The sequence below is a fragment of the Salinispora cortesiana genome (assembly GCF_000484695.1).
GTDB lineage: Bacteria > Actinomycetota > Actinomycetes > Mycobacteriales > Micromonosporaceae > Micromonospora > Micromonospora cortesiana.
In genome coordinates this window covers 1-88766 of the sequence record NZ_AXVR01000018.1, presented here as the reverse complement: position 1 = coordinate 88766, position 88766 = coordinate 1, and the positions used below count along the sequence as shown (strand labels likewise).

Below are 88766 nucleotides of genomic sequence, written 5' to 3'. Positions count from 1 at the left end.
CGGTCAGCGAGTTGTGGCCGGCCGCGCTCATCGCGCACACCCCGATCGCCAGCAACGTCGCCAACCGGTACCGCACACCACGAGGATCACGAGGGTCAGCGACCTGCGCCAACCGGTCCAGCAAGCCCGCAGACGGCGAATCGGCACCGAGGCAGGCAGCCGCGACGTGACCCGCCCCGGCAATGAGCGATGATGACACAGCGAGCACGACACCTTTGGTGAGTCTTGAAGCGTAGACAACTTCATGATCCACAGGTGTTGTGCTCGCTCCTTACCCGGGCACAGCCCCCAGAACAAGATCAGACCAAACAGGACATTCGCGGACTACTCCGGGGCCCTGACCCGCAACGGCTGGACCAGTCCTGGGTGAAGGCCCACGGTGGGGAACCCCCGTTCCACCAGCCAGTGGACCACCGCCACCATCCCGCGCACCCGATCGAGGCCATGGTCTCCGGGGGAGATCTTGATCACCACGTCACCGACTGCATAGACGGCGTTGGTGTGGTGCCGCAGCAGGGTCACGTTCAAATCGTGGTAGCCAAGGCGACGACATACCTCGGCGAGCACCGGCCGGGTACGCGCCTCGACAAACATGGGGCTCCTAGGGACCGAGTGCTGCGGTGGTCCCAAGCCTACGGGCGCTCTCGCGGCACGCCCGCACATAGTCCGTCAAGACGGCGACCTCACCAAGCCGGCTCTCTTCCGGGATCACCCTTGCCACGTCGGTGGCCCTGGTCAGGATGATCTCCGTCCGCTGCGCCTCGGGCAGGTTCGCGACAGCATCACGCGCGGTCACCGCCGCTTCGGTCGCTCGTCGGTCCTGGGCAAGGCACATCGACCGATCCAGGGCGATGAGCGCTGCATCAATAGGTACGGCCGGAGCCGTGCCGTAGAGCCGCAACGCTTCTTCCTGGATCCGATACGCCTCACCCGTGTCACCCAGCCAAGTGTAGGCGCCGGAGAGGTAGAACAACAGCCGCTTCACCGGAACCGGAAGGCCACGTCGCTGTCCTCGTCGCCAGCCTGATCGAACAGCCGACGCGCCTGGTCAATTGCCGACTCTGCCTGCTCCGTAGCACCGATTCGGGCCAGTGCACGCGCCCGTCCTGCGGCTGCCAAGGCAGCGGGTGACGATGCGAGCGATGTGACCCCAAAGCCGCATCAGCCGAAGCGACAGTCTGGGTCGGGTCCCCAAAGTAGTACGGGAGCATCGCCGCTTGCGCCCGCACCAGCACCCTGAAGTGAGCCTCCCCGCTGTCGTCCGCCGCGTGGATCGCCGTGCCATACCAGCGCCGAGCCTCGGCCGCATCCCCGAGCCGCATCAACGCATCAGCGCACATCGTGGCCAGCAACGCCGCCACCCCGGAAATCCGGGCCTGGACCGCCGCCGGCTGCCGCCGAAGCGACAGCATCTGAACCTCCCGGCAGTCGGCAGCCAGCAACGACAGCATGACCTGAGGCAAGGCCGACGGGTAGAGCGTCATGTGCTCGCTTGCGGACTCCTCAATCAACTCAAGTCGCCGAGGAGCGACACTTGTCAACGCCAAGGCCTCGTCCAGGCCGAGCCGGAGTCTCGCCAGGCCGCTAACCTCCACGCTGGCATCCCCACTTGCCAACGGACTATCTGCTCCGCTATCCGCGGCCACGGCATCGGAGTCCCCACCTACGCGAGTGCCCGCGTCCCGGCCGAGCCCCATCGCAGGACGCGGGATGCTCAGGCCGACCGCGATTCGCTCCAGCACCTCGTAGGCCGTTACCTGACGGACGCCCTTGGCGATCTCCGCCGCACGGTTCGACGATATCCCCACGAGAGCCGCGATCCTGCCGTAAGACACGCCCCGAGCGTGCAGGAATCGGAAGACCACAGTGACGTCCCGCCGCTGCAGAAATTCACCGATCGGGCGGCCGTTCCAGACTCCCGAACTCCACCACTCGGGATTCACCTGCGAGCCCACAATCACCTCCGATCGAACAAGGACCTATCGTCACCACAACGCATTCACACCATCAGATCAAGTCGAGACGGATCGAGTCGCTGGATGGACCACAGGATCGAGACTGGCGACAACATGCGAAACCCCCACCGTGGGCCCTCACGGTGCTTCAGGAAGGGCTACCGACGCACATGAAACCATCGTCCTGTTCCTGCCTGGACCGCGCCAGAGTGTCGACTAACTCTGTCGCCACCTGCTCCGGCTCGAGCAGGCAACGCCATGCCGGCACCCCGACGGACCGGCATGGCACCACCGATGAGATCGATCCGAGCGAGTACCCGACGTAGTCCCCGGCGGGCGCAGTCGCCCGCCGGGGACTACGACGACGGCCTGCTCGGCATCTCCACGCCCCACCACCAGGTCAACAGCCCGCCCAGCCACGGGGACGTCGCGTCGCACAGTAGGAACGACGCTCTCAGCGACCGGATAGGCTTCCGGCCGGGAAGGCCGCGCTGGTAGCCCGGCTCAGATCAGCCGGCTCGTGTAGCCGGCCGCCACCAGACGCTCGAACGCCGCCCGTACCTCGTCCGGCATCTCCTGCGGGATCGCGAACCCGCGCTGCGCGTACACCTCGATCCGCTGCGTGTCGCCGACCAGCATGTCCACCACCCGCCGCGCGTCGCCGATACTGCGCACGTAGTCATCCAGTTCGAGTGGGTTCGACGCGCACACCACCTCGACCTCCGGCCACACCAGCCGGCAGGTGGCGTAGGCCCGACGCTGCTGGTAGGGCCGCGACATGATCAGCACCGACTCCACCGGGATCCGGCGTTCGGTCAGCAGCGCACGGGAGAACTTTAGATTCTCGGCGGTGTTCGTGGCACGCGGCTCCACCAGAATCGCTCCCGCCGGTACGCCCTGCTCGACGGCGTACTCGCGGTAGTGCACCGCCTCCCCGCGCGGGAACCGCTCAACCGTCGTCGGAGCATTCGCGCCGGTAAACAGGATCCTTGGGAACAGGCCCTCGTGGAACAGACGTGTCGCGACGACCGCCACCCCAAGGTCATGACTGCCCAGCCCGATCCCCACATCGCACGAACGCAACTCGTGACGCAGGTCGTGGTAGCGCCACAGCGTGACCACGTCCGCCCGAACAGCGTCGGGAATCGCCTCGGCAAATGCTGCCGCACGCCGGTTCATCAGCACCTACCAGTCCGGTCCGCGCTGGATCCCCTCATGCCGCCAGCGTAGGGGTAGCAGCAACACGACACCGCTGACTCCGGCACCACGCCGCCGGCCACCTCAGAACCAGGAGGTGGGCGACGGCCAGGACGATCGCGAGGTCCAACGGCTCCCGAGCACCCACCGAGCGACCAGCCGCCCCGCCGTACGCGAAAAGGCCCCGACCAGCACAAAAGTACCAGGTCAGGGCCTTGCTCGTTGGTGCGCCGCCAGGGACTCGAACCCCGAACCCGCGGATTAAGAGCCAGCGTCACTCGATGCCCCGCGGGCCCACGCTTCCCACCAGTCCACTAATCGGCAGGTCTCGGCTGATACCACCGGACGCACGTACCACACAGTCCATATGACACCGACCCTGTCCACGGCGACCGAGCACCCGCCGAGCACCCGGATGTACGTCGCCCGGCGCTACGCCGACTGGCGATAACCGCCGCCCCACGACGAAACCCAATGCTTCGGGCCAATGGTTCACCAAGCTGTTCCGGCGGCAGTCACGAACCCGCCGCCGGACCAGCCTGTCCCTGCTGTCGCGCTTTCCTCCACGCCGCCGCGAACACCGGCTCCGGTTCCCACAGCCCGTCGTCGGGTCGCTCGACGAGCACGTCGAAGTACCGCAACGCCTCCACCGATCGGGCGCCGCCACATTCGGTTACCTCAAGCCAGGTGGCCAGGTCTTCGCTGCTCATCGGAGCGTTGTAGTCGAGCAGCGAGTCGAAAGCGGCCGCCAGCGTCGGGTTGTTCGCCAGTCCGACCTGGTCAACGAACACACTGGCGACTTCGGCGCTGTTGAGCCTTGCTGCGGTGATCGCATCGCACACGCGTCGGGCGGTGCGTTCGGTGGCCGCGAGCCGTGCGGCGTCGTCGAGTAGCACCGTCCATCCGCCGGTGGCCTCCAGCAGCATCTTCTGGCTGGCCGCGTCACCGAAACACGAGATCTCGTTGTCGACGACCCACGACCGCAGCCCGCCCGGCGACAGCCGGCGCAGCACGATCACCCGGTCGGTGACCTCCCCCAGCGACGGAGCGTCGTCCTTGGTGAACAGTTCGCTAACGCTGGCGTCGACGACCGCGACCAGGGAGCGGGTCACCCCGGCGGCCGGCAGCAGGGTGTCGACCTGGAGCAGTTCGTTGAGCGCGTTGTCGAGCCTGGTTGTCGACAGGTCGCTGAGCACGACCCGGTGCCGGTCACCGGGCGCCCCGCCGCGCAGTTCCCGCCGGTAGCCCGAGGGTCCCCTGGTCACATGCAGGGTGAATCGCGCCCCGATCATGTCCGCTTCCTCGGTCAGCCGTGCCGCTACCCGGTCGATCCCAGTCGCCTGGGTGCCGACGACCACCCACAGGTGGTTGCTCCGTTCGGTCAGGGTGGCCAGCTGCTTCTCGGTCACCGGCGAGATGCGGCCGTCGGTCAGCGTGCGGCGGGCCTGCTCGGCCGACAGGATTGTGACAACGTTACGCCATTCCAGCGCGCACAGCTCTTCCTCGATGGTCTCCGCGGTGCCGAGAAGACGCAGCACATTGCTGGACCGCAGCCGCCACCGGCCGCCAGTTTCCGACAGGACCCCGAGGCCGCTCATCTCCGACAGCAGCGACCGGAACTCGTCGGCTCCCTGGTCGGCGAACCCTTCCGGCCACCACGCCAGGCACTCGTCCCGCAGCATGTTCGTGGGGATGGCGTGGTCGGCGCCTCTCTCCAGCGCGGAGAGGGCGACGACGAGCGCGATCAGCTTGTACCGCGAGTCGAGGTTGAGGGTCAGGTGCACCGTCTCACGGATCTTCTGCCGGACGGCGTTGGAGCCGATCACGCGTTCCAGGTCCTCGTCGCGGATGCGGTACCGCGGCCCTTCCAGGCCCCGTCGGCTCAACGCTTCCCGCACGAGCTCCTCGCCGACCATCTGCAGCAGCTTCGGCTGGTAGTTGCAGTAGGCGAGGACCCGGTGGATGAGCTCGTCGGAGTCGAAGGAGATCCCGAGGGTGTCCATCGGGGTGAACATCAGATCGTGCGCCGCGGCGGGTGTCAGCGGGCCGATGGCGATCGGGTCGCCGAAGTGCGCGCTGGCGAGCGGCTGGTTGGGTAGGTGCGCGAACCGCTGGACCTGGTGCAGGCCGGCGAACACTGGCTTGAAGTTGCGGTTCGTGGTCATCATCAGGTTACGCAGGCGGGTGGTGTGCTCGAACCCTGTCCGGGCGTCCGCGTCGAAGAACCCGTCGCATTCGTCGAGAAGCAGCAGCAGCCTGCGCTGGTTGTTGCTGCCCAGCCACGCGGTAATCGTCGTCTCGACGTACTGGGCGGCGTCGCGGGCCCGTTTGCGCGGCGAGGTGATACCCCGCTGGGCGAGCCGTTCGGCGATCATGTTCCACAGGTCGTCGATCTTGACCGTGGCGCCGAACCCGCCTGACAGCGGCAGATACACCGCGACCCGGTCCTGGTAGAGCTCGAACTGGCGGGCCGCGGCCTGCAGCAGCGCCGACTTGCCCAGCTGCCGGCCGCCGTAGAGCAGGTTCGCGCCGTACGGGTCGAGGATGCTCTTGCGTTCGTCAACGCGGCCGAAGAACATCTCCCTGGGCAGCGCGTCGTGTCCGCTCGGGTGGTACGGGTTGGTCGCCGCGTACGGCAGCAGGATCCGTTCGGTCGTGGCGAACAGCCCGCCTCCGCGGGCGGCGAGGAACGCGATCGCGGCGTCGTCGACAACCATGACCGGCCGGTCGGCGCGGGCCGCGCACTCCTTGGCCAGGACCTTGCGGTGGTCGGCGGACATGCTGCCGAACAGCAAGACGAGGATCGGGTCGCTGCTCTGATCCTGCTCCACCCAGGTCAGCAGCGTGGCGGCGTCCTGCACGCCCCAGCACAGCATCACCTTCAGCAGGTCACCGGCGCGAGACCCGAACGCCGGAACCCGTGCCCCACCGGTCAGCTTGACGCCGGTGAGCTCGACCCATTTCCGGGTCGGGGCGTTACCGAGCTTGTACGGCGTCCTTTCGTTGGTGAACTCGATACCGGCCAGCCGCAGCGCATACCCGAGCACCGACTTCGTCCGCTGGTGGCGCAACGACTGCCGTTCCGTGGTCATCCGGTGCCACTGCTCGAGGCCCTCGACGGCGTTGGTCCGTTCAAAATCGTTGAGCCGGCTGAAGTCGAGGCCGTTGTGGGTGTCCCCGTCCCGGGCAGCCCGGATCAGCGCCGGGGGGACACCGTCGGTGGCGGCGCCGAGGACAGCGAGGAACTTCTCCAGGTCGGTCGAGCGGATGGTGCTGGGTGGATCCTCTCCAGCGAGGATGTTGAGCAGGTACTCCTCGGCGGTGGCGAGGTCTCCGGTGTCGATGCGGGCGTTGATGAGCTCCGCGGCGTTGTCGGAGACCTTCGGACCGGTGTTGTTGGCCGCCCGGCTGGCGGCCTCATTGAGCTCGATCGTGACACGGCTTCGCATCGCCTCCTGAGCCTTGCTGGCGTACTCGGGCAGACGGCCTGCGATGTCTTCGAGCTGGCGTCGGACCGCTCCCAGGTCGGTGCGCTTGGGGTTGGCTGCCTCCAGTTCGGCGATGACCCGGGAGTTGTCAGCGTGGCTGAGCTGTCCCAGCCGGGCGGCTTTCTCCACCTGCGTGGCGACATCCGCCCGCAACGCCCGCACCTCGTTCTGCGACCGGGCGATGCTGCCCTCGAGGCGGTCCACCATCTCCTCGACCCGCAGTCGGTCTGCGTCTGCGACCGCGTCGATGATGATCCGCGCCGCGCCGTAGTCCTCGATGGCAAGCCGGGCGTCGAACGCGGCCGCCCACGACATCGCCACCGCTGACTCGATGTCGGTGATCGTCACCGGCCTGGCGGGGTTCAGTTTCGCGTCGACCGGCAGGGCCGGGCTGCGCAGCAGCTCCCGGTTGAGGACGATGTTCGGGTCCGGTTCGGTCCCGCTGAGACTGGTTCCGTCGAGCAGCTCGACACTGCGGGCAACGCTTTCCCGGCAGGCAGCCGCCGCGGCGGCGAGGAGAACATCGTCGCTGCCCGCCGTGTCGCGCAGTTCGATGTCGGCGTCGACCCATCCGGCGCGGACCTCGTTGCGCAGCTCCGCCAGTTGCGGGGGTACCTGAAGGCTGTCTCGGGCCGCGTCCGGGTTCGCCCGGACCGCGTCGACCCAGGCGCCGACGGCGTCGAGGCATTCACGCGCGTGGTCGGTGAGGCGCCGACGGGCCGCACCTTCCAGCGGCCGGGAGTTCTTCGCCCGGATCTGGGCGTCTTCACGCATCAGTTCCTCGACGATTGCCTCCCGGCGGGCGAACTTGCGCAGCCGTTCGACGGCGACGTCGATGTCGACGCGACGGTCGTGGGCGGCGATGTCGAGCACTTGGCCGATGAGCCCGTCGGCAGACCACCAGCGGTCGGCGATCTGCTGCGCGCGGGCGAACCGCACGGTCCGCAGCCGGTCGCGTGCCTGTGCGGCGGCCTCGACGGCGGTGGCGATGCTCTGGTCGGCTCCTGCGATCGGGGCGAGCGCGGCGAGGATCGCGCTGCTGGACAGCAGGCCGCGGGCGGAGGCGGTGCCGATCGCGCCGGCGACCCGGGTCAGGTGCGGCAGTTCGTGCAGAGAGCCGACCAGGCCCTCCAGGATCGTGCCGGCGTTCGGGTCGGCGGTCACCAGCGCCCCGCGCACGGCGGCGGCGAGCAGCGCCAGCTGGGAGGCGCGGTCGCCGTCGAAGTGGTGTACGTGGAGCGTGTCAAGGTCGGCGCGCAGCATGGCCGAAGTGGCGCCGCTTTCGCTGCGGACCGCTTCGGACAGCGTGAGCATGCGCAGCGCCTGGGCGCGGGTGACGTTCCCCCGGGCGGTCGCGGCGTGGAACGCCAGACAGTAGCGCCGTCTGCGTAGCAGCGACGCCATGAGGCTGTCGTCCGCGGCGTCGTCGGGTTTCCGCAGTGCGCCAGCTGGCCGATGCTGCTCAGACGGCGCCTTTGGCTGCAGACTGATCAGGTCGGCTCCGTCGCTGGGCTGGTCACCGGGCCCGTCCTGCGCCGCCGCGTCGGCGGCGGCGCGGGGCTCGATCGCCTCCGCCCTTGTGGCCGCACCAGTGCCGTTGTCTCGTGTGCTCACGGGGTCGTCATGACCGCAGCCGTTGGCCGTGACCGGCGCGACGCTGCCGGCGGTGCCGTCCGGGGCGGCCGGCGATTCGTTGACAGCGATGCCGTCGGAGACGGCAGGCGGGGCGGTCGCTACCGCTACGGCGAAGGTAGTCCGGGCCTCTGGCACCGGCGCGTCCACGCTCTCGGCGGGATCGGCTTGGTGGGCGGCGGCGTTGTGTGCGCCGGTGGTGTCGTCGGTCCTGGCGGTCAGTTTTCCCATGAGTGCGACGACCAGCACCGGGCCGAGCTCCGTGGGCAGGTGCTGCTGCGCGGTGGAGTACAGGTGTGTCGCCTGCGCGATGTCGTCGGCTTCGGCGGCGTCGATGATCTGCAGCAAAGTGATGAGCGCGGTGACGTGGTTGCGCTGGTCGTCGTCCCAGCAGTCGGTGTCGAGGAGTTGCTGGGCGAGCTGTCGGACGCCGGCCAGCATGTCGGCGCTCGTGTCGGGTCCGGACAGGTGCGTCAGCCGGGTCAACTGTTCGCGTGCTGAGCAGTCTTTGTCCTGTGCGGCTGAGGCACGGTCGAGCGCGGCGGCGAGTTCGGCGCAGTCGTCACCGAAGTCGGGGTCCACGCCGAGGCCGGCGAGGACGGCCCGGGCATGCGTGACGACCGTGCCCAGCTCGGCGATTCGGTCGAGCAGGTGCTGATCGGGCAGCTTTGACGCGGCGAGAGCGTCGGATATCTGCTGGGTGGCATCGTGGGCGGTGTCGACGGTAGTACGTAACCGGACGGCGAGTTCTGCGATGGTCGTGTCCGCCGCCGGGCCCCCTTCGACGTCGGCGTCCGTCACCGCGGTGGTGACGTCTGGCCGGTGAGCGCCGGTTTCAGTGGGACCGTGGTGGCTGGCGGCTAACCCTACGGTGGTTTCGCTGCTGTCTGGCATGTCTGCCCCGTCTTCTGTTTCTGGGTCCGAACCGGGGTCGCTGATCGCGTCGGCTCCCAGTACTTCCAGGCGGGCGCAGGCGGCGGCGATGTCGTTGACCACCTCCGCAGGCCAGGTCGGCAGGGCCAGTCCGCTGGTGAGCGCAAGCCGCAGTGCGGCGACGACCTGTGGCAGGTCGTACCAGAACACGAGAACCATCAGCCGGACGGCGTTGGCCTGGCTGGCGTCGTCGACCAGCGCCTTGCGCAACGCGTCGTCATCGCGGTCGGTCAGCCACGCGTCGAGTGGTTCCATCAGCCGCCGCAGGACCGGCCGGGTGATGGTGCGTGCCGCCCGTCTGCGGTCTGCGGTGGTCCAGGTACGTAGCTTGGCCAACCCGTTGGCGGCCGCGATCGGGACGGGTTTCCTCGCCGATGGCACACGCAGGTGGCTCAGGAAGTCAGTGCGCTCCGGGTTGGGGATGCGCCAGACGAGGTCGGCGAACTCCTCCGGGGTCAAGACCTTGAATGCCGCCTCCAGCGCGTCGTTGAGACGCTCGAGCTGGGCGGCGAGTTCGGCCTTCGCGGTGTATCCCTGCCGCTCTTCGTCGTCGGTGGCCTCGGCGGCCAGCTCGGCGAACCCTTCCGAGGTGCAGATCAGCACCGAAGTGTGACGGTGACGGTGACGGTGACGGTGCCGCAGGCGACCACTCATCTGGGGGTGTGACTCCTATCCGCGGAAGGCTGTGTGCTGGAAACGGTGCTGGCGGCCGGTGGACGGGCGAGACGCAGTAGAACAAGCGGGTATGACATCGACGACGTCGGCGAGGGGACGTCGTCGATGTCATGCCAGCGGTAGCCACAATGGACCCGGATCACTTCCCCTGCCGTGTCCTTTGACGAAGGTGAACCCGTCGGGCAGTCTCGTGTCGGCGTGCTGGCCCCATACTCTCCGGACGTGCCGGGCATAGTTCTCCTTCGCCTGGTCGCTGGCGCGGTACCCGCTCGGAAGCGCCCGGCAGTTGGGCGGCACCCAATGCTCGCGGGTGCGCTCCCGCAGCGCCGCGTGCCGCTGTTGCGCCGCGGCGTAGTCGGCGTGCTGGCGGGCCGACTGGCTGGGCCACCACACGAACGTGTCCGGTCCACCGCTTCCCGGCTTGTCGGGACGTTCCGGGTTCGGTTCATGGGTGAGCTTGCCGGCGTCCACAAGACGTTCACAGGTGTAGATCACCTGCCACATCAGCGGCGGGTTGTCGAAGTCTGCGCCGAACATGACGCCGAGCAATTGTTTGCCGGTCAGCCTGCGGGAGCCGAACGTGCCCTCAGTGCCGTGACGGCGAAACGCGGCGAGGATCAGCCGCCGCAGCGGGTCGATCCCCTGGTATTTCGCCGGCACCGTCGGCGGTGCCGGTTCGTCGTCTGCGTCCGGCTTGGTGCCGTCAGTCTCCTCGGGTGCCGGGTCGGGGTCGAGGTCGATTCCGAGGGCGGTGGCAAGCAGTCGATGGTCGGCGTCCCAGCGGAACTCGTCACCGTAGGGCAGCGGCCGTTCGAGCAACGTCGTCGTAGCGGCCAGTCTGCGGGCGCCGCGGGCGAGCGAGACCATGACCTTGATCCCCGGGTAGAACGACAGCGGCCAGGCGACACCGGTCAGCGCCCCGTCGCCGTGTTCGACCGTATGGATCCTCTCGTCGTCGGAGAGGTCGTCGCCGTCGTGGTGCAGTTCGATGACGAGGGCGCCGTCGGCGAGCATGGCGGCGATCCGGTCAGGTACCGGCAGGGTGTCGTTGTCGAGGTGGATTGGTCGCAGCGCCACGGTGCACACGGCGATGTTGTCGTCGAGGTGTTCGACAACGACCTCGTCTCCGGCGGGTCCTTCTGTCTCGGTGTCGTCCGGTTCCGGGTCGGTCGTGTCGGGGTCCGGACCGGATTCCCGCTGATCCGTGCAGGTGCCGGTGATCGCTCCGGTGTCGTCAGTCGGCTGCTGGATTTCGGCCGGATCGGTTGCGCCGGTACCGTCATCGGTGCTCTGGGACGGCGGCTGTGACTGGTGGTAGCCGAGCTCGAGGGGTCGTAGCGGGTCGACGTCGCGCAGGTCCGCTGGGACCGGGGACGGTTGCGCCAGCCACACGCCGCCCACCTGCCACAGGTCGTCGACGCGCAGGTGGACTCCGTTCGGCTGCAAACCGTCGACGGCTGCCGTGGCGTGGTCGGCGACGGCGAGGTTGGCGTGCACGACCGCTTCGGCCGCCGCGGTGAGCTCGAACGGGTCGACGTCGACGTCTTCCGGGTCGTTGGCGAAGACCTCGTCGACTCTGCCAGCCAGCCACGGCCATACACCGGTGAACCGTGGTCCGGTCCCCGACCGTGCGATGGTGTGGACCAGGTCGTCGAGGTCTTCCCCGCCCAGCAGGCCGGGGTCTTCCCGCCGGTGGTGGTACCGGTCGACCGGGGTGGCGTAGCCGCCCCATCGACGCAGGTGCGGTGCGACGTCCAGCAGTTTGTCGATCGTGTGCAGCGCCGTCTGCAACGCTACGGCGAGGGTGTCGTCGTCGTGCGGGTCGATCAGCAGACCGCCGAGCGGTCCACCTACCAGTAGTGGTTTGCCGGCGGTGAGCAGATGGTGGGCGTACAGGGCGATGTCGTCGAGGCCGGCCAGCCGAGGACCGGGGTAGCAGACCTGTCCTGTCAGGTGTCCACGCTCGTCGAGGAGCACACCACGCTGGCGCAGCCGGTGAAGTTCGGTGCGTTCCCGGGGTGTGAGTGGTGCGCCGAACGCTTCCGGGTCGACGATCACGCGTTCCGACCGGCAGCCGGTGTCGTCGAGGACCGCCGGTGCTCCCGACAAGCGTGCAGGGACCCACCCATCCGGGTGGACGCCGTCGGCGGCCCCGAAGCGGGCGACGACCTCTGCCCACAGCGACTGCTGACCCCGTTCGATGCGCACGAACGTGCCGACGGGCAGCGCCGGCAGCGTCGCGGCATCGGTGGTCAGCCGCACAAACAGTTCGGGGTCGAGGACGGCGGCCTGGTAACCGCGGGCCTGCAGGTCGAAGCCGAAGTGAAGCGCGTTGAACGCGGTGGTGGTGTGCAGCGGCGCCCGGCGAACGTCGGCGACCTGCTCGAGGTAGGCGATAATGGCCGCGCGTACCGCGTCGGGGATGTCGTCGACGTCGCGTAGCAGGTCGTCGGTGAACAGCGGTTCATCGTGGAACGGTCGCCATGTCGGTGTCGCGGTCATCGTCATCGGGCGGCTCCTGCCTGCCGCGCCGCGGCGCGGGCGTTGTCACGGTCGACGTGCCGGCGAAGCCGCCAGACCCGGACGCCGTCTGTCAGGGCCGCCTCGCCGGCGGCTTCAAGCCGGGCGAGCGCGTCGGTGACGTGGGTGAGCTTCATGCCGGGGTCGACGCCGCGCAGCCGGTGGTAGAGAAGCTGCGGCCACAGCGGTCGTAGCCGACCGGAGCGGCTGTCGCGGTAGGCTTCGTCGCCGCGCAGGACCCGGTGCAGCATCCCGGCGGTCAGGCCGTGGAAGTTGTCCCACAGCAGCGCCCGCAGGTAACGGTCGACCGCCGCCTGGTATGGCGCGCCGTCACGGTCGGCGGCCGGCCGCGGCCGCGGGGTGTTCAACGCGTTCAGCAGCACCGGTGTCGGTGTGGTGTCGGCGCTCGACGACCAGCAGGTGGAGCAGCGGCACGCGGCGGTGCTGCAGGTGCCGTCGGGTACCGACTGCCCAGGCTGACCGAAGTACTCGGCGAAGCCGACGTTGGCGCACTGGGCCTGCTCGGCGTACCAGTCCCGCAGCGCGGTGAGCTCGGTGTTTAACCGGGCCCGGTGGGCGTTCATCCGGGTGGCGAAGTCAGCGGGCAGCCGGCCGGTCCGGTCGAGCATCCGCACCGAGACCAGGGTCTGGGTGTTGCCGGCCTGGGAGACGTCGACGACGCCGAGGTCGTGCAGGGTCGCCAGCAGCGCCCAAGTGCCGGCGACGTCGTCGGCGAGGCCGTCGTAGCCGGTCACGGCTGCGGCGAGCTGTTGGTGGACGTCGGTGAGCTGGTGACGTCCCGGCCGGGTCGCGGCGAGCTGCTGCACGACCGCAGCCGCGTCGGCGAGGGTGTCGTCGCAGCGGATCGGATCGTCGAGCGGAGTCAGCGTGACCGTCGCCGGGAAATCGCCGCAGTCGTCGACCGTTCCGGCCGCGTCGAGGGCGGCGAGCGCCCGGATCACCGCGGTGCGGTACATCGTCATCGTCGCCGCTTTGCGGGCGTCGTCGAGCGACATCCACCCGGCGTCGACCTCCTGGCCGATGACGATGTCAGCGACGTGGTCGGGGTTGAGCACTCCGCCGCCCCGGGCGGCGGCCACGACTGCGTTCCCGATGCGCTGCAAGGTCGGGTTCGCCAGACCTTGCGAGATCATCCAGGCGACGGTCCGGAAACCACGGCCGGTGCCTAGGGCGAGCCCGTACGACGGTGCGGTGATCTCCGCGGGGTCACAGCCGGCCTGGTCACGGCCGGCGCGGCCGAGTTGCTGGTACAGCCCGGCGAGGTCGGTGGGTGGGGAGACCACGAACACGCAGCGGATGTCGCCACGGTTGACCCCGAGACCGAATGCGCTGGTCGCCACTATCAGTAGCGGAACCCACCCCTCCTCCCCGTCCTTGGGCGCGTCGCGGAACTCGGTGAGGACCGCCGCTTTCTCCGCCTCCGACAGCCGGCCGTGGAAGCGGCGCACCCGCCGGGTTTCGCCCTCTCCCACGAACTCGCGCAGGTGCGTGTACAGCGTGTCGACCTCCCGGACGGTCAGGCAGTAGAAGATCGCATGGTCGTCGCAGGCGGAGGTGACCGCTTCGGCGAGCCCAGCGACGACGTTCGGACCGGCGGCCCGGAACGTCCGCCGGTAGATCGCAAGTTCCGGCCGTAGCGGGTCCGCGGTGACGGTGACAAGAGGTTCACCGGCGGACGGGGTCTCGGGCAGACCGAACAGGCCGCTGCGCAGCCCGGCGCGCACCCCACGGTTGGCGGTGGCGGTGACCGCAGTGACCCGGACGCCGTGCCGGTTGCGCAGCTCAGTCAGCAGACCGGCGGCGCGGCGGAAGCTGGGGCGGAAGTCGTCGCCCCATTGCACAAACGTGTGAGCCTCGTCGACGGCGACCCGCCGCAGCTGCCCGTTGGCCGCCCCGGTGCGCAGCAGCTGCTGGAACCGCCGGTTGCCCAGTCGTTCCGGGGAAATGTAGACCAATTTGATGCCGTGGTCGTGGACACCGGTGAGCTGTTCAGCGACCTCGGTCTTGCCGCGGCGGCTGTTGGACTCGGCCATCGGCCCGACGAGGGCACGGACGGCGCCGCCGACGCTGGCGTTGAGTTCAAGGGCCTGGTCGGCCATCAACGCCACGAGCGGTGACACGACGACGGTGACGCCGGTCAACGCAAGCGCGGGCAGCTGGAACGTGTAGGACTTGCCGAAACCGGTCGGCAGCAGCGCGAGCACGTCAGCCTTGTCGGCGACCGCGCGGATCACCTGCTCCTGCTGGTCACGCAGCTGCAGTGGGACGTCGGAGAACCGCAGGTAACCGGCGATCTGGGAGCAGCGTTCGACGAGCAGGTCACCGAGTTTACCTTCGGCACGGGCAGTGGTTTCGGTGTCGTCGTCGATGCGGGCGGCGAGAATCTTGCGGGTGGCCGGCAGCAGGGTGTGTTCAGCGAGCGCGTCAGCGGTGCACAGCTCGTCGGCCCGCGCGGCAGTGATCTTTCCGCAGTCGGCGAGGAACCGCCAGATCCGCTCCCAGCCGTCAGCCATCGTCGTCAGGTTCCCACCGGCGGCCTCCCCCGTGTCGGGATCGGCGACCAGCAGCCCGGGGTCGAGCGACTCGAGGAACACCCGCCGGTAGCTTCGCCGTAGCGCGGTCTGGCCGGCGAGTTTGCGGTCGCTGATGATCACGACACCGCGGTGGTGGGCTGACCGGATCAGCCGGCCGACGGCCTGCCGCAGATCCATCGCCGCTAAGGGCAGGTAGTACGACTCGGTCGCGACCCGGTCCGGATCCGGATGGCCGGTGTCAGCGGCCCGGCGGGCGACCGCGGCGCGGCGGGCGGCGACGACCGGGTCGGCGAACGGCGCGAATGGCAGCTTGTTGATCCACACCAGCGACAGCCGCTCGGCGGGAAAGTCGACCCCCTGCCACATCCCGCGGGTCGCGACGCAGAACCCTCCGGTTTCGGTGAACGCCCGCGCCGACCGCGCGTTGCCGAGGATCGGGGCGACCGCAACCGGGACGTCCGGCGCGACCGCGGGCAGTTCGGCGAGCAGCCGTTCGGAGATCGCCGACGCCGCCCGTGTCGACGTGGTCAGCACTAGCGCACCACCGGTGAACACACCGGTGGCCGCGCTGCCGTCATCACCGGCGGTTTCCGGGCGGATTACCTCTCGGGCGTAGCCGGTGAGGTGGTGGGCGACGGTGCGGACCGCACCGTCGGCCTGCTCCGCCCAGCTGGGGAAGTCGGTCAGACACACCAGTCTCGCCTGGGAGGCGAGGTCGAACGGGCCGGGCAGGTAGTGGGCGTCGACGTCGGATCCCAGTCCGAGCCGACTGCGGATGTAGTCCCATCGGCCGGACACCTGCAGCGTCGCCGACACGTAGAAGATCCGGTCGAACCTCGACCGGGCGAGCCTCCACTGCGGGTCGTGGGCCAGTTCGATCGGCGCGGACGTCACGGTGAACGCGTACCGGCGGGCGGAGACACTCAGACCTTCCAACTCCAGTTCGGTGGCGAACACGACCCGGTTCGACACCACCGACGCCGATCCGGAGTGGTCCGGCATGAGGGGCCCAGCGTCGTCAGCGCCGACCTCGCCGAGGCGCTCCTCGAGCGGGTCCACCGGCGCTTCGGTCTCCCCCGACTCATCGTCGTCGACGGCCGGAGCGTCGTCCCCACCGCTGCCGGCAGGTTGGTCGGCTGGCGTGCCCGGCTGCCCGGCAGCATTCCCTGCGTCGGGGCGGGGAGGGTCGAGGATGGCATGGGCATCGGTGGTGATCTGGTCGGCTGCCTCGGCCAGACTGCACACCCTGCTGGCCAGTGACGCCGCCCGTTCCCGTTCCCACCACGACGCCGCCTGCATCTGCTCCGATCCGAGGTGACCGGACAGTTTCCGGTAGACGAGCCCGGCGACGACGGCGAGGCGTTCCACCCGGGCGAGCATCTGCCGCGCCGAGGCGCTGCCGCCGAGCCCACCGAACGGGCTCGCCAGGGTCGCCGCGCGGTTGCCCGGCTCTCCGCCGGTGGCGTCGAACACCGCCTGCGCGGCCCGTGGCATCACCTCGGTGTCGAGCATCGCCTCCAGGTCGGCGATCTGCTCCCCCAGCGCTGCCGGTGCCCCGCGCTGGCTGGCAAACCAGCGACGCAGCTCGGCGACGAGGTCCTCCACCGCCCGATAGTCCACCTCGGCGCTCGCGGCTCCTGTCGCGGCGTGTTCGAGGGAGTGCGCCTCGTCGACGACGAGCAGGGTGTCGTCGGCGAACGCGTCCGGGTTGCTCAGCAGCAGCGCATGGTTGGCGACGACGAGGCGATGGTTGGCCAGCGCTTCGCCGACGGTGTCGGTCATGTGGGCAAGCGGCGACGCGGAACCGGGCCCGTAGTCGTCGGACTCCTGGCTCACGTTGGCCAGCCACAACCCCATCAGCGGGCCGGCTGTCGCCGAGATGTACTCGGCGAGGAAGATCGGGATGTCGGCGGTGTCGACACTTCGTGCCACCCACGTCTGCTGCGCCGATGTCGCGGTGGCCAGCCGCTGGACCAGGTACACCAGCAGCTCCCGGTAGCCCGGGTGGGCGGCGAACCGGTTCCGGCGATCCCGGTGGCTTGCTCCGGCGGCCGCGGCGACCGCGTCGGTGAGCGCGGCGACGAGTGCCCGCAGTGACAGCCGGTTGCGTTTACCTTTCACCAGGTCGGCGACGTCGTCGAGGCCGGGCACGACCATGGCGAGCCGGGTGATGTCAGCGGCCAGCTGGGTCTGCAGCTGTTTGGTGAACGTCGCCAGGACCACCCGTCGGCGGGAGTTGCTGGCGAGCCAGTCGAGGGCGGTGGCGAGAACCGCGAGGCTCTTACCGGTTCCCGTCGGCGCTTCACACAGCGCATCCCGGCCAGCGTCGACCTGGCGCGCCAGGAGTTCGGCCATATGCTGCTGCGCCGGCCGGCGATCGACCGAACCGTGCGCGGCCACCAAGGCGAGTGCGTGCGGGTCCACGTGACCGATGCGGTCGAACAGTCGCTCCGGCACCATCAGGTTCTCCGGGGCGGCTCGGCCACGCCGGGTTGGTTCCCGCAGGTCGCCGCTGCCGAGCACGTCCGCGAGCACCTGGGCGATCAGGCCGTCGTCCGCGGCCGGCCGACCAGATGGTGCGGATAGCAGCGACGTGAGCAGGTCCCAAGCAGGTGACCCGGCACCGGCGGCGAGCAGCAGATCCCGCAACGGCCCGTCCCAGCCTGAGACGGTGTCCGCGGCGTGCCGCAGCAGCCGGGCTGTCAGGTCGGCATCGTCTGCGGCGTCGTGCCATCTCAGCCCTGACCGACCGACACCTACCTCGTCGGCGAGCTCCGCCAGGCGATGGGAACGGGCGGTCGGCCAGACCGCGTGGGCGAGGTACAACGCGTCGGCTCGGCGCAGCGCGCCGAACGGTGGCTGCTCGGCCCGGGTGGCCGCATCGTCGAGCATCGGAAAGTCGGCGCCGGTGCCGTTGTAGGCCACGAGGACGTCCGCGTCCGCCAAGTAGTCCCGCAGATCGTGCAGCGCCTGCTCGACAGGGATCGCTTGTGCGGCGTACTGGTCACGGACGGACGCTGACCGCAGCTGCTCTTCCCAGTCAACGTCCGGCAGCCGCACCCAGGCGGTGAAGCGTGGCGCCTCCTCAACCCAGCGCCGATCCGACGACAACCGCACCGCACCGATTTGGTAGATGCGCCGGTCCCCGTCGGGGTGACCCGCAGTGGGACGCACAACAGCTTCGACGTCGACGACGACAGCCCGGGGAACCTGCGCAGTTACCGCCGATCGATGCCCGGAAGGGATTGGCGTTGCGGGCGCGTCGGCTGCCCTGAGGATGCCGTTGTCGTCGTGGATGAGCCCAGCGCCCAGTGCCGAAGCGGCGATCCTCTGAAGTCGCGCCTGCGTCATCGCCGGCCAGCGCTGCCGCGCGGCCTCGAGTACCTGGCCACTGTTACAGGGTCCGATGTCCGAGATGAGCCGCGCGAGTTGCTGCTCGCGGCTAACTGCTCCGTCCGTAGTGCCGTCCCTTCCGCCCGTTCGGCACACCGCCCCGGCGTGCGGCGCTGACACCTGCTCGTCTATCGCACGTTCCGAATCGTCTTATCAACCCTGCATGCGACTGCCATCGTGCCGATCAACTCCTGCAGGGCACTTGGTACGAGCAGCCGCCGTTGGAGATGTTGTTGGTGAGGTGGAGTGAACGCGAGGCGGCCGCCGTGTAGCCGCCTTTGCGTTGTGGACATAGATCTGGTGGTGGCCGTATGGACCCGACCGGACTCGGGCACGCCCGTTGGACCAACCGATGGAAGGCCACACTCAACGCCTTCGACATCACCCTCATCGATCACGTCAGCGCCAGCTACCGCTAGACCACACTAGACAGACAACTACCCAGAAAACAGTAGTTGCACCGAAAACCGGATAGACCACCCCCTGACATCCGCAGCGACTGATATGCCGCCGATCGCGGCGAGTGCGTACTGTAACGAGACTGCAGGGCTCGCAGGGAGGGGTCGCAGGACCGAAGTTGTGTCGGGAAGAAGACAAACGGGACGTACACACCGCCGAGGATCCGCAGGCGGCCGGCTCGAGACACGTCGACGTCCTACAAGGATCGCCTCGTGGCATCCATCTACCTGCAGACGCACTTCGGGACGATCCGTGACGTGAACGACCCGGCCCAGTCATCGGGGGACCTGGCTCCCGACCGGACACCGCGAACCCGGCTCGACAAATCGGCCATCCCGACAGCCACGGATGACCAAGTGGGGACTTCGGTCTGGTTACCGACAGCAATTTGCATTGAGTTGAGACGCAGTCGCCCCTCGAAGTCAGTACTTCAATCGCGGTTCAAGCTCCCTCTGAGCAGGCACAAATGCCAGTTGCAAGCTCAAGACGGAGTTGACCTCTCGGGTGGGTCGAGGACTCCAATCGCACGCGCGAGCACGCGGGGACACATGCGGCGCTTAACGCGAAGGCGCTTCGCATGTTGTAGGACTGCGCGGTTGTCATACCGATGCGGTCCAATGGAACCCACCCCGCCTTGCCTACGTCTCTCTCACGCGGAGTGCACATATGATCGAACCACCTTCAGACCCGTCATGGCTGCCCACTCCGCAGGTTGCTGTTGCGCAGCTCGCCAGCGGGATCCTAAAGTACGCCCAGCAGACCGCATCGGGTGACGCGTTCCGGCTGCCGTACCCGGCAAACCTGCAGCTCGCGCTGGACCGGCTGACCCTGCTCGCCTGGCATCAGGGCGCGCCCGCGCCTGCCAGCGTGGTGGAGCTGCTTCAGCTTGCACAGGAGCCGTTCGGCGACTGGAAGATCGACCTCACCGGCACCGACGTCGACCCTGACGAGGCGCTGCTCATCTATGGCCGCCCGACGGCGGCCTGCGAGGAACTTGGCAGCCTCCGTGGGGATGTCGAAGGCGAGATCCGCGAGAACGCGCTGTTGCGGGCGGTGATGGACAAGTCCCGGGCCCACAACGCACCGCATTCCTACATCGCGTTCCGCGAGCTCCTGATCCGACAGCCGGCGATCGCGGCGATGGAGCTCGACGCACGGCTGGCCGATCCTGACTTGGCGCTGCTGGCGGATGAGGTGCGGCAGGCGTACGTGGTGGCACCACCGGAGGCGATGGCGGATGGCGTGATCCGGACCTGCGGCGGGTGCAGCGGTCTTCGATTGCCACTGGATGACGACCGGACCTGGGTCTGCGAGGACGAGACCTGCCCGGCACCCGGAACGGCCGGGACGGACCACCCCGCCAGCGAGGGAGTGTGGTGGCTGCGGCGTGAGCTACGCACCTTCATCACCGCACCGGGTCGTGCAGAGCTGCGCATCGCCGACGCGATCGGGAAGCTCGGCGTATCGGTGGCGTTGTGGCCGGACTTCGACGCGTGCGACATCGCGGTCTTCGCGGAACGACCGTGGGTCGCCGACATCAAGGCCTGGCGCAACCCGGTACGGCTGGCCCGACGGCTGCGGGAGCGGCTGTTCACCGTGTCGCCGGAGGCGGAGAGGGCCTACGTCGTCATCGGCCAGGAGCAGGTCAAGGCACATCCGCGGTACGTGGCACGGCTACGGCAGGCGTGCCCCCAGGTACGGCCGGGCCGGCAAATCGTGGCGGTCTCCGAGGCGGAGTTCATCGGTGCCGTGAAGCGCCGGGTGGAGGCCGGGGCATGAGGCAGACCAACACCATCCGCAACCGCTTCACCCGCGCACTCCGCAGCCACTACACCCCGACCGGGGACCAGCCTTCGCCGTCCCGGCTGATGGACACCGAACTGTGCCTGTATCTGCTGGAAACAGTCGCCGCCGGCCAGACTGCCCACGGAGTACCCGCGTTACTCGACGGCTACCGGGCGCTGTGGGACGCGGTGCCGGGCCCACCAGCCGACGCGACGGTCCGACTCGCCAACGCGCGAGCCCTGCTGTGGCGCAGCCAACGCCCCTACGGGTGGGACGAGTTGCTGCGGGCTTACCGGTCTGCCCCTGAGACAGTGCGGGGTTACCACCTGGACCCGCTCGGCCGACCGGTACGCCGGCAGTGCAGCGTGGCGACCAACCGGTGGGCCTGGTACGAGCAGCTGCTCACCGAGCCGCTGCCCTTCGCCGCCACGGGCGTGCGGTTCGCCGCGCCTGGGCAATACCGCATGAGCTCGACGGCGCGTGGTCAGGGCGTCACGGTGCCGGATAACCTTCCGCCCGCGCCGGCTCCGGCTCTGCATGACCTGGCCGTCCAGACCCGGGCACCGATCGAGGTCACGTGGCAGGAGTTGGTGGAGACCGCCCGAGGTATGGACGCCGCCGACCTGGAGGCCGGGCGTTCCTCTCACCGATGGGAGGAGCGCCTGCAGGACGTCACGCTGCAGATCCGGCTGGCCGACCATACCTTCGGCGACGCCGCGACCCTTTGCATCGATCGGATCCTGCACATGGTCGGAATGGTCAGCGTCGGCAAGAGCACCCTCGTGACGATCCTGACGACCTGGGCGGCGCAGCATGACCTCCGGATAACGATCGTGGTCGGCGACAACTCGGCAGCACTACGCATGGCGCACGAGCTATCCCGCTACGACGGCGTGGTGGCGGCACCGGTCATGGGGCAGAACCGCACCCGGCACGCGGAGCGATTGCATCGACTCCAGCCGCCGGCACCTGGCCGGCTTGTGCCCTCCGAGCCGTACGGGTTCGAACTGGTCAGCACGGCCTGCCCGCTTGATGCGGTCCGAGACAAGGCCACCCCACTTGAGGTACGCGAGGCGCCCTGCCAGCACCTGATCGAGACCGATCCGGATGCCCCGGTGGACGGCTGGCGGGACGGGACCCGGTGCACCTGTCCCCTGTGGCATCGGTGCCAACGGCATGAGGCCGCGCGCCGGCTGGTCACGGCGAACGTGTGGATCGCGACTCCATGGAGTCTTGTGCACACCCCCGTGCCCGGACCGTTGAGCCACGAGCAGATGCGGTACCTGGAGGCGGCGTGGCGACGCAGCGACCTATTCCTGGTCGATGAGGCCGACCAGGTGCAGGCAAACCTCGATGAGATGTTCGCCAGCGCCCAGGTACTGCTTGGCCCCAGCCAGGAAGCCTGGATCGACGAGATCGGGGCGCGGGTAGCGGAGAAGCTGCGCGCGACCGGCCGCGCACCGGTCAGGTCCCGGCAAATCCGCCGGTTTACCACGGCCCTGAACCAGGCCCGTTCCGCAGCAGACATCATCTACCAGTTGCTGCAGCGAGACCGGGTTCGGGCTGGCAAGCCGGTGTTGAACTGGCTCGACCCCGACTACTTTACGGCCTGGACCCTGTTCAACAGCCTTGCCAAGGACTGGGCCGGCTACACCGCCACGAAGGGTCACAGGCCGGACCCCGGCTGGGACAACGATCCGCTCTACAAGTTCCTGCGCGAGCAGTTCAACGCGTTCATCGACGAGCCGACCGGAGCATCCGGCGAGGTAGCCGAGGGCTTAGCCACGTTGGCGGAGGCGCAACTGTCCGACACGGAAGAGGAGACGCGGGAGGACACCGTCCGGCAGTGGCTGATCGAGCTGAGCGACCAGGAGTTGGTCGAAGGTAGGAAGATCGCACCCGCAGAGCTCGACCGCAACGTGTGGCGGCTGGAGCTGGCGATCGCAGTAGCGGTAATGGCACACCGACTCAACCTGATGCTCGCAATCTGGCCGGAAGTTGCGGCCGAGCTGGACATGTTCGACACACTTCCGGCAGAGGTACGCCGACCGCCCAGCGACCTCGCCGTCGCGGTGCCCGAATCCCCGATGGGCAACGTGCTCGGCTTTCAGTACGTCGAAGACCAGACCGACCGCCGAGATGGCCAGCTGGGCGAGTTCAGATTCTTCCGCTACACGGGCGTAGGGCGGGCCCTTCTGGTCGGCCTGCCGGACCTGTTTCCCGCCGACGGGCCCGGCCCGAACGTACTGCTGTTGTCGGGGACCAGCTGGGCTGGCACTTCACCTCGCTACCACATCGACGTGCCAGTCGAGGCGATCCTGCGCCCCTCACCGCAGAAACTCGACGCCATCTCCGAGACCACCTTCACCCTTGACATCCAGCACCAAGGCGAGCGCAGTACCCCGATCTGGGTGTCCGGCCGCTACGGGGGGGGGAGCGTGCGAGCGCACTGCGGCAGATGGTCGCGGCCCTGACTCAGCCGGGCGCGGGTCCCGGGCGACCGAACCGGCTGGAGCGGGAACGAGCCGCCCTGCCGCCCGGCCGGCAGAAGGTCATGCTGCTGGTTGGCAGCTACGCCGAGGCCCGCACCGTCACCAACGAGCTGCTTCGCCGCAAGTCCTCCTGGGAGGGGCAAGTGCGCTGCCTCATCGGCGACGACGAGTTGGAAACCGGCTGGGACGACGGCCACTTGCTGCGCCGCGGCGACGTCGCGGACTTCGGCACCGACAACGCGTGGCTGCTGGTCGCCCCCATCCTGGCCGTCGAGCGCGGGCACAACATCCTCAACAACGACGGCGTGGCCGCCATCGGCGCCGCGTTCTTCCTCGTACGTCCCCACCCGCGGCCGAAGGATCTCAGCTACGTCACCCAGCGGATCAACCAATACGCCCTCGAACAACTACGCCCGCACCCGCTCGACGACGACTGCCCGGCACACGAACGCCTCGTAGGTGCCGGCAGCCAGCGTCGCCGAGCCGCGCAGCGCCAGTGGCGGCGGTTGCTGCACGCCATGGTCGCCTACAGCCAGCTCGGCACGGACGAGCGCCAACGCGTGGCCTGGACCCAACTTGTCACCATCTGGCAAGTCGTGGGCCGGCTCCTACGCGGCGGCCAAGCCGCGAAGGTCTACTTCTGCGACGCCGCCTTCGCACCGGTCACTGCGCGCAGGAGCGACACCGACACCGACCTCGACGATGCCAGCACCAGCCTGCTGCACGGCATGCGTGAAGTGCTCACCCCGTACTTCGAGCCTAACGGCGTCAACACCGATCGACACCTGGTCCAGGCGCTCTACCAGCCCCTGTACCGCGCCCTCACCAACATGGGAGACCGCTGAATGGCACCCCGCTACGACAACCTCGCTGTCACCGTCCTGCGTCTCGATCCCGCAGCCCCGATCGAGCGCACCTACTACCTCATGCGGTTCCCTGGCCGCTGGAAGGAACCGCTGCGCCGGCTCGCCCAGGCGCAGCGCGGTGGCGACGTCGCCAGCATCCCGATCTCCTCACTCAACGACGCGATCACCGCCCTCGTCCCCGACTGCGTCGTCACGCTTCCGTACGCTGGACGCGGCGACGATGACCAGGAATGGCTGCTCGCATACCGCGCGGTAAACCCGACAGCCATCTTCAACCTGGTCGCGGCGTGGGTACGCGCGCAGAAGGGCACCCCCGAGCAGATCTCCCTGGCCCTGTCCGAGCTGCACGCCAGCCACCTCACCTGGTCGCCGGTTCACCTGGACCTGACCGCGCCCGAAGAACGGCAGCGCGCCATGCGTCTGCTCCCGATGGAGATCGCGGCGACATTGTCCCGCCCGGACGCAACGTGCCCGCACAACGAGTTGCGGTTCCTGCGCTGCCCGAGCGCCGACGGCGCGGAGATCATGTCCTGGCCGCCGGAGCGGATCGAGGACCAGACCCCGTTCTCGGTCAAGATCGGAATCAGCGCGCAGACCCTGCCCACCAGTGATGAGCTACTGGTCTATCTGTCCTATGGCGTGCGGCGCTGGATGCCCGTGCGAGGCAAGCTCGCCTTCGACCACGGCCACTCGGTGTACATAGCACCGACCGTGCCGTACCTGGCCGGCCTGGAGAACTCTCGTCATTTCGGCACGGCGCGGATCAAGCAGGTCAGGGCGACGGAGAGGGATGGCTCGAACAGCTATGGGCCACGCTGGGACGACGCCCTCGCGAGGGTACTAAAGGAAGCCGGTTGTCTCGACCGCCTGCCCGACCCGCAGCAGCTGGTCGACAAGCCACTGGACTACCTCCAGCGCCACGGCGACGCAGCTACGCTGGTATACAGCACCGGCATGCTTCCGGCTGAGAAGGTCAGCGCCGGGCTGTCGGTCGCCGATCGCCAGCCGCTGATGGACTGGGTCATTAGCGAGCTCAGCCCACACCTCCGTTCGGCCGCGGCGCTCCCCCGCGAAAAGTGCACCGTGTACAAAGGGCTTGGCGGCATCAGCGAGAGTCAGGTTTCGGCCACCTATCTCGGTGAGATCGTCGGGCCGCGCCTGGACATCGAACTGCTCACCGACACCGACCGCGCCACGCAATACGCCCTCGACCGGCTCGCCACCCGTCTCGGCGTCCCGATGCCCCGTGCCGAGCAGCTTGACGAGGCCGGGGCCCACATCGACCTTGGCGCGGCGACCATCGGGATTCGGCGGCTGGCGGCACCGACGATTCGCGCCGACCTTGACCGAGTCGGACGCCGGCCCCAGGCCGCGGTGGAGGCTCGCATCGAGCACATCGCCGACGCACTTAGCGAGGCGGCAAACCCGACGATCGCCCTGGTCGAGATCGCCCACCCCGACGCCTATCAGGGCCGGCGACGCGGCGACGATCCCAAGTTCGCCATCCGGCACGGCCTGCTGCGGACGGGCCGGCTCAGCCAGTTCGTCACCCCGGTGGCCGAGCCGAAGCGTCCCCCTCGCGCCCGTGAGGGCAGGGAGCCCTCTGACCCGAACCGAGAGCGGTTCGCCGCAGCCGTCGATGATCTGTTACGGCAGCTCGGCGTACGCTCAGAACCGCTGCCTGAGCCGGCGCAAAACACCCTCATCCGACGGCCGGCACTCCTGGCCATCTGGATGATCCGCCAGAACAAGGGACGCGTCTGGGGGCTCGCGCGACAGGTCCCGGTCGCCGTGCTCGTCGACCCCACCGGTCAGCATGTGGAAGTCCGTGCGCCCAAGGTGCCCTGGCAGCCTCTGCACACCGGGCTCGTGGAGATCGGTAAGCAGTACGTCAACGTGGACCTCAAGTGCGGCCCCGACGACGTGGTCCGGTTCGCCAAGGACGTTATCGATGAAGCCACCAGCGCTTTCCCCGACACCCTGCTACTCACCCATGCGCAGAACCTGCGCAGCGTCTGGAACACCCTCACCAACGGCCGCATCCAGCTCGACAGCCTCGGCTTCGGCAGCGGTGAACCTCAGCCGATCAGCAAGCTGCCCGGCCTGCGTCATGTACGCGTTCGCACCGCTGAAGGCGGCGAGACGCCGGAGTGCTACGGCGTAACGGACGACGGCACAGGCCAGCCCAAGGGTCTGTGGCGCTTCCTGGCGCCTCGGGTGTACGGCAGCACCACGGGCAAGCCCAGCACGCACTCCGGGGCGTTGAAGGGCGTGTCGAAGCTGATCCCCGGCGAGCACAACGGCAAGCTCACTGCCCCAAAGCCGAAGGCCCAGGTATGGAACCCGCAGTTCATCGAGCTGCTCGTGGCGGGAATCCAGGACGGCGACCAGCCCGAGCACTGGGCGGCGCTGGCACACGAGCTGCGAGATGCAGCACCGTACGTACGGGGCACCACCGTCCTACCGTGGCCGCTTCACCTCGCGGAGCAGATCGAGGAATACCTCCTACCAACCAAGATCGCTAACCTCGGTTCGCAAGAGGTTCTCAGGGACGAGTAGGGGCCGTGGACCTCCCCGGTGCGGGAGGTCCACGACCACGAGCATCTGTCGCCCCTGCCTATGCCGGTTGCGCTCCGCCGCCTCGCCGTCGGGGCACCACAGCCGCAGTAGCTTGGGCCGCGGCGTGGGAGAGCTCGGGTAGGACGTCGCCGTAGAACTTGGCGGTGAAGTGTGGGCTGGAGTGGCGGAGCCGGTTGGAGATGACCTTCATCTGGACGCCGGCGGCGAGCCCCATGGTCGCGGCGCCGTGGCGGAGGTCATGGAGTCGGATGGGTGGTAGCCCGGCTTGCCTGGCGAGGTGGTGGAAGTGGTCAGTCACGTCGGCGGGGTGGAGCCGACCACCGCTGGGCGTGGTGAACACGAGCCCGGTGATGGTCCAAGCGGCACCGGCGGCGAGGCGTTCGCGGTGTTGCCGGGCACGGTGGGCGCGCAGCACCGCGACGGTCTCGGTGTCGAGAGCGACCGCGGCTTCGCTATCGGTGGTTTTGGGGGTGTCGATGGCGGTGGCCCAGCCGTGTTGGACGAGTTGCCAGCGGACGGTGAGGGTGTGGGCGTCGAGGTCGAGGTCGTCCCAGTGCAGACCGCAGGCTTCGCCTCGGCGCAGGCCGGTGAAGGTGATGAGGTGGTAGAGGGCGTAGAGCCGGTCGTTGGCGTCGTGGGTGTAGTCGAGGAATCTGCCGGTGTGTTCGGGGGTCCAGATCATGACGGGGCTGGGGGTTCTGCCGGTGTCGCGCCAGGTGCGGATGCGTTGGTCGGTCCAGATGGTGGGCTTGGGTGGTCGGGCTGTGGGTAGTTCGATCATGAGGGCGGGGTTGGTGTCGATGTAGCGGTGGCGGCGCATCGCGTCGTTGAGGGCTTTGCGCAGGGTGGCGTGGATGACGTGCAGGGTTCTGGGGCCGACGATCCGCTGGTTCTTGACCTGGTCGCGTTGGGCGGGGTCTCGGCTGGCGCGCAGGGTGGCGATGGTGGTGTTGCGTTCGGCGATGGCGTCGTACATGGTGTCGATGTGGCCGGGGCGGAGCCGGTCGATGCGCAGGTGGCCGAGGTGCGGGATCAGGTACAGCCGGATGTGCCCTTCGTAGGAGCGCAAAGTGCCTGCCTTGATGTTCTTGCGTCCGGCGAGCCAGTCGGTCAGGTACACCGCCATCGTGGGCAACTCGGTCGGGGTGATGTCCAGGTGCAGCGCCCGCCGAACCTGGTCCGGAGTGGGGATGGGCGCGCCGGCCTTGACGGCGGCCTCGATCAGGTCGCCGGTCTTGATCGTGGTGTGCGGGTCGGTGGGATCGGGGACGGCGAGCGCGGCCCGGATGCGGTCCAGGACGGCGTCCGCGTCGGCCTGGGTGGCGTAGGGGCCGTGGCGCAGGGGGCGGCGGGTGCCGTCGGCGCGGACGGGGATCTCGATCTGCCAGTGCCAGTGGCCGTGGGTGCGGGACCAGCCGCCGCCGGGCCGGCGAAGCTGGGGACAGGAGCGTCCCAGTCGCCGGCCCGTGACGCTGTCGCGGCAGCCGCAGCGTTTGAAGGTAGATCCCTTCACTCATCGTCTCCTGGATGCTCCGTATGGTGCCGCCAGCGGTGTCGGGTGAAATCCGCTGGTGGCGGGGTCATCGCATCCACGCTCACCTTCGCGTCGGCTTCAAGTCGCCCACCGCCGGCTGCGGCGGGGTCGGGTTGGAGGAGGTGGAGCAGGGCGGCGACCGGGACGATGATGCGGCTGCCGGCCCGGATCAGCGGTATGGGGAACTGGTCGGTGGCGGCGAGCCGGTACGCCTGGGATCGGCTAATCCCGAGCACCGAGGCGGTGGTGGCGAGGGTGGTGGTCACGCCGAGGGCACGGATGCGCTCGACCGTCCACACCTCCCCGACACCGGGCACGGCGGTGGTGCTGTCGGTCGTGGTGCGGGTGGTCTGGTCATCGTGATTCGTGGGGCTGTTCATGATCAGGTTTCTCCTGGTTATGAGATGGATGGCTGTGCGGTAGGAGCGGGGTAGCCCCGTCGGGGGCGACCGGCGCAGGGGTGGCTGCTCCGCCACCGCTGCGCCGCTTCGGTGACAGAGGCGATGGCGTCGGGTTGGTCAGTAGGACCGGTTCTACGATCAGCTCGGGTGGTGCCGACGACTCGACCTTGAGGGTCTTGAGGAGTTCGGATACTCGGGTGTTGGACACGGTGTGACCGGCTGCGCGGAGGGCTTCGGCGAGCGCCGCCCGGGTCAGTGCCTGACTGTCCGCGGCGAGCCGGTCCCGGACCTTGCGGGCCGCCGGCAGCAGCTCACCCACGTCGCCGGACGGCTGCGCGGACGGTCCCCGGTCCGTTCGCTGCCGGTCCCGTCCGCCGTGTCGGCGACGAGCATCCGGTGAGCGGACGGTCCGGGTCCGGGACCGCCGCTCCCCCGCCGTGACAGCGGACCGGGTGGCCTCGTCCGGTCCGCTGTCCGGAACGGTCCGCCCGGCCTCATCCAGTCGGCGGTCCCCGACGGTCCCGGTGTTGGCGGGCGTGGCGGTGCTGGTCCGTCCAAGGGCGATCTTGACCATGATGAGGAATCCGAGCGCGGGTACCGCGGCGGCGACCCAGCCGATGACCGAGGGTTCGGCCTCGACGACCTGCGCTGCCAGGGACAGGGTGACGGCGCAGGCCAGCACGGTGGCGGGGAACACGGTGGAGGTGTGGGCGCGTTTGCGGCGGCGCAGTTCCAGGCCGGAGGCGATGGACATCAGCTCCAGGACGATCGCGTCGGCCCAGGCCAGCCAACCGGGTTGGCCGTGCGCGGCGGCCACGTTATGCACGTGGGTGAAGCTGGCCGCCCCCGCTGCGCCGCCGATGGCCAGCATGATGACGACCTGGACGACGCCCTCGACGCGGCTATCGCGCGGACTGCCGTCTGCGGCAGGGACCGGCGTTGTCGTGGCCCATCACCTCCTCAACACTGACCGGCGTTCCGGCCCGTCCGCCAGCGGTAGGCGGCAGGACCCGAGGAACGGACCGACCCGGCGTCGGACAACAGTCGGGACGGGAACCGGACACCGGTCGCGGACCACCCGACGCGGACGCCGGACCGAGACTGGTTCCGCCGCTGTGGGGAGCGGACGATTGGTGCTCTCACGGATCTGTCAGCGCCGACCGCGCTGCTCACGACAGATCCGTGACAGACGCCGGCCGTTGATATCCGCTCCACCGCGGAGGTACTGTCCACGGCCGTCGTGCCGTCGCCGATCATGCAGCCGCACCCTCCCGGCCGGATGCGTCAACGGCATACCTGGCCAGATCTGCCAGCCGCAGACGCGGCCCTTCGCGGCCGGCCACGGCCCACACCGCCTCTGCCGGGCCGAGGCCCGTCGTCGCGGCGTGGTCGCGGGCCCCGGTGGCGACCGGCACCGCCAGCGGCACGTCGGCCAGCACGCGGCGTAGGTTGCGCTCTCGGGCAGCAGAGTGCAGCCAGAACAGCACCGGCCACGCCCGCCCGATCGTGCCGAAAAGCTCCCGATAGCCGTCCACCTTGCCGGCCAAGATCGACAACTGCTCGGCGCCGGTGTCATACTCGATGAAGAACGGCACCTCGACATCATTCTCGACCCACCGGCCGTAGCCGTCCGGGCGAACCCTCGGCTGATACGCCCGCACCAGCCCCGGATCCTGTCGGCTGGTGAACGTCCCGGCACGCTGGCACACCACCTCCGGCAACCACTCCACCAAGCCGGTGCCCGGATGAGTACGGGCGTGCCCGGCCAGGTCAGTGAAGAAGCCGTTCACCCCGAGGCGGTGAGAGAGGCTGCGGGTGGAGGTCCAGCGCCGCCGTTCCACCCGGGCGTGGTCGCGCCGGGGTGGGCGTTCGTCGCGGCTGGCGGCGACGACCTCAGCGCCGAGCTGGTCGATGACGTAGTGGTACGGGTAAGAGCCGCCGTCGGCCCGTTGCGGTCGGAACCGAGCGACGAGGCGCAGCCGATACAGAGTCCGTAATCGGCGCTGGCAGAAGTCGAGCGACGGGAACAGTGCCTGGGCGATCTGGAACGACGTCAGCACGCCGTGGTCGTAGAGCCAGCCCAGCAGGACCCGGTCACGATCGGTCAGCTGCGACTGGACCCGCAGAACCGGATCATCCATCCACCATCACCTCCTCTCCGATACGTATGGCCTCCCAGGGGAGACCCGAGACCAGGACGGGTCTGTCGCAGCACAACCAGCCAGTGTTGACAGACGGGCTGACCTGCGGTGTGAGCGGGAAATGGGGTCCGTTCGGGTGTCCGGCTGAAGACTGACCCCAACGGGGACGTCAACCCGGACCCCGCAACGGAGGTCAACACGGAATCTGTCAGCGCCACCGGCAGAAAGCCGGAACGCGGTGAGACGGGATGTACAGAGAACACAAGAGCTCCTTGATCGAAAGAATGGGACGTCGACTGCCGTAGCGCCATAGGTGTGCGCCGCCGCAGCCGCCGGCGGGCGCGGAAGACGACGGCAAGGCGCACTGTGGAGTTGTCAACGAACACGCCAACCGGCACACCGGCCGACCCGAGGCACGGATCAGGGCAGCAACAAGCCGACACGACCACCAGTGAGGTTGTTGTCGCGGCAGCAGGAACAGCGGTCGCAGTTGTGGAGGGCAGAGCGGGCGGCAGCGTGCCGCGCCGGCAGCGGGCTCGTCTCAGCCTGGAACAGCTACTGCGGGAACCGTCGACATCACGACGGCCCGGTGGGGCGTCGACTCAACCCGCCGGAGAAAAATCCTTCATGACGACTCCCCTGTCACTCGACACCATCGACAGCCCGCCCACTCCCAAGCCTCCAACGACCGGCGACGCTCCCGAAGGAGCGCCACCACCCCGGCCGATCGAACATGGCGGGCAGACCGTCACGCGGTCACGTTCGTATCAGTACGCCTCCGCCGGCAGCACCCTGTCAACCAGCATCACCGACAGTCGATCATGACTCTCCCCGGACCCAGCCGGACGCGCTGGTACCCGTCAACCCGTACTGGTATCCAGTGGTACGGATTCCCTGCCGAAAATGACAGAAAAATCTTGGCGGACGCGTACCGCCGTCCCACATCGCGAGAGTTTGTTCCGTGGGGAAGACGCTCGGGGATCAGATGAGCCACCGCGACTCGAGACAAGGGGCCCGATTTTCGGCGCACGTTGATCCGCCTGAGCCCGAGGGGCCACAATCCCAGGATGATCTCGAGCGTGTTCTTCGACGCGGGTGAAACGATCGTCGACGAGTCCCGGGAGTACGGCACCTGGGCCGACTGGCTCGGCGTCCCACGGCACACCTTCTCGGCCGTCGTCGGCGCGGTCATCGCTCGCGGTCTGGACTACCGCGAGACGTTCCAGGTGTTCCGGCCCGGGTTCGACCTCGCGCAGGAGCGGCAGCGCCGGGCCGACGCCGGGAAGCCGGAACACTTCTCCGAGGAGAACCTGTACCCGGATGCCTGGCCGCCCTACGGAGGCTGGGCGTGCAGGTCGGCCTAGCCGGCAACCAGACCGCCCGAGCCGAGACCATCCTGCGCGCCTTGAACCTGCCGGTCGACGTGATCGGCACGTCGGATGGTTGGGGCGTGGAGAAGCCGTCGGCGGCGTTCTTCGACCGCGTCGTCGCGGAAGCGGGCTGCCCCGCCGACCAGGTCCTGTACGTCGGAGACCGGCTCGACAACGACATCCGGCCAGCACAGGCCGCCGGACTCGCGACCGCCCTGATACACCGCGGCCCATGGGGACACATCCTCGACGACAAGACCATCAGCGACCGCTGCCTCTTCCATCTCGACTCGCTGGCGGAGCTGGCCGAACTGGTAGCAGGTACAACGAGTCGGCCGGCTAGTCAGATCGGGACGCCGTTGATGGTCTCAGCCGGGCGCTGCGCCCCGAGCATGACCTGAAGGCGTGGATCGTGGACCCACAGGTCCGCCGGCAGCGGGTCGGACAGGGGTTTGACCCATCGTTCGACGAAGCTCATCAGCACGGCAGTCCTGGGGCGGTCCGATCGGTTGTAGCCGGAGCGGTGCCAGGTCGCGGCAGCCATGATGAGTAGCGTTCCCGGCTCGACGATGAGCGTCTCCGCGGAGTCGAGGCCGGTCTTCGGTGGTCGGCGAGGCGGGTTGTGCGAGCCGGGTACGAGCCGGGTGGCACCGTTGGTCTCGGTGAATTGGTCTACGGCCAGGACGCACTGCAGTCCAAGTACGCCGCCGGAGACGAGGTCGCTCATCTCGTTGTAGGGATAGTCGATGTGCCAGTCGTCTACTGGCTGGCCGGGCTTGACGACGTTGAGGCTGTAGTCGGACAGCAGGTAGTACCTGCCGAGTAGCTCGTCGAGAAGATCCGCGAGCCCTGGCTTGGCCACCATGTCGGTGAAGATGGGATCGAACTGGTAGAGGTCCCACACCCGGGTTGACTTGGGGTAATGATGGGCGTGCTCGCCACCGGTCAGGTTCATGGCCGACTGCTGGAGCGTCGCGCACTCGGTGGGCGAGGCGTAGGCCGGCCAGATCGTGTAGCCCTGCTGCCGCACTTCGTCGGCGAGGACAGCTGGCACTATCGTCATGGATCAACTCCTGCTGTCGGGGTGGGAGACGCGCACTTCGATGACGTCGGCACGGCGGTCATGGTGTGAGAGGTCGATCACCGACCCTGCCGGCTCAAGCAGGGTAAGGATGGTGTCGGCTAGTGGGACCACCAAGTCGTCGCGGCGTACGTGATACCTCTCGACCAGCGTTGTCTCTGGCTCCTCCGGGTTCCACTGCTGGTCATCGTGGTGCGTGATCACCCTCGTTCCACCCATCTGTCGGTCAGCTTCTCCATGATCTCTGGGACACCGACGAGTTCTATCGGTTGGCGCGCGACCCACTGCCCCAGGTGGTCCAGGTACTCCTTCATGCTGTTGCTCGTCAGCCCCGCGAGATCGAGGACGGCGATGGCGTTCGCCCGGTCGTGCAGTTGTCGGGCGATCCGGCGTACGACGCCGTCTGGAAACGCAGGGCGGGCGGTGATCCGTTCGGCCGGTAGGACCAGCAGTGCCGGCTGGACCGGTTGCCCGTGCAGCCAGCGGTCCACGGCTGCCGAGGAACTGGTCTGTACGAGTGCACGCACGCCCAGATCGGCGAGAGCCTGGGGAGATTCGTCAGGTGGATCTTTGCCGATCAGGATGGCGTATGGGGTTCCTGCTGGGTCGCCCCGGCCGATGGCCGGCGCGGAAACGCTCCTGCCGTGGCGCCGTTCCCTCACCACCACGGCATCCCGCAATTCGGGCGGGAGCTTCCCGGTGGGGTGGTCATCCGGGTCCACAGCAGCAGGCGGAAGAAGTACCAACAGCAACTGCTTGCGGCGGACCCGGATGGTGCGGTCTCCGTCGGTTTGCTGGTGAAGTTCTCGCACGACCGCCTCGACGGCCTCGGTGCGCGGCTCTACCCGGTTCTGGCGGGGTGGGCGTGCCAGAGCTTCCCGGATCAGGGGCTCCAGGCTCGTCTGGTCGGGTTGCCCGACGGCTCCGCCGTAGCAGACGGCAACACGGGCGGCGTGCTCGTCGAGGCCTTCCATGAACGACCTGTCAGGGACGAGGACCAGTCGGGCGTGTCCCGTGAGCGCCTCGGACAAGGCGTTGTTTCCTGGCTTGATCACGGCGACGTCGGCGGCGGCCAGCAGGGCGGGGAGTCGCGGCTCGAACCTCCGTACCGTCACGTTGGGGGCAGGCCGGATCTCACCGCCTGCGTAGTACGGACCGGTGACGAAGACGAAGACGGCGGGATTCGCCTCGGCGGAGAGGGCAGCGGCGATGCGGTGGCAGGCGTGGAACAGGCGGTGACCGTAACCGTCGGGCATCTGATCGCCGCCGGCGCCACCATTGACCACGACCAGCGGTGCTCCGTGTGGCGAGTACTCGCGGCGGACTGCGGTCGCCTGCGATCGTCGCGGCGCGCAAGCGATATTGCCGACGAAGGCGAACCGGTTACTCGATTCCACAGCGGCCAGTGTTTCGCCGCTGTGGCCCTCCCGACGGAAGTCGACTTCATCCTGGGCGATCAGGATTCGGTCGTAGTGGGCCAGATCGCCGCGTTGGCGGATCTGATCCAGTGACAGCCCGTCGAGCCGGCGCATGACCAGGATCCGTGGCCGGTCGGCGAGAGCGGGCAGCCGGCGGTACCGGGCATCGGGGTAGGTGTCCTCGATGACGACGGCCGGGTTGAGCCGGTCGAGCAGGCGGTCGAGCAGATCGGTGTAGAAGTCCTCGGTGACCGCGGACGGTACGCGGTGCAGCAGGGGGAGGTTCACCACCCGTACGGGGCTATCACGGTAGAGCACCAGTGAGCTGGCCTGGCTGATGACGACGGGCCTCAGTCGACCTGCCTTTTGTACGGCCTCGGCGAGGATCAGCGCGCGACGGATGTGGCCGAACCCGATGCCGTTCTTGACAAGGAAGACGGCGTTTCTCATTTGGCGATCCGCTCGCGGGTGTCGAGGCTGAGCAGGCGTAGAAGTGTCCGGCGCGCGACGGTGTGGGTGTGTCGTTCCTCGATGGTGGCGCGTGCCGCTGCGCCGAGGCGTCGCCGCTCGGTCGGGTTTGCGGCCAGGTGGAGCAGCGTGGATGCCATGCCGGCGACGTCGTGCTCAGGTACCAGCCGGCCGTTGCGCCGGTCGTCGACCACCTCGGGGATTCCGGCGTGGTGGGTGGCGACGACCGGAACCGCGGCCGCCATGGCTTCCAGGATGGCCAGGGGTTGTCCCTCGGTGTCGCCGTCATCGGGTGCGGTGACCGCGTGGTGCAGAAAGACGTCCGCGGAGCGCACGAGGGCCAGCGTGTCAGCATGCGGGAGTCGCCCGTGTAGGCGCACCCGGTCGGCGAGCCGGTGGGCGTCGACGTACTGACGGGCATCATTCGCCAGCGGGCCTTCACCTACCAGATCGAGGGTGAGGCGGTCGTCGTTCGTTGCGGCGCGACGGAAAGCATCTATGAGAAGCACGGGCGCTTTCTTGGGCACGAGTCGACCCACGGCGACGCATCGGATCATGTTGTCCCCGTCGGATGCAGTCCGCAGTCCGGGCAGGTCAACGCTGTATCGGACGACGTGGACGTTGTCCGCCGGCAGGCCGGCTTCGGCCAGTGTCTGGGCGGCCACGTGACTGGGCACGATGACGCCCGCGGCGTCGGCGTACCGGCGGTATGCCTGCCGCCAGCGCGACTCCCTCAGCCGGGCAGATAAGTCGACCCCATGTCCCCGGATCCACGTTCGCACATTCTGCGCGGCCAGAAAGTCGAACCACCGGTCGGCGAAGTCGAGGTACTCCACAAGTACCGTCTCGACCTCGTGACGGGCGAGGAAGCTCGCCACCGCAGCCATTCGCTCCGGCCCGACAGGCGGATCGCTGGGCAGTGGTTCGAAGACCAGATGGGGGCAGCCTCCTACGTCCCAGGCCGGAGATCGGCGCACCGAGTCGCCGCGGGGTGGCGGATCGGCGACGACAACGGTGCCACCTGGCAGAAGTTCGTGGACGTCCCAATGGATGAACGTCTCGCTCACCAGGCCGATTTCGGGTACAAAAACGCAGAGCGGATGCGGCACGCCGATCAGTATCGACCTACCGCTTCTCCGTCACCACCCCATGATCGGGCGAGCTTCGCCGGTCCGGATCCGACAGCCCGCCTGGTGGGTGGCTATCGTTCGGGCCGGGCCTGGAGCGTCGGCTAGATTGCACAGCATGGCAAACCTGGAACAGCTGCTGCAGAAACGGCTCACGCCAGCCTTCGAAACGGTCGCCGGTGCCCCGGCTGACCCGAGCCTGCGCCGATCGCAGCACGCCGACTTCCAGGCCGACGGCGCGCTGCCGCTGGCCCGCAAACTCGGTCGCAACCCTCGCGAGATCGCGGCCGACGTGGTCCGGCACGCGCATCTGGACGACTTGTGCCAGTCGGTGGAGATCTCCGGCCCAGGGTTCATCAACCTGACCTTCGCCGAGGACGCCCTCGCGCCACTGATCGCGGAGATGGCCGGCCAGGGACGCCTCGGCGTTGCCCCGGTCACACAGCCGGACACCGTAGTGATCGACTATTCGGCACCCAACGTCGCCAAGGAAATGCACGTCGGGCACCTGCGATCCACGGTCATCGGCGACGCCGCCGTACGACTGCTCGAATGGCTCGGCCACCGGGTGATCAAGGCCAATCATCTGGGCGACTGGGGCACACCGTTCGGCATGCTGATAGAGCATCTGCTGGACATCGGGGAAACCGAGGCTGCGCACGAGTTGTCGCTGGGTGATCTGAACTCGTTCTACAGAGCGGCGCGCGCGAAGTTTGACACCGACGACGCTTTCAAGGAGCGGGCGCGTACCCGGGTGGTCGCGCTACAGGGTGGCGACGAGCAGACGCTGCGGCTGTGGCGGCTGCTCGTGGACGAGTCGGAGAAGTACTTCCTGGCGGTCTATGACCGGCTCGACGTCTGCCTGACGGAGAAGGACTTCTTCGGCGAAAGCTTCTACAACGACCGCTTGCATCCGGTCGTGCAGGAATTGGATCGACTCGGGCTGCTAAGGGACAGCGAGGGCGCCAAAGTGGTGTTCCCACAGGGGTTCACCAACCGGGACGGTGACCCACTGCCGATCATCGTGCAGAAGCGCGACGGTGGCTTCGGCTACGGTGCCACCGACCTGGCCGCGATCCGCTACCGGACCCAGGAACTTCACGCCAACCGGCTGCTCTACGTAGTGGGGCTACCGCAGAAGCAGCACTTCGAGATGGTGTTCGAGGCGGCACGCGAGGCAGGTTGGCTCACCACCGCGGCTCGCGCCCAGCACGTCGGTTTTGGCTCAATCCTCGGCCCGGACGGCAAGATCCTACGCAGCCGGGCCGGCGACACGATCAAGTTGGTGGAGCTGATCGACGAGGCAGTGGCACGAGCGGCGGCGCTGGTCGCGGAAAAGAATCCCGACCTCGACGACGAGACACGCGCGGAAGTCGCTCGGATGGTGGGCATCGGCGCGATCAAGTACGCCGACCTGTCCAACGACCGAGTCAAGGACTATGTCTTCGACTGGCAGCGGATGCTGTCCTTCGACGGCAACACCGCCCCGTACCTGCAGTACGCCCACGCCCGGATCCGGTCGATCTTCCGCCGGGGCGGGGTCGCCGCCCCGGCCGGCCTGTCGGCGGTAGCCGTATCCGAGCCGGCCGAACGCACCCTGGCCATCGAACTACTGGCCTTCGAAGGGGTCGTCGCCACGGTAGCCGAAACGCTGGAGTTCCACCGCCTCGCCGCGTACCTCTACACCCTGGCGACCGCGTTCACCGCCTTCTACGAGAAGTGCCCGGTGCTACGCGCCGAGGGCGAGACCCGGGAGAGCCGGCTCGCGCTGTGCGACCTGACCGCCCGGGTCCTCGCCCGCGGCCTAACCCTGCTCGGGATTGGTGCCCCGGTGCGGATGTAGGTCAGCCGAACTGGTCACAGGTATCCGAGGCGGCGGCAGAGGGACCGAAGTTCCTCGGGTATCTCGGGTTCTGTGGGGTTGGGCCGGCCGGGCAGCACCCGGCCGGTCCGGATCCGCTCGGTGAAGTCGCCGATGCCGGCCCGGAACGGTCCGTGGTCGTACCTGCCGTAGTCGAGCATGCCCGGATCCCACTCCACGCCGAGATCGCCGCACAGCCCCCGGACGACCTGCTCGGGCCGTCGAGTGAGATCCTCGTACCGGATAGTGACTCCCGGCAGGCTGCGACGTGCTTCGTCCAGCCGGGCAAGGAACAGCCGGACCAGGTCGGTCGACTCGGCGGGGGTGGCGTGCGGCCGGGCAACGATCGCCGACTGCACCACCCGAAGCGGGTGCCGCAGCAGAAACACGTACCGCGCCTGGGGCCAGCACTCCGCCACCCGCTGCCAGCGCAGCACGTTGGTCGGGGTCTTGTCGACGATCAGGCGTTTGCCGGAACGGGTGAGCTCGCGGTGCAACAGCCGGTCCCACAGCAGGTGCTCCAGTTGCCGGTTGTCGAGGCCGGCCACCTGCATGGCCAGGTGGGCGAAGGGGCTGTCCAGGTGAACGGATAGGTCGACGAGGTGCAGTTCATACGGTGCGTGAACATGAGGATGGCTGTTCAGGATACAGCGCAGCAGGGTGGAACCCGACCGGATAGAGCTGAGCACGAATACGGGCGACGCCACCAGCCGCTCGGCACCGGCGGTCATATTCGCGCCTGTGGCGCCCGGTCCAGCCCGAGCGCGCGAAGGAGTGCTGACGGGTCGTGTGCCGTGCGGCGGACCAGCGCCCGCGCCTGTTCGGTGAGCTGGTCCAGGCAACTGGAGTGGGTGACCACTAGCCGCTGGTCGAGCAGCGACCGCAGCACCTCCGTCTCGTCGCTCTGGGCTGTGTGTGGCGCGATGCCGCACGTGCTCGCCCGGGCGATGATCGCGGCGAGCGCGGAGCCTTCGAGGATCGCTCGGCACGCGTGGGTCGAGAACAGCTCGACCGGGTAGTCGCAATCCGGGGTGAAGCCGAGCGCCCGCTGCAGGGCGGCGAATCCGGCTTGGGCGCGGCGCCGCTGCGGCCCGTCGAGGTCCCATCGAGTGAGCACAAAACAGTCGAGGTCGCTGCCCGGACCGTCGCGGCCGGTCGCCACCGAGCCGTAGACAAAGGCGGCACTGACCGCCGTACCGAGATGTTCCTGCAGGCAGCGGCGGATCGGGGCGAGTTTCATGGCATGTCGCTCCAGCCTGCCGGTCCGGCGACCGGCGGCGGCGTGCTGGAACCACCCGACGTCATGCTGAGTTCGGCCAGCAGATCAGGCACCAGCGGGGTCGCGGCGCGGAGCAGCCGGTCCATCGCGCGGTCCAGGTCGGCCCGGGTGAGCAGAGGGTTGCCGGGACACGTCGCCATGATGGTGTACGAGGTGCCCGCACCCGCCCCGACCCGGTCGCCGAGATCGGACAGGGTGTGCTCGTCGAAGCACACCTGCCCCGTCCGGTACAGGATCGTGTTCAGTCTCGAGGTGTACCGGCTGATTGTCTGCGCCGAACGGCGGCGTCGCAGCGGATCGAACCCGGCCAGGAGTCGCCGTACCTCGGGCGGGCACAGCACGAAAGCCAGGCGGTAGAAGTCCACGTCGTTGAGGCGGACAAAGAGGTCACTGTCGTCGATGCGGCGCTCCAGGTACCGCACGTGGGTCTGCCGGCTCTCGACTAGGTCGCCAAGATGACGCACCCCGACGTGGCGCAGCAACATCCAGGTCGCGAGGCTTTCGAACCCCCGCGAACCGAGGAACGGCGTGATAAGCCCCAGATCCCAGCACCCGTCCGCCATCACCGCCGCCTCGTGCCGGCTGAAGTGGGTCAGCACTCCCCGATCCCGGAAGACGACATATGACGACGGATATGGCGTGAACAGGCCCTTGTGCGGGTCCAGTGACACCGAATCGGCTAGGTTGATGCCGCTGAGGTGCCGCCGGCGTAGCCGCTCGCTGAAGATCATGCTGCCGCCGTGGCAGGCGTCGACGTGGAACCAGATGTGGTGCCGCCGGCAGATGTCAGCCAGCGCCGCCAGGTCGTCCAGGCCGGTCGTCCGGCAGTTGCCGGCCACCCCTACCACCATGAACGGTGTCTTGCCCGGTGGCGGGTCGGCCAGTGCCGCCGCCACGGCGGCTGGGTCCGTGGTGTAGCCGGCCTCGGCGCCCACGCTGATCACGGCGTCCCAGCCCAGGCCCAGGTGGAAGGCGGCGTCGCTGTGCGAGTAGTGCGCGATGGGTCCGGCCATGACCACCGCAGGCTGGGTGTCGAGTCCCGCCAAGCCGCGCTGCCGCACCTGCGGAAACCGTCGCCCCAGTGCCACCAGCATGGCGATGTGGTTGGACAGGTGCCCGCCAGTGGCCCACAGGCCAGCTACGTCACGCACCCCGCGCAGGTCCGCCACCGGCGCCGAGTCGTACCCCACCAGTTCCCGGAGCCACTCGATCACCTGTATCTCCACGAAGGTGGCCGACGGCGCGCTGCGATCCACGGCGATGAGGTTCTGGTGGAGAATCCGACCCAGCACGCCTCCGGCCACCGCGGCCACGGCGTTTCCCGTGTCCGGAAAGGCCAGGTAGGCGGGGTGGGACTGAGCGATCGCGTAACGGGCGACGACCTCGTCAACTTCGGTCAGCACAGTATCGAGGTCCACACCGTCGCGAGGCAGGGGCCGGCTTAGCACCGTGCGCAGTTCGTCCGGTTCGCGGTAGTGCAGGAATGGTTCGTCGGTGCGGTGCAGCAGGTCCAGACCGATGCGAGTCGCCCTGGCCAGTGACTCCTCGTGGGTCTTGCGTGCCTCCTCGTTGCCCACCAGGTAGGTGTCGAGCTGCGTCTGGTTCAGCCCGGTGAGCGTGGAGCCCGCGACATGCAGGATTTCGTCGACGAGAAGACACGGATCGGTCGTCAGCTCGTCGTACCAGCGATCGTAAGCCAGCCGGAAGGTGGCGAGCCGCGCGGATCCGATCGCCTCGAGCACGTCGATCGCTGCCGTCGTCCGCGGTGACGTCATTTCGGGCGTACCGTGCGCCCGTAGTCGCAGGTTGCGGCAGATGTCCGCCTCCATCGCCGCCTCGAGAACCTCAAGCACAGCCGCCAGTTGCTCCGGCCCGGCTACCGCCCGGAGCAGGCCGAACAGCCGGGCCTCCTCCCTGACCGGCACGAAGTCGCCCCAGAAGTGCCCAAGTTCGTGTCCGTACAGGATGCCTCCGCCGGGGCGGGTGTGCCGGCCTTCCAGCACGGCGCTGGCCCGCAACAGCTCACGGCGCTGGCGCCACGTCACGGTCGCCACGCCGAGCAGAGCACGCTCGAAACCGTCAGCCGCGCGTACCTGGTCGTCGTCAACGTCGGGCTCGTCTGCGGCCGATGCGAACAGGCGGGATGCCTCCTCTGCGGTAAGACAGTCGGCGAAGAAGATCTGATGCCACCGCAGACACTCGGCGGCACGAACCGGGTCGGTTCCGGCTACCACGACCTCCTCGAAATCGATCAACACCAACTGGCTGTCGCGGAGGAACATGTTGCGCGGAGCGAACCCCTGCCACACGACGCCCGCGGCCAGCATGGTGCACCGCAGTGCGATCATGGAGTCGATGAGCGCGCCACGCTCGCCCAAGGCGAAGGCATCCTCTCGGAAGCGGTCCTCCAGCGTCTGGCCGAGGTTCGGGGCGAACACCCAAGGGTCGTCTTCGCCCTGCTGGACCCGGACGTACTCGTCGTGCGCGACAACGGGAAGCGGCGCCACATCCGACACCGCCGTCAACAGCTCGCTCATCCGCTGTTGATGGGCGGATCGTTCCGCTACGGACTCGGCTGCCCAGCGCAGCGCGACCAATTCCCGCCCATCGGCGCAGATCAGATGCGCCTGCCGCGAGGGGTGCAGCGGCACCGCCGTCTGCTCCAGACAAGGATGCGCGGTGACGAACGCGGTGACGTCCGCGTGGTGGCGAAGCAGGTCTCGGACGACAGTCAGCAGCGGCTCACTTCCCACGACGGTCCGGTGTCCACGGGGCTCCGGGGCCAGGCGCTGCGGTGTTGCGAGTCGCTCGGTCGGAGATTGCCGGGTCCCCGTTCCGGCGAGGATCGCGGCCGCCCGGCCCGCGTCGTGGTCAACCACGATGGCAGAGCGTGCCGCCAGGACCGCCGCAGGATCCGCGCTCCTCTCGAGTTGAGCCAGAACCACCGCGTAGCGGGCCCGGTACCTCGACGACAGCGAATTGACGCCGTCGAGCACCCGCCGCCATGCGGTTACCCGCCTCCGGTCCAGGTTCTGTGCGGCAGCGGCGATCCGGCCCGTGCTCAAGCAGGCACCTCCCGCTGCTGGTACCGCCGTTCCAGGTCCGCAAGGACTTCAGCCTTCACCTCAGGCCGCTGCGTGTGATACATCGAGCTGGGGCTGATCTTGCGATCGCAGTGATAAACATCGAGCGGCCACGACTCGGGGAAGGCGATGCGGCGGCCACCGGTGGTGCCGACGTGCGATACCACATCCTCCCAGTTGTAGCTGAGGTCGGATCGGTCGATGAATACGTCAAGGTCAAACCCGCCGAACCGCTCCGCTACCGGCACGAAACGCGCCACGTCGTAGGCGACGAAGTGGGTGGACAGCCGGTTGACCGATCGAACTCCGGGCTCAATCACGGCGCCCCGGTCGGCCAGCTTCCAGGTCCACTTCTCATGATCACTCACCTTCGACAGCACGGGAACGTCGGGATGGCGTTCAAACAGCTCCCGGCACGTCCTCAGGACATCGAACGAACGCTCGGTGCGGTACATGACGACGTCGTCCTCGATCACGATCAAGTACGGGGCACGCAGCGGAAAGAAGCGGCGATGACCGTTGTTCGAGGGGTCACCGCCGGCCATATGTCTCCGGCGGCTGCGAAGCTGCACCTCGTCCACGCCCCACTGCCTCATCCGATCGGGCAGCGCGACAGCGATGTCCTCCGGGGTTCCGTCAGCGAGTACGACCACTTCGTAGGTCTCGGATGTCAAGGTGGTCAGTGCCTCCAGACAGCGCGGAAGGGTCGTCGACAGCAGGCCGAGATCCGCGTGGAACAGGAACGCGATCCGCCACACCGGCCCCCGGGCTGGTGCCGCAGTCTCACCAGCTGTCTCAGCGTCGCTCACCAATACCCCCTCGTTTTTCGAACCTGCCGCCAACGACCTACGGCCTCGGCGGACAAGGATCACGATGATATTCATGAAACCCCTCGCCGCCCACCCGGTTACAGTTGGTGATCGTGGCGGGAACCTCGCTTGCCGTCGATCTCCCTTGAGTGGAGCACCTGTGGCTCCACCGGGCAGGGCTGCGGGTGGTGAACTCCGGGAAGCCCGATGATGATCGCGTGAATGTCATGAACATTGACGACTCCACGCAGCAGGGCCGCCGACCCGATCGCCTCTCCGCTACCGTCTGACCGGGGATCGATGTGGAGGTTCCGATGGGCGAGACGTCGGCGCTGGCCGATCTTCTACTGCTGGCGGAGTGGGGACCGCGCCAGCTCGTTGCCGCCATCAATGCTCGGCTGTCCAGCCAGGGCCGCGACCGGCTCCGGTTGGATCCGACCGCCGGATACTCCTGGGTCCGGCGCGGCTTCCGGCCCCGGCCGCCCATCCCGGACATCGCGGCGGCTGTGCTCACCGATCGTGTCGGCTACGCGATCACCGCCGACCAGCTGTGGCCCGGACGTTCGCGTACGGCCTCGGCACCACGGTCCGCAGCAGCAGGCCTGGATGCCCTCACGCACATCGACGACCTCATGCGGGAACTGAGCCTGCTCACCACCAGCGCACCGACTCCGAGCAGCCCTGTCGCGGATGCCTGCGGAGCCGACCTGACCGCCACTGTCCTCGATCAACTCCGCAGTGCCGTGCTCGTGGCTCGCAACCGCGCCGGTCACGAACACGTACTGCCGGAACAGGTCAGTCTGATCGCCGCCCACGTGGGGGCATTGCGCCGGCTCGACGACCGGCACGGCGGCGGCACCCTCAGCCTGCGATACGTCACCGCTGAGCTGCGCAACGTCGTCGACCTCGTGGAGTACGCCAACTACGACGTGCGGACCGGCCGCAGGCTGCTGGCCATCGTCGCCGATCTCGCCCAACTACTGGGCTGGTTGCACTTCGATTCCAGCCGCTACGGCTCAGCCGAGCGGTACCTACTGCTCAGCATCGGCGTGTGCCGGGCTCTGGCAGCACACGACCGGGCCGCCAACGCGATCGGCATGCTCAGCTACGTCTCGGCGTTCGCCGGTCACGGCCACCAGGCCGTCCGGCTGGCCGAGGCCGCCGCCGCCGAGGATCGCCGGACCGATCCCGTTCTGCGAGCCCGCCTGCTGGGCCGCGACGCCACCGCCGCGGCGGCCGACGGCGATCTCGCCCGGTTTCGCCGCTGCGCCGACCGGGCCACCATGCTGCTCGAAAGCGGCCGGAACCCGGACAGCACGTCGTTCCTGTACTACCTGAGCCCCATGCAACTTGCGGCCGAATCCGGGCAAGGGCTGGTGGTACTCGCCGAACGGACGACAGCCAACCGCGACCGGCTGCTCGACGAGGGCATCGATCTGCTCGCCGACTCCGTCGCCAGCATGATCACACCCGTCGAGCGACCACCCTACGCGCGTTCCGGTCTGCTCCACCTGACCTTCCTCGCCCGCGCCCACCTGCTGCGCGGCAACCTGCCCGAAGCTGTGGCCGTCATGCGGACCGGCCTCGAGCTGCTACCACAGGTGCAGTCACCGCGCGGGCGCAACTACCTGCGGCGACTACGACCGATCCTGGCCCGCCGGGCACGATCCAGCGCTGTCGCCGATTTCCTGCCGGAGTTCGATACGGCACTATCGACGGTGTGACAAGCGCTCTACCGGCCGACGCCGCAGGGATGGCCCTGCGCGAAGCCCGGGTAGACCATCCCCACGCCGCTCGGCTCCTGCGCGCCTTCCGCGACGAACAGGTTGCCCGGTACGGCTTCGCCGATCCGGTCGATCTCGATCCGCACACGTACTCGCCACCGAACGGAACCTTCGTCATTGCGTACCAAGGTGGCCGTCCCGTCGGCTGCGCCGGCTGCCGCTGGTACGACCGAAGCATCGGCGTCGTCGAAGTCAGGAAGACCTACCTGATAGCTGAGGCACGGGGACGCGGGCTCGGCCGGGCACTGCTGCACAGGCTGGAGAGCCACGCAGTCGGCTGGGGCGCCCGGCGGGTCATCCTCGAAACCGGCGTCCGCAACACCGCCGCGCTCGCCTTGTTCGCCGCCAGCGGCTACCAGCCAACGGCACAGTATGTCCCCGGCCGGGACCCCACGATCAACCGAGCCTTCGTGAAACCGCTCACCCCAGCTCCGCAACCACCCGACGCCCCGGCCACGCGGACCACCACTCGATAGCCACCATCGCCCAACCGGGACTGCCCCGGTTCGATTACAGCAGTTCACCGAATTCACGCGCCAAGAGACGTGTTCCCGCTGTTCACGGCTCGACCACATTCCACTTCCATACCGCCCCTGGTCGACTGGTAATCGCGGAACGTCACGCACGCAAGCCCGTGCCGCTCCGCGACAAGCAGGCCCAGGGCGGGTGCCGGCGTTCGCACGATCACGCTCCCAGGACCGTCGGGCACAACCCCACCCGCCCCGGTGCCGCTCCAACGAACACCGACCGGAGCGTGCAGACGCGCACAATTTGACCCCGGGGAGAGCCATGAGCACCACCTACCTCAGCACCGAGGCGCTGGCCCACCTGGCCTGTGCCCAGCAGACCATTGAGGAGCACCTCCTGCGCTGCAGGACATGCGGTACCAACCGCCCCTGCTACAACCGCATCGAAGCCGAACGCGTCTTCCTCCGCTACGGACGCCTCCCCCGACGCACACCCGGCCTCACCGGCGCCGCCACCCGGCGCCCCGGCCTCGGTTGGTTCCACTGCCCATGACACTTCCCTGGGACCCGACCAGCCCACCCGTGCAACCGCCACCCGGCTGCCGCGATGGCCAGCGCTGGCGCATTGCCCACACCCTCTACACCCAACATCGCCTCGAAGACTCCGACACCCGCTGCCGCTGCGGCGAACTCTGGCCCTGCCCTACCTACCGCCATGCCATCCGCGCGCTGCTCACCGCATACCTCCAAGCGGGGCCCGTCATGATCATCTGCCCGACCGAAACCGCCATCTGCCGATGGTGCGCCCGCACCATCGTGTCGCACCCGGCTCACGGCTGGGTTCACCCCCACGACGGGTACGTCACCTGCGACCGGCCCCACGCCGACGCCCCGGTGGCCACTACCGCCGAGCCGTGCCCCGCGGACCCCTGACACGTCCACCACGGCGGCACAGGTCCACCCACGGCCCGTCTGATCCAACGGCTCCCGAGCACCCACCGAGCGACCAACCACCACCGCCGTACGCGAAAAGGCCCCGACCGGCACAGAAGTACCAGGTCAGGGCCTTGCTCGTTGGTGCGCCGCCAGGGACTCGAACCCCGAACCCGCGGATTAAGAGACTTAAGGCTTCGCAGCAGCGCACGAGGTCGCAAGGCGGGTGCGCACCACCAGGTCGTGCAGGGCGTCCACGGCTGCCGGGTCTGCGGAGTCGGGCAGCACCGACATATCTCGGGCCGCCTCCAGCTCGGCGCGAAGCCGCGGCACGTCGGCGGCGAGTCGCGGCGCATCGCCCGTGGGTAACGGTCCCTGCTCGGCCTCCCGAGCACCCAGGCTTGACCGGTGCGGCTGGTCGAGCTGCTGTACCGCCGTGATGTTGTCGCCATGGGGAGTAAGCGGCCGGAACAGCGCTTATCAAGATTTCTGGGTGGGCTCCGCACCGGCGGCATCCGCCGGCCGGGTTGTCGTGGCGCGGCGCACGAACACCAGCGTGAAGCCGGCGGCGGCAGCGAGTACCCCTGCCACCAGCAGGCCGATCGGCAGGTTGCGACCGAGCAACAGCAACTGCGCCCGCCCATCTCTGGACTGTTCGAGTACCGCGTCGGCGGTGGCGTCGTCGTACTGGAAGGTGGCGTCGAGGATGACCACCGGGGGCCCGACGTCTGGCACCAGCTCCTGGTGCTGCTGCTCGCGGTAGCCCAGAATGCCACCGGTCATCGGCTCCACCCAGAGCGTGCGAGACGCCCGGTAGGTCATCGTCGCGGTCGTCGCCTCCGGCGCCAGGAAGCCGAGCAGTTGGGTCAGCGTCTCCTCGTCCAGGTCGAGCTCCCGTTGGGGGACGGTCTGCTCGAACCGGTACGTCTCCAGGCCGGCGACCTCTTCCTCGCCCTGGTACAGCATCGGCAACGACTGCCGCAGGATGCCATCGAAGTACTGATAGGTCTGCTTTTTCGTATCGAAGGGGAACAGGTAGAGCTGCCCGGCGTACGTGATGCTCCCCGCCTCGCAGCCGGTGGTGCCCAACTCCACGGCCTCCGTGTCGCGGTAACACTGGCCGTCCCACTCGGCTGCGGCACCGGACACCCGGTCGAGGGCGATCCGACTCTCGGCCCGGTTGACCGGCAGGTCACGATCCACCCAGTCGGTAGCTTGATACACGTTCCAAATCAGAGTTTCGCCGGCGAGGCTTCCGGTGAGCTCCGCAGCGGCCTCGTTGTCAGGTTTGATACCTGTCTCCGAACGCAGAGTGCCGGTTTCGACAGTCACCGCAGGTTCACCGTCGGGCAGGGTCCGGGCACTGACGAAGGTGGCTGACGGTGCGACCACCACGATATCCGGCGGCGTCACGTCGTAGGGCACCTGCTTTAGTGCCGGCACGATCAGCCATACCAGCCCCACGGCCACAACAACGCAGAGTAGCCCCAGACCGAAGAGAACCGCGCCGATTTTCTGTCGCATCAGCACACCCTTCCATTAGGTGGAACTTGTTCTAATCTACTGCCACTTCCCCCAGCAAGGAAACCCCTCGGCAACACACCTTTCGCCGTATCGTCATCCACTGGCGCCGATACCCACCCCGACGTACGCTGACCAAGCACTTGCTTGGCCCATATCGTGCCGGGAGGTCCCGATGATGCCGTCGATCCCAGCGGCCCTGCACCGGGCGGCGCGTGAGTTCAGCTCGGCGCCGGCCCTGGTGGAGCCCGACGTCGCTCAGCTGAGCTACGCGGAGCTCCTCGCCGAGGTACGGCGCGTGGCACAGGCACTGATCGCCGCCGGGCTGCGCCCAGGCGACCGGCTCGCACTCTGGGCACCCAACTCGACGCAGTGGGCGCTGGCCGCGCTCGGCGCGAGCTACGCGGGCCTCACCCTGGTGCCGGTCAACACCCGGTTCACCGGGATCGAGGCGCTCGACGTGATCCATCGAAGCGGTGCCAGCGGCCTCGTCGTGGTGGACCCGTTCCTCGGCACCGACCGACTCGCCACGCTGCGAGCCGCCGCCGCGGCGGAAGGCAAACAGCTCCCCCGCCTGGTCGTGCAGGTTCCCTCCGGTTGGGACGAGTTCGTCTCCCGGGGCGGGTCGATTCCCGAGCTGGAGGCCGACGCCCGCGCCGCCGCGGTCAACCCCGACGACCTGAGCGACATCCTGTTCACCTCGGGCACCACCGGGCGCAGCAAGGGCGTGATGAGCGCGCACCGGCAGTCGATGGCCGTGGCTGCCGCCTGGGCCGACATCGCCCGGCTGGCCCCCGACGACCGCTACCTCGTGATCAACCCGTTCTTTCACAGCTTCGGCCTGAAGGCCGGCATCCTCGCCTGTGTGGTCAGCGGCAGCGCCATCGTGCCGCAGGCGGTCTTCGATGTGCCCCAGACGATGGCCCTGATCGCCGACCAGCGGATCACCGTCCTACCCGGGCCGCCCACCCTCTACACCAGCCTGCTCGGTCATCCCGACGCTCGGCGATTCGACCTGTCGAGTCTGCGCCTGGCCGTGACCGGAGCGGCCACCGTGCCGCCGGCCCTCGTCGATCAGATCCGCACGGAGCTCGGCGCGGACGTACTCACCGCGTACGGGCTGACCGAGGCGGTGGTCGCCACAATGTGCCGGCCGGGCGACAACGCGCAGACCGTGGCGCGGACCTGTGGGCGCGCCGCGGCCGGATTTGAGGTCCGCATCGCTGACCCGGGCGGCGAGGTGCTGCTGCGGGGGCCGAACACGATGCTCGGCTACCTCGACGACCCGGCCGCCACCGCCGCGGCGATCGACACCGAGGGGTGGCTGCACACCGGCGACATCGGGCACCTCGACGAGTGCGGCTACCTGACCATCACCGACCGGCTCAAGGACATGTACGTCTGCGGCGGCTTCAACGTGTACCCGGCTGAGGTCGAACGCGCGCTGGCGCAGCTCCCGGGCGTGGCCGAGTCCGCGGTGATCGGCGTGCCCGACCCGCGACTCGGCGAGGTCGGCAAGGTCTACCTGATCTGCCGCCCGGGTCACTCGCTCACCGCGGCGGAGGTGATCGAGTTCTGCCGGAGCCGACTCGCCAACTACAAGGTGCCGCGGTCGGTGGAGGTCCGGTCCGAGCTGCCACACAACGCCTCGGGCAAGGTCCTCAAGTATCTGCTCCGCGCGGAGAGCGCCGAGGCGCGCTAGATCCAGTCGGTGTGCCGGGGCCACGCCAGCAGCGTGTCGACCACCTCGGGCGGCTCACCAGATGGCATCGGTGCGACGGCGCAGTAGCGGCCCTTGTAGAACAGCAGCGGACCGTCGTCGCGGCACTCGCCGAGCGCGGTCACCCGGCCCACCACGATCGAGTGGTCGCCACCTGGATGCACCGCCTCGACCCGGCAGTCGGCCCAGGTCAACGCCCCGGTAAGGATCGGCATGCCGGTCGGGGAGGGTGTCCAGGCGACGTCGGCGAACTTGTCCACGCCCGTCGTGCCGAAGACGCGGGACAGCGGCCCATGCGCCTCCGCCAACACGTTGACGCCGAACAGTCCGACATTGTGGATCCGACGCCAGGTGGCGGAGCCCGCCTGGGGGCAGAACAACAGGAGTGGTGGGTCCAGCGACAGCGGGGCGAAGGCCTGGCAGGCGAACCCCGCCGGGCCTTCGTCGTCGAGCGTCGTGATGACGGTCACGCCGGTACAGAAGTGGCCGAACACCCGCCGGAACTGCTGGGTGTCCACCACCGCTGCGGTGGTCACCCGACTCGCTGGAACTGGTGACCCCACACGCTGTGCGCGGTCGTCTGCCGAGCGATCCAGGTGCGGTCGTCCACGGTGTCACCGTCGGTGCCGTACTCGATGTCGAAACCGCTCGGTGTGCGCAGGTAGAACGAGATCATGCCGTCGTTGGCGTGCCGCCCCAGGGTCGCGACCATCGGGGTGCTACTTCGGAGGCCACGGTCCAGGGCGCGGCCAACGTCATCGATCGTCTCGGTCTCAATCATCAGGTGGACCAGGCCACTGGGCGCTGGCAACGGGGCCAGGGCAACGCTGTGGTGCCGCGGGTTGCAGCCGAGGAAGCGCATCCAGAGTGGTTTGTCGCTGGGCGGCAGGCCGATGGCCTCGGGATGCAGCCGCATCGAGTCGCGCAGCCGGAAGCCGAGCACCTCGGACCAGAAGCGTAGCCCGGCGGCGTCGTCGAAGGTCGGCAGCACCACGTGCCCCATGCCCTGCGCACCGGTGACGAAGCGGGTGCCGTACGGGCTGCGCGCCGGGCGGTTGTCGAGCTCGGCGCCGCAGTAGAACTCCAGGCGGTTGCCGGAGGGATCGTCGACGCTGATCATCTGCGCCACCCGCCGGTTGGCCAACTCGTCGGCCTCGGCCGTCTTGATCACGGCACCCGCCCCCTCGAGGACACCGGTCAGCCGGTCGAGTGCGGCGGGGTCAGCCAGCTCCCAACCGCTGGCGGCCAACCGGTCCCGCTCGCCGGGTACCACCACGATCCGAGCGGGCAGGTCATCCATGCGTAGGTAGGCGGCCTCCGGGTCGGAGCCACGGCCCTCGGTCATGCCGAGCACCTTGACGCCGAACTCCCGCCATGCGGGAACGTCGGTGGCTTCGACCCGGAGGTAGCCGAGGGATCGAATGAGAGTCACGAGCGGTTCCCTTCCAGGAAGTCGAAGGCGAGGCGGTTGAACTCGTCGAACTTCTCCAGGTGTGCCCAGTGTCCGCAGCCACCGAAGACGTGCAACCGGCAGCGGCGGATCAGCTTGAGCGCGACCAACGCCCCGTCGAGCGGGTTGACCCGGTCCTCCCGGCCCCAGACCAGAAGGACCTCGTTGCGCAGCCGGTGGGCCTCGCGCCAGAGCAGGCCCTCCTCGTAGAGGTCCGGGTCGGCGAACGAGGCGCCCAGCGCACGCATGCCGCGTAGGGCGTCCCGGTCGGTCGCGGCGCGCATCCGTTCATCGATCAGCTCGTCGGTGACGAAGGATTGGTCGTAGACGAGCGTGCGCAGGAACTCCGCCAGCTTCTCCCGGCTGGGGCCGGGTGGGGCGCCGAACGCGGTCAGCCGCTTGACCCCCTCGGTCGGGTCGGAGGCGAAGACGTTGAGGCTGAGCCCACCGGGGCCCATCAGCAGCAGCCGGCCGGCCCGCTCCGGGTAGCGCAGGGCGAACCGGACCGCGGTGCCACCACCGAGCGAGTTGCCGATGAAGTCGACCCGGTCCAGGCCCACCTCGTCGAGCAGGGCCGCGAGCCGGTCGGCCGAGTGGGTGAAGTACTGCCGACCACTCGGGCAACTCTCGGACCCGCCATATCCCGGCTGGTCAACGGCGAGGGTGTCGAATCGCTTGGCGAAAACCGGGACCGTGCGCCCAAAGTTACTCCACGCCGAGGCGCCCGGCCCGCCGCCGTGCAGCAGCACGACCGGGTGTACGCCCGCTGGTCCGGCCCGGTGGTAGTGCAGCCCGGCGGCGGTGGCTTCGATGATTGTGCTGGTCGTCATGGCGTCCTCACACCATCGCGTCCGCGATGGACAGCCCGAACTCGCCGCTGCCGTACATGGACAGGGCGCGTTCGGGGTCGTTGACGGCGTGCACCCGGCCGGCGTGCGCGTCGCGCCAGAGGCGCTGGATCGGGTGGCTCGTGTAGATCGCCCGGCCACCGGAGTTCTCGAAGAGCCGGTCCGCGGCCTGGATCGCCAGTTCGGTGCCCCGAACCTGGTTCCGACGTGCCCGCAGGCGCAGCCGCATCGGCAGCTTCTCCCCCGCCGTGGCCAGCTGCATCAGCTCGCTCATGTCGGCGGTGAGGGTGAGCCAGGCCGCGTCCACGTCGGCGGCCGCCCGCGCGACCCGTACCTGCGAGTAGGGGTCCTCGACGGCCCGGACGCCGGCGTAGGCGGCGCGGACCCGCTCGCGCATGTGGGTCACGTGCGCGTCGTACATCCCGGTCGCCATTCCGATGATCGGGGCGGTGATCGTGTACGGGAAGATCGAGCCGTATGGGATGCGGTAGAGCGGCCCGGAGTTGCACTCCTGGCCGGGGCAGACGCACCGAGCCGTGTCGCCGAAGCTGAGCGATCGATACGCCGGGACGAACACGTCGGAGACGACGATGTCGTTACTACCGGTGCCCCGCAGACCGATTGTGTGCCAGACATCCTCGATCGTGTAGTCGGCCGCGGGTAGCAGGAAGGTGCGGAAGTCGGCGGGGCTGTCGTCCTGGCTGGGCACGATGCCGCCGAGCAGGACCCAGGTGGCATGGTCGCATCCGGACGAGAAGCTCCACCGCCCACTCACCCGATACCCCCCATCGACTTCTTGGATCTTGCCGGTGGGGGCGTAGGAGGAGGACATCAGGGTGCTGGGGTCGGCGCCCCAGACGTCCCGCTGTGCCCGTTCGGGGAAGAGGGCCAGCTGCCAGTTGTGCACCCCGATCACCGATGCGACCCAGCCGGTCGAACCGCAGGCGCTGGCGATGTCGCGGACGCAGCTGAAGAAGGCCGTCGGGTTGGCCTCGAGCCCGCCGCACCAGGCCGGCTGCAGCAGCCGGAAGAAGCCGGTGGAGGCCAGTGACTTGAGGTGCTCGGCGGAGAGCGTTCGGCGGTCCTCTGTCTCCTGGGCCCCCTCCCGCAGGACGGGTAACAGCTCCCGCACCCCCCGTGCGACCAGTTCGGCGCCCTCCATGAGATCCCCTCCGGTGGCTTGGCTGTCGAACGTGACGATCCCTATAATAGAACACGTTCTACTTCGCGGCTACTACGCGAGCAGCAGGATCCGCAACACGTTCCATCACAGCTGAGGAGCGACATGACCAACGTCGAGGCGGTACGCACAATCGACAGCGGGGTTCTGCCCACCAGGTTTGCCCGCGGCTGGCACTGCCTGGGACTGGCCGACTCGTTCCGCGACGGCAAACCGCACGCCGTCGAGGCGTTCGACACCAAGCTCGTGGTCTTCGCCGACTCGACGGGCACCCTGCACGTGCTCGACGGATACTGCCGCCACATGGGCGGCGATCTGACGATGGGCACCATCAAGGGCGACGAGATCGCCTGCCCGTTCCACGACTGGCGTTGGCGTGGGGACGGTCGCTGCACCGCGGTGCCGTACGCACATCGGGTCCCGCCCCGCGCCCGTACCCGCTCCTGGACCACCTGCGAGGAGAACCGCCAACTGTTCATCTGGCACGACCCGCAGGGCGCCCCGCCACCACCGGAGGCCGTGATCCCCCGCATCGAAGGCGCCTTCTCCCCCGAGTGGACCACCTGGACCTGGGACTCCATTCGGATTGACGGTGCCAACTGCCGTGAGGTCATCGACAACGTCGTGGACATGGCACACTTCTTCTACATCCACTTCGCGTTTCCGACGTTCTTCAAGAACGTGTTCGAGGGTCAGGTAGCCGCACAATTCCTGGAGACCCGACCCCGACCGGACGTGCCGGTCACCGCACGGCAGTCCGGGGATGCGACGCTCCGTTCGGAAGCTGCCTACTACGGACCCGCATACATGATCGACTATCTCTTCACCGACTACAACGGCATCGAGGTGGAGTCCGCACTGATCAACTGCCACTACCCCATCTCGGCCAACTCGTTCATGCTGCAGTGGGGCATCATCGTCAAGCGCCTACCCGGCCTCACCGCCGCCCAGGCCGACAAGGCGGCAGCGAAGTTCGCGGCCGGCATCGGGATCGGCTTTCAGCAGGACGTGGAGATCTGGAAGCACAAGAGCCGGATCGACAATCCGCTCCTCTGCGCCGAAGACGGCCCGGTCTACCAGCTCCGCCGCTGGTACGAGCAGTTCTACGTGGACGTTGAAGAGGTCACCGAGGACATGGTGGCCCGCTACGAGTTCGAGGTCGACACCAGCAGAGCTGTCGAAACCTGGACCGCCGAGGTGGCCACCAACCTCGATCGACAAGCCGATTCCGCGTCATGAACCGCATCCACCCGCTGACCGAGCGGCAGGAGTATCTGATCGGCGGCTATGTGGAGCTGTCCTGTGCCCGCTGTGCCGCCCAGGTCCGGGTACGCAAGTCCAGCCCACAGCAGACCAGCGTGCAGTGGAGCAGCCGGGCCACCCGCCAATGCCCCGCGCTGACCAGCGACGAACAGCTGCAGACACCGGCGCCCACCTGCCCCGACCTGCGCAGGAGCATTCAGCATGCGGTGCGTACCGGCAGCCTGGGGGTGACGTGATGTACCACCGGTTGCGCGTCACCGACGTGATCGAGGAGACGCCCGATGCGCACTCGCTGGTCCTGAGCGTGCCACCGGAGCTGACCACCGAGTTCACCTACCACCCCGGCCAGTACCTCACTGTCCGGGTGCCGCACGGCCAGGGAATCATGGCCCGCTGCTACTCGCTGTCCAGTTCTCCGTACACCGAGGCCGACCTGAAGATCACCGTCAAACGCGTACCCGGCGGGCCGGCATCGAACTGGATCTGCGACGACATCCACGCCGGAGCCAGCCTGGAGCTCATGCCGCCGGCCGGCTCGTTCACCCCCGACTCGCTCGACAGCGACCTACTACTGCTCGCCGGAGGCAGCGGCATCACCCCGGTGATGTCCATCATCAAGTCCGTACTCGCGGCCGGTCGTGGCCGGCTTGCCCTGCTGTACGCGAACCGCGACCAGTACTCGATCATCTTCGCCGCCGAGTTGGCCGCGCTCAGCGAGCAACACCGCGACCGGCTGAGCGTGACCCACTGGCTGGACAGCGAGCGCGGCACCCCAGACCCAGCCACGCTGGCGACCCTGATCAGCCCCTATACCGAACGGGAGACGTATGTCTGCGGTCCGGCGCCCTTCGTCGTGGTAGCCCACGACACGCTACAGCGCGCCGGGGTGCCGGCGGACCGCATCCAGGTCGAACGCTTCGAGGTCGAACGGCGCTCGGCTGACGACCGCGACGCCACCCTGGAGGTTGAACTCGATGGCCAGACCCACCGACTGTCGTGGCCGGCCGGCGCCCGCCTGCTGGACGTGCTGATCGCAGCCGGGCTGAACGCACCGTTCTCCTGCCGCCAGGGCCACTGCGGCGCCTGCGCCTGCCGGCTGTTGGACGGTCAGGTCGACCTCGCGCACAACGAGATCCTGGAGGAGGAAGACTTCGCCGAGGGCTACATCCTCGCCTGCCAGGCCGTCGCCCGTAGCGACGAGGTGTCGGTCACCTACTATTGACCGACGACCTCCCACAGTCCCACACGACGGTTGGCATGGCGCCGTCGTCAGCCGCCGCTCCCCTGGCCTCGGGTCGCGGCGCTCCGGCCCGCCCGACGGCCCGAGAAGACACAGTCGGCCAACGACAGCCCACTGACGTAGCTACGGGAGCAGATGCCGACCGCGGTACGGCCAGCGGCGTACAGACCGGGTACACCTGCGCCGTCGGCGCCCAGGGCCTGCCCGGTCTCCTCGTCCACCCGGAGGCCACCGAGGGTGAGCATGGGTGCGGGTGCGAGGAGCCGGGCCCGTACCGAGACATCGATCAGCGAGTACGGCGCAACGGCCAGGGGACGAACCTGGTCGGCCGGCTTGCCGGCCGGGTCGGGGCCAGCCGCCTGATAGGCCGCGAGGGTGTCGGCCAGCTGCTCGGGATTCACTCCGGCACGGCGTGCGACCGCCGCTGGCGTCGCCCCGGTGACCCGGCCGAACGTCAGCAGCCACCGTGCCTGCCAGCGCTGGAACCAGAGGGTCTGGGCTCGCAGCTGCCGGCGGCACTCGGAGCGCAACGCCGCGTCGAGCAGCAGCCAGGCCTGCGCGTCCGGCGCGCGCAGAATCGCCTCGCCGACGGCTGCGCCGTAGCGGGACTCGTCGCAGATCCGTCGGCCGTCCCGGTCGACGAGCAGGCCGCCGAGCATCGCCGCGGGTGGGGCGAGGAATCGCCAGATGCTCATCCGGTCGAGGTGGGCGGTGCCTGCGCCGGCGGCCACGCCGAGCCGGATCCCGGAGCCGTCGTCACCGGGTGTGCCCAGCCGCAGCCCACCGCGGTACTCCGGGGCGTGGGTGCGCAGCATTTCGCGGTCGAAGACGAAGCCGCCGGCGCAGAGCACGACACCGCCGGCCGCCCGGACCCGCAGCCGACGGCCGTACCGCCGCTCCAGCCAGGCGACTGGCCGGTGCAGCGCGCGCCCCAGGGCCGGTAGGTAGACACCGGGCCGGACCGAGCAACGGTGCAGGAGACGGTGGGCGAGCCGGACCCACCGGGCGGCACCGCGCAGGCTCCGGCACTCGACTCCGGTGATCCGGCCGTCGGGACCGGTGACGAGCCGCTCGGCACGGGTCTGCGGGAGCAGCTCGACGCCACGGTCACGGGTGGCAGCGGCGAGCCGGGCCGCGAGCAGCCCGCCGGAGGTGCCGCGGGCGTGCACCCGGTGGCCGCGTGGCGCTGGTGATGCCCGGTGGGCGAAGGACAGCTCACTTCCGGAGTAGTACAGGTAGTGGCGATTGGTGGGGTATGAGGTCTTGTATGGACAGAGGCTCGCCTCGAATGGCACGCCGAGGCCGGTCAACCAGTCGATCGAGGCCGCGCTCTGCTCGCAGAACCGGCGCAGGGTCGCGGAAGAGACGGTGTCGCCGACCTCCTCGATCAGGTAGTCCAGCATCGCCTGGGGGGTGTCGGTGACCCCGGCCGCACGCTGCTGCCGGGTGCCGCCGCCGGCATAGACCACCCCACCGGACATCGCGGTGGTGCCGCCGCCGGAGAACCGGTCGAGCACCAGGACACGCGCTCCCGCGTCGGCAGCCTCGACCGCGGCACAGGCCCCGGCCGCACCGAACCCGACCACCACGACGTCAACCGTCTGGTCCCACTCCTCGGTCACCGCGCCTCCGTAGAGTTCCGCAGACAACGTGGTCGGCGTCGCCGACCACGAGACGGACACCATCGACGACCGGTGGTGGCGAGCCGGATAAAACTATAACCTGTTCTCGTGTCGATATCGGAGCAGGAGTTCGATGTTGTCGTCGTCGGCAGCGGCGGTGCCGGCATGGTCGCGGCCCTCACCGCGGCGCACCGAGGGCTGAGCGCGGTCGTGCTGGAAAAAGCCGGGACATACGGCGGTTCCACCGCTCGCTCCGGCGGTGGGCTCTGGCTTCCCGGCAACGAGGTGCTGGCCCGGGCCGGGGTCGCCGACCACACAGAAGACGCGCGCACCTACCTGGCGTACGTCGCCGGACCCGACGCCACCGCGGCCCGGCAGAACGCGTTCCTCGCCGCCGCACCGGAGGTTGTCGCCTTCATCCGCGACCACACTCCACTCGACTTCGCCTGGGTGCCCGGCTATCCGGATTACTACCCCGAGGCTCCCGGTGGGCTTCCGGGCGGGCGCAGCATCGAGCCGCTCCTGCTCGACGCCCGGCTGGTCCAAGCTGACCTGGCGACGCTGGCCGCGCCGTACCGGGCAGCGCCGGAGGGGGTGGCGGTCACCCAAGTCGACTACCGGTGGCTGTCGCTGGGCCTGCGACACCCGCGGGCGATCCGCACCGTGGCCCGGCTCGCCACCCGCGGCCTGAGCGCCCGGATCCGGCGCCGGCCGATGCTCACCATGGGCCAGGCGCTCGCCGCCGGGCTCCGCGCCGGCCTGCGCAGCGCCGGCGTCCCGGTCCGACTCAACACACCAATGACCGACCTGCTCACCGAACGGGGACGGGTCACCGGGGTTACCGCCCAGCAGGTCGGCGCCCCGGTGCTGTTCCACGCCCGGCGAGGTGTGTTGCTGGCCAGCGGCGGGTTTGAGCACAACCAGTCGATGCGCCGGGAGCACCAGGCAGGGATCGGCACGGAGTGGACCGCCGGCGCGGCCGGCAACACCGGTGACGGCATCGAGGCGGGCAGGCGGCTCGGCGCCGCCCTCGACCTGATGGACGAGGCGTGGTGGGGGCCGTCGATTCCGCTCCCCGGCGGGCCCTACTTCTGCCTCGCCGAACGCAACCAACCCGGCTGTCTCATGGTTGATGCCAGCGGCCGGCGATTCGTCAACGAAGCGGCCCCCTACGTGGACGCGGTGCACGCCATGCTCAGCGCCGGGGTGGGCCAACCGGCGTGGTTGGTGGCCGACCAGACCTACCGGGACCGCTACCTGTTCGGCGGGCGGGCCCCACGCTCCCCGCTACCACGGCGCTGGTTCAGCTCGGGGGCAGCGCACCGCGCCGACACGCTGGACGAACTGGCCGGGCAGATCGGTGTGCCCGCCACCGCGTTGGGACGCACCGTCCGCCGGTTCAACGAGTTCGCGCAGCGCGGTCGGGACGACGACTTCCACCGCGGGGACTCGGCCTACGACCGCTACTACGGCGACCCGCGGCATCGGCCCAACCCGTGCCTCGGCGCCGTGGCCCGGCCCCCGTTCTACGCGTTCCGCATGGTCCCCGGCGACCTGGGTACCAAAGGCGGCCTGCGGACCGACGAACGAGCCCGGGTGCTGCGCCCGGATGGCGCGGTCGTACCCGCGCTGTACGCGGCGGGCAATGTGAGCGCCTCGGTGATGGGGCGCAGCTACGCCGGCGCCGGTGCGACCCTCGGCCCGGCCCTCGCCTTCGGCTACCTGGCGGCACTCGACCTGGCCACGACGGCCACCACCCCCACCCCCACCCCCCTCCAGGAGGACTGATGCCCATCGACCCCGCCGTCGCCGTCGGCGCCGAACTTCCCGGCCGGGACCTGAGCTGGGACAGCACCGACGTGCTGCTGTACCACCTGGCCGTCGGAGCTGGCCCCGACGAGCTGTCCTACGTCTACGAAGGCGCGCTACGTGGGGTCCTGCCCACCTTCGCCACGGTGGCCACCACCCTGCGGGACACTGAGCCGCCCACGGTGACGATGCCCGGCATCGACGTCGACCTGGCCCGGGTTGTCCACGGTCGACAGGAGCTTGAACTGCACCAGCCGATCCCGGCGAAGGGCCGCTGTGCGGCCCGCTCACGAATCGCCGCCGTGTATGACAAGGGCAGCGCGGCGGTCATCGTCACCGAGACCAGCACCGAGCTGTTCACCAGTCGGATCAGTATCTTCGTCAAGGGTGCAGGCGGATTTGGTGGGGAACGCGGGCCGGCCACTCGGGTGCCGGTGCCCGACCGGGCACCCGACGCGGTGGCGCTCTCCCCCACCGATGCACGGCAGGCCCTCTGGTACCGGCTCTGTGGCGACCGCAACCCGCTGCACGTCGACCCGGCCTTCGCCGCCCACGCCGGGTTCCCCCGGCCGATCCTGCACGGGCTCTGCACGTACGGAATCGTGGCGAAGGCGGCGATCGACACCCTGCTCGGTGGCGACCCGGACCGGGTGGCCGGCTACCAGGTCCGCTTCGCTGGAGTCGTCTTTCCTGGCGAGACCCTGCGCACCGAGATGTGGCGGGAAGACGGTCGACTGCTGCTGCGCGCCTCGGTTCCCGACCGGGACAATGCCCCGGCCCTCTCCGACGTGAGCATCACCCTCCGCTGAGGACTACCGTGGCACCCGGGGCAGGCCGAGCCCCGCAGACGCGATCAGTTCCCGCTGGATCTCGTTGACCCCGCCGCCGAAGGTCAGCACCAGATTCCGCTTGGCCTGGACGTCAAGCCAGGTCAGCAGCTCGGCGGTCGCCGGGTCGGAGGGATCACCGCGCCGCCACACCGCCTCTTCGAGCTCCTGGCTGAGCCGCAACAGCCACTCCGACGAGAAGACCTTGATGACCGAGGCGTCCGCCACGTTGGGCTCGTCCCCGGTCGCGGACCAGTTGAGCAGCTCGTTGATGCGCTGGCAGGCGGCGACGCGAGCGAGGACGCGTCGCACATCCGGGGCCTCGAGCAGGCTCCTTGAGTACGCCCAGTCGTGTACCCGGGCGCCGAGGGCACCGAGCCGCCCCGCCGGGCCCAGCATCACCCGCTCGTGATTGAGCTGTGTGGTCAGTAGTCGCCAGCCGTCGTTCTCGGCACCCACCCGCCGGGCTACCGGCACTCGCACATCGGTCAGGTAGACCGCGTTGACGTGGTGTGCCCCGTCGCAGGTGACTATCGGCGTCCACGAATAGCCGGGATGCTTCGTGTCCACGATGAGGATGGAAAGGCCACGGTGCCGGGACGCGCCGGGGTCGGTGCGACAGGCGAGCCAGAGATAGTCGGCCTCGTGCGCCCCGGTGGTGAAGGTCTTCTGACCGTTCACCACGTACGCGTCCCCGTCGCGCACCGCCCGGGTGCGCAGCGCGGCGAGGTCGGTACCGGCCTCGGGCTCGGTGTAGCCGATCGCGAAGTGCAGCTCCCCGGCCAGAATGCGGGGTAGGAAGAACTCCTGCTGTTCGGGCGAGCCGTGGGCGAGCAGTGTCGGCGCCACGGTCTGCAGGGTAACCGCGGGCAGCGGAACATCCGCGCGGGCTGCTTCGTTGACGAAGATCTGCTGCTCCACAGGGCCAAGCCCACCGCCGCCGAACCTGGTCGGGAAACCCAGGCCCAACCAGCCGTCCCGGCCAAGTCGACGGATCAGTTCGCGGTAGACCACGCCGTGCCGCTCGCGCAGCAGGGTGGCGCGCTCCGCTGGTGACAACACCTCGGCGAGGTACGTGCGCAGCCGCGCCCGCAGCGCGTGCTGCTCCTCAGTCAAATCGATGAACACCATGGGCTCCCAGCTGATGCAGGCAGTACTCGGTGCCGCCAAGGTGCCGGACCAGGTCCCGGACCAGGGCGGTATGTCGGTGTAGCGGGTAGTCGGCGACCAGCCCCAACCCCCCGTGCAGGTGGTGGCAGGTGCGCAGCGCCGGCAGGGCAGTGCTGCTCAGCCAGTACGCTCCGGTCCACACGTCGGCGTCCTGGCCCACCTCGGCACTCCAGCTGGCGGCGAGAGCGGCCAGACGCATCGCGCGAGCGGCGACGTACACGTCGGCGATCTGCTGGGCGACTGCCTGGAACGTGGCCAGCGGGCGGCCGAACTGACGCCGGTCCCGCACGTGGTCGGCGGTCAGCTGTAGGGCACCGGTCAGCGCGCCGTCGCCCAGCGCACAGGCGCCGGCGACCGCGAACCGGCGCAGCTCGACCTCGGCGTCGCCCAGTGGCTCCGCCGCGGCGCCCTCGAGCCGCAGCATGAACTCGTCGGTCCCAGCCGAGGTCGGGTTGCGCAGCAGCGTCACACCGGGCGCGGCCGGATCGATCAGGGCGACCGTCGGCCCGCCCCCGCGCACTCGCACCGGGACCAGAACCCGGTAGGCCGCGTCAGCGTCCGGAACCGGACCGCAGGCTCCGGTGATCCGCCAGCCGTCGGTGACCGGCAGCGGAGCCCCCAGGGCAGCCGTCAGAACCCGGCCCTCGAGCACCCCCGACAGCAGCTCGCGTTGCTGCTCAGGGCTGCCCGCTCGAGCCACCGGGAGGACACCCAGCGACAGCGTGGACCAGGCGGGAACCCGGGCGGCGTGCCGCCCGATCGCGGTGAGCAGCACGCCAGTCGCCATCGCGCCCAGCCCAGCGCCGCCCAACCGCTCCGGCACGGCGAGGCCGAGCAGGCCAGACTGGCCGAGGGCCTTCCACAGGCGCTCCGGCGTGCCCTCGCTGTCGCTCATTACCTCGTCGGCGAGACGAACGATCGACTGCTGGGCATCGTCGAGCTCAAAGTTCGGTCCCATTTTGCTATTAGAACACGTTTCAATTACGGCCGACACCTACCCTTTACCGATCACCAGGGCGGGCGCAGGCACCAAGGCCAGCCACACCGCGATCCAGTACCGCAGGGATTCGTGGAAGGACAGAGTGACCGGCCCGGAGGTGACCTCAGTCCAGCAGCGCGACGAGCTTCACCAACGCCTGCTGACACGCCGTGGTGGCCTGCTTCTGCAGCATGCCGTCCATCGCACCTTTCAGTGCCGGGCCGGCGAACTCCATCCCGTAGGTGATGTGCGAGCCCCCGCCGCTCGACTCGACCGCGATCACCATCTTTGCCTTGACGCCCATCGGACCGTCGCCTGTCTGCTCGAGGCGCCCTGGCGCCTCCGCCTTCGTCACCCGCCAGGCCATCTCGGCCGGCATACCCATCAGCTTCACCCGCTGCTGATATGTAGTCCCCTCGCCGAGGGTTTCCGGCACCTCGCCGGCGAATCCCTCGTGCATCGTGTTCCACTCGCCAACCCTCGGCAGGGCCACCACGAGCTTCCAGACCTGCGTCGGATCCGCCTTCGCGTCGGCCTCGACCGTCACTGTAGCCATCGTGACCTCCTCTTCGAGATGAATCTAGAACAGGTTATAATAGGGGCATTGATTCCACCAGGTTTGATCATGACGGCGAACAAGAGATCACCGAGATCCGGCAACACCGGAATGCGAGGGTCGCCACCGCACGAGCAACGACCACCTCGAATGCCTGCCAGCAACTACCTGCGGGCCGCCGGCGAACGGATCCCCGTGTCGCCGGCGGCAGCGAGACCATCCTGGCGTACCGCAACGCGGGCCTGGTCGACGAAGTGTCGATCCCGTGGGTTGACCGCGTGGCTACGCCCGTCTGGCGACGTAACCGACTCAGGTCACGGTGCAGGTCAGCCCGGCCGACGCGGTGCCCGTACCGGTGCCGGTGAAGCCGAACGTGGTACTGCCCCCGGCCACCAGCTGACCGTTGTACGACTCGTTGAGCACCACGTTCACGCCAGCGGCTACCGTCCACCTGCCATTCCACAACGAGGTGATCGCGGTCCCACCCGGGTCAGTCCAGGTAACCCGCCAGCCGGCGATGGCGGTGGTGCCGGTGTTTGCCACGGTGACCTCACCCTGGAAGCCCCCCGACCACGTATTCGTCAGCAGGTACGTGGCGGCACAGCCGCTGCCCCCACCACCGCCGGAGGGGGTGGTGACGACACGGGCCGGGGAGGCGTCGGAGAGGTTTCCCGCCGCGTCCCGGGCCCGTACCGTGAAGGTGTATTCAGTCTCGGCCGCAAGGTTGGTCACCTGATAGGTGGTGCCGGCGACGGTGGCGACGGTGCTCGGCGGACCGCCGTCGGTCGCGCTCCGTACCTCGTAGCCGACGACTCCGACGTTGTCCGTGGATGCGTCCCAGGTCAGGGTGACCGCGGAGGAGGTCAGGTCACTGGCCACGGGACGGCCCGGGGCGGTCGGCGCGTCGGTGTCGTCTCCGCCGCCGGCGTAGCGCTCGGTGAGGCTGATGCCGGTGGTCGAGGCCTCGCCGCCGAGACGTACCTGGTGGTCAAGGCTGACGAACTTGCCGTCGTGCTGCCAGAGCGCCGGCTTGAGCACCTGTTCGTACTTGACCTCATCCCAGGTCTGCCAGTCGTGTTGCAGCAGGCCACCGGTGTCGCCGGAGTTCGGGTTGAGGCACCAGAAGGTATGGTGAATCACCATCTCGGTCATCAGGTCCCGCAGGGCCTGCAGCCACCTGTCCTGCCGTTCGTCCTGCCCGAACCGGCCACCCCACTCGCCGATCAGCAGCGGCGCGGTGTCTTCCTCGTGGAGGTAGAGCCAGTTTGGCCGCCACACGTCGTTGGTCAGCGTGGTCTTGTCAAACTCCTTCTGGAACCACGGCTGCTCGTGCACCAGCGGCCCGTAGTCGTGCGGCGAGTAGACCAACTGGTCCTGGTGGGCGCCCAGGTTGACCGGGTGGTCCTGCACCCCCCGCAGGTTGCCGCCCCACCAGTTGTAGTAGTAGTTGGGGCTCTGATCCGGGTCGGTGTTGGGTGATTCCCAACTCTCTCCCGGGCGCGGGTAGACCTCGATGCCCTCACAGAGAATCAGCACGTTCGGGTTGATCGCGAGGATCCGATTGCCCGCCGTCTCGCAGGCGTGTTTGAAGTTGTCGATGTCGCTGGTGCTGTCCCACTTGGCCCGGGGCGGGTTGTCCGGAGTGCCGTGCGGCTCGTTCTGGATATCCATCGCGACGATCGTGTCGTTGTTCTGGTACCGAGCGGCGACCCACTCCCAGCCCTGGTAGAACAGCTCCGGGGTGATTGCCCCCTTGTACCACATCGGATAGAAGTGGCCGGAGTTGTCCGCCTCGGCGCTGTGCACATCGAGCATGACCTTCAGGCCGTACTCCTCGCAGAGGGCCAGCCAGTAGTCGAAGATCTGCAGGTTGTCCAGGCCGGCCAACTCCGGGTTTACCGACAGGTTCACGTTCGGCAGCACGGTCTGGCCGGCCTTCCACTCCAGCAGCAGCTCCGTGGAGATCGGCACCCGAACGATGTTGATTCCCCGCTCGGCCATCTGCCGGGTGATGGTCTCGATGTTGCCGGCCCAGAGTCCGTGGAAGACCCGTTCGGTGGCGTTGTAGCCGAACCAGTTCGCGCCGGTCAACCACACCTGGTTGCCCGCCTCATCCACGATCTTGTTGCCGTCGGTGTGCAGCCAGTCGGCCGTCGGCGTGGTCGAGACGACCTGCACCTCCGGCTCGGGTGCGGTGGTGGCGAACGCGGCCGGGGCGGCAGCCGTGAGCCCGAGAGCCACGCAGGCCGCCACCGCGGCCGCCGACAATCTTGGTTTCACAGACACGGGAAGCTCCTAGTGGCGGTGGTGGGCGGCGAGTGGGAGCGCTTCCAGAGATAGATTAAGCTGACTGGCGACGTAACGGAAGAGAAAACTTTCCGTAATCGCTGCTTAACAGACCAAGGTGGGCGTCCGGTCGATCGTTCGACCGCGGTGCGGGGCGTAGGGTGCGCCGGCGCCGGGTAGCCGAAGGCATGGCGCGGTATACCGATCCGAAGCTGCGAAAGGTACTCAAGGAAGAAATCAGGGCATCCGACAAGGGCGCCCGGCCCGGACAGTGGTCGGCCCGAAAATCTCAACTGCTGGTCAAGGAGTATGAGAAGCAGGGCGGGGGCTACCAGGGACCGCGAGACGAACGGCAGCGCTCCCTGCGCCAATGGGGCCGGGAAAAGTGGCAAACCCGAGAGGGTGGCGCCCGGGCGCGCCAGGACGGCGAGACGAAGCGCTACCTACCCGAACGCGTCTGGAAGGAACTCCCTGAAAAGGAACGCCGCGCCACCGACACCAAGAAGCGAAAGGCGTCGCGGAGCGGCCGGCAGTACGTCGCCAACACCGGGCCGGCCAGCCGCACCCGCCGCGACATCACGTCGATCGACCGGTTGCTCGACCTGCGGGTCCCCGACGCGGCGAAACACCTGACCGGTCTCGACACCCGCCAACTTCGGTCGGCGCTACGGCGCGAACGCGCCGGGAAGAGCCGAAAGACGCTGCTCCGCCGAATCGAGGCGGAGCTCGCGCGCAGGTAGGACGCCCACCGTAGGTCGGCCGGTCAGCGCGACGAGACACCACCCCGACGGCGGCACAACCCATCACCAGGGCCCACCCACGGAGGTCATCCCGGGGGTGGGCCCGGGTGTGGCTATCGCCAGGTGTCGGTGTTGGTGCGGGTCCCGGTGGCCGGGGTGGTGAAGCTCCGGTTCGACTGGGACTCCCAGGTCACCGAACCGTCCGGGTTCTTCTTCACATACTTGTACTCGATGTGGGTGTTCGGCGGCAGGTCGACGGTCGCCCGCCAGACCGGGTAGTCGGCCGCGGAGAGCGCGATGGCGTTGTCCGGATTCCAGCTGCCCAGTTCCGCGACATTGCCGACCACAAAGACGTTCTGCCCGAAGTAGGTGTAGACGGTGGCGTGGAACGAGCTGGCGATCGCCGGGCTGGGGACCGAGTCGCCCCGGAAGGTCTCCGTCACCGCGTACGTTCCGGTGGCGGGGGTGGTGAAGCTCCGGTTCTCGCCGGCTTCCCAGGTAACGTCTCCCCCACCGGTCACCTTGATGAACTTGTACTCGACCGCCGTGGACGGGGGCAGGTCGATCGTGCCGCGGTAGGTGTTTCCACCCTGCGGGGTCAGCCGCACCGCAGCGGCCGGAGCCCAGGAGCCCAGCTCGGAGATACTGCCGACGGCGTAGACCTCCTGATCGGCGCTGGGCGTCGCGCTGACCGTGAAGGTCGTGGCGATCTCGTCGGTGGGGTCGCCGGTGGGGCTGACCGTCGGCGACGGGGTCGTGCCGGGCCGGGCGTTGACGTGAATGGCGACGGCGTCGTTCGACGGGATGCTCACGGTGGCCTGGCCGCCGGTGACGCTCACCGTAGCGCCGGTGCAGCCGGCACCACCGGCGGTGCCGGAGATGACGTCGCAGTAGTCACCCTCAGCGAGGCCGGTGGTGAAGGTGGCGGTGGCGGTGGCACCGGAGTCGTTGATGCCGATCCAGGCCCGGTCCCCGCGGTGGAAGCCGATCACGTTGTCGTTGACCACGGTGAAGTCGGCGATGCTCTGGGTCGAACGCGCCGCGTTGGCCCAGCCCACCATGCCCTTGATGCCGGTGCTCTGGGTCAGGCAGTTCCAGGCGCCGCCGCAGACCGCGTCGGTGACGTACCCGCCGCCGTCGTGCGGCGGGGACTGATTCCGATCCGACCAGGTGAAGCTGTCGAAGACCGATGGCTTGCCGTGCGGGTAGGCCAGGGCGAAGTAGTTGGCGAGCACGTAGTCGGTGCCGTCCTTGTACGACAGCACCACGCCGTCGCGCTCCAGGTCGTGGTTGGTGACCATCGAGAAGACGTTGGCACTCGGAGCGTCAAGGTTCCAGTTCGGGATGTTCTGCAGGGCCGAGATGGAGCCCTGGAAGGCGGAGCGAATGCCCTTGGCGTACGCGAAGTCGAGCACGTCACCGTTGCCGATGAACGCCCGGGCCTGCAGGGCAGGGTTGTTGGCGCCGTCGAAGATCTCCTGGGCGACGTAGGGGCGCCGCCCCTCCGCGACGGTGTCGTCCAGCCGGTTGAGGATCGCCGCGAAGTCGTCCTTCCGAATGTGCTTGACCGCGTCCACCCGGAAGCCGTCGACGCCGAGGCCGATCAGGTCGTTCAGGTACCCCGCGATCTTGTCTCGGACGTACTCCTTCTCGGTGTAGAGGTCGGCCAGAGAGAGCAGCTCACAGCTGGTCACCTGGGCCTCGTTGTCCCAGTCGTTGATGGAGCCGTCAGTCGGACAGTTGTCGCCCGGGCGATGGAAGTCTCCCCCGCCGTAGGGAACCGCGGGGTAGTCGTAGCCGGAGAACTCGGTGCCGGCGTAGCCGCGCGTCCCCGGCGGGTTGTTGGTGCCGGCCATGTGGTTGACCACCGCGTCCACATAGACCCGCACGCCCGCATCGTGGCAGGTGGTGACCATGCTGGCGAACTGCTCCCGGTTTCCGAATCGGCTCTCCAGCTGGTACGAGACGGGCTGGTAGACCTCGTACCAGGGGTGCACCCCGTCGGCACTGTTGGGTAGGTACACCGACTCCTGCGGCGGGGCCACCTGCACCGCGCCGTAGCCAGCGGGGCCGAGGTGGTCGGTACAGGCGGTGGCGACCGAGTTCCAGTTCCACTGCCACAGGTTTGCGGTCACCTCGCTGTCGTTGAGGACGACAGCGGCGCGGGCGGAGCTGGCGGTGGTTGCGGCGGTGACTACCGCCGTGCCGCCCACCGCGACCAGCGCGGCGGCGAGCACCAGACGGCCGGTGCGGCCGATCGGATGGGGTCTCGCGGTTTCCATGACGGGGACCTCTCGTGCGAAGGGGCGCTCGGCAAGGGCGGACGGCCGTCCGATAGCGAACACGATGCGGCATCCATGAAAGAAGTTGCAATAGTTTTCGGAAACATTCTCGAAACTTCACTGCCCGCCGTCACCCGACCACCAGGGCCACACCCCCGCAGCGCGGCTAGGGTGGGCCCCATGGCCCAAGTGGACATAGTGGTACGACAGGGCGACGACGTCGTCGTAGCCGACTGCACGGAGTCCCGCTTCCAGCTGGCCTCGGTCAGCAAGCAGTTCACCGCTGCGGCCGTGCTCCTGCTGGTCGAAGAGGGCACACTCCTCCTCGAGGACCCCATCAGCCGCTGGATCGACGGCTGCCCGGAACAGTGGCGGGACATCACCCTGCACCACCTGCTCAACCACACCTCTGGCCTCGGCCACTGGGACGACTACCCCATGATCGATCTGGGGCAGTGGGTCGAGCCGAGCGAACTACTGAATACCTTTCACTCCGTGCCGCTACAATTTCCAACCGGGCAGGGCTGGAGATACAGCAGCCCGGCGTATGTGCTGCTGGCGCAGATCGTCCAACGATCCGCCGACACGCCCTACCGATCTTTCCTGGCAGAGCGCATCTTCGACCCCCTCGGCCTGACCCAGACCTTCGCCGGAATGCCCACCGCACAGCCGAACCTGGCGCTCGGCCACAACGCGGGCTACAAGACGTTCGTCGGGAACATTCCGGAACTGAACCGGCGGTTCGTGGTGCTCAGCAATACCGAGGCGACCGCCCCCAGCATCCTGGAGTCGCTGCTCGCATAGCGGCGGGCCGGCGAGAAAGACACCGCCCTACGAGGGGTGCGTCGGGGCCGTGCGTAGGTAGGTGAGGACAGCCAACACTCGGCGATTGGTGTCGTCACTGGGCGGCAGCTCAAGCTTGGTAAGGATGTTGCCGACGTGCTTGCCGATCGCCGCCTCGGTAATGAAGAGCTTCCCGGCGATCGCCGCATTGGAGTGGCCCTCGGCGATCAGCGCGAGCACCTCGCGTTCGCGGGTGGACAAGGCGGCGAGCGGGTCACGGGTTCTGTCGCATCGTGATCCCTGGGCGCAGGCTTCGACACCGAGGGCGCAACAACATCAATGATCTGGGCAATGTGACCTGCGGGATGTGGGACACAACTCGGCCGCGCGAAGTGTGCTCGCCCTGGCACCTAGCGATGAACAGCGCCATGGTCAGCACTGGGGTACTGCTCGCGCTCGGGGTCTTTCTCACCTGGGCAGCACTCGGGCCCGGGCTCGCCGCAAGGACCGTGCAGCTGCTGACGCTCGCCGGCGCGGGCGGCTACCTCCTGGCGGGGGCGTACCCAGCGGATGCCAACGAGAACAAGCACTTTCTCGGGGCATTGCTGATCTTCTTCCTGGCCAATGTGGGAATGCTCGTGGCCGCGCTGGCCCGCCGCTCACCGGTGCTGACCTCGATGCGTCACCTCAGCCTCACCCTGGGCCTGGTCGGAATGGGCGGTACGGCCCTGTTCCTGGCCAGGTTGACCTCGGCATCGGTGTCGGCGGCATGGAACGGATAGCCGTGCTTCCCCTGTTCATCTGGACGTCCGCGGTGGCGGTGCGGCTCGCCCGTTGAGGCCGCGGCGTGGCTCGCCCGTTGGGACCGCTGTACGGCTCGCCCGTTGAGGTCATGGCGCAGTGGAACGCGGCGGTCGGGGTGTCTGCCAGGACCAGGGCACCTCGGCGTCCGTCCGATTCGTTCAAGACAGAGGCGCGAGCCGCTCGTACCGTCAAGGTCATGGCACCCACCTTCAACGCGATCGGCCTTGCGGTGGCCGACATGGCAGCGTCACTGTCCTTCTACCGCCGACTCGGCCTGCGGTTTCCGGCCGGCGCGGAGGATGAGCCGCACGTCGAGGTGACCGTCTCCGGCGGTATCCGCCTCATGTGGGACACCCACGCCTCACTACGGTCGTTTGACCCGAGCTACTACCCCGGGCCGCCCTCCGGCGGCTGGGCCTTTCGCTGCGCGGACGCGGCCGAGGTGGACAAGCTCCACGCCGGCCTCGTCGCCGCCAAATATTCGTCGGTCAAGGAGCCCTGGGACGCACCGTGGGGACAACGCTATGCGCAGGTGCACGACCCGGACGGCAACGTGGTGGACCTCTTCGCCCAGATCACGTCACCGCAGTAGCGCGGTGAGCGGCACCCCGGCCAACGCCCGCACCTCGCGGGCGAGGTGGGCCTGGTCGGCGTAGCCCACCTCGGCGGACACCGACGCGAAGGGCTGGCCGGTGCGCGCCAGCGCGACGGCCCGCTGCATTCGCAGGATCCGGTGCAGGGTCTTCGGCCCATAGCCGAACGCGGCATTGCTGCGTCGCTGCAACTGCCGGGAGCTGAGGCCGCAGCGTGCCGCGACCACGCCAACGGACATTCCGGCCCGCGCGGCACCGACCAGCGCGACCAGCACCCGGTCGGTGCCGCGCCAGCGACGGCGCGCCGCTGCCGTCAAGGCGGCGAGCGGATCCTCCGCCTCGGCGATGGCGCGGACGGACGCCGCCGGCCACACCGTTTCCAACGGCACCTGCCGATCGACCACCTCGCTGGCGGGTATGCCGAGCACACCGGGCCCGGTCCCGGCACCGAACCGCAGCGCGGCGTAGCGACTGCCCGGAGCGGAAGACGCCACCCGGGCGGTCGTGTCCGGCCCGGCCACGAAGACGGCGCCGTCCCGCCAGATCAGGTCGAGGCAACCGTCGGGCAGGACCCGTGGCGGAGCGCCACCAGGGGACGTGACGCTACGCCACGCGACGACGTACGGCAGCGGCGATGCCCGCTCTTCGTACCCGCCCACGATCCTCCTCCGCAGGAATGACCCGACGCGGCGGCCTCCGTTCCTTCAGCGACAACCTATTCCAGCTGGAAGTCGGCGAAGTCGAACCCGGGTGCCACCACACAGCTGACCAGGACTGGTTGGTCGCCCGCTGGGATTGCTGCCTGCCATGTCCCGCCCGGAATCAGCACCTGCGGACGCTGACCGGCGGAGAGGTCCGCGCCGAGCGTAACCTCGCTGGACTCGTCCGCCGGCTGCTGACCGGAACCGCCGAACCGCAGCGTCAGCGGACCGCCAGAGTGCCACAACCACAGCTCGTCGGAGCGCACCACATGCCAACGGGAGCGTTCACCCGGGTGCAGCAGAAAGTAGATGGCCGTGGCCGCGCTACGGCTGCCATCGTACCCGGTGGGACGCAGCGTCTGCGTCGAGCGCCACGTCTCTCGGAACCAGCCGCCCTCCGGGTGGGGCATGAGGTCGAGCAACGCAACCACCTCCGACCGCTGCACATCCGGCACGCGAAACTCCTCTCGCTGAGGTCTCACCCAAGGCGAAACCACAGGACCAGCACGAAGGCGACGGCCTGACGGTAACAGGGACTGCAGACGCACCATCAAGATCCGCGAGACAGAACCTAGTGCGTCCAGCTCTGCGCCGGGGAGATCCGCGTCGCCCGCCGCGCCGGTACGACGCTGGCCAGCACCCGGCCGATCAGGTCGAGCCGGGACCGGCTCAGCAGAACGCAGCCATTGATGTTTTCACCGCCCGGAAGCGCCCGGCAGCTGCCGGAACGATTCGCCCGTGTCTCTGCGCCCAGGCGGTCGTCGGATCCCGCAACCCGGCGACCTCGGCCAGGCCCACCGCGTACTGTCTTCCTGAACAAACGCCCACGGCAACGCACCGCGCTCTTCGGGCGACCGGAAGCCCCGCTCCGACTGGGAGTACGACATTGAGTACGGGTACGAACCGCTGCGTTCTGATCACCGGAACGTCCTCCGGCATCGGGTTGGCCACCGCCGTCGCCTGTGCCCGAGCGGGCTGGACCACCGTGGCCACGATGCGGGACACCACGCGGGCGGTGGCGTTGAACACCGCGGCGGAGACCGCCGGGGTGTCGCTGGACATCCGCGTCCTCGACGTCACCGACGACCAGTCGGTCCGGGAGTGCATCGACTCGGTGGCAGCCGAGCATGGCCGACTCGATGCGGTGGTCAACAACGCCGGCGCCGCGCACCTCGGGACGCTGGAAAACGACAGCCTCGCCGACATCCGCGCCAGCGTCGAGGTGAACTTCTTCGGCGTGGTCCAGGTATCCCATGCGGCGATGCCGCACCTGCGGGCCAGCAGCGGCCGCCTACTGACCATCAGCAGCGTCGGCGGCAGTATCGGGCAGCCCTTCAACGAGGCGTACTGCGCCGCGAAATTCGCCGTCGAGGGCTTCATGCAGTCGCTGGCGCCCGTTGCCCGCACGGTCGGCGTGCAGGTCGGCGTCATCGAGCCGGCCGCAGTGACCAGCGAATTCGTGGCCAATGCCCACGTTGACGTCGCTGCCATGGTGGCGCAGGCCGGGCCGTACGCCCCAGCGCTGACCGCGTACGCGCAGCGGACCATGGCCAGGTACGAGGCGGACACCGGCAAGCCCCAGACCTCCGACGAGGTCGCAGCTGTGGTCATGCAGGTTCTGACCGCTCCGGAGATGCCCTTCCGGACGCAGACCTCGAACGAGGCGCGTGACTTTGTGGGCCAGTCGCTGTCGGACCTCGATGGTTCGGCCGTCCTGGGGGAGACCCGGAGCTGGGTCGGCCAGTAGGCGCAGCTGCCTCCTGATCGAACTTCGGTGGGGCTGAGCCGGAGGAAGCCGACCGCTCCGGCGTCGGGTGAACCCGGCGCAGCAGCGACGCCGACAGCACGGCGAGGAGCACCGCCAGCCCGGCGCTCAGCCCGCCGGCGGTGTTGAAGCCACTGGTGAACGCGGCCCGCGCCGCCTCCAGCAGCGCCGCACCGGCCGGCTCGGGCAGTTGGTCGGCGACGACGGTGGCGCCGGCGAGGGATTCCGCAGCCGCCTCGCCGGCACCTCCCGGCAGGCCCACCGGGACGGCGGTGGCTACCGCACTGCGGTAGACCGCGGTGCCGACGCTGCCCAGCAGCGCCACACCGAGCGCGACACCGAGTTCGGTGCTGGTCTCGGAGATCGACGATGCGGACCCGGCCCGCTGTGGTGGGGCAGCACCGATGATCAGGTCGGTACCCAACACGGCCCCAGGGCCGAACCCAAGGTAGACCAGCACCAGACCGAGCACTGCCAGGCCGAGCCCGCCGGCACTGCCCACCAGGCCGATCAGCGAGTAGCCGACCGCCGCGACCGCCATGCCGCCGGCCACCACGTAGCCCGCTGTGACGCGCCGTGCGAGCAGCGGCGCCAGCATTGACCCGGCCAGCATGGCGATCGCGTACGGCAACATCCACAGGCCGGCTCGCAGCGGGGAGAGGCCCGCGACGAGCTGGGCGTACTGCGCGAAGAGCAGCGCGATGCCGCCGATGGTGGTCCCGCCGAGCAGCATTATGAGCAGAGCGGCACTGAAGGTGCGGTTGGCGAAGAGGCGGACCTCCAGCAGCGGGTGGGCGAGCCGGCGCTGCCGGCGGACGAAGACGGCCCCAACCGCGAGGCCGACCACCATGGCCAACAGCGGCGCAGCGCCGAGGCCGTCCTTGGCCAGCTCTTTGAGGCCCCAGACGACCGGCAGGACGGTGACCAGGGAGAGCACGACGCTCACCAGGTCCAGTCGGCCGGCGTCGGGGTTGCGGTACTCCGGTAGCAGGACCGGCGCGGCGATCAGCAGTACGGCCATCACCGGTACGGCGAGCAGGAACACCGAGCCCCACCAGAAGGACTCGAGCACGGCCCCGCCGATCAGCGGGCCGAGGATCGAGCCGATCATGAAGCAGCTCATCCAGATCCCGATGGCCACGGTGCGCTGCTGCGGATCGCGGAACATGTTGCTGATCAGCGACAGGGTTGACGGCATCAGCGTCGCGCCGGCGACGCCCAGCAGCGCTCGCGTACCGATCAGCATCTCGGCGCTGTTCGAGTAGGCGGCGACGACGGAGGCCACGCCGAAGGCAGCAGCACCGATCATCAGTAGGCGCCGTCGGCCGATCCGATCACCGAGGGTTCCCATCGTGACCAGGAATCCGGCGATCATGAACCCGTAGCTGTCCATAATCCACAGCAGTTGGGCAGCGTCCGGCGCCAGATCGGCGCTCAACTGCGGTAACGCCAGGTAGAGCACGTTGAGGTCGAGTGCCAGCAGCAGCGTGGGCAGGGCGAGCACCGCCAGCCCAACCCACTCCCGCCGGCCAGCCCGAATCTCGTTGATGTTCATCAAGGTTCCCCGTCGGGTACGCGCACCGGCCCCGGATCTATCCGTCGTAGTCGTCGTGCAGCCGCCACCAGCTGTACGGCGTGCCCTGCGGTCGCCCGTCCGGAGTGTCCTCCCAGGTCTCCTGACGGCCCAGCGGGGTCAGGTCGAGCAGCGTCCAGTTGCTGCCGAGGGCCTCCACCCCGCGCCCGGTGGTGAAGTACGTGCGGTACACATCGTCGCCGTCACGCAGAAAGACGCTCAGGCCGAAGGACTCCCCCGCCTCCGACGTCAGCCCGAATTCGGGGTTGAAGTCGGTGCCGTAGGACGAGTACCAGGGCAGCGTCCAGCCCATCCGTTCCTGGAACGGCGTGATCTCGGCCCGGGGTGCCCGCGAGATCAACGCGAGTGTGGTGTCCCGCGCGTTGAGGTGGGCCGGATGCCCGAGATTGTCAACGAACATTGAGCAGCCCTCGCACACGTGCGACGAGCCGGGCGTGAACATGAAGTGATAGACGACGAGCTGCCGCCGCCCCTCGAACACGTCGGCCAGGCCGACCCGGCCGGCGGGCCCGTCGAAGACGTACTCCTGTTCGATGCGGGTCATCGGCAGCCGGCGGCGCTCCGCGGCGAGCGCGTCCCGGGCTCGGGTCGCCTCCTTCTCCCGGACCAGCAGCCGCTCGCGCGCGACCTGCCAATCCTGGGCGGACACAACCGGTGGCAGGTTCACGATGTCTCTCCGTTCGTCGGGTGCGGCCGGTTGATCCCGGCTTCCTGATCCACCCTGTCCGGCGTCACTCTCGGTACACTCCCAGTCCACTGCCGGCGAGGTCACGGCACGTTGTCGGGCCGCTGGGCTACGGTCACCCCATGCGTTTCGGGCTCCTCGGTCCGCTGGGCGTCTGGACGGCGGACGGCACACCGGTCACCGTGCCCGATCTGAAGGTCCGTCTCCTGCTCGCCGCCCTGCTGGCCAGTGAGGGGCAGCCGGTGTCGATCGGCCGGCTCCTCGAGCACATGTGGGCGGACCTTCCACCAGCCAACCCGACCGGAGCGCTGCAGACGAAGGTCTGGCGACTGCGGCGTGCGCTGAACGCCGCGACACCCGGCGCCCGCGACCGTGTGGTCTCCCACCCACCGGGATACCTACTCCGCACCGGCCCGGAGCCAACCGACGCCGAACGGTTCACGGCCCTGCTGGAGCGGGCCGCCAACACCGCCGCCGCGCGCACCCGGGCCGCGCTCCTCGACGAGGCGCTCGGGCTGTGGCGCGGCCCGGTGCTGGCCGACTTCCCCGAGGCCCCGTTCGCCACGGCACTAGCCACACGGCTGGCGGAGCAACGGTTGACCGCCATCGAGGATCGGGCCGAGGCCCGGCTCGCCCTCGGCCAGCACCACCTCCCCAGTGGGGAGCTCGCCGACCTGCTGACCCGCCACCCGTACCGGGAGCGCCTGCATGCCCTGCATCTGCGGGTGCTGTACCGCGCGGGCCGACAGGGTGAGGCGCTGGACTGCTACGACCGATTCCGCCGGCAGCTCGCCGACGAGCTGGGCGTGAACCCCGGTCCCGAGCTGGTCGCCCTCCACCGGGCGATCCTGTCGCAGGATCCGGCGCTACTCGCCCCGCCACCGCCGGGCGGCCCGGTTGCCATCGCGCCAGCACCGTCGGGGGTGGTGCCCCCAGCACGGGTACGCGGAAGCCTTCCCGTAGCGCTGACCGAGCTGATCGGCCGCGAGGAGGCGGTACGCGACCTCCACCGCCTACTCGACGCCGGCCGGCTGGTAACCCTGGTGGGCTCCGGTGGGGTGGGTAAGACCCGCCTGGCGGTCGAGGCGGCCCACCAGGTAGCCGAGGCGTACCCGGACGGGGTGTGGCTGGTCGAGCTCGCGGCCCTGGAAGCCGACCCGGCGGTCCTGGCCGGGGCAATCCTCGCGGTGCTCGGCGTCCGTGAGAATGCGGAGCGCCCGCCCGCCACGCCGGCCGAACGTCTACTGGCGGCGCTGCGCGGTCGCCAGCTCCTGCTACTTCTGGACAACTGCGACCACGTCGTCGAGCCCGTCGCCGAGCTGGCCGACCGGGTACTGCGACATGCGCCGGGCGTCCGCCTGCTGGCCAGCAGCCAGGAGCCGCTGGGCGTCGCCGGCGAACAGGTGTGCGCGGTGCCTCCACTGGCCCTGCCAGATCCCGCGATCGGCGACCCGGTGCAGCTCACCCGGGTGAGCGCGGTCCGGCTCTTCGTCGCCCGGGCGACTGCCGCCGCGCCCGAGTTCGCGCTCGACGAGGCGAACGCCCGGGACGTCGCCGAGCTGTGCCACCGGCTCGACGGCATCCCGCTGGCGCTGGAGCTGGCCGCCACCCGGGTCCGCGCACTGGGAGTCCGCGGTCTACTGACCCGGATCGACGACCGATTCCGGGTACTGACCCGCGGACACCGGGGCGCGCCACCCCGCCAGCAGACTCTCCGCGCGATGATCGACTGGAGCTGGGAACTGCTCGGCGAGCCCGAGCAGCTCGTCCTGCGGCGGCTCGCGGTGCCCGCGGACGGCTGCACGCTGGAGGCCGCCGAGGCGGTGTGCGCCGACGACGATCTCCCAGCCGACCAGGTTCTCGACCTGCTGGCCCGCCTGGTCGACCGCTCGCTGGTGGTCATGGCCGAGACGCCGGTCGGGCCGCGGCACCGGCTACTGGAGTCCGTGGCAGCCTACTGCGCCGAGCGGCTGCGGGAGGCAGACGAGGTGGCGACGGTCCGCCGCCGTCACCGGCAGTACTACACCGCGCTGGCCCGACGGGCCGACGAGGAACTGCGCGGCCCGAAGCAGCAACAGTGGCTGGCCCGGCTCGACCAGGAGAGCGCCAACCTTCGGCAGGCGCTGGACGACGCGGTCGCCGACGGCGACGCGGCGGGAGCACTCGATCTGAGCACCGCGCTGGCCTGGTACGGCTACCTGCGGGGCCGGCTGCGGGAGACGCGCCAATCAATCGAGGCTGCGCTCGTCGTCGCCGGAGACGCGCCGGAGACGCCACGGGCCGCCGCCGCCTGCTGGCGCGCTGGGCTGGCGTTGTTGGAGCGCGGCGGCGAGCACGCACCGCTGGTCGCCCCCGCACTGGCCGGCTGGCCGGCCGGCGAGGAGTTGGCGGCCCGGGCACGGGCCGTGGCCTTCCTCGGGCTGGCCCTGCTCAACACCGGCGATGTGGCCGGCAGCACGACCCTGGTCAACGAGGTGTTGCCGGAGTTCGAGCGACTCGGCGACCGATGGGGGGTCGCCGCCGCGCTGAGCCTGCGGGCGAGTCAGGCACTGGCCCGCGGCGACCTGGCGGCGGTACGCCGGGACGGCGAACGTGCCGTCACCCTCTTCCGCGAACTGGGCGACCGGTGGGGCCAGTTGCAGGCGTCCTTCCCGCTCACCAACCGGGCCGAGGCCACCGGGGACTATCCGGAAGCGGCCCGGCTGCACCGGGAAGGCCTGGAGCTGGCCGAGGGGCTGGGGTTGTGGCTGGAGGCCGCGGATCGCCTCTCCGGCCTGGGCCGCATCGCGCTCCTCGCCGGCGACTACCACCGGGCGCGGGAATTCCACGAGCGCGCGCTGCGGCTGGCCGCTGAGCAGAGCTGTAAACCGGCGGAACTGTACGCGCAGATCGGGCTGGCGCTCGGTGCCCGCCGCGAGGGTCGCCTCGCCGATGCAGAGCGGCTGTTGCGAGGCCTCCTGGACTGGACCCGGCAGCCGGGCCTGGATGCCGACGTGGTGCGGGCCCTGCTCCTGGCGGAGTTGGGCTTTATCGCCGAGCTGCGGGGGGCCGCCCCCGCCGCGAATAGCCTGCACGCCGAGTCGTTCGCCCTGGCGAGCGCCGTCGGTGACCCGCGGGCGCAGGCGCTGGCGTTGGAGGGACTGGCCGGCGCGGCGACCATCGACGGCCGCCCCACGGAGGCCGCCCGGCTCCTCGGCGCCGCCGCGACGGCGCGCGGCTCGGTGGGCGCGCCACTGCCGGCCGGGGAGCGGGGAGACGTGGACCGAATCACCGCTGCCGCCCGCGCCGCGCTGGGTGCCCCGGCGTTCGCCGCGGAGTTCGACCGGGGCACGGGGCTGCGCCCGGAGCAGGCGTACGACCCCTCCCGCGCGGACGAAGCTCGCACTCCGCGGGGGGCCGGTGCCACTCGGCCCCCGGCGGACGTGGGGTGACTCAGGCCGGCTCCTTCCAGGCTCTGACAACCGAACCGACGAGCAGCGCGGGGCCCACCAAGCCGCCGATGATGGTCAACGCCCTGAGCTCCACCTGGCCGGTCATCGCGCCAATGAACACCGTCACGGAAAGACCGGTGACTCCTACCGCAAAGCAGCTGCGTGTGACGACCCGAACCTACTTCCGGGTGCTGAAAGTGCGAAAGCGGTGGAACAGGCCGCGTCGCCGAGAAACCGGAGGCGGCTGTGGGATCTCCTCTGGGTCGCGGGCCGGCAGCTCCACCCGGACCTGCGCGGGCACCGCCTGATCCACCGCGTGGGTGGTCAAGCCCCGATAGAGCGTCGGCTCGAGGCGAATCGAGATGCCGTCCTCGCCAAGGAGTTGTCGGCCACCGTCCGGCCAGGTGAGCAGCGCGGCACACTTGTCGTAGTGGACGGTGGCGAACTCGTCACTGCCCTGGCTGACCACGCTCACCCCGTCGGTCCCGACGACGAGCCGCTGCGCCAGACCGCCCCGCCCGGGGTAGTCGGTGCCGGTGACCTTGGCGGCCGAGGAGGCCGGGGCGGCGACGAATCCAGCCCAGTCCGCAGTCCGTCCAGACGGCGTCATCAGCAACGAGTCAGCGAGTACGTGGGTCGCGACCTCGTGCACCGCTTCCGGGGTAACCTCCTTCACCTGTCGTAGCAGATCGTCGCTGGCGGTAACGCCCTCCCCAGTGAGCAGGTCGAACGCAGCCGAAGCCAGCCGGGTGTTGTCGATGTCATCGGCGGAGAGCGCCTCGGTAGCCTTGCCGATCACCGCAGCGATGTTCGCCTCGTCGATCCGGCCGACCCGGGCCTTCGCCAGTACGTCAATGAATCCGCCGAGCACCGCGTCCTGCTTTTCGGGTAGGGCATCGGCGAGTGCGGTTATGGTCGCGTACCCGTCGCCACGCGGTTCGTAGTTGGTGGCAGCGGTGTAGGAGAGTCCGTCCCGTTGGCGCAGCGCCTGAAAGAGTTCCCGCTCCAGCGCCCCGGCGAACACGCTGGCGGCTACGCTGCGGGCGGTCACGGCGTTGACCGCGGTTAGGCCGCCGGAGCCGGAGAAGAACGCCGGGGTCTGAGGCAGCGCCGACGACGGCGCCGGGACCGGCTTCCGCTCGCCGGATGGAAGATCGATTCGCAGCCCGGCCGGTAGCTCCGCCCCCGCCAGCCACAGCACCGCGTTCTCTTTGGTGAAGTAGCGCCGAGCCCAGTCCTGCAGGTCTTCCAGGGAGACCGCGTGCAGGCCCCACTCGGGATAGCTGAGCAGGCCGTGGCCGCGGGCACCGTAGCGCCACAGCGGCAGCGCGTCCAGGCTGGAGCCGGCGCGGCTGTTCCACTCGGTCCGCAGGATCGCCTTCTCCGTCTCCACCCGGCTGGCCGGCAACTCGCGCAGACTTTTGCACACACCAGTCAGGAACGTGGTGATGTCGTCTACCGAGCCCTGTAGGTGAAAGTGGGTGACGACGTTACCGGTGGTGCCGTTGTAGTGATAGTCGGCAGTACCCAGCGGGTATAGCACGAGATGTTCCAGCAGGTGGGTGATCCCACGCCGGGCCGGGGTCTCGTCGGCCTGACCGACCCGAAACATCAGTCCGGCGTGGGCGGGCCCCGTAGTCGGGGCAAGCAACGCCGGCACCCCGTCGACCTCCAGCTGCCGGATCATCGCCAGCCACCCTTCGTCATCGCCTCACGGCGAAAATCGTCGAACGTCTCCACTGGGTCATTGAAGTATCCCCAGACGCTTTCACTGACCAGGTTGCCGACCGCGGCGAAGTATGGGGCTGCGAGGGCGTGGTCGCCGAGTACGCTGTAGATCAATGCGAACCGGCTGACCGCGTCGACCCAGCCGTGTTCCGTGCCGAATGCCGGATGCAGCACCGACCGGGCGGCAGCCTCGCGTAGCTCCTCCCGGACCCGAAGGTCCTTGCGGTAGTCGTCCTGTTGTCTGCCCTCAAGGCCGATCAGGTGCTCGTAGTGGGCTTGGGCGACCAAGCTGCCCTGTGCTGCGCCCTCCGGCGCAGCCGACATCGCCGCCCAGGCGAAGGAGTGCATCTCGTCGAACGAGCCACCCCACTTCGGACAGATCTGCTGCAGGTACTGCAGCTGCCCCGGCAGATGGTGCGGGTCGCTCTCGGCGAGCCGGTCGTAGCGGCGACGTGCCTCAGCCTGGCCGAGTTCCAGACCTCGGGCGGTGAGCAGGCGGCAGTACCAGATCGCCGGATCACCCGGCTGGTACGCGGCGGCGTCAATCAACATCCGCTCGGCGCCCCCCAGGATCTGGTGGAACTCGCGGAACTGGTTCTGGCTGACATGCTGGGCCTGATAGCCGGTTCGTACCTCCCAGGCCTTCACGATCAGGCACTTGCCGAGCAGCGCGGCGGCGAGCCCGTCGGCCGGGTCAGCTTCGACCTGACACTGGGCGAGCGCCATGGTCGGTGGCAGCGAGCCCGCGTAAGAGATCATTTCGGTCCGGGTAGCCGGAGGTTGACCGTCGACCAAACGTCGCAGTGCGACCCAGTCGCCGTCGAGCACCGCAGCGCGCAGGTCGGAGAGCTCGCGATAGGCGGTAGCGAGGTCGGTGGTGAGCACGGGCGCGGCAGGCATGCGGGGATCCTAAGCCGACGGTGGCGCGGCCAACCAACCGGATTAACCGACCACCGGCCACCGTGACCCGGTTCGCGATGTGTTGCTACTTCACTCGCACCCGACGCCGGTCGCCGCTACTCGGGGAGAGACAGCGCCGCCTGGTATGGAAAGGAGCCGGGCCGATAGCTACAGGACGGCTCCTCGGCCCAGATGTCGCCGGTCACCGCATACGCCCGAGCCCGTGATCCGCCGCAGGCGGTGCGAAACTCGCAGGCGCCGCAGCGACCGCCGAGCCGATCCGGATCGCGCAGCGCGGTGAACAGCGCAGCGTCCCGGTAGATGTCGCGGAGCGATCGCTGCCGTACGTTGCCCGCCGCTACCGGCAGGAAGCCGCTGGGGTGCACGTCGCCGCGGTGGGACACGAAGACGAACCCGTTGCCGGCACTCACCCGTAGCGGCGCACGCCGGACCCGGCCGGCGCTGCCGGTCAACCCGCGCGAATCGAGGTCGTCGCGCAGTTGCCGGTACAGCCGCCCGAGGCCGAGGAGGCGGACGTGGTCGTCGCCCTGCCGGGCCAGTGCCTCGCGTTGCAGGCAGACCCGACGAAAGTGGTGTGCCTCGGTGGCCTTGACCGCGATGGTCTCACCGAGGTCGTACAGCACGTTGAGCACGTCCTCGGTCTGGGCGGCGTCCAGGCTCCGCAGCGCCTGACCCCGCCCGGTCGGGACGAGGAAGAAGACGCTCCAGAGCAGCGCGCCGAAGTCGCGTACCTGGGCGGCAAGCTCCGGCAGATCGTGGACGTTATTCCTGGTCACGGTACTGTTGATCTGCAGCTTCAGGCCCAGGTCGGCGGCATCGCGCCAGGCTTGCATGGTCAGGTCCCACACCCCGGGGACACCCCGGAAGCCGTCGTGTCCAGCGGCGGTGGCAGCGTCGAGGCTCAGCGAGACCGCCCGTGCCCCGGCAGCCTGCACCGCGGCCAGCGCCGGACGGGTGAGGGTGGGGGTGCCCGATGGCGAGACCGACACGGGCAGGCCGAGCTCGGTGCCGCGGCGGACCAACAACTCCAGGTCGGGGCGCTGGAACGGGTCCCCGCCCGTGATCACGAACAGTGGCGCGGGTCGGCCGAACTCGGCAATCTGCATCATCAGTGCGGTGGCCTGTTCAGTGTTCAGCTCGGCGCGGTCCCGATCGGGGCGGGCGGAGGCCCGACAGTGCAGACAGGCCAGTGGGCACGCCTGGGTGGCCTCCCAGATCACGATGAAGGGACGCTCCCCCACGTTCTGTTTCGGTGTCCGCACCGGAGCGCCCGGACTCCGGCGCGACGCCTGCTGTCGGCTCGGCGTCGTGGGGCGCTGCCGCACCGTCGGCGGTGGCATCACGCCTGCTGGGCCGCGGCGTCTGACTGCTGCGGGGTCAGCCGGTCCCAGGCGGATATCGGCAGCGCGATGACCGCGGCCGGGAACAGCCCGTGTTCCTCGTTGTCGATGTGCCGGTGCAGCCGGTCCAGGGCGGCCAGCACCGCCGGCCAGTCCGGTGCCGCACGGTCGACGGTGCTGAGGACGCCGTGGATGTCGTCGTGCTCGTCGCAGAGCTGCTCCACCGCTTCGGTGAGGCTGCCCTCGGCGCGCAGCTCGAGAAAGAGGCCGCGTTCCTCGGTTTCGGTGTGCGGCATCAGCAGCGCCAGCAGGTCGTCGAGAAGATCAATACGGTTGTCCGCGCCAGAGTTGATCGCTGTGCGCAGGCGCCCGGCAGCATTGGCGATCGCCTCGTGTTCGGCGGTCAGTTGCCCGATCAACGGGAACTCCCGACAGCCGCAGTAGTTACACATGACCGACCTCCCGACCGTGATGTGGGGAATACATCTACCTTGCCCCGGTAAACCCGGAGCACCTAGGGTCGTTCGGCCTGCCCTCATCTGAAGTAGGTCACCTACCCCGGACGCCCCGGAAGCGACGGCCGGTCCGCCCAGAGGCGGCGGACCGGCCGTCGACCTACGTCCCGAGATCGGGACGTTTGGGCGCCGTCGCACCCGGCGGGGTCACGCCGGGCGCGCACTCGCTCCCACCAGCGGAGCGGCCGCGGCGGCCGGCTCCTCGGCTGTGCCCCGCTCCCGCAACCGGTCCCGCAGCCAGATCCCCCACCAGATCAGTCCGCGACCCAGGCAGACGAGGGTCACCGCGAAGAACAGGGTGTAGACGACGTTGAAGACCATCAGCACGCCGTAGACCGCGGCCACCGAGGCGCCGAAGATGAACTGGGCTCGACCCTTCATGGGGGTGGTGCCCGGGTCGGTGATCATGTAGTTGGTGAACAGGACGAACGCGACGCCACTGATGGGCACGAGGGCCGCCCAGAGCTGCACGTCCCAGATGAAGTGCCGCAGCACAGCCTGGATCACGAAGCCGCCGACCCAACCCACGATGAGTGGGATCTTCTTGGTGAGAACGCCGTTGAGGACGGTACCGGCGGTGATAATGATCAGTGGCACGAGGATCTGCATCACGTCTGGCACGTTCTCGGTGAAGTGGTACGGCGGAGCGATGTTGACCCAGGAGAAGACGAGCAGGGTCACCGTGATGCCGAGGTTGGACGGGTTCATGAAGTGCCGCATCCGGCCGCGGATGGGCGCCTGGAAGAGCGCCTTCTGCCCGATCGCGACCACGACCGCGAACGCGATTGGCCAGAACTGGTCGTTGGCATAGAGCAGCATGTTCGCCGCGAGCGCGGTGATGTGCGCCGGCAGCAGGAAGGTATAGACACCCCAGGCACCGTTGCCCAGGAAAGCCGGCCGCCGACGGTGCGCCCAGGCGGTGGTCACTTCGACGATGATCTCAATGGCGTAGCCGACGGCCACGGCGAAGAGTGGCCAGGTCCACGGCTGCTCGAAGCCGAGCACCGTGTAGCCGAGAATGTTGAAGACGCTGATGGAGATCGCGAAGTTTCGCAGTGCCAGGTAGCGGGGATCGCGACTGCCCATCCGCGGTGGGGCGTCCCGGGTAGCCGGGGCGTGGCGATCGAAACTGGCGACGGTGGCGGTGCGGGGTGAAGCGGTGTCGGCTGGCGGCGCGGCGCCGGCTGCCCCCGCATCAGCCTGGACGCTGTCTCGGACGTCGGTCATTGTGCCTTCATCTCCTGAGCTTCATCGGTGAGCAGCAGGTCGTGCCAGCCGGCCGTGAGGTTGAGGGTCTGCATGTGCGGATTGCCGGTGCGGTCGCGCCAATGGATCTCGGCGGAGACTGGTTGGCTACCGGCTTCACCGAGTCCGAAAAAGACGTCAAAGCTGCGCTTGCCCGAGTGGCCGCTGCCACCGTCGAGCTGCGCCACCCGGGTACGACCGTCGGTGGTACGGACGATGACCTTGGCGCCATAGGCGGGGGTACCGGGCACGCCGGCCGAAGCGCCCGGGGCTGCCGGCCGGTAGAGCCGGAGGCCGAGGAAGTTGTCCTGGCCGGGGAGGTCGTTGCGGTAGTAGGACGGAGCATCCCACTGTCGGGCCACGGCAAAGTCCTGACCGCCGTCACCGTTGGTATCGGCGACCGCCACGCCACGGCTGGGCGTCGTGTCGGTCATGCCGAGTTCGGCGGCGATGTCGGCATAACGGCCGTTCCCCTCCCGCACCCAGAAGGCGAAGGGCTGGGAACCGGCGATGTCATCCCCCGGCTCAGCGTTCGGCCACATGGCCGGGTTCCGCAGCATGAGGTCGTTGCTCATCGCCAGTTCCTGGAGCAGGTTCCAGCGGTTGGTCTCACCCTTGACGAAGCCGGCGGTCTGCACAACGGACATCTCGCCGCTGTTGTTGAAGTCCGCTATCTTGGCGTCCCACCCCCATCCGACCCAGGCCAGGTTGAGCGAGGCCGCCTTGTTGTCGAAGACCGCGATCCCCTGGCTCAGTCGTTTCTGGGCGTCAGCAGCGTCGAGTGCGTTGTTCATCCAGACGAAGGTGCTCTCCTCCAGGCCCCAGGAGGTGGTGATGTTGCTGACAAACATGTCGAAGCGGCCGCTACCGCTCAGGTCGCCGAACTCGATCGACATTCCCTTGAATGAGTCATGCCCGATGACCAGCGATTTAGGGGTGAAGGCACCCCGCTGCCCCTCGGCCAGCTCAAAACGAATCTTGCCTGGGGTGGAGACGTTGTGGAAGAAGCGATCCTTGCCGAAGTCGTTGGCCAGGTAGAGTTCCGGCAGGAGATCACCATCGATATCTGCCGAGCCCGCGCCGAGCGTCCAGCCCGTGGCGTACTGCGGCTTGATGGCTGGCTCCTCGACGTAGGTCACCGTTGGCTGGTCGCCGGTGGTGGCGGAGACCCAACGCAGGAGGTGTGCGCCGCCGGCGTTCTCGGCGTGCGACAGCGAGTGATTCATCTCAACGTTCGGCTGACCGGCAGGGTCAAGTACCTGACTGTCCGGAAAGTAGTTGAACACCCCGATGTCCGGGTGTCCGTCGCCGTCGAAGTCGGCGACCGCGACGGCGTTGGTGTTCCACAGCTTGCCCTGGTAGACGCCGTTGTTGGAGTTCTGCTCGGCGATCAACTCAGTCGGCTGGAACGTCGCCGCGCCGAGTGTCGAACTCGCGCCGGCGCGATGCATGAACAGCACCGGCGTACGACCCCAGTAGTAGACCAACAAGTCGATCAGGCCGTCACCGTTGAAGTCGCCGGGGACGCAGCCCATCGGCGCCATCGCCGAGTGCGTGGGCAGTGGCTTCGGGTCGAGCACAAACGGCGCGTACCGGGCCGGCCCGTCCGGCGACGGTGTGACGACCACGGTGTCGCTCCGGGTGTCCACCAGGCACAGATCGTTGGCGAGCCGGTCACCGTCGAGATCGTTGATTGCGATCGCCGCACCCACCGATGACACCCAAGCCCGGATGTGCTCGTAGGACGGGTTGACCGGCCGGACCGTCCGCTGGGGCAGCCCCGGCGGTAGCGCGATAGGCAGTTCCGTGAAGCCGTACCGGGAGGCGAGCGCCTGCCGTTCGGAGGCCGACGCGGTCGGCAGGCGGGCCACCGCGAAAAGCGCGGCCGCCAGGACGAGCACGAGGAGTGCGGGAAGCGTTCGACGGATCACACCGACAGGTTGGGGTGACAATGGTTCCCTCCAGGTAAGGGCCACTACCGATTCCGGATACGGCAATTCAGCCGACAGGTCGGGGCGGACCGGTGGTCACCAGCAGCCAAGGGACAGATTAGACGCGACCTATTGTCGCGACACGGCTATCTTACTGAGGGCGTTACAGTTCTCAGCCGATCAACAAATGGCCCGGCAATCCCTTCATGCTGTCGGCCGTTGAGATAGGCTGGAACTGGCTCCCAGCACACTTATCGTGCCGGGAGCACCGCCGGAGTTCTTCTCAAAAGTTGCTCAATGGCTGAACCGTGGCTCACCTGCACTGATAGACATCAGCTCAGGACGGCGCTCAGCCTCTTTGATGTAGCTGGGTTCATCGCAGTGCCAAGTGATGTTCACGCGCCATCCGGCGCAGGGCGGCCAGGGCCACCCCGAACAGCACTCCGCGGACCATTGCCGGGCCCTTCCGGTTATTCTCGTCGGCCGCACTGGCCAGCTCCAGCTCGGCCCGCGCCACCTCCTCCGCCGCCCGAGCAAAAGGGGCGAAGAAGGCGACACCCGCGTCGCAGCCGAGAAGGCGCAGGCTCGCCAGCACCTCGGTCAGCACCTCCCGCCCATCCGCGCTGACATGAGGGCTCCAGCCCAGCGACGCCACCAGCGCCTCGACCTCCTCCCGGGCGCAGGCCAGGGCCAACGGCCCGAGCGAATTGGCGCCGTCAAGGGCGAGCGCTCGGTCCAGGACCCGATAGGCCTCGGCCAACGAAACTTGATCATCATCAATCGCAGCGAGGACGCCGCGCACGGAGGCGAGATCAAGACCGCCAACCCCGGTCAGCGTGCGAATGAGGCGGATACGTCGCAGATGCCGCTCACCGTAGTCAGCCTGGTTCCGGCCAGTGGGATTCCCAGGCGGCAGAAGTCCTTCGCGCAGGTAAAACTTGATCGTCGGGACTGAAACGCCACTTTGCCGACATAGCTCCGAGATTCGCAAGCGTCCTCCCCTGGCAAAACGTTGCGGAGCAATCCTGCCACAGGTATCAGCAAAGGGCCATTCATCGATTTTTGGTAGCCGTCACCGACCCGACGGACCCACACCAACCCACACTGACCAGGCGAAATCGACCCCACTGCTTACCGACCGCAGCATGTTTGGATAGTGGCGAGTTCCAAGAGACAAAACTGTAGCGCCAACGCCCAGAAGTGGTTAGCACCACATGCGGACTAAGGGCAAGAATTGATAAGACCACCGCCATAACGCTGAGCTACCCTTCGGCAACTCTTCGCCTTGACCGGCACCTGGAGCTAGGCTAATATCAGCCCACTAGCGGCAATAAATTGCCGAAGATCTGTTTGCAGTAATGGCAACAACCTCAGCAATGCCGCAACCATGTCCGCACGTTCTGGGGGAGATTTGAAATGCAGGACGCCGCCGAAAGAGCCGTCGTTCGCGCCATCGATAAGATGCGGAACAACCTCTCTGAGCAATTAACTGTGGACGATATGGCGCGAGCAGCCATGTTTAGCAAGTTTCACTTCACCCGGATCTTCCAGCGGGTTACTGGGGTTTCACCCGGTCGATTTCTTTCGGCGATCCGACTCCAGGAGGCGAAGCGGCTCCTCGTAACAACCAACCTGAACGTGACCGACATCAGCCTCCGCGTGGGATACAATAGCGTCGGCACCTTTAGCACCCGGTTCACCAAAAGCGTCGGACTACCGCCTACGACCTACCGACGGATGGGTGGCTACACCGGACGAATCGCCACCCAGCAGGTTTCGACAGGAAGTGCGACCGTATGCGGCCGAGTCACGGTGGACAGCCACGGCTCACCCCCCGGCCTGATCTTCATGGGACTGTTCCAGCATCGGATCCCGGAAGGTCTGCCGATCCGCTGCGCAATCCTCGATACGCCCGGCCACTTCCGCTTCACCAATGTCCCGGACGGGACATGGTATTTGCTGTGCCACGCCATGTCTGGTGAGGTATTCCGGCTTCAGCCCAAAAATGTGATGGTGGCAACCGTCGGACCACTCGTCGTCCGTGGCCGCCAACGGTACGACGTCGATGCGCAACTCAAGCCGGTGTCCAAGCTAGACCCGCCGGTCCTGCTCGCTCTCCTCGACACCCGGAAGGCCGCCTTCGAGCGGCAGTACACCGCCTCCTCCACCCAGGCTATCGCCGCCTGATCCGACTCGTCGGCCGGTCCGGCGGCAGGTAGGCGCGGGACGCGCCGGCAACCACGTGCGTGGCATCGCAAAGCCGGCGGTGCTGGCCCGAACCACGATCCCGGCTACCCCATGTCTGCAGCGCCTCGCCCGTGCGGGGATCGGGTCACCCGAAGCTGGCGGTGCGACACCCCATTCCAACAACCCAGACCAGGTAGCGTCGCAGAGCTGTGGAGCCAACGGTGTCTCCGGCCTGACCTACCAGGCGTTGTGCCCGGTGCGGAAGGCGCCGTGACCGGTGGCCGTGACGCAGAACGACCAGACCGGAGGTAGGAAGCGGTCCGGACTGTCCGCGGAGGCGAAGGCCGTAGCCGAGCTGGCTCGCGCAGCCAAGCAGGGCTTGTCGTTGACGGGCTCGGGCGAGCGGCTCAAGCAGTTGACCAGGACGGTCCTGGAGGCCGCGTTGAACCCGGGACATTCACCAGGTGGTGATCTTGTAACGGTTTCGTGAGGTCCGGAAAGGCGAAAGTGCCTGCCAGGCAAGGGAAAATGGTGATTGCGACATCTACCAGGATCTCTTGCGAGGAGGCACTTCCGACGTGCGTGAGCTTACCGGATGGTCGAAGGGCCTGCGCGTCACGGCTGACGGTGACGGGGTGGTGGCGATGGTGGGGGTGGCGGGCCTGCGGATGCTCGCCGACCGTACCGGCCTGACCGCGGGCATATCGAGGGTACTGGCCAAACCCGGGTTCCAGCCGGTCCACGACCGGGGCCGGGTCCTGACC

The 88766-nt window shown here is 68.7% G+C and carries 59 protein-coding genes and 10 pseudogenes; 24 read left to right on the top strand and 45 right to left on the bottom strand.

Annotated features, from left to right (window positions below):
• The 8 genes and pseudogenes from K228_RS30150 to K228_RS0110910 all read right to left on the bottom strand — a co-directional run.
• A partial coding sequence (locus K228_RS30150) for a transposase family protein (protein ID WP_223160745.1) occupies positions 1–199 on the bottom strand: 199 nt, incomplete at its 3' end.
• 140 nt (positions 200–339) lie between these two features.
• Positions 340–594: pseudogene (locus tag K228_RS0110940) on the bottom strand (phosphotransferase); the annotation flags it as partial.
• Between the two features lie 7 nt (positions 595–601).
• Positions 602–1961: pseudogene (locus K228_RS30145) on the bottom strand (NsdA family TPR-like regulatory protein).
• Positions 1962–2103: 142 nt separating this feature from the next.
• Positions 2104–2408, bottom strand: a pseudogene (locus K228_RS30140) (hypothetical protein); the annotation flags it as partial.
• Positions 2409–2459: 51 nt separating this feature from the next.
• Positions 2460–3140, bottom strand: coding sequence for a YdcF family protein (locus tag K228_RS0110930; RefSeq protein ID WP_025618472.1), 681 nt, complete (start codon positions 3138–3140; stop codon positions 2460–2462).
• 527 nt (positions 3141–3667) lie between these two features.
• Positions 3668–9808, bottom strand: a complete 6141-nt coding sequence (locus tag K228_RS0110920; protein ID WP_025618471.1) for a hypothetical protein — start codon at positions 9806–9808, stop codon at positions 3668–3670.
• A 180-nt stretch (positions 9809–9988) separates the two neighbouring features.
• Positions 9989–12388, bottom strand: coding sequence for a hypothetical protein (locus K228_RS0110915; protein ID WP_020216771.1), 2400 nt, complete (start codon positions 12386–12388; stop codon positions 9989–9991).
• Entirely contained in the window at positions 12385–18306 is a 5922-nt protein-coding gene (locus K228_RS0110910; protein WP_281171579.1) for a DEAD/DEAH box helicase, read from the bottom strand. The genes K228_RS0110915 and K228_RS0110910 overlap by 4 nt, the downstream gene beginning before the upstream one ends.
• Positions 18307–19473: 1167 nt before the next feature.
• Here K228_RS0110910 and K228_RS0110900 point away from each other — a divergent pair.
• From K228_RS0110900 to K228_RS0110890, 4 genes are read left to right on the top strand one after another with little or no spacing between them, the layout of a single operon-like run.
• Complete coding sequence (locus K228_RS0110900) at positions 19474–20586, top strand: restriction endonuclease-related protein (protein ID WP_020216769.1); 1113 nt, start codon at positions 19474–19476, stop codon at positions 20584–20586.
• On the top strand, positions 20583–23066 hold the full coding sequence (locus K228_RS25510; protein WP_245603450.1) for a pPIWI_RE_Z domain-containing protein: 2484 nt from the start codon (positions 20583–20585) through the stop codon (positions 23064–23066). The genes K228_RS0110900 and K228_RS25510 overlap by 4 nt, the downstream gene beginning before the upstream one ends.
• Complete coding sequence (locus K228_RS29445; protein WP_245603449.1) at positions 23051–23929, top strand: hypothetical protein; 879 nt, start codon at positions 23051–23053, stop codon at positions 23927–23929. The genes K228_RS25510 and K228_RS29445 overlap by 16 nt, the downstream gene beginning before the upstream one ends.
• Entirely contained in the window at positions 23930–26509 is a 2580-nt protein-coding gene (locus K228_RS0110890) for a pPIWI_RE module domain-containing protein (protein WP_025618468.1), read from the top strand. It abuts the gene before it with no gap.
• 58 nt (positions 26510–26567) lie between these two features.
• On the opposite strand, the gene K228_RS0110885 is transcribed toward K228_RS0110890, so the two are convergent.
• From K228_RS0110885 to K228_RS0110870, 4 genes are all read right to left on the bottom strand, one after another.
• The gene (locus K228_RS0110885; RefSeq protein WP_020216766.1) at positions 26568–28043 is read right to left on the bottom strand and encodes a tyrosine-type recombinase/integrase; all 1476 of its coding nucleotides are present in this window, start codon (positions 28041–28043) and stop codon (positions 26568–26570) included.
• On the bottom strand, positions 28040–28444 hold the full coding sequence (locus K228_RS0110880; RefSeq protein ID WP_020216765.1) for a helix-turn-helix transcriptional regulator: 405 nt from the start codon (positions 28442–28444) through the stop codon (positions 28040–28042). The genes K228_RS0110885 and K228_RS0110880 overlap by 4 nt, the downstream gene beginning before the upstream one ends.
• Positions 28419–29339: a DUF2637 domain-containing protein gene (locus K228_RS0110875; protein ID WP_342667118.1), complete on the bottom strand. Its 921-nt coding sequence runs from the start codon at positions 29337–29339 to the stop codon at positions 28419–28421. Before K228_RS0110875 ends, K228_RS0110880 begins: the two co-directional genes overlap by 26 nt.
• A 379-nt stretch (positions 29340–29718) precedes the next feature.
• Entirely contained in the window at positions 29719–30606 is an 888-nt protein-coding gene (locus K228_RS0110870; protein ID WP_020216763.1) for a replication-relaxation family protein, read from the bottom strand.
• 1067 nt (positions 30607–31673) lie between these two features.
• Here K228_RS0110870 and K228_RS25505 point away from each other — a divergent pair.
• Positions 31674–32377, top strand: a pseudogene (locus tag K228_RS25505) (HAD family hydrolase).
• On the opposite strand, the gene K228_RS0110860 reads toward K228_RS25505, so the two are convergent.
• The 4 genes from K228_RS0110860 to K228_RS0110845 are packed head-to-tail and all read right to left on the bottom strand — an operon-like array spanning position 32320 to position 36010.
• Entirely contained in the window at positions 32320–33039 is a 720-nt protein-coding gene (locus tag K228_RS0110860; protein ID WP_020216762.1) for a phytanoyl-CoA dioxygenase family protein, read from the bottom strand. The pseudogene K228_RS25505 and the gene K228_RS0110860 overlap by 58 nt on opposite strands.
• 3 nt (positions 33040–33042) lie before the next feature.
• Positions 33043–33261 carry a hypothetical protein gene (locus K228_RS0110855; RefSeq protein WP_020216761.1) on the bottom strand — a complete coding sequence of 73 codons (219 nt, stop codon included), beginning with the start codon at positions 33259–33261 and terminating at the stop codon, positions 33043–33045.
• Positions 33258–34925, bottom strand: a complete 1668-nt coding sequence (locus K228_RS0110850) for a hypothetical protein (RefSeq protein WP_025618466.1) — start codon at positions 34923–34925, stop codon at positions 33258–33260. Before K228_RS0110850 ends, K228_RS0110855 begins: the two co-directional genes overlap by 4 nt.
• Positions 34922–36010 carry a glycosyltransferase gene (locus tag K228_RS0110845; protein WP_245603448.1) on the bottom strand — a complete coding sequence of 363 codons (1089 nt, stop codon included), beginning with the start codon at positions 36008–36010 and terminating at the stop codon, positions 34922–34924. Before K228_RS0110845 ends, K228_RS0110850 begins: the two co-directional genes overlap by 4 nt.
• 178 nt (positions 36011–36188) lie before the next feature.
• On the opposite strand from K228_RS0110845, the gene argS reads away from it, so the two are divergent.
• Positions 36189–37913, top strand: coding sequence for an arginine--tRNA ligase (argS, locus tag K228_RS0110840; protein WP_020216758.1), 1725 nt, complete (start codon positions 36189–36191; stop codon positions 37911–37913).
• Positions 37914–37927: 14 nt separating this feature from the next.
• Here argS and K228_RS0110835 read toward each other — a convergent pair whose 3' ends face one another.
• The 4 genes from K228_RS0110835 to K228_RS0110820 are packed head-to-tail and all read right to left on the bottom strand — an operon-like array spanning position 37928 to position 42874.
• A complete protein-coding gene (locus tag K228_RS0110835) occupies positions 37928–38662 on the bottom strand; it encodes a sulfotransferase family protein (RefSeq protein ID WP_020216757.1) in 735 nt (244 codons plus the stop codon).
• Positions 38659–39171 (bottom strand): nucleotidyltransferase domain-containing protein, encoded by a 513-nt coding sequence (locus K228_RS0110830; RefSeq protein WP_020216756.1) that lies wholly within the window; start codon positions 39169–39171, stop codon positions 38659–38661. Before K228_RS0110830 ends, K228_RS0110835 begins: the two co-directional genes overlap by 4 nt.
• Entirely contained in the window at positions 39168–42275 is a 3108-nt protein-coding gene (locus K228_RS0110825; RefSeq protein WP_020216755.1) for a pyridoxal phosphate-dependent decarboxylase family protein, read from the bottom strand. Before K228_RS0110825 ends, K228_RS0110830 begins: the two co-directional genes overlap by 4 nt.
• A complete protein-coding gene (locus K228_RS0110820; RefSeq protein ID WP_245603447.1) occupies positions 42272–42874 on the bottom strand; it encodes a hypothetical protein in 603 nt (200 codons plus the stop codon). The genes K228_RS0110825 and K228_RS0110820 overlap by 4 nt, the downstream gene beginning before the upstream one ends.
• A gap of 542 nt (positions 42875–43416) precedes the next feature.
• Here K228_RS0110820 and K228_RS0110810 point away from each other — a divergent pair.
• From K228_RS0110810 to K228_RS0110800, 3 genes are all read left to right on the top strand, one after another.
• Entirely contained in the window at positions 43417–44826 is a 1410-nt protein-coding gene (locus K228_RS0110810; protein ID WP_020216753.1) for an NsdA family TPR-like regulatory protein, read from the top strand.
• Positions 44823–45362 (top strand): GNAT family N-acetyltransferase, encoded by a 540-nt coding sequence (locus K228_RS0110805; protein ID WP_245603446.1) that lies wholly within the window; start codon positions 44823–44825, stop codon positions 45360–45362. Before K228_RS0110810 ends, K228_RS0110805 begins: the two co-directional genes overlap by 4 nt.
• A 313-nt stretch (positions 45363–45675) precedes the next feature.
• Positions 45676–45906, top strand: coding sequence for a hypothetical protein (locus K228_RS0110800; protein WP_020216751.1), 231 nt, complete (start codon positions 45676–45678; stop codon positions 45904–45906).
• A gap of 569 nt (positions 45907–46475) precedes the next feature.
• On the opposite strand, the pseudogene K228_RS30135 reads toward K228_RS0110800, so the two are convergent.
• Positions 46476–46676, bottom strand: a pseudogene (locus tag K228_RS30135) (nucleotidyltransferase domain-containing protein); the annotation flags it as partial.
• A 90-nt stretch (positions 46677–46766) separates the two neighbouring features.
• Positions 46767–47810: a cell envelope lipid trafficking protein PgfA gene (gene pgfA, locus K228_RS0110785; protein ID WP_025618464.1), complete on the bottom strand. Its 1044-nt coding sequence runs from the start codon at positions 47808–47810 to the stop codon at positions 46767–46769.
• A 172-nt stretch (positions 47811–47982) separates the two neighbouring features.
• Here pgfA and K228_RS0110780 point away from each other — a divergent pair, with 172 nt between their 5' ends.
• Positions 47983–49509: a FadD3 family acyl-CoA ligase gene (locus tag K228_RS0110780; protein ID WP_025618463.1), complete on the top strand. Its 1527-nt coding sequence runs from the start codon at positions 47983–47985 to the stop codon at positions 49507–49509.
• Here the strand turns inward: K228_RS0110780 and hsaB are convergent.
• From hsaB to hsaA, 4 genes are read right to left on the bottom strand one after another with little or no spacing between them, the layout of a single operon-like run.
• Positions 49506–50063, bottom strand: coding sequence for a 3-hydroxy-9,10-secoandrosta-1,3,5(10)-triene-9,17-dione monooxygenase reductase subunit (gene hsaB, locus K228_RS0110775; protein ID WP_025618462.1), 558 nt, complete (start codon positions 50061–50063; stop codon positions 49506–49508). The two genes, K228_RS0110780 and hsaB, sit on opposite strands and share 4 nt — an antisense overlap.
• Positions 50060–50959: an iron-dependent extradiol dioxygenase HsaC gene (hsaC, locus tag K228_RS0110770; protein ID WP_025618461.1), complete on the bottom strand. Its 900-nt coding sequence runs from the start codon at positions 50957–50959 to the stop codon at positions 50060–50062. Before hsaC ends, hsaB begins: the two co-directional genes overlap by 4 nt.
• Positions 50956–51807 carry a 4,5:9,10-diseco-3-hydroxy-5,9,17-trioxoandrosta-1(10),2-diene-4-oate hydrolase gene (gene hsaD, locus K228_RS0110765; protein ID WP_025618460.1) on the bottom strand — a complete coding sequence of 284 codons (852 nt, stop codon included), beginning with the start codon at positions 51805–51807 and terminating at the stop codon, positions 50956–50958. The genes hsaC and hsaD overlap by 4 nt, the downstream gene beginning before the upstream one ends.
• Before the next feature lie 7 nt (positions 51808–51814).
• On the bottom strand, positions 51815–52987 hold the full coding sequence (gene hsaA, locus K228_RS0110760; RefSeq protein WP_025618459.1) for a 3-hydroxy-9,10-secoandrosta-1,3,5(10)-triene-9,17-dione monooxygenase oxygenase subunit: 1173 nt from the start codon (positions 52985–52987) through the stop codon (positions 51815–51817).
• Between the two features lie 123 nt (positions 52988–53110).
• Between hsaA and K228_RS0110755 the strand changes: the two genes are divergently transcribed.
• From K228_RS0110755 to K228_RS0110745, 3 genes are read left to right on the top strand one after another with little or no spacing between them, the layout of a single operon-like run.
• Entirely contained in the window at positions 53111–54244 is a 1134-nt protein-coding gene (locus K228_RS0110755; protein ID WP_025618458.1) for a 3-ketosteroid-9-alpha-monooxygenase, oxygenase component, read from the top strand.
• Entirely contained in the window at positions 54241–54504 is a 264-nt protein-coding gene (locus K228_RS0110750) for a hypothetical protein (protein ID WP_025618457.1), read from the top strand. Before K228_RS0110755 ends, K228_RS0110750 begins: the two co-directional genes overlap by 4 nt.
• Entirely contained in the window at positions 54504–55490 is a 987-nt protein-coding gene (locus K228_RS0110745; RefSeq protein WP_025618456.1) for a ferredoxin--NADP reductase, read from the top strand. The genes K228_RS0110750 and K228_RS0110745 overlap by 1 nt, the downstream gene beginning before the upstream one ends.
• Positions 55491–55537: 47 nt before the next feature.
• Here K228_RS0110745 and K228_RS0110740 read toward each other — a convergent pair whose 3' ends face one another.
• Positions 55538–57130 carry an FAD-binding protein gene (locus K228_RS0110740; protein WP_025618455.1) on the bottom strand — a complete coding sequence of 531 codons (1593 nt, stop codon included), beginning with the start codon at positions 57128–57130 and terminating at the stop codon, positions 55538–55540.
• Between the two features lie 108 nt (positions 57131–57238).
• Here K228_RS0110740 and kstD point away from each other — a divergent pair, with 108 nt between their 5' ends.
• Together kstD and K228_RS0110730 are read left to right on the top strand one after the other, a co-directional pair.
• Entirely contained in the window at positions 57239–58918 is a 1680-nt protein-coding gene (gene kstD, locus K228_RS0110735; RefSeq protein ID WP_025618454.1) for a 3-oxosteroid 1-dehydrogenase, read from the top strand.
• Entirely contained in the window at positions 58918–59748 is an 831-nt protein-coding gene (locus K228_RS0110730) for a MaoC/PaaZ C-terminal domain-containing protein (RefSeq protein ID WP_025618453.1), read from the top strand. The genes kstD and K228_RS0110730 overlap by 1 nt, the downstream gene beginning before the upstream one ends.
• Before the next feature lie 3 nt (positions 59749–59751).
• On the opposite strand, the gene K228_RS0110725 is transcribed toward K228_RS0110730, so the two are convergent.
• From K228_RS0110725 to K228_RS0110710, 4 genes are all read right to left on the bottom strand, one after another.
• A complete protein-coding gene (locus K228_RS0110725; protein WP_025618452.1) occupies positions 59752–60894 on the bottom strand; it encodes an acyl-CoA dehydrogenase family protein in 1143 nt (380 codons plus the stop codon).
• On the bottom strand, positions 60875–61894 hold the full coding sequence (locus tag K228_RS0110720) for an acyl-CoA dehydrogenase family protein (protein WP_025618474.1): 1020 nt from the start codon (positions 61892–61894) through the stop codon (positions 60875–60877). Before K228_RS0110720 ends, K228_RS0110725 begins: the two co-directional genes overlap by 20 nt.
• A 145-nt stretch (positions 61895–62039) precedes the next feature.
• On the bottom strand, positions 62040–62471 hold the full coding sequence (locus K228_RS0110715) for a type II toxin-antitoxin system Rv0910 family toxin (protein WP_025618451.1): 432 nt from the start codon (positions 62469–62471) through the stop codon (positions 62040–62042).
• A gap of 309 nt (positions 62472–62780) precedes the next feature.
• Entirely contained in the window at positions 62781–64724 is a 1944-nt protein-coding gene (locus K228_RS0110710) for a cellulase family glycosylhydrolase (protein ID WP_025618450.1), read from the bottom strand.
• Positions 64725–64945: 221 nt separating this feature from the next.
• Here K228_RS0110710 and K228_RS0110705 point away from each other — a divergent pair, with 221 nt between their 5' ends.
• Complete coding sequence (locus K228_RS0110705; RefSeq protein ID WP_025618449.1) at positions 64946–65497, top strand: hypothetical protein; 552 nt, start codon at positions 64946–64948, stop codon at positions 65495–65497.
• Between the two features lie 113 nt (positions 65498–65610).
• On the opposite strand, the gene K228_RS0110700 is transcribed toward K228_RS0110705, so the two are convergent.
• Positions 65611–67779: a carbohydrate-binding module family 20 domain-containing protein gene (locus K228_RS0110700; RefSeq protein ID WP_025618448.1), complete on the bottom strand. Its 2169-nt coding sequence runs from the start codon at positions 67777–67779 to the stop codon at positions 65611–65613.
• A 180-nt stretch (positions 67780–67959) separates the two neighbouring features.
• Here K228_RS0110700 and K228_RS0110695 point away from each other — a divergent pair, with 180 nt between their 5' ends.
• The gene (locus K228_RS0110695; protein WP_025618447.1) at positions 67960–68583 is read left to right on the top strand and encodes a serine hydrolase domain-containing protein; all 624 of its coding nucleotides are present in this window, start codon (positions 67960–67962) and stop codon (positions 68581–68583) included.
• Positions 68584–68610: 27 nt separating this feature from the next.
• On the opposite strand, the pseudogene K228_RS0110690 reads toward K228_RS0110695, so the two are convergent.
• Positions 68611–68847: pseudogene (locus K228_RS0110690) on the bottom strand (response regulator transcription factor); the annotation flags it as partial.
• Between the two features lie 131 nt (positions 68848–68978).
• Between K228_RS0110690 and K228_RS25500 the strand changes: the two are divergent.
• Together K228_RS25500 and K228_RS0110680 are read left to right on the top strand one after the other, a co-directional pair.
• Positions 68979–69344 (top strand): hypothetical protein, encoded by a 366-nt coding sequence (locus K228_RS25500; protein WP_245603445.1) that lies wholly within the window; start codon positions 68979–68981, stop codon positions 69342–69344.
• Positions 69345–69562: 218 nt separating this feature from the next.
• Positions 69563–69958: a VOC family protein gene (locus tag K228_RS0110680; protein ID WP_025618445.1), complete on the top strand. Its 396-nt coding sequence runs from the start codon at positions 69563–69565 to the stop codon at positions 69956–69958.
• Here K228_RS0110680 and K228_RS0110675 read toward each other — a convergent pair.
• Both K228_RS0110675 and K228_RS0110670 read right to left on the bottom strand, forming a co-directional pair.
• Positions 69947–70618: a helix-turn-helix domain-containing protein gene (locus K228_RS0110675; RefSeq protein ID WP_025618444.1), complete on the bottom strand. Its 672-nt coding sequence runs from the start codon at positions 70616–70618 to the stop codon at positions 69947–69949. The two genes, K228_RS0110680 and K228_RS0110675, sit on opposite strands and share 12 nt — an antisense overlap.
• Positions 70619–70674: 56 nt before the next feature.
• Positions 70675–71115 carry a cupin domain-containing protein gene (locus K228_RS0110670; RefSeq protein ID WP_025618443.1) on the bottom strand — a complete coding sequence of 147 codons (441 nt, stop codon included), beginning with the start codon at positions 71113–71115 and terminating at the stop codon, positions 70675–70677.
• Between the two features lie 431 nt (positions 71116–71546).
• Here K228_RS0110670 and K228_RS26940 point away from each other — a divergent pair, with 431 nt between their 5' ends.
• Positions 71547–72407 (top strand): SDR family oxidoreductase, encoded by an 861-nt coding sequence (locus K228_RS26940; RefSeq protein WP_025618442.1) that lies wholly within the window; start codon positions 71547–71549, stop codon positions 72405–72407.
• 73 nt (positions 72408–72480) lie between these two features.
• Here K228_RS26940 and K228_RS0110660 read toward each other — a convergent pair.
• Together K228_RS0110660 and K228_RS0110655 are read right to left on the bottom strand one after the other, a co-directional pair.
• Positions 72481–73980, bottom strand: a pseudogene (locus K228_RS0110660) (MFS transporter); the annotation flags it as partial.
• A gap of 37 nt (positions 73981–74017) precedes the next feature.
• The gene (locus tag K228_RS0110655) at positions 74018–74686 is read right to left on the bottom strand and encodes a DUF899 domain-containing protein (protein ID WP_025618440.1); all 669 of its coding nucleotides are present in this window, start codon (positions 74684–74686) and stop codon (positions 74018–74020) included.
• 140 nt (positions 74687–74826) lie between these two features.
• On the opposite strand from K228_RS0110655, the gene K228_RS0110650 reads away from it, so the two are divergent.
• Positions 74827–78135 (top strand): AfsR/SARP family transcriptional regulator, encoded by a 3309-nt coding sequence (locus tag K228_RS0110650; RefSeq protein ID WP_025618439.1) that lies wholly within the window; start codon positions 74827–74829, stop codon positions 78133–78135.
• A gap of 1 nt (position 78136) precedes the next feature.
• Here the strand turns inward: K228_RS0110650 and K228_RS25485 are convergent.
• The 8 genes and pseudogenes from K228_RS25485 to K228_RS29430 form a co-directional block, all read right to left on the bottom strand.
• Positions 78137–79822: pseudogene (locus tag K228_RS25485) on the bottom strand (M16 family metallopeptidase).
• A complete protein-coding gene (locus tag K228_RS0110640) occupies positions 79819–80763 on the bottom strand; it encodes a hypothetical protein (RefSeq protein WP_025618438.1) in 945 nt (314 codons plus the stop codon). Before K228_RS0110640 ends, K228_RS25485 begins: the two are co-directional and overlap by 4 nt.
• A 116-nt stretch (positions 80764–80879) precedes the next feature.
• Positions 80880–82025 (bottom strand): TIGR04053 family radical SAM/SPASM domain-containing protein, encoded by a 1146-nt coding sequence (locus K228_RS0110635; RefSeq protein ID WP_033776777.1) that lies wholly within the window; start codon positions 82023–82025, stop codon positions 80880–80882.
• Between the two features lie 98 nt (positions 82026–82123).
• Positions 82124–82576 (bottom strand): hemerythrin domain-containing protein, encoded by a 453-nt coding sequence (locus K228_RS0110630; protein WP_025618436.1) that lies wholly within the window; start codon positions 82574–82576, stop codon positions 82124–82126.
• A 210-nt stretch (positions 82577–82786) separates the two neighbouring features.
• Entirely contained in the window at positions 82787–83866 is a 1080-nt protein-coding gene (locus tag K228_RS0110625; RefSeq protein WP_025618435.1) for a hypothetical protein, read from the bottom strand.
• Entirely contained in the window at positions 83863–85785 is a 1923-nt protein-coding gene (locus K228_RS0110620) for a CRTAC1 family protein (protein WP_050580973.1), read from the bottom strand. Before K228_RS0110620 ends, K228_RS0110625 begins: the two co-directional genes overlap by 4 nt.
• Positions 85786–86188: 403 nt before the next feature.
• The gene (locus K228_RS29435) at positions 86189–86575 is read right to left on the bottom strand and encodes a hypothetical protein (RefSeq protein ID WP_025618433.1); all 387 of its coding nucleotides are present in this window, start codon (positions 86573–86575) and stop codon (positions 86189–86191) included.
• Between the two features lie 81 nt (positions 86576–86656).
• A pseudogene (locus K228_RS29430) lies at positions 86657–86806 on the bottom strand (MerR family transcriptional regulator); the annotation flags it as partial.
• A gap of 425 nt (positions 86807–87231) precedes the next feature.
• Here K228_RS29430 and K228_RS0110605 point away from each other — a divergent pair.
• The 3 genes and pseudogenes from K228_RS0110605 to K228_RS0110600 all read left to right on the top strand — a co-directional run.
• Positions 87232–88002, top strand: coding sequence for a helix-turn-helix domain-containing protein (locus K228_RS0110605; RefSeq protein WP_025618431.1), 771 nt, complete (start codon positions 87232–87234; stop codon positions 88000–88002).
• Positions 88003–88279: 277 nt separating this feature from the next.
• On the top strand, positions 88280–88492 hold the full coding sequence (locus tag K228_RS28800) for a hypothetical protein (protein ID WP_080671572.1): 213 nt from the start codon (positions 88280–88282) through the stop codon (positions 88490–88492).
• A gap of 88 nt (positions 88493–88580) precedes the next feature.
• Positions 88581–88766: pseudogene (locus K228_RS0110600) on the top strand (IS1380 family transposase); the annotation flags it as partial.

Coding starts and splice junctions, on each gene's coding strand:
- K228_RS0110650 (WP_025618439.1), top strand. CDS start 74,827: ATGCGTTTCGGGCTCCTCGGTCCGCTGGGCGTCTGGACGGCGGACGGC.
- hsaA (WP_025618459.1), bottom strand. CDS start 52,987: ATGGAGGGCGCCGAACTGGTCGCACGGGGGGTGCGGGAGCTGTTACCC.
- K228_RS0110745 (WP_025618456.1), top strand. CDS start 54,504: ATGTACCACCGGTTGCGCGTCACCGACGTGATCGAGGAGACGCCCGAT.
- K228_RS0110630 (WP_025618436.1), bottom strand. CDS start 82,576: ATGTGTAACTACTGCGGCTGTCGGGAGTTCCCGTTGATCGGGCAACTG.
- pgfA (WP_025618464.1), bottom strand. CDS start 47,810: ATGCGACAGAAAATCGGCGCGGTTCTCTTCGGTCTGGGGCTACTCTGC.
- K228_RS25510 (WP_245603450.1), top strand. CDS start 20,583: ATGAGGCAGACCAACACCATCCGCAACCGCTTCACCCGCGCACTCCGC.
- K228_RS0110890 (WP_025618468.1), top strand. CDS start 23,930: ATGGCACCCCGCTACGACAACCTCGCTGTCACCGTCCTGCGTCTCGAT.
- K228_RS0110705 (WP_025618449.1), top strand. CDS start 64,946: ATGGCGCGGTATACCGATCCGAAGCTGCGAAAGGTACTCAAGGAAGAA.
- argS (WP_020216758.1), top strand. CDS start 36,189: ATGGCAAACCTGGAACAGCTGCTGCAGAAACGGCTCACGCCAGCCTTC.
- K228_RS0110720 (WP_025618474.1), bottom strand. CDS start 61,894: ATGGGACCGAACTTTGAGCTCGACGATGCCCAGCAGTCGATCGTTCGT.
- K228_RS0110910 (WP_281171579.1), bottom strand. CDS start 18,306: ATGACGCAGGCGCGACTTCAGAGGATCGCCGCTTCGGCACTGGGCGCT.
- K228_RS0110750 (WP_025618457.1), top strand. CDS start 54,241: ATGAACCGCATCCACCCGCTGACCGAGCGGCAGGAGTATCTGATCGGC.
- K228_RS29445 (WP_245603449.1), top strand. CDS start 23,051: ATGGTCGCGGCCCTGACTCAGCCGGGCGCGGGTCCCGGGCGACCGAAC.
- K228_RS0110700 (WP_025618448.1), bottom strand. CDS start 67,779: ATGGAAACCGCGAGACCCCATCCGATCGGCCGCACCGGCCGTCTGGTG.
- K228_RS25500 (WP_245603445.1), top strand. CDS start 68,979: ATGAACAGCGCCATGGTCAGCACTGGGGTACTGCTCGCGCTCGGGGTC.
- K228_RS0110780 (WP_025618463.1), top strand. CDS start 47,983: ATGATGCCGTCGATCCCAGCGGCCCTGCACCGGGCGGCGCGTGAGTTC.
- K228_RS0110880 (WP_020216765.1), bottom strand. CDS start 28,444: ATGAACAGCCCCACGAATCACGATGACCAGACCACCCGCACCACGACC.
- K228_RS0110640 (WP_025618438.1), bottom strand. CDS start 80,763: ATGCCTGCCGCGCCCGTGCTCACCACCGACCTCGCTACCGCCTATCGC.
- hsaD (WP_025618460.1), bottom strand. CDS start 51,807: ATGACGACCAGCACAATCATCGAAGCCACCGCCGCCGGGCTGCACTAC.
- K228_RS0110870 (WP_020216763.1), bottom strand. CDS start 30,606: ATGGATGATCCGGTTCTGCGGGTCCAGTCGCAGCTGACCGATCGTGAC.
- K228_RS0110680 (WP_025618445.1), top strand. CDS start 69,563: ATGGCACCCACCTTCAACGCGATCGGCCTTGCGGTGGCCGACATGGCA.
- K228_RS0110625 (WP_025618435.1), bottom strand. CDS start 83,866: ATGACCGACGTCCGAGACAGCGTCCAGGCTGATGCGGGGGCAGCCGGC.
- K228_RS0110830 (WP_020216756.1), bottom strand. CDS start 39,171: ATGAAACTCGCCCCGATCCGCCGCTGCCTGCAGGAACATCTCGGTACG.
- K228_RS0110715 (WP_025618451.1), bottom strand. CDS start 62,471: ATGGCTACAGTGACGGTCGAGGCCGACGCGAAGGCGGATCCGACGCAG.
- K228_RS0110695 (WP_025618447.1), top strand. CDS start 67,960: ATGGCCCAAGTGGACATAGTGGTACGACAGGGCGACGACGTCGTCGTA.
- K228_RS0110860 (WP_020216762.1), bottom strand. CDS start 33,039: ATGACGATAGTGCCAGCTGTCCTCGCCGACGAAGTGCGGCAGCAGGGC.
- K228_RS0110900 (WP_020216769.1), top strand. CDS start 19,474: ATGATCGAACCACCTTCAGACCCGTCATGGCTGCCCACTCCGCAGGTT.
- K228_RS0110835 (WP_020216757.1), bottom strand. CDS start 38,662: ATGACCGCCGGTGCCGAGCGGCTGGTGGCGTCGCCCGTATTCGTGCTC.
- K228_RS0110755 (WP_025618458.1), top strand. CDS start 53,111: ATGACCAACGTCGAGGCGGTACGCACAATCGACAGCGGGGTTCTGCCC.
- K228_RS0110605 (WP_025618431.1), top strand. CDS start 87,232: ATGCAGGACGCCGCCGAAAGAGCCGTCGTTCGCGCCATCGATAAGATG.
- K228_RS0110915 (WP_020216771.1), bottom strand. CDS start 12,388: ATGACGATGACCGCGACACCGACATGGCGACCGTTCCACGATGAACCG.
- K228_RS0110810 (WP_020216753.1), top strand. CDS start 43,417: ATGGGCGAGACGTCGGCGCTGGCCGATCTTCTACTGCTGGCGGAGTGG.
- K228_RS0110730 (WP_025618453.1), top strand. CDS start 58,918: ATGCCCATCGACCCCGCCGTCGCCGTCGGCGCCGAACTTCCCGGCCGG.
- K228_RS0110800 (WP_020216751.1), top strand. CDS start 45,676: ATGAGCACCACCTACCTCAGCACCGAGGCGCTGGCCCACCTGGCCTGT.
- K228_RS0110850 (WP_025618466.1), bottom strand. CDS start 34,925: ATGAGAAACGCCGTCTTCCTTGTCAAGAACGGCATCGGGTTCGGCCAC.